The sequence below is a fragment of the Glutamicibacter nicotianae genome (assembly GCF_016907615.1).
Classification (GTDB): Bacteria; Actinomycetota; Actinomycetes; order Actinomycetales; family Micrococcaceae; genus Glutamicibacter; species Glutamicibacter nicotianae.
The window spans coordinates 847,143-962,485 of record NZ_JAFBCH010000001.1; the positions used below are offsets into that span (position 1 = coordinate 847,143).

Below are 115,343 nucleotides of genomic sequence, written 5' to 3' on the forward strand. Positions count from 1 at the left end.
GGCGCTCCACGTAGACTGGCTACATCATGGATTTCCTTTTTGATGATTTCGCCCCGGATTCCGCACCACAGGCCACGCCCACTGCCGAGGAGCTTTTGGTGGGCATGAATCCGCAGCAGGAAGAAGCAGTTCGCTATGCCGGCGGACCGTTGCTGATCGTGGCTGGCGCTGGTTCCGGAAAGACCCGCGTGCTGACGCACCGCATTGCCTACCTCTTGGCGACCGGACGCGCGCGGCCGCACGAAATCCTGGCGATCACCTTCACCAACAAGGCCGCTGCCGAGATGCGCGAACGAGCCGCTGAGCTGATCGGTGACGAGCAGGCGAAGAAGATGTGGATCTCGACGTTCCACTCCTCATGCGTGCGTATTCTGCGTCGCGAAGCGGCCACCATTGGGCTGAAATCCAACTTCTCGATCTACGACTCCACTGATTCGCTGCGCCTGATAACCTTGGTCGCCAAGTCCTTGGAGATCGACCCGAAGCGCTTCACTCCAAAGGCAATTGCGCACAAGATTTCCTCGCTGAAGAACGAGTTGATTGACGAGGAGGACTACGCGGCAACGATTAATGCCAATGATCCGTTCTCGCGTGCCGTGTCCGAGGTCTACCGCGGCTACACCCGCCGCCTGCGCGCCGCCAACGCCATGGACTTCGACGACCTGATTGGACAGGTCGTCTACATGTTCCGTGCGTTCCCGCGAGTGGCCGACAGCTACCGCCGCCGGTTCCGCCATGTGCTCATTGACGAATACCAGGACACCAACCACGCACAGTACTCGCTGGTGCGCGAGCTCACCGGCGCCGAAGGCGACGCCGTACCTGGCGAACTGACCGTGGTCGGCGACTCGGACCAGTCGATTTATGCCTTCCGCGGTGCCGACATCCGCAACATCGTCGACTTTGAAAAGGACTATCCGAACGCGGCAACCATCAAGCTGGAACAGAACTACCGTTCCACCCAGACGATTCTGTCGGCCGCCAACGAGGTCATCAAGCGAAACCCCGACCGCAACGAGAAGAAGCTGTGGACTGCCAGCGGCGACGGCGAGAAGATCACCGGATATGTCGGCGAATCCGAATCCGACGAAGCACGCTGGATTGCAGAAGAAATTCTGCGTCTGAATGATGACGAGGATGTCCGCCCGGGCGATGTGGCGATCTTCTACCGCACCAACGCCCAGTCGCGAGCCCTGGAAGAGCAGCTGATGCGCCTGGACCTGAAGTACCGGGTCGTTGGCGGCACCCGCTTCTACGACCGCAAGGAAATCAAGGACGCGCTGGCCTACCTGCGCGCCCTGGTGAACCCGGACGATGACATCAACGTCCGCCGCATTCTCAATGAGCCCAAGCGCGGCATCGGCGACCGGGCCGAAGGCGCCGTGGCGGCGCTGGCTGAACGGGACCGGATTTCCTTCATGGATGCCTTACGCCGTTCCGACGAGGCGCCGGGGCTGGGAACCCGCGGAATCAAGATGACCGCAGCTTTTGTCTCCATGATGGATGACCTGAAGACCGTGGCGGAGGGCTCGGGCCCGGCAGAAGCCCTTGAAGCGGTGCTTGAGCAGACCGGATACCTGGAAACTCTCCGGCTCTCCTCGGATCCGCAGGATGAGTCGCGTGTGGAGAACCTCGCCGAACTGGTTGCCGTGGTCCGCGACTACGTGAACGAAGAGCCTGAAGGCGGCCTCGAAGGCTTCCTGGAGCGCGTGGCTCTCGTCGCGGATGCCGACCAGATTCCGGAGGCGCCCAGCGATGACGAGGGAGCGGCCATGGCCGCGCAGGAAGGCATGGTCACCTTGATGACCCTGCACACCGCCAAGGGCCTGGAATTCCCGGTGGTCTTCCTGACCGGCATGGAGCACGGCGTCTTCCCGCACCAGCGTTCCATGACCGACGAAAAGGAACTCGCCGAAGAGCGCCGCTTGGCCTATGTCGGGCTGACCCGTGCCCGTGAGCGCCTGTACCTGACGCGCGCCGAGCAGCGCAGCCTCTGGGGGCAGGCCCAGTACAACCCGGCGAGCCAGTTCCTGGAAGAGGTGCCGAGCGAGCTCATCGACTGGAAACGCGAGGGCTCTGGCGGTGGAATGGGCTTCGGTTACGGTAACGCAGCGGTGAATTTCGCCACCAGCAGATATGACCGCGGCAGCCATTGGGGTGCAGGTTCGGCGTCGCCGCAACCGGTGCGCGGGCACAATGCCGCTCCGGTGTCCAAGAAACGCGTCGTGCAGAATAAGGACATCACCATCCCTGAAGTCGGGCAAAGCGTCAAGCATTCTTCATTTGGCTTGGGAACTGTTATTGCTTTGGAAGGTGCAGGAGACAAGACCGTGGCCAAGGTGCAGTTTCCGGACTCTGAGAAGAGGCTTTTGTTGCGCTATGCACCGCTGGAAATCGTGGACTAGCCTGCAGGCGTCGACTGTTTTCCACGTCACATCTTGATGCTTCCCGACTAAGTTTTCGGGTTTCTCTACATGCTGTAAAAGTGGGAAGTTTGCGAAAGTCGGGATAGTCTGAGAGGTGCGCACGGGCTACGGCGCCTTACGACGACCCGGTAGTTGCGGTGCGCTCTCTATGGCATGGCATGGATTTCGGTCTGTGGCCGTGCCGCGAGTCAGCATGAACTTCGAACGAAGGACACAAACCCGTGGACCTGTATGAGTACCAGGCGCGCGATCTATTCGAGGCACACGGCGTTCCCGTGCTTGCCGGTATCGTCGCTTACACCCCGGAAGAAGCCAAAGCCGCAGCTGAGAAGATCGGCGGCGTTGTAGTAGTTAAGGCACAGGTCAAGGTTGGCGGCCGTGGCAAGGCTGGCGGCGTCAAGGTCGCGAAGACCGCCGACGAAGCTTTCGAGCACGCTTCCAACATCCTCGGTATGGACATCAAGGGCCACACCGTAAACAAGGTCATGATCGCTCAGGGCGCCGACATTGCCGAGGAATTCTACTTCTCGGTACTGCTGGACCGTGCAAACCGCAACTACCTGGCAATGTGCTCGGTAGAGGGCGGCATGGAGATCGAGCAGCTGGCTGAGGAGCGCCCAGAAGCTCTGGCCCGCGTTGCTGTTGATCCGCTGGTTGGCATCGACGCCGACAAGGCAGCAGAGATCGTCGCCGAGGCAGGCTTCCCAGAAGAACTGCGCGGCAAGGTTGCAGAAACCCTGCAGACCCTGTGGACCGTCTTCAAGGAAGAGGATGCCACCCTCGTTGAGGTCAACCCACTGGTGAAGACCGGTGCCGGCGACATCGTTGCGCTGGACGGAAAGGTCTCCCTGGATGACAACGCATCCGAGGTTCGCCACCCAGCTCACGAAGAGCTCGAGGACAAGGGCGCAGCCGATCCTCTGGAATCCAAGGCAAAGGCCCTGGGCCTGAACTACGTCAAGCTGGACGGCGAAATCGGCATCATCGGCAACGGTGCAGGCCTGGTCATGTCCACCCTGGACGTTGTCGCCTACGCAGGCGAGAACCACGGTGACGTGAAGCCAGCGAACTTCCTGGACATTGGCGGTGGCGCATCGGCAGAGGTCATGGCCAACGGCCTTGACGTCATCCTGAACGACCCACAGGTCAAGTCGGTCTTCGTCAACGTCTTCGGCGGCATCACCGCATGCGACGCTGTCGCAAACGGCATCGTCGGCGCGCTGAACACCCTGGGTGACGCAGCGAACAAGCCACTGGTTGTCCGCCTGGACGGCAACAACGTTGAAGAGGGTCGCGCCATCTTGGCCGAGGCCAACCACCCGTTGGTCACCCTGGCAGCAACCATGGATGAGGGCGCCGACAAGGCTGCCGAGCTCGCCAACGCAGCGAAGTAAGAGGGATAAGCGAACAATGAGCATTTACCTGAACAAGGACTCCAAGGTCATCGTCCAGGGCATCACCGGCGGCGAAGGCACCAAGCACACCGCCCTGATGCTCAAGGCTGGCACCAACATTGTTGGCGGCGTGAACGCCCGCAAGGCCGGCACCACCGTGACCCACGGTGACCAGGACATCAAGGTTTACGGCACCGTCGCGGAAGCCAAGGCCGAGACCGGCGCTGACGTATCGATCGTCTTCGTGCCACCTAAGTTCACCAAGGACGCAGTCGTTGAGGCTATCGAGGCCGAGGTCGGCCTCGTCGTAGTCATCACCGAAGGTGTTCCAGTGCAGGACTCCGCTGAGTTCTGGGCTCTGGCACAGTCGAAGGTTGACGCTGACGGCAACCAGATCACCCGCATCATCGGCCCTAACTGCCCAGGCATCATCACCCCAGGCGAGGCACTGGTTGGCATCACCCCGAACAACATCACCGGCAAGGGCCCAATCGGTTTGGTTTCCAAGTCCGGTACCCTGACCTACCAGATGATGTACGAACTGCGCGATCTGGGCTTCTCGACCGCAATCGGCATCGGCGGCGACCCAGTCATCGGCACCACCCACATCGACGCCCTGGCTGCTTTCGAAGCTGATCCAGAGACCAAGGCCATCGTCATGATCGGTGAAATCGGTGGCGACGCCGAGGAGCGCGCTGCCGAATTCATCAAGGCCAACGTCACCAAGCCAGTTGTTGGCTACGTAGCTGGCTTCACCGCTCCTGAGGGCAAGACCATGGGCCACGCAGGCGCCATCGTTTCCGGTTCGGCTGGCACCGCCCAGGCGAAGAAGGAAGCCCTGGAAGCTGCAGGCGTCAAGGTTGGCAAGACTCCTTCGGAGACCGCCCGCCTGCTGCGCGAAGTCTTCGCAGCTCTCTAAGCTGACGCTGGAGCAAGGCTGATTCCCGGGTTTCATCCGGGAACAAACGGTCGCCGCTTCTCCTGAATTTTTCAGGAGCCGCGGCGGCCGTTTCGCATTAACCCGAGAAGCCGTGGCCTGTTCTGGGCACGGACGGGCCGGACAACCAGCCGGAGTGAACCCCTGAGCCCCAAGACCCCGGACTTCAAGAAGAATCAGCATGCCGATGAAACGCCGCCGGCTGCAATGCCATCGAACGGACCCAAGCAATGGCCAGGTGCGTTGCCCGGTCTACCGGTCGCTTGGGCGTCAACCGGCGCAGAACCCATCGACCTGCGCCTGCAGCATGCAAGCCCTGCTATGCGGGCTGCTGGCGGTTCTGCCGGGTAGGACAACGGTGGGGCTGGTCCTTTGCAGAACCAGCCCCACCATCGTCAAATCGCCCTTTGAGCGGTAATTGGCCTAGGACTTGGCCTTCTCTGCTTCAATCTCCTGCTGGTAGGTTTCTTCCAGAGCAGGAACCTGCTCGAAGATTTCTTCCACGTCCAGGTCAGGGTTTTCTTCCTGGGTTGCAACCAGCTCTACTGCTTCTTCCTCGGTGGCCACCGAAGGCAGCGAACCCGGAAGCGGCCTGCGTGCGGATTCCTTCAAGAAGCAAACGGCGATGATGCCGGCAACCGACGTTCCCATGACCCAGAAAGCAGGTGCCAGGGAAGAATTGGTCACGGTGACCAGAGCCTGCATGATGAACGGTGCGAAGCCGCCAAAGATGGCTACCGCGAAGTTGTACGAGATGCCCATGCCACTGTAGCGCGAGGCGGTGGGGAACAGGGCTGGCAACGACGAAGCCAGGTTGGAAACGTAGAAGACCACGGGGATGGCCAACAGGGCAAGGCCCGTCAGCGTGGACCAGATTTGTCCATGCATCATGAACAAGAAGGCTGGAATAGCCAGGACAACTGCCGAGCCGGAGCCAATGAACAGGACCTTGCGGCGGCCTATGCTGTCGGAGAGCATGCCGGCCAGCGGGATGCACAGGGACATGCCAACCAGAATCGGCAGGGTCAGCAGGTTGCCGTGCACCGGATCGTATTTCAGGGTCTCGGTCAAGTAGGTAGGCATGTAGCTGGTCAGTGCATAACCTGCAGTGTTGGCGGCCGAGACCAGCACGAAACCGGTCAGCAATTCGCGCCAGTAGGCCTGGACCAGGTCGATGACGCCCTTCGGAGCGTCGGCGGAGTTCCGAGCGTCGTCGCTGGCGCGGTTAGCGGCTTCCTGGGCTTCCTTGAAGGCAGGCGTGTCTTCAATCTTGGAACGGAACCACAGTGCGATGACGCCGAGTGGAAGAGCGACCAGGAATGGAATGCGCCAGGCGAAGCCTTCCATGACATCTTCGCTCAGGGTCAGCTGGAGAATGGAGACAAAGGCGGCGCCCAAGGCAAAGCCCATGTAGGAGCCGAGGTCCAGCAGCGAGGCGAAGAAGCCGCGGCGCTTATCCGGAGCGTATTCGGTAATGAATGTAGTAGCACCGGCGTACTCGCCGCCGGTGGAGAAGCCTTGGATCAGCTTCAGCACGACGAGGAGAATTGGCGCTGCTACACCCCATACCGAGTAGTCCGGAAGGATACCGATGCCGAATGTCGCCAAAGCCATCATGAGCAGGGTGAAGACCAGGATCTTCTGGCGTCCTACGCGGTCGCCTAGCTGGCCCAGAATCACGCCGCCAAGTGGGCGGGCAACGAAGGTCACGGCGAATACGCCTAGGCTGAACAGGGTTTGGATGGCGGGGGCTACCGTGTCAGGCATGAAGAGCTTGCCGATGATCACTGCGAGGTAGCCGTAGACACCTACGTCGTACCATTCCATCAAGTTGCCAACGACGGTGCCGCCGATGGCTTTCTTGAGCATCGAATCATCGACAACGTTGACGTCTTCGACCTTCAGCCGGCGTTTTCTGCGGAACCGTGGCTTCCGTGAGTTTCGTGCTTCCATAGTTTCACTCCTCATATCTTTCTTGATCTTGTCCCGGTGCCGGCGACCATCCTCGTCCACAATGTTGAGAAGCGAATTTTCTGCTCCCTGAAGCTGGTTGCGACCGCCGTGTGACTCGTCGAAATCGATAGATTTCTACTCAAAAATCCGGTCAAAAACCGGCTTTGAGCGATGAAACGCTTAAGCGGACAAACGTCAAGTTTACCAAAAATTAGTTTAATTCCCTGATCGAGAGGCTCTCTTGAGCCAATGCAGACCCGGGGCAAATAGCCAGATCGCGGAAGTGCCGACCGCCAATTAGCCACGGAAGCATAGGGCAAACGGGCGATCGGCGAAGGCTCGAAGCAAACTGCCCGAAAAGCTCAAACTGTGGCGAAGAACTCGGTCCGCCACGGGGTGGAAAACGGAGAATCTGAGCGAAAACTGTGTTCCTGAAGCCCTGGATCCAGGGGGCAAACAGGGGCTTCAGACGGCAAGAATCCCGTGAGCTGCTCATCCGCACCCGGCACCGTCTCTGCGGGACGCAAAAATGCCCCAAGGCCACCGGTGGGCAGCTTGGGGCATGAAGTCGAAGCAGGCTAGCCGCGTAGACCGGCTGCAGCTTCGGTGTCGATCCTGAGGAATGAAGAGCCGATGGCAGCGAAAGCCCCCGGGATCAGGAGCATGCGGTGCTTCGGATTGTAGAAAATCTCTTCGAGAGGGGAAGCCAAGACCCTGCGGATCTTTTCCAGGAGCCGGGCATTCTCCAAGGACAGGCGTTCCTGCTTGGTTTCAATCACCACACGATCTTTATCGATACTCACCGATGCGCTCATCCAGTCGTCATCGGGGGTAGTGAGAGTCTCCGATTTAATCAGGGACACGGATATTACCGCCTTAGTCGTTCGTATCACCCGGACGAGGAGCCGCCCGGGTCCTAGCCCGACGAGCGCACCGTGTGTGGCGCAGCGCACAACGTCGAACATTTTGAATATACAGGGTTTTGCTGACAGCCGCCTGCTAAGACGGCGGATTTAATCAACCTGTTACTCAAGCAGTCCTCGGATGTCTTGGGCGGTCAAGGCCTTGGAGAATCCATCGGCCTCATCCATCACCGTCGAAATCAGCTTGCGCTTGCTTTCCTGCAGCGCCACAACCTTCTCCTCGATGGTGCCCTGGGAAATCATCCGGTACACCATCACCTGCCGGGTCTGGCCAATGCGATGCGTGCGGTCGATCGCCTGGGCTTCAACGGCCGGGTTCCACCACGGATCCAGCAAGAAGCAATAGTCGGCTTCGGTGAGGTTCAGGCCGAAGCCGCCGGCCTTCAAGGAGATCAGGAAGAGCGGTGCTTCGCCTTCCTTGAACTGCTCGATGACCTTGGAACGGTTGCGGGTATTGCCATCGAGGTACACGAACTTCACGCCTCGTTCGGCCAGCTTGTCGGCCAGCACCTTCAGGTATGAGGTGAACTGGCTGAAGATCAGCGCACGGTGGCCTTCGCCCACCACGTCATCGAGCTGGTCGAAGAGAGCTTCCAGCTTCGAGCCGGGGATGTCCGACAGTTCCGGATCTACCAGGGACGGCTCAAGGGCCAGCATGCGCAGGTGCGTCAGCGACTGGAAAATGGTGAAGCGGTTGCGATCCAGGTCCGCCACCAGGTGCAGGATCTTCTGGCGTTCGCGATTCAAATGCGTGTCGTAGACATGCTGGTGCTCCTCGGACAGGCGCACCAGAATCTGCTGCTCCTGCTTGGCCGGAAGATCCAGCACCACCGATTCCTTCGTGCGGCGCAGCATGAACGGCTTGATCCGGCGCTGTAGCAAGGCGAGGGTTTCCTTGTCGCCCAAGACCTCGATGGGCCGGGCGAACTGGCGATTGAAGCGCGTGGTGTTCAGGAACAACGCCGGAGCAACCAGCGACAGCAGGGCACCGAGCTCGGACAGGTTGTTTTCCATCGGGGTACCGGTGACTGCCAACTTGAAATTGGTCTGCAGGTTCACGGCGGTCCTGTGCGCTTTGGTGGATTTGTTCTTCACGAACTGCGCCTCGTCGAGGATCAGGCCGGCAAAGCGCTGGGCTTCGTAGATCTCGTCGTTCAGGCGCAGCAGGGTGTAGGTCGTGAGAATGACATCGTAGTCCTGAGCGAGTTCCTGAAGCTGCCGCGGTGACGGCAACGTGCCCTCGACGCTGACGACCCGCAGGGAAGGGGCGAACTTGTTGATTTCCATTTCCCAGTTGGACACCACCGAGCTCGGGGCAACCACCAGGAACGGCAGGCGGGTACGCTGGGCTGCCGGCAATTGGGCGCTGGCCTCGGGATCCGCCCAGAGCTTGTGGGCGTGGAGCATCAGCGCAATTGTCTGCAGGGTCTTGCCCAAGCCCATGTCATCGGCGAGGATGCCGCCGAAGCCGCCCTCGTACAGGCGGGAGAGCCAGTGGAACCCCTCCACCTGGTAGGGGCGCAGTTGGGCGTCCAGCGTGTTCGGCACCTGGGCATGGTGGGCCTCGGCGACCTTGAGCAGCGAACGCATGCGTGCGATGAAAAGGTCAGCGCCGTCGATGCCTTCAGCCATCTCGTCCAGTTCTTCGAACATCGAGATCTGGAAGACCGTCAGCTTCAGGTCTCCCTCCTTCGGCTTGTCGTTCATCGCCTGGGCTTCGTCAACCAGCGCCTTGAGCTTGGCGAACATCGGGTGGTTCAGCGAGAACCAGGTGTTGTCCGGCAGGCGGAGCTTCATCTGGCCATTGCTCATGGCCTCGACAATCTGCGAGAAGGGAACCTCATGGTCGCCTACGGTGATCAGCAAGCCGAGATCAAGCCAGTCGGTCCGTTCATGATTCACGGCATTGATCTTCAGCTGGGGGAGTTCACGCAGCTGGTGGAAGGTCGGGCGGGTGCCTTGCTCGACGAGCTGGACCTCCGGAAGGCGCTCCAGCGCGGGCAGGATCTCGGTGACGAAATCAATGGTGTCATCGCGTGCGTAGAACTTCGGCGACAGGTTGGGATTGCCGGCTTCCTCATGCGCCAGGAACACCTCATGCACGGCTGACTGGAGCAGTTCCTCGGCCTCCACGTCGTGCACTTCCTGGTCGCTGGGGATCCCAGGGTAGCGGATCTGGAAGTCCAGCGCGGCGGTGTCGTTCGGTTCCTTGTTCTGGTTGAATTCGCGCTTGTAGACCACGGTGGCCTGCACATAGGGCGGTTTCAGATCAGGCAGGACCAGCTCGTCGCTGACGCTGCGCAGCTCGAAACGGCGAGCCAGGCGAGGGTAGGAGGATTCGAAGAAGTCGTTGATCTCCGGTGCGGGCACGGTGACCGGGCGGCGGTCGATATACCAGCGGCGGTGCGCGTCGGGAACCGGCTCGGTGCTTGGAGCGAGCCAGATTTCATCGGGCTGGGCCATTTGCGCATAGAAACCATGCTCGGCGATGACACCGCTGGGCGCGTCCGGATCAAGCACGAGATCCTGCCCGGCGATGTGCAGGACGCCGTCCAGCTGCAACTGCTGCTCATCCAGGGAGGCCTGCATGCTGAAGCTGGCCGGATCAACGATCCGCACGCGCTGCTCGGAACGGGTGGTGATCAGCGCAATGCCCAGCTCGCCAGCCTGTTCGAGCAGCGGCCAGAGAAGCTCGGAAGCGTACTCGTCCAGGAACAGCCAGTCTTCGTCCACCTTGAACTGCAACTGGCTGTCGCTGCGGGCCATGGAAGCGAAGCGGGTGAACCAGTGGTGCTGTGCACGCAGCAGGTTCCAGCCGTAGGTCTTGAAGCCCAGGGTGGTCCAGCGCAGCTGGCCGCGCACCCAGCGGCCTTCGGCATTGCGGACCATGGGGCGCACGCCCAAGCGGAAGCGCTTGTTGCGGGTCGGGTGCGGGATGGTCCCGGTCGGCATCCACTGCTGCTGCTGGGTGGCGTCCTTCGAATCGAAGAGCAGGAACTGCAGCGCCATCGGCACCACAGGATCGTGCTGCGAACCGAGCAGCCCGTCGGCCGGGCCCGGGTCGGACTCCTCGAACCATGAATCGATTTGCTTTGACCACGCGGTCTCCGGCTTCTCTTCATGGACCGGCAGCGGGCGAGGCTGGGAGGCGATCTTATTGGAGGTAATGGCCAAAGCCGCGATATGAGAGCAGATGCCTGGCGCGTCGCAGGTGCACTCGCAGGATTCGATCTTCCACTCGCCACCCTCCAAGTGGACCTGGATCATCGGAGAGAATTCTTTGCCGGAATCGGTGACTGTGCCCTCGATCTGCCCGGTGTTCTCATCGAATTCCACGTCAACCACGGAATTTGCTTCTGCGGCCAGGTTCTTTCCATAAAAGAAAGGAACGTTGCCCAGAAAAGCCAGTAAATGGCGGGCGTCAATGGTTGGTGGAACAGATTCAGTCATCCTCTCATCGTTTCACGTTCCGGGCCGTCGCGAAAGTTGATGGGCCCTTCTGTGAATAATCACTATCCATGGCGTAGCGTTGACACATGTCCCACGTGTGGCCCTATCTTCCAGCCCGAGCAGTGAACATCACCTCGCTCGTCGAATTCGACCGTCTTGCCGCTGAAGCGCTGGTTTCCCACCATGCCCACGGAAAAGGCTGGCGCGTGCACCGCGTGGATCTGCGCGAGCGGGATACCGTGCTGAAATCGCTGGATCTTTCCGAAGCGCTGTTCATCGATTGCCAGTTTTCCGCCCAAGGCCAGCAGATCGTGCAGGCGACGGGCGGGCTATGCATGAGCTCGGGGGCGCAGCTGCCGTTCGAGACCGGCGCCCGCGGCTTGTATACGGCAGAAGAGCTGTACTCGGGGATCTGGACGCAGACCTACCAGCAGGTGCCCGATGCCAAAATATACGCGTACTCCCAGCAGCATGCGGCGGCGAATGCCGACAGCGATCACAGTGCGCTGGCCAGGACCCTGCACGATCACCACATTGGCCAGGCGCTGGTCTCGGCGGTATATGAGGGAACGTTCAAGGACACTCCGATCATCGGGGTGATGGGCGGGCATGCGATGAACCGGGGCACCACGCAGTACGCGCAGGCCTTGGAGCTCGGGCGCATGATTACCCGTGCTGGCTACGCGGTGGCCACCGGGGGAGGGCCAGGAGCCATGGAAGCGGCCAATGCCGGTGCGTGGCTGGCCGACTATGGGGCAGATGACATTGCGACGGCCTTGCAGATGCTCGCCGAAGCGCCAGATGCGATCCACCATCGCACCGGCTGGGCGAGAACCGCCCTGATGGTGAAGGAGCGTTTCCCCAGCCGGCGGCAGTCGCTGGGCGTGCCGACCTGGTTCTACGGCCATGAGCCGCCGAATCTGTTTGCCACCCAGATCGCCAAGTTCTTCACCAATTCCATTCGCGAGGCGATCCTGCTGGAGCAGTCCAACGGCGGGCTGGTCGTGCTGCCCGGGGCTGCCGGCACGGTCCAGGAAATCTTCCAGGATGCCTGCGAGAACTACTACGCCACCGGTGCCCGCGTGGTGCCGATGGTGCTGGTCGGCCGCGACTACTGGAGAAATGACCTTCCGGCGTGGCCGCTGCTCCAGGCCCTGGCCAAGGAACGCGTGATGGAGCAGAAGATCGCCCTGGTGGACACCGCCGAGGAAGCACTGGCGTTCATCCAGTCCATGGAAACCCTGCGGCGGCGCACCCGGCCGGCAAAGGACAACTAGTCCGGGGCATCGAAAATGCCGGGACAGCCGAAGCTGTCCCGGCATTTTCGATGCCAAGCGGAGTATTAGCTGACGCTGACGTCGAAGATCAGGCCCAGGCAGTAGGTGACGGCCGCAGCGCCCCAGCCGATGGCCAGCTGGCGCAAGCCGCGCTTGAACGGGGAGGCTCCGGAGAGCAGGCCCACGATGCCGCCGGTGATCATCAGGGCGAGGCCCACCAGCACCACCGACACGATGATCGCGGCCAGGCCGGAGAGGCCGAAGATGTAGGGCAGGATCGGCACCACCGCGCCGGAAGCGAAGAGCAGGAATGAGGTGGCGGCCGCCCCGGTGGCCGAGCCCAGCTCCTGGTGCTCCTTCTCGAGCTCGTCGCCGCGGCCTTCCGGGTTCAGCGAGAAATCAGGGTTGCAGTCGCAGGTGAACAGGCCCATGCGTTCGGCGGCCCGGTGCTCGGCGTCCTCGTCGCTCATGCCGCGGGCCTTGTAGATCAGCACCAGCTCGTTGGCGTCCAGATCCAGGTTCGGGGCTGCGGTCAGCGTGACCTGGGTGGGCCGCGAGGCGGTCAGCAGCTCGCGTTGGGAACGCACCGAAACATATTCGCCGGCCGCCATGGACAGCGCTCCGGCCAGCAAGCCGGCAATGCCGGAGAACAGCACGAAGGTCGAAGAAACGCCGGTGGCGCCGATGCCCATGATCAATGCCAGGTTGGATACCAGCCCGTCGTTGGCGCCGAAGACCGCGGCGCGGAAGTTGCCCGACAGCCGTGCGCGTCCTGCTGTGGCCAGGGCCCGGACGACTTCCTCGTGGACCTGCTCGTCGGCAGCCATCTGCGCGGTGGCGTCCTTGTCGTTGCGGTAGGGGGAGCTGCTCTCTGAGCGCTGGGCCATGGCCAGCACGAACACCGACCCGAAGTGCAGGGCGAGGAAGCGCAGCATGGTGCGGCGCAGCGACGGTCGGACTTCCTTGGCATGCTCGCCGAGCAACGTGCGCCAGTGGGATTCGTGGCGTGCTTCGGCTTCGGCCAGGCCCAGCAGGATTTGCCGTTCCTGCCCGGTCTTCTTTTCCGCCAGGGCCCGGTAGATGGCGCCCTCGGCGACTTCATCGGCGAGATACTTGCGCCATCGCTGGATCTGCGCTTTGGTCGGTTCGGCGCTTGGGTGCTGTGGCATCTCGAAAAGGCTCTCCTTGAACGTGGAGTTTCCCATGGAAACCCGTGGATCGGCTCAGCTTTCCACTTTAGCCAGCGCCCCTGGACTTGGGAATTTGGCAAGGCTAAATGCATGGCGTCTGCCTGCCGGATTCCCTGCTTCCGGCACCACCAGCAGCAATTCGGAGGTGTCCGGGTCGAAGGCCGGACGGCGGGAGCAGCGGGTGATGAGGCGTTCGAGCCTGAGCGGGTCCGCAACGTAGCGGGTGCACCAGCGGCCCTCAGCGGTGAACTGCACCTGGCCGGTCTGGCGGTCGATGATGGGAAGGATCGGGATGGCCATGGATATTAACTCTCTGGCGAGCTCTTGCCCGTGCACCAATTGATGCGCGGACCGCTTCCTCATCCGAACCACCCATGAACTTGGGGTTGGTGCGCGGCCAGTCGGAGCTTGGCGCCGCGTCTCGTGAAGCAACAATTCTGAGCGTACCGCCGCATGCGGCGCCAGATGAAGCCGTACTGCGTAATATGACTTCCGGTCAGTTCTCCGGGGCCAGGGAATCGGCCAGCCGATGCAGCTTCTGGCGATGATCTGCCCACTGCGCCGCGGTGTAGTCGGGCAGCAAATCCAGCGTCGCGGTCCAGCCGGCGCGGCCGTCGAGCTGTTCGCGGATGATATCCAGCTGCCCTGCATGCCGGGAGGTCTCGGCCAGCGCATGGATGAGCAGATGGTCCAAGGTGGTATGCCCCGCCGGCCCCCACCACGGGACGTGCACTGCAGAATCCAGGTACAAGGCGGCGATGCCCTCGTCCGCGAAGGCGATGGCCTTGCGGTACAGGCCTATCAGCTGCAGCCCGTCCATCTCTGCAGGCGGAAGGAAATCAGCGTCGGGATCATGCGGGGAGATGAACTCGCGGACATAGGCGTCGTTGGCCTCGCGCCGCAGGCAGGTGCCGAAATACTCGTATTCGTTGATCACCAGATGGTGCAGCACGCCCAGGATGTGGGTGCCGGTAGGGGTGAGCGGGGTGCGTGCCAGCTGCTCGGCCAGGCCCTCGGCCTTGAAGATCGCATTCTCGCGCGCCTCATTCAGGTACCCGCAGAGCTTGTCCTTGGTGCTGTCCATGGACAGAGTCTAATGATCGCGGCCGGCCCGCGGTAGGGGACATCGCGTGTTTACCATTGGTAAACTTGCCCCGCAGGCGGTGAAGCCGCCGCGGATGCCGCTGCCGGACACGACGTTGATGGAGCCAAACGATGAAAACCTTGCCAGTTGAACCAACCGGTGCTGCGATCAACATCGGTGCGCGGCTGCGCGGGGTGCGGCAGACCCAGCGCATGACCATTGACCAGGTCGCAGAGCTCTCCGGGCTGACCAAGGGCTTTCTCTCGCGTGTGGAACGCGACCTGACCAGCCCCTCGGTGGCGACTCTGCTGCGCCTGTGCGAGGTGCTGGGCATCGAGGTCGGCACGCTTTTCGAAGTCCCGGAAACGAAACTGGTCCGCCTGGACCAGGCACCGCGGGTTTCACTGGGCGGCGACGGGATCACCGAGCAGCTGGTGACCCCGCGCAGCGAAAAGCGGCTGCAGATGATCCGCGCCGAGATTGCGCCGAGGGGCACTGGCGAAGCGGAACTGTATTCGATGGATTGCGAGCTGGAAGTGCTGCACGTGATCGCCGGAGAATTCATCCTGATCCTGCCCGACCAGCGATTGGAGCTTGAGGCGGGCGACACCGTAACCTTCCCGGGCCGCGAGCCGCATAGCTGGCAGAACCCTTCCGATGAGCCGGCCGTGGTGACCTGGACGCTGATCCTCTGCTGAGCCCAACCCCTGCGCCCGCTGCGGCGGCACGCTCGGCGCGATGCGGCTGCGTGTTCGCTGGCGGGGTGGGCAACGGCGTATTCTAGGAACGATGCGTTGTTCCGGGCGCTCGGAACGATTGGCGATGGGAGAGGCGTGAAGACAGGCGAACCAACCGCGACGCAGGACCAGCTGCGCAGCATCAGCTGGTGGGCTTCGGTGCTTTTCGGCGTTCTTGTCGGCACCACCTTGACCTGGATCCGTACCCAGCGCAATTTCTTCTTCCTCGGCGCCGCGATTCTCGCTGTCGTCATCGTGACCATCGGCGTGCGGACGATCCGCCGGCGTGCACGTTTCCCGCAGATGGCGCAGGCGCGCATCTCCTGGACCTATGCGCTGTGGACCGCCATCCTGCTCATCCTGGCCGGCCCGATCCAGCTGGTGTACGTGGCCGATGACCTTTCCGAATTGACCATCAAGTCGCTGGTGATGTCCGCGGGCTTCGCCCTGGGCATCCATGAGGTCGACCGGGCGCTGGTGAATGCCAGCAAGAAGGGCTCCGAGGCGCCCTGAGCTCCCGGGTTGGATGAAATGGCCTGAAAGTGCAGTCAACGTATCCCTGCCCTTGTCGTTTTTTGCCTTGTCCCATCCTGGCCAGCATTGGCAGAACTGGGTTGCAATCAGCACCACTCAACCTGGACTCTCGAATCTCCCGGTTGCTGGCGATCAATGAAACGAAGCTGCGTGTTGGATTAGGGGTGCTGGTCCAGCAAATCCGCAGCGCCGCCAACTGATCTCCTCACTGAAGTTCCGGCGCAGGCCGCAGTCCATTCCCGGGCTGAGGCTCGCGTCTTTTTGCGCCCGGATTCCGCCCGGCCCTGTCGTTGGATCTTGACGTGACCCAGCAGACAAAATAGCATAATGGAAAACTGAAGTTTCATATTAGACAACTTGGGCTGTGGTCCTCGTGCGTCTGGGGAGGAAGTTGCGATGAAGGAAATCCGCATCGAGGAAAATGGCCGGCTGGGACCGATCAATGCCGCGGAGATTCCCCGCTATGCAGGGGGCGGCACCTATGCCCGGCTGCCGCGCCTGGACCAGGTGGAGCAGGCCGACATCAAGATCGTTGGCGTGCCTTTCGACACCGGTGTGTCCTACCGTCCCGGCGCCCGCTTCGGCGCCAACCACGTGCGCGAATCCTCGCGCCTGATCCGCCCCTACAACCCTGCCACCGACACCTCGCCCTTTGCGCAGAGCCAGGTGGCTGACGCCGGGGACATGGCGGTCAACCCGTTCAACATCAACGAGGCCATCGAGGCCATCGAGCACAACGCGCTGGAGCTGACCAGCGACGGCTCCACCCTGGTCACCGTGGGCGGCGACCACACCATCGCGCTGCCGCTGCTGCGCGCCGCCTCCCAGCGCGCCGGCGCCCCGGTGGCGATGCTGCACTTCGACGCGCACCTGGATACCTGGGACACCTACTTCGGCGCCGAATACACCCACGGCACCCCGTTCCGCCGTGCCGTCGAGGAAGGCATCCTGGACACCGAGGCGATCTGCCACGTGGGCACCCGCGGCCCGCTGTACGGCAAGAAGGACCTGGAGGACGACAAGCGCTTCGGTTTCGGCATCGTGACCAGCTCGGATGTCTACTACCAGGGCGTGCGCGAGATCGTGGACAAGCTGCGGGACCGCATCGGCAACCGCCCGCTGTACATCTCGGTGGATATCGACGTGCTGGACCCGGCCCACGCCCCGGGCACCGGCACCCCGGAAGCCGGCGGCATCACCAGCCGCGAGCTGCTCGAAATCCTGCGCGGGTTGCGCGGGCTGAACATCGTCGGCGCGGATATCGTGGAAGTGGCCCCCGCCTACGACCATGCGGAACTGACCGGCGTGGCCGCCAGCCACGTCACCTACGACCTGATCAGCCTGATCAGCGACTTCCGCGCCAGCAAAGGAATGAATGCCTCATGAGCGAGCAACCGCAACGCAACGGCGGCGACCTGGTCATCGAGACCCTCACCGCACTCGGCGCCAAGACCGTGTTCGGGATCCCCGGCCAGCACGCCCTGGGACTATTCGACGCGCTCTCGCGCTCCAGCCTGGAATTCATCTCCTCGCGCGTCGAGAACAACTCGGCCTTCGCCGCCGACGGCTACTCCCGGGCCACCGGGGAAGTGGGCGTGCTGTTCCTCTCCACCGGCCCCGGGGCGCTGACTTCCTTGGCCGGGTTGCAGGAAGCCTACGCTACCGGTGTGCCGATGGTCGTGGTCGCCAGCCAGATCCCGCTGGACGGGCTGGGCGCCCGCCGCAAGGGCATGCTGCACCAGCTCGATGACCAGAAGGCCTCGGCCGCCAATGTCACCAAGTTCCAGCAGACCGTGCACCATGCTTCCGGCATCCCCTCGGCCATCCAGGATGCCTGGGCCCGGGCCATCACCGTGCCCATGGGGCCGGTCTGGGTCGAGGTGCCGCAGGACGTGCTGCTCGCGCCGGTGATGGTGCCGCCAGTGCAGGACGCACTGGCCGAAGCCTATGAGCATCCGCCGCGCGAAGAGCTGATCGGCGAAGCCATGCGCTGGCTGGCCGAGGCGAAGCGCCCGGCCATCATCGCCGGCGGCGGCGTGCGCCGGGCCGGGGCGAAGGCCGAGCTGCTGGCCGTGGCGGAGAAGCTGCAGGCCCCGGTGCTGTGCAGCCCCGGCGGCAACGGCGCCTTCCCCTGGGAGCACGAGCTCTCCTTGCAGTCGTGGGTCGAGGACCGCTACGTCTCGGAAGTCATGGAAGACGCCGACGTGCTGGTGGTCATCGGGTCATCCCTGGGCGAGGTCACCAGCAACTACTTCACCCTGGAACCGCGCGGCAAGATGATCCAGATCGACGCCGAGCCTCGCGTGCTCGAATCCAACACCCCCGCCCTGGGCATCCGCGCCGATGCCCGCGAGGCCCTGAAATTCCTTGATGGGGAAATGCGCAAGACTGGCTTCACCGCCCAGTCCTCGTGGCATGGGAACACCCCGCAGCAGGTGGTGGCCGAGACCCTGGAGAAGGTGCAGGCCCGCCTGGATGCCCAGGACCTGGGCAAGGAGCGGAAGTTCATGGCCGATATCCGGGCCGCCGTCCCGGCAGGGATGCAGACCTTCTGGGACATGACCATTGCCGCCTACTGGGGTTGGAGCTGCTGGGACGCCAAGGACGGCGAATTCCATTCCGCCCAGGGCGCCGGCGGCCTCGGCTTCGGTTTCCCCGCCGCGATCGGCGGAGCCATCGGCTCGAAGCAGCGCGTGCTGGCGGTCAGCGGAGACGGCTCATCGATGTACTCCATCGCCGAGCTGGCCACCGCCAAGCAGCACCATGCACCGGTCACCTGGCTGATCGTCGATGATGGCGGCTACGGCATCCTGCGCGAGTACATGGAGGGGGCCTTCGGCAAGGCCACAGCCACCGAGCTGGCGCGGCCCGACTTCGTCGCGCTGGCCCAGTCCTTCGGCATCCCCGCCCGGGCGGTGGAACCGGAAGGCATCGGTGCCGCGCTCGCCGAGGCGCTGGAGGCGGACGGGCCGAACGTCATCGTGGTCCGCACCTTGCTGAAGATGTTCGCGCCCACGCACCTGTAGAGGCATCCGGACACGTCGACGGCCTCGGATCCGCTGCTCGCAAGAGCGGTGGGTCCGGGGCCGTGGTGATTAATGGATGGTGAAACGGTGCAGGTCAGTGGGTGAAGTGGAATACCACGCCGAAAAGCACTGTCGAGATGCCCAGGCAAATGCCGATGAGCAGTGGCTCCCAGTCCAGGGACTGGGCTGCCAACATCACTGCGAAGGTAGCGAAAAGCAGAATTGCTCCGATGCCTCCCAGGATCACCCCTCCGCCACCATGGTGCCGCACGGCGGAGTGTGCGGTCCGGTTAACTAGTGGTGCCATGCCGCCATGGTACGTCCGAAACCGGCCAAAGCCGAGGGGTGGGGCCAATAACTTCGATATTGTCTGCTTTGTTGGCTCAGCGGCCGGTGCGCAGCTGGTGGATTTGCTCGGCAGCGGAGGCCAGCGAGGGATAGTCGGCGCCTGGCCCCTGGGCGATGAATCCGGGGCAGTGGTGGTCGGCCAGCCCCGGTTGCCCGTAGGACAGGCCGCGGAACGTGCCCTTGGCCATGCGCACCAGATGCGCGCCGGCGGCCACATCCCACACCTTGGTATCGAAACCGATCACGGCATCGCACCAGCCTGCCGCCACATGGGCCAGGGACAACGCTGCGCAGACCTTGCGCCGCACCGTGGCGAAGTCCTGGATCCACTGGCCCAGAAGCTTCAGCGACAGATCACCGTCCTTGAGCATGGATTCCGCTCCCGGGTAATCGGTCATCAGGTTGGCGCGGGACTGCTCGGGACGGGCACCGGGCTCAAGGACTTGTCCATTGAGGAATGCGGTATCCGAATTGGCACTGAATTCATCGCCGGAGATCGGATCGAGGATTGCGGCGGCAACCAGTTGGCCATCGATGGCGGCGGCGATCGAGATGCAGAAGAATGCCACGCCGTGGACGAAATTGCTGGTGCCGTCAATCGGATCAACGATCCACTGCACCTTGCCGGGAGCCTGCTGGCCGTGCTCGCCGGAGATCCGCTCTTCGCCGAGCACCCAGGAACCGGGGCAGGCCGAGAGCAGTGCGTCGGTGATGATCCGCTGGCTGCGCCGGTCGATGTCGGTGACCAGATCATGCGTGTTGGTTTTGTGTTCGGCGTGCACGGTGCCGCGGAAGGAAGCGCGCAGCAGTTCGGCGGACTGGCGAGCTGCTTCAAGCGCTGCAAGACGCAGTTCTTCGGCGTAGTTGGTGCGGGCTTGGACTCGCTGATCATTCACGAAGTCCAGCTTACCGCCGGCACGGAACACCAAAACGTTGACTAAAGCAACTAATTAAACTTACTGTGGTGGAAACACAATAGATAGGCAGCCGATAGACCGTGGACAAGTCTCCAGACAGCCATTCGGATTCAGGGCTCAAGAGCCTGCTCGACGAGCTGGCGCGCAGTTCCAGGATCCTACGCGTGTTCTCGCATATGGACCAGACGGATCCCGAGGTTTCCAACGCCTCCCATCATGTGCTCAAGACGCTGAAATCCCGTGAACCCACGCATGCTGCCGACCTTGCCCAGGTCCTCGGCATCGGCACTGCGGCAATGAGCCGGCACCTGGCGGAACTGGAGCAGTCGGGCCTGGTTGACAGGCGGCCCAGCCAAATCGATGCCCGCCGCCATGTGCTTTGGGTGACCGAGGCGGGGTGCGAGCGGCTTGAATTCCGCGACCGATTGCGCCTAGAGCGCATGCGCCAGGTCCTTCCCGACTGGGACAGCTCCCGCATGGCCAGTGTTGCCCACGCTTTGGGCGAGTTGAACGATACGATGATCCGCGGTATCCAATCCCGGCGCACCGATCAGTTCGGCACCGAGCAAAACACCACCGGAAACAACGCAGAAAATACCGACCTTGGATAAGAGCATGCCGGAAAAAGACCGTCCTACCGACCTCACCGAGGTGGCCGCGGACCAGCCGCAGATGGACCAGCGCGAGGTGCTCAAGTCCATCGCTGGAGTCTTGGCATCCTTCTTCGCCGCGATGCTCGCGGCGACCATCGTGTCCATTGCCCTGCCGACCATCATGGATGTCCTGGGCGGCTCGCAAACCGACTTCAACTGGGTCTTGAGCACCACGCTGCTGGCCAATGCCGCCACCACACCCATCTGGGGCAAGATGGCAGATCTCTTCGACAAGAAGAAGCTGCTGCAAGCGGGCATCCTGGTGTTCGTGCTCGGCTCGCTGCTGGCCGGGCTCGCCTGGTCGATACCTGTGCTGCTGTTCGCCAGGGTCATCCAGGGCATCGGCATGGGCGGGCTGACGGCCATGGGCATGGCGGTCATCGGCACGGTCATTCCGCCACGTGAACGCGGACGCTATTCGGGATATTTCGGCGCGGTCATGGCTGTCTCCACCGCGGCAGGCCCGCTGCTGGGCGGATTCATCGTGGACTCGCCGCTTGGCTGGCGCTGGTGCTTCTTCTTCGGCATTCCGATCAGTTTGCTCTCGATGATCCTGATCCACCGGACCCTGCACCTGAAGCACGTGAAGCGCCCGGTGCATATCGACTGGGTGGGCGCCATCCTGCTGACCACCTCCGTCTCCATCCTGCTGATCTGGGTGTCCTATGTGGGCAAGGATGATTACTTCGGCTGGAATTCGTGGCAGACCTACACCATGGTCTCGACGGTCATCTTGCTGGCAACAGCGCTGCTGCTCGTGGAATCGCGGGTTCCCGAACCGATCATCCCGCTGAAGATCATTTGCACCCGGACCACGTCGCTGGCGATCCTCGCCTCGATCTCGATCGGCGTGGGAATGTTCGGCACCGGCGCCTTCATCGGCCAGTACTTCCAGATCGCCCGCGAAGCCACGCCCACCATGGCCGGGCTGATGACCTTGCCGATGATCGCCGGCAACTACTTCGGATCGGTCTTCTCGGGACAGATGATCACCCGCTTCGGCCGGTGGAAAATCTACCTGCTGATCGGTTCAATCCTCAATATCGCCGGCCTCGGCCTGCTGGGAACGATGCACCACGATACCGAATACTGGATCTTGGCCTGCGGCATGTTCCTGAACGGCGTGGGCATGGGGTTCATGCTGCAGAACCTGGTGCTCTCGGTGCAGAACACGGTGAAAGTCACCGATATCGGTGCGGCGAGCTCTTCGGTGGCGTTCTTCCGTTCAGTTGGCGGCTCAGCAGGCGTCGCGGTGCTCGGCGCGCTGCTGTCCCGCAATGTGGCTGACCTCATCACCGAATCCTTGGCGGCCAAGGGGCAGCTTTCCGCGGCACCGGCCACCGAGGATTCGCTGAATCTTTCGGGGATGCCCGATGCGTTGCGGCTGGTGGTCGAAGCCGCCTATGGCGAGGCGACAGGTATCGTCTTCACCGTTTCGGCAGCCGTGGCAGTTATCGCCTTCGTATGCGTCGTGCTCATCAAGGAAGTGCCGCTGCGCAAGACGATCTAGCGGGCGTGGCGTTGTCGCGGAGGCGAATCAGGATAAGCTTCAAACCATGAGTAGCATGCAACCGATCCAGCAGAAGGCGTCCCTGACCGAGCAGGTGTCCACGATGATCCGCGCTGCCATCGTTGCCGGCGAGATGGCTCCGGGGGAGCACTACTCAGCCATCGGCATCTCGGAAAAGCTGGGCGTCTCGCGGACTCCGGTGCGCGAGGCCCTGCAGCTGCTGGAAAAAGAGGGCATCGTGACCGTGGCGAAAAACCGCGGGGTGCGCGTCAACCAGATTTCCCTGGACGAGATTGTGGAAGTCTTCCAGCTGCGGCTGGCCATTGAACCTGCTGCTGCCTCACGTGGCGTGCGGAATGCGACGGAGGATGACATCCAGCAGTTGAAGTCGCTGCACCAGCGCATGCTTGAGATCGGTGAAACCGGTGATGGCCGGGCAACGCTGGAAGCGGACAAGGAATTCCACCTCTACCTGCTGGGGCTGGCCGGCAACGCGAAGCTCGACAACGTGGTGGGGGAGTTGCGCAACCTGGTCCTGGCTCACGGGCAGACCACGGTGCCCTTCGCCCGGTCCAGCCAGGATCTGGCCGGGGACCGCGAGGAAATCATGGCAGCGATTCTTGCCAAGGATCCGGATGCCGCCGCAACGGCGGTTCGCGATCACGTCATGCGCACCGCACAGATGCTGATCAAGTCCGTCTGCTCGCGGACAGAGGGACTGGACGCGCAACCGTTCCTGGAGCGGTTGGACGCCTTGATTTCCTAGCATCAAGCCGCAGCGTTCCGCGCCAGCCTGAACGCAATTGGTGCCGAGGCGGCGGCGAAACATCATGAAATTCCTTGCCAAGGTGATCTGCACGACATAGAGTTGCATGCAACATGTAACTAATGATTTTTGTGGATTGAAGGTGTGGAAGCGAATGAGCCAACCGCTCGAAGGGATCAAGGTCATCGACCTCTCGCGCATCCTGGCCGGACCGCTGTGCTCCATGACCTTGGCGGACTTCGGAGCCGACGTCCTCAAGGTGGAAAGCGCTGCCGGGGATGAGACCCGCAGCTGGAAGCCGCCGGTCAACGCCCAAGGCATCAGCACCTACTACTGGTCGGTGAACCGCAATAAGCAGGCAGTAGTCGCCGACTTTGCGGACACGGCACAGCTGCACGCCCTGCGCGAATTGATCCGCGAGGCAGACGTGCTGGTGGAGAATTTCCGTCCCGGTGTCTTGGCAAAATTCGGCTTGGACTACGAGAGCTTGCGCGAACTGAATCCGGCACTGGTCTATTGCTCCATCTCGGGATTCGGCGAAAAGCAGGGTGCGGCACTGCCCGGCTTCGACCTGCTGGTGCAGGCAGTGGGCGGGCTGATGAGCATCACCGGCGAACCGTCGGGGCCGCCGAGCAAGGTGGGCGTGGCCCTGGTGGATGTCCTGGCCGCGCAGAATGCGGTGGCCGGGATCCTGCTGGCCTTGCGCGAACGCGATTCCAGCGGCATCGGCCAGCGGGTGAGCATCAACCTGCTCGGCTCGCTGCTGGCCGGGCTGACCAACCAGTCCAGCAGCACGCTGGCCACCGGAAAATCCCCGGCACGCATGGGCAACGCGCACCCGAGCATCGCCCCCTATGAAACCTTCGCAGCCAGCGATGGCGTCGTGGCGATCGCGGTAGGCAACGACCGCCAATTCGCCGCCCTGGCCCAGCACCTGGGCCAGCCGGAACTGATCCACGATCCGCGCTTTGGCAGCAACAGCGCACGCGTGGCCCACCGGACCGAACTGAAGGCCATCATCGAAGCGGCCACCGCATCGGCCACGGCCGCGCACTGGGCCAAAGCGCTGATGGCCGCGGGAGTCCCCGCCGGCAAGGTCAACTCCATCGCCGAGGCCATCGACTTCGCCAAGGAGCTCGGCCTGGATCCGGTCGCGCTGATCACCGATCCGGCCACCGGAGAGGTGACCGAGCAGATCGCCAGCCCCATCGGGCTCTCGCGCACCGGAGCCCAATACCGCAGCATCCCGCCGGCCCACGGGGAGCATCAAGAACTTCTGGGCACCTTCGCCAACAACTAATCGCAAGAACTTTCAAGGAGATACACCATGACCGCCATCGAACGCCTGCTGGACCCAGCGGACCTGATCAACTTCGACTCCCTGCTCTCGTCCGAGGAATTGGCGCTGCGAGATACCGTGCGCGGTTTCGTCAACGAGAACATCAAGCCGAATATCGCCAAGTGGTACAACGACGCGGTCTTCCCGCTGGAAATCGTTCCGGAGATGGCGAAGCTGGGCCTGCTGGGCATGCACCTTCAAGGCTACGGCTGCGCGGGCCGCTCGGCCGTGGAATACGGCATCGCCGGGGCCGAGCTGGAAGCCGGCGACTCGGGGCTGCGCACCTTCGTTTCGGTCCAGGGCTCGCTGGCCATGAGCGCCATCTACAAGCACGGCTCCGAGGAGCAGAAGCAAGAATGGCTGCCGAAGATGGCCGCCGGCGAAGCGATTGGCTGCTTCGGGCTGACCGAACCCACCGCAGGCTCGGACCCATCGAGCATGAAGACCTTCGCCCGCCGCGACGGCGATGACTGGGTGATCAACGGCTCCAAGCGCTGGATCGGCCTGGCCAACGTGGCCCAGGTGGCAGTGATCTGGGCGCAGACCGATGAGGGCATCCGCGGATTCGTCGTGCCCACCAGCACCCCTGGCTTCACCGCCACGCCAATCGAGCAGAAACTGTCCATGCGCGCCTCGATCCAGTGCGACATCGACATGGTGGATGTGCGCCTGCCAGGAACTGCGGTATTGCCGGAGATCAAGGGACTGAAGGGGCCTTTCTCATGCTTGAATGAGGCCCGCTACGGCATCCTGTGGGGTTCCATGGGCGCCGCCCGCGACGCCTTCGAGGCGGCCTTGGCCTACTCGCAGGAGCGCCTGCAGTTCGACAAGCCGCTGGCCGGATACCAGATGACCCAGCAGAAGCTGGTGGATATGGCCCTGGAAATCAACAAGGGCTTCCTGCTCGCCCTGCACATCGGCCGGTTAAAGGACGCCGGGAACCTGGATCTGCACATGATCTCGGTCGGCAAGCTGAACAACTGCCGCGAAGCCATCGCGATCTGCCGTGAAGCCCGCACCATCCTGGGTGGCAACGGCATCACCCTGGACTACTCGCCGCTGCGCCACGCCAACAACCTGGAGTCGGTGCGCACCTACGAGGGCACCGATGAGGTGCACACCCTGATCCTGGGCAACAAGCTCACCGGCGTGCCGGCCTTCCGCTAAGCCGCGAGCCCACAGAAAACGGGAAAGAGTCCAATGGAACTTTCGACAACAGTTGCCACCCTGGAGCACTGCATCAACGGTGCCTGGGTTCCCGGAGACGGCGGGCGCATCGGATCGACGGCCGCCGCAGACCAATCCAGCATCCTCGCCGAGGGCACCGCAGCCAGCACGGACCAGGTGGCGGCCGCCTTTGATGCCGCCCGCACGGCGCAGAAGTCCTGGGCAGCCACCCCGATGGCAGCCCGCGGCGCGATCCTGGCCAAGGCCGCCGGCTATCTGACGGAGCATGCCGAGGGCTTCGGCGCGGAACTGGCCGCCGAGGAGGGCAAGACCCGGGCCGAAGGCATTGGCGAAGTGCTGCGCGCAGCGCAGATCCTCATCTACTATTCCAGCGAATCCGAACGCGCTGCCGGCACCGTCTTCCAATCCCCGCGCGCCGGGGAGCAGATCCTGGTGACGCATAAGCCGCTGGGGGTGATCGGGGTGATCACGCCCTTCAACTTCCCCATCGCAATTCCTGCGTGGAAGATCGCCCCGGCGCTGGTCTTCGGCAACACCGTGGTGTTCAAGCCGGCCAGCCTGGTGCCGTTGCTGGCCATGCGCCTGGTGCAGGCCCTGGAGCATGGAGGGCTGCCCGCCGGCGTGCTCAATCTGGTCATCGGACCCGGAGCGCTGGGTGATGCCTTCATCGCCAATGAGCAGCTGGACGGGCTGACCTTTACCGGATCCACCGGTGTGGGCCGCAAGCTCTGCGCCGCCGGGGCAGCGCGCGGGATTCCGGTGCAGGCGGAAATGGGCGGCAAGAACGCATCGGTGGTGCTGGCCGACGCCGACCTGGACCTGGCCAGCGAGCAGGTGCTCTTCGGGGCGTTCCGCTCCACCGGGCAGAAGTGCACTGCCACGAGCCGGCTGATCCTCGATCAGGCCATCGCCGATGAGTTCTTGGCCAAGCTCACCGGGCGGCTCGCGCAGTGGGTGACCGGGGATCCACTGGATCCGTCGGTGCACATGGGTCCGCTGGTGGATGCCAAGGCGGCCACCTCGGCAGCCCAGGGGATCGAACGCTCGCTGGAACAGGGCACGACGCTGCACTATCGCGGGCAGGCTCCGGGCACTGGCAGCTTCCTGGCCCCGACCATCCTGGAGCTCCCTGACGGGGAAGCAGGGCGGGCCAACTGCGCGTGGCAGGAAGAATTCTTCGCACCGATCCTGGCGGTGCGCCGGGTCAACGGGTGGCAGGAAGCCTTCGATGCCGCTGAAGACTCGGAATTCGGCTTGAGCCTGGCGCTGTTCACCTCGAATCTCGCGCTGGCACTGGCAGCGCAACAAACTCTCGACGTGGGAATTTTGCATGTAAATTCGGAGTCAGCAGGCGCCGACCCGCATGTGCCTTTCGGCGGTGCGAAGGCTTCTGGCTACGGACCGAAAGAGCAGGGAGCGGCAGCTCGCGAGTTCTACACGCACACCACGACGACCTACCTGCGCGGCTGAAGGGTGCCGGGCGGGACTGCAAAGAAAGTAATGATCAATGACGATTGAACGTATTTTGGTGATTGGCGCCGGCACCATGGGCCGGCAGATTGCGATGAGCTGCGCGTTGGGCGGATACAGCACAGTGCTGCAGGACATCTCTGCCGACGCGCTGGACGCCGCCCGTGCCGAACTGGAATCCTGGGCTGCCGGGCGCGTGGCCAAGGGCAAGCTGGATCAGTCCACAGCCGACGCGGCGCTGGGACGCCTGGGCCAGGACACCGATCTGGTCCAGGGCGCGTCCACGGCGGACCTGGTCATCGAGGCCGCGGTAGAGCGCTTGGACATCAAGGAGCAGATCTTCGCGCAGCTCGGCGAGCATGCACCGGCCCACGCCATCCTTGCAACGAACTCCTCGACGCTGCCGTCCTCGAAGGTGGCCGAGGCCAGCGGCCGTCCGGAGCAGGTGTGCAATATGCATTTCTTCAATCCGGCATTGGTGATGAAGTGCGTCGAGGTGGTTCGCAATGCGCAGACCAGCGACGCCACCATCGAGGCCGTCACCGAGGTGGCCAACCGGCTGGGAAAGAACCCGGTGCTGGTGAACAAGGAGATCCCCGGGTTCATCGCCAACCGCATGATGGGCGCGATCAACGCCGAGGCGCTGAACCTGGCGCACGCTGGAATCGCCAGCATCGAGGACATCGACACCACCGCGAAAACCGCGCTGGGCCACCCCATGGGTCCGTTCGAGCTGATGGACATGGTGGGCCTGGATGTCATCGATTTCATTGCCCAAGCGACCTACGTCGAAACCGGCGATGCGGCCGATCAGCCGCACCCGCTGATCACCGAAAAAGTTGCAGCCGGCAAGCTGGGGCGCAAGAGCGGGGAAGGGTTCTACCCTTACTCCTGAGCACGGCCCAAGCTGGAAACGCCGCTGCCTGCCCGATTAGCATCGGGTGGGCAGCGGCGTTTTCCGTGCGGTTCTCCGAGGAGCTATTCAGCGACCTCTGGCTGCTCGCCGAGCTGGAAATGCCGTCCGGAGATGGAATCGACATTGACCCGGATCCAGAAATCCTTCTGGGTCGGGATCCATGGAGAGACGCCGCTTTCGCGCGCCTCCTTGATATCCGCTTCATGCTCCAGCACTTCGGCGCTGCCGTGCACGACCACCGACCACGCCTCATCGGAAAGGATGCCGTCGACTTCGAAGGCGATCTTTTCATTGATCGACATGGCCGCAAGCTTGTTTCCGGGCGCAGTGCGCAGGAACAATTTGCCGTTGTGCACCCCGTAGTTCACCGGGACGATATCGATCAACCCTGCAACCGCGGTCGCCACGCGTCCGTGGGAGGTGTGCGAGAGCAGCTGCCACGATTGGTCCTCGTCCAAGACCAGGACCGGACTGTTCATTTCGTGTTCGAATTTCATAGCACCAGTTTTCTACTCTTTGTAGAAAAGCGCAAGGGCCTGAGACACAAGTTCTCGTTTTCCCCTGCGCGGGCATCGGCATGAAAGACTGGAGCCATGAGTCATATTTCGGCTGATGGCGATGCGCGGCATGTAGCGTCGCGAATTGAAGACGGTGTGCATCGGTGGCGCGCGCGGCGTGCCCTGGCCAATGGCCATCAAGCGGTCATCCTGCCCTATGTGGGATATGGCTCCACCGGACCGAGCGGCGGCTGGATCCGCGTCTTCGCCCGTGTGGTGCTGGCCAAGCCGGGCGCCTTCGAGGACGGGCAGCACAAGGCCCAGGTGATTGCCGATGGCATTCGCGGCTTCCGCAACTTCATTTCCCCGATCCTCCCCGGCGGCAAGGTCAGCATCAACGTGGGCGACCATCGCTTCGAGGTGCAGGCCGATCGCGGCGGTGTCATCGATGTGAAGCTGATGGTCGACCTGCCTGCCGGCTGGAACGAGATCCGCCTCCAGGCCCATGATGGCGATGACGCGCAGGCAAAGATTCTCGTGATCGACCAGTCGCAGAAGTTCGGGGTGATCAGCGACGTCGATGACACGGTCGTGGTCACCGCGCTGCCGCGCCCGCTGCTGGCGGCCTGGAACTCCTTCGTGCTCTCGGAGCATGCCCGCGTGGCGACCCCCGGGATGGCGGTAATGCTCCAGACGGTGTTGCACGAGCATCCGGGATCGCCGACCATCTACCTGTCCACCGGCGCCTGGAATGTCGCGCAGACCCTGCAGCGCTTCATGTCGCGCAACTTGTTCCCCAAGGGCCCGCTGCTGCTCACCGACTGGGGGCCGACGGACCGTTCCTGGTTCCGCAGCGGAATGCAGCACAAGGTCGACCAGCTGCGCCGGCTGGCCGAGGAATTCCCGCATATTTCGTGGGTGCTCGTTGGCGATGACGGCCAGCATGATCCGGCCATCTATGCGGAGTTCGCGCGCCGCTACCCGGAACTGGTCCGGGCGATCGTGATCCGCCAGCTGACCCCTTCCGAAGCGGTGCTGGCCGGCGGCCGCTCGCATGAGTTGCGCCGGACCACTCCCGGGGTGCGCTGGGTCTACGAGCCGGACGGAGCGCGCATCCTGCGTGAACTGGCCAAGTTGGGGATCGCGGGCGATGGCAGCACGAACCTGCTGAAGGACGAATAGCTATGGATGGAACCACCCTGCGGGTGCAGGTGCCGATGCGCTGGGGCGACATGGATGCCTACGGGCATGTCAATAACGTCAACCTGATCCGGCTGATGGAAGAAGCGCGCATCGCCGGCTTCGGCGTGCCCGGCGGCACCGGGGCACCCGGCACCCAGCCGCAAGCCGACATCTTCTCGGCGGTTCCGGCCGGAACCCAGATTCTCGTTGTCGAGCATCGGGTGCGCTACTCCCGTCCACTGGAATACCGCAACGTGCCGGTCAACGTCGATCTGTGGGTTGCAAATATCAAGCCTGCGAGCTTCGACATCTGCTACGAATTCCGCGACCCGGTGGAAGACCACCTGTGCGTCAAAGCGGCCACGACCCTGGCCTATTTCGACCCGGCGACCTCGCGCGTGCAACGCCTGAGCCCCGAGGAGCGGGCTGGGCTCAGCGCATTTGAAGGGCCCTCGACCTTCCCGAAGTAAGCACTTGGGCTCCTGTCAATTAGGATTGATCTATCTACCCTTATTAGGACAGGAAGTGATGTTGTGTCCCAGCCCGCTGGTGGTCGCCCGCAAACTGGAGGCCGCACCGCGCGCCCTCAGGTCCTCCTGCAGGTCCTCAAGCGTGAGAGCATCGCACCGCATCTGGTGCGGCTCACCCTTGGTGGCCCAGGCATCTCAGATTTCGTCGACAAGCCGGTCACCGACCGCTACGTGAAATTCCTGTTCGCCAAGCCCGAGCTGGGACTCGAGCTGCCCTACGACATGGAGGCGCTGCGCGAGCAGCTGGCTCCCGAGGACATGCCGGTTCGCCGCACCTACACCGTGCGCCGCAGCGACATGGAGGCGGGCACCATCGAGGTCGACTTCGTGGTCCACGGCGATGAGGGCCTGGCAGGCCCGTGGGCGCGAGATGCGCAGATCGGCTCGTCCATCTGCTTCTCGGGCCCGGGCGGCATGTTCGTCCCCAAGGAAGAATTCGATTTCCACTTCTTCGCCGGAGACGAAACCGCCATCCCCGCCATCGCCGCATCCCTGGAATCCATGTCCCCGCAGATGAAGGGCCTGGTGGTCATCGAGGTCGCCGACGAGGCCGATGAAATGCAGCTGCAGGCTCCGGCCGGCATGGAAATCCGCTGGATCCACCGCAATGGGCAATTCACCCCGGAAAGCACCATCCTCGAGTCGGTGATCCGCGAGATCCCGTGGCCCGAAGGCCGCGTGCAGGTCTTCGCCCACGGTGAGCGCGAAGTGATGAAGAAGCTGCGCCACTTCTTCTATGACGAGCATGGAGTGGACCGCCGCGACATGTCGCTATCCGCCTACTGGGCCTACGGTCGCGCCGAAGACGCGTTCCAGGCCGAGAAGCGCACGGACATCGGCAAGATTTTCGCCGATTAGCCTGAGTGCCGTCACCTGATTCGCCGAAGTTAGATTGACCTAAGAAACTATTTGAAAAATTACGCAAATAGGTATTGACGTTATTGCCGGTTCTTAGGTTATGCTTATTCCAGAGCTTCTCCCGTGTGTGGTCGGGAGAAGCGTCAAGCTTGACCGATATTTATCGGCTAGCTCACTGCATGCCGGGGCTGCTCACCTCGGAGCAGTGAGGGGCGTAGCCGGCTTGAATTAGGGGAATGGAGAATCGGAGGACTTGCTCAGTCGGCCGATTCGTCGAAAAGGGAGCTTATCAAGATTGCACACCTTGATAAGCTCCCTTTCTCGTCCCTAGGGATTTGCTGCATCAAAAGACCACAGCAGTAGGGTCGCCAGATAGCCAGCGCCCCGAGGCGGGGGTGCGACGACCGCACCGCCATCGCGAAGCTTCCCCAGGGCTCGGCGGACGACCAGATCCGAATCGAGGAAAATCTCCGGATCCCGCAATCCGCGCAGCGCCATGTAATTGCGCGTCCATGGGCCCACCCCGCGCAGCGCCTGGAGCTGATCCAGGAATGCCGGTGCGTCGCCAAGCAGGAATTGCCCGCTGAGATCGAACCATTCGGCCACCGATTGCAGTGTCACCGCCCGCGAAAGCGGGCAGCGTATGATCTGCTGCAATTCTGCAGGCGTGCAGGCGGCCGTTGCGGCAGCCGAGGGGAAGGCCTGAAGGCCTGAGTTGTGCGGCTGGCCCAAGGCATCGACGTAGCGTCCACCCAAGGTCCGTGCCGCCGCCAGGGACACCTGCTGCCCGATGACAGTGGTCGCCAGGGCCTCGAAAGGATCCGGGTAGCTGATCAGCCGCAGGTGGGGGAAGTCCATGGCCAGTGGCTGGTAGCCCGGCAGGGCACCAAGCGCCGCATAGGCCGCACTGGTGTCCTGCTGCAGCCCCAGCCAATGGTTGATGATCCCGGTCAGCCGGGCAACGGATTCCGGCGGGGCGTCATGGGTGAGCGATACGCCGAAGGCATCCAGCCTCAGGGAAACTTCTACCAGTTGTCCCTGCACCTGCAGGATGCGCTGGACCTGGGCCGCGGCGGGGTCCAGCCGCTCCTGGGCTGGCAGCGAATGCAATGCCAGCACCGCCAGCGCGTGGCCGGGATCCAGTGTTCTGGTTGCAGGCAGGCGCAGTTCCATTCGTTTAGGCCCAGATGCCGGAGGTGCCTCGGCGGTGCGAGCCGATCAGGTGGGTGTCCACCATGCCGATGGCTTCCATCAGGGCGTACATGGTGGTCGGGCCGACGAACTTGAAGCCCCGCTTCTTCAGCGCCTTGGCCAGCTCCTTGGACTCCGGGCTTTGCGTGGGGATCTCGCTGAAGGTGCGCGGAGCCGGCGTCTGCTCCGGCTTGAATGACCAGATGAAATCGGACAGGCCACCCTCTTCGCGAAGCATCAGGGTTGCTTCGGCGTTGGCGATTGTAGCGCGGATCTTCAGCCGATTGCGCACGATCCCTGCATCTTCCATCAGCCGATTGAAGTCATCTTCGGTGAACAGGGCGACCTTCTCGGGATCGAAGTATTCGAAGGCCTGGCGGAATGCCTCGCGCTTGGACAGGATAATGGCCCAGGACAGGCCCGACTGGAAGCATTCAAGGCTGAGCCGCTCGAAAAGGCCGGCTTCCGAAGTGATCGGCATGCCCCATTCAGCATCGTAGTACGCGCGGAGCATGCCATTCGAAGCGGCCCAGCGAGGGCGCGCCAACCCGTCCTCGCCAACGATGAGATCTTCAGTCATATTTTCATCTTCCCATCCATCCGGATTCTCGCAGTGCCATGCAACGTTGCGTTTCGTGGCCACGTGGCCTATCATCGTTATATGGCGATAATAGAGTCAGATATCGATGCAGTGGAAGTCCGCAACGGCAAGCTCCAGTTCGCGGCGCTCTTCCATGCGCTCGCCGACCCGACGAGGCTGCTGATCCTTGACCACCTGCGGACCGGGGAGCACAAGGTCAGGGAACTGACCGAGCATCTGGGCCTGGCCCAAAGCACGGTCAGCGCGCACCTGTCCTGCCTGAAGGACACCGGCCTGGTCCGCGTCAGAAGCCAGGGGCGGGCCAGCATCTACTCGCTGGGCCAGCAAGAAGCGCTTGATGCCCTGGCCGCCGCCGCGTCGGCACTGCTGCCGCAGGACGCGGCCCACCACCAGTGGCACGAAGCCCACGGCACGGACCGGAGGGAGGACTGAGCATGGGACACGACCACTCCCACGGCCACTCGCATGACCATTCAGGAGCCAACCGGACCCGTCTGGCGTGGGCCTTCGCCATCACCGCGACGATCCTCGTCGCCGAAGTGGTTGGCGCGATCCTCACCAATTCCCTGGCCTTGCTGGTTGACGCGGCGCATATGCTCACCGATACCCTGGGGCTCCTGCTCGCGCTGACCGCCGCCAACCTGATCATGCGCAAGCCCACGACGAAGCGCACCTGGGGATTCCGCCGCGCCGAAGTGCTCTCGGCTACCTTCCAATCGGCCTTGCTGCTGGCGGTGGGCATCTATGCCGCGGTCGACGCGGTCCGCCGGCTCTTCGCCCCGGCAGAAGTGCAGCCGGCCGGGCTGCTGGCCTTCGGCATCATCGGCCTGGCCGGCAACGTCATCTCCATGTGGATCATTTCCGCGGGTCGCAACAACAACCTCAACATGCGCGCGGCCTTCCTGGAAGTGGTCAACGACGCATTGGGCTCGGTCGCCGTCATCATTGCCGCACTGGTCATCACCTTCACCGGGTGGATGCGGGCGGACTCCGTGGCGGCGCTGGTGATCAGCGCCCTGATCGTTCCGCGAGCCACGAAGCTGCTGGGGGAGACCACCCACATCCTGCTCGAATCCACGCCGAAGGGCTTGGATTTGATTGCGGTCAGGGAGCATTTGGAAGCATTGCCCGGAGTCATCGCGGTGCATGATCTGCATGCCAGCCAGATTGCCTCCAACCTTCCGGTGCTCACCGCCCATGTGGTGGTCGAGGATTCCGTGTTCTCCACCGGCACGGCCGGCGGGTTGCTGCGCGATCTCCAGCAATGCGTGGCCGACCACTTCACCGTGAGCATCGAGCACTCGACCTTCCAGATCGAGCCGGACTCGCACCAGCTCACCGAACGCGAGCACGGCTGCTAGGCGGACAGCACCGGGTGGAGGCGATCCGCGGCTTCGCTCATCCCCTGGTATGACGTGGCCCCGCTGAACTGGATCCTGGCGGTTGATGCCGGTATGGCTAGGTGATTTGTAGTCTTTCTAATATGACTTCCGAGACTATGCCGAAAACCGAGAACGCGGTCGCTGCCCGCGGCCTGACCAAGACCTACGGGCACGACAGCACCAGGGTCGAAGCCCTGCGCAACGTCACCGTTTCCTTCGAACGATCCCGCTTCACCGCCATCATGGGCCCTTCGGGCTCCGGCAAATCCACGCTGATGCACTGCCTGGCTGGCCTGGATACCGCCGATTCCGGCGAAATCGTCATTGGCGGGAAGAACCTGCTGGAACTGAGCGATGACCAGCTGACCGAGATGCGCCGCGAGCAGATCGGCTTCGTCTTCCAGTCCTTCAACCTGGTGCCCACCATCAGCGCCAAGGACAACATCCTGCTGCCGCTGTCGCTGGCCGGCAAGAAGCACGACCGCGACTGGTTCAACACCGTCATCCAGGCCCTGGGCCTGCGCGACCGGCTGAACCACAAGCCGCATGAGCTCTCCGGCGGCCAGCAGCAGCGCGTGGCGGTAGCCCGGGCGCTGCTCACCCGGCCGGAAGTCGTCTTCGGCGATGAGCCAACCGGCAACCTCGATTCGCGCACCGGCGCCGAAGTGCTCTCCTTGATGCGCACCTCCACCCGCGAGATGGGCCAGACCATCATCATGGTCACCCACGACCCGGTGGCCGCTTCCTATGCGGACAATGTGCTGCTGATGAAGGACGGCACGATTGTCGGTTCCATCCAGGAGCCCACCGTGGCTGCCGTAACCGAGGCCCTGGCCTCCCTGGCGGAGTAGGCAATGCTGCACGTAGCGCTTTCGAATATCAAGACCTATGCGCGGCGGTATATCGCCGTCATCCTGGCGGTGGCCATCGGCACCGCCTTCCTCGCCGCAACCCTTGCGGTGAATTCCTCCACCCAAGCCACCTTGCGCAACTCTCTGGGCGACGCGTACAAGAATGCGGACCTGGTCGCCTACCCGGACTGGGAATTGCTGGGCGATGCCGATGAACCGACCCGGCTGGACATGAAGGACATCGCAGCGATCCGCGACCTGCCCGGGGTCTCCACCGCCTACGGCGTGGGCTACGCGTACGGGCAGATGCACACCTCGGACAACGGCTACACCGTGGCCCTGCAGCCGGTGGATCCCAACCAGCGGCTCGGCGGCCTGGAACTGCTCGAAGGGCGCCCGCCGCTGAGCGGCAACGAGATGATCGTCGATGAGGCCCACGCCGAGGACATGGGCATCTCCATCGGCGATGTCGTGGCACTGGGCAATGAGCAGGGCAAGACCGAGAACATGAAGATTGTCGGCATCCAGCGCTCCAGCACCAACCCGCAGGTGGCTGCCACCGCCCTGGGCGGGCTCAGCGAGAAGTCCTGGATCCAGTTCGCCGATGGGCAGGAGGACTTCGGGGAAATCGTGATCAACGCCCAGGGTCCGCTGCCCGCGCTGGAAACCGAGCTGCAGGAGCACTTCGCCAGCCAGCAGATGAAGGACATCGCCGTGCTCACCGCGGACGAGAAGGTCGTCCACGATGTCGCGCAGATGACCGATGGCACCGACCAGCTCACCGTCGTGCTCGTGGTCTTCGCGCTGATCGCCCTGGTGGTCACAGGGCTCGTCGTGGTCAACACCTTCTCCGTGGTGATCGCCCAGCGCACCCGCGAACTGGCGTTGCTGCGCATCCTGGGCGCCAAGCGCAAGCAGATCCGCAGCTCGGTCCTCGTCGAGGCCCTGCTTATCGGCATCGCCGCCTCGGTGATCGGCGTCCTGCTGGCCATTGCCCTGATGGCCGGGCTGATCGAGGTGCTGCATGCACTGGTGCCGTCGATGTCCTATGCCACCTTGGCGCTGAACCCCGCCGGGATCATCATCCCGATCATCGTCGGCATCCTGATGACGGTGATCTCCGCTAGCCTGCCAGCACGCCGCGCCATGCGGCTGGCGCCGCTGGCAGCGCTGCGCCCCTTCGATGCGGCCAGCGTGAAGAACCGGGCCGGCAAGGTGCGCATCGTCATCGGCGCCCTGCTGGCACTGGCCGGAGCCGCGGGACTGGCCTACGGCGCGCTTGAAGGGGACCTGATCATCGCCTTCCTCGGCGGACTGGTGTCCTTCCCGGGCATCCTGATGCTCGCCTCGCTCTTCGTCCCCTCCAGCGTGGCGGGGATCGGCAAGGCCGTCGCAGGCAACTCGACGGCCGGCAAGCTGGCCGCGCTGAACGCCGTGCGCAACCCCGGGCGCACCACGGCCACTGCTACGGCGCTGCTGATCGGCGTCACCCTGGTGTCGATGATCATGGTTGGCGGGCAGACCGCCAAGGCCAGCTTGAACAACTCCATCGCCGGGGAATTCCCGGTGGATGTGATGGTCGCGTTGCCGGGCACCGGCCTGCAGGAAGCCGAGGCCAAGGACTTCGCCGAGCAGATCGGGGAACTGGAAGGCGTCGACGCCACCGCCACGTACGACTTCGGCTCGGCGACCGCGGAATTCAGCACGGAAGAAACCTACGAGGTGCAGCTGATGGCCGTTGACCCGCAGCCATTTGCCGACGTGGCGCTGTCCGAGGGCATCGTTCCAAAAGATGGGCAGATCGTATTCACGCAGTGGCCCACCGAGGACACCTCGCTGAGCATCGGCGGCCAGACGCTTCAAATCAAGTCCTCAACTGCCACGGTGGATGGGAACATCGTGAGCAAGCAGACCTTCAGCAAGCTCGGAATCGATGAATCGCAAGCCTTCTCCGGGATCCTGGTGAAGACCGATGAGCAGTTGGCCAGCTCGAAGATCAATGACCTGGTCAGCGAAATCGCGGATATCACCGGTGTGGACTCATCGATGATCTCTGGCGGCGTGGTCATGAAGTCCATGTTCTCGCAAGTCATCGACGTCCTGCTGGCAATCGTCTCGGCGCTGCTGGCGGTAGCGGTGCTGATCGCGCTGATTGGCGTCGCCAATACGCTCAGCCTCTCGGTGCTGGAGCGCACCAGGGAGAATTCCCTGCTGCGGGCACTGGGCCTGAAGAAGAAGCAACTGCGTAGCATGCTGGCCACCGAAGCGGTGCTCATCGGCGGTGTAGCGGCCTTGCTCGGCCTGGTGCTGGGCGTTGCCTACGGCCTGCTCGGAGCCCGCTCGGCGCTCTCCTCCATGGGTGCGATGACCTACGAGATCCCATGGTGGCAGCTGGCGGTGGTCCTGCTGATCAGCATTGTGGCAGCCCTGTTGGCCTCGGTGACTCCGGGCCGCCGGGCAGCAAAGCTGTCGCCAGTCGAAGGCCTGGCTACCGAGTAGCCGGCAACTAGCCAAGCTGCGGTGGCCCTGGAAGCGCACGCTTCCAGGGCCACCGCTTTTTTGGGCTCCGGCTGAGCCCGGTAGGCTGTCAGCATGAACGTTGAACTCACCAGATTCCGCGTCCTGCCCGGCAAAACTGCGCAGGTCAATGACTGGCTGGAATTTCTGAACAGCCATATGCCCGCGGTGCTGGACACCCTTGAGGGGGAGAAGATGTATGTGGAAACAATCTTCAGCGAGACCCTGGATGGCGTCGACTACCTGTACTGGTACAGCATCCGAGGCGAGGGCGGCATCGAGGTGCAGGATTCTGCCCATGAAGTCGACAAGGTGCATCTGGAGTATTGGAAGGAATGCATCGACCCTGGCTTCGCACCCCAAGAGCTGACCCCACGGGTGCTCATGATTCCTGAACGCGTGCAGCGCAGCATGCACTAGCGTCCATAGTAAAAAGCACTCGGTCCAGAACCCGCACGGCGAGTTCTGGACCGAGTGCTTTTTGCCGTGATGGCTAGCTGCGCAGGGTAATCGTGGTGGCCATGGCCGGGGAACGGCCGGTAGTCACGAAGCCCGAAATGTTGGATCCCGGATGCTTGATGATGTCCGTGATGGATCCCAGATGGCGGCTCAAATCGATCTTGTCTTCAGGGGCCGCGAGCACCAGATGGAAACCGAACTCCTGCAACGCGCGTATGCCTGCCGCCGCATATTCGGAGTTGGCCTGGATGAAGGCCTCGTCAATCATCACCGTGCCGTAGGAGGTGAACCCGGCCGAGGCGAAGCCCAGCTGGTAGGCCAAGGCTGCACCCATGATGAACGAGGTGAAGCGCTGGCCTTCGCCGCCGGAGAGCGTGCCCGGTTCCAGGCCGGTTTCGATTTCTCCATTGGGCTTGTGCTCGTTGCACCTGATCATCACATGCTGACGGACATCGAGCACGGTGGAGCGCCAGGCGGTCATGGCTGGGTCGCTGAGCGCGGTGACCAGTGCCTCCAGCGCCTGGTACGAGCTGGCCAGGGCGCTTTCGTCCTTGGTGGTGTAGGCCTCCTGCAACGCGTCCTTCAATTCCTTGCGGAAGGTGCCGGCCTCCACCGGAATCGCATTGGCCACTTCCAGGCGGAGCACCGAGCCATGCTCGAAGGCCACCTCGGACAGAATCTGGTTCAGCGGCTTGATGCGCTCGGAGATCATCCGGCGCTCTTCATCCAGCAGCTGCAACAGGTCGCTGAAGCGTTCGTAGGAACGGTTCGCGAAGTATTCGCGGAACTGCGCCTCATGGTGAGGCAGGCCATCGGCCACAATCTGGTCGTGCAGCTGCGCATAGTGCTCTGCGGCTTCAGCGGTGGTGCCGTGGGTTTGCGCGTGGGAGGTGCCGAACTCGCGGGCGAACCGGCGGAAGGTTTCGCTCAATGCGCCGCCGATTTCCTGGCGCCGCGACTGCAGGGAATTGACCTGGCTGCCCAGCTGGAGCTTGACCTCGGCAAAGGCTTCGCTGATCTCCTCGCTGGCAGGGCAGTCGCCGGCGGCCACCTGCTGCAGTACCGGACCCAGCAGCTGATGCTGGTGCAAGGCCGGTGGAATGCTGTCCTCCCATCCGGAATCCAGCTCTTCGCTGGCGGAGAGGATCTGCTGCGCGCGCTGAACCTGCAGCCCAAGATCGGCAATGCGCGAGCGGACCAGCGCCAGGTCGCCGACCAGCGTCTCGGCCTCGGCCTTCGCCGTTTCAATCTGCTGGCGGACCCGGGAGGAGTCCCCGGACAGTGCCAGTGCATCGCCGAGCTTCTGCTCGCTGCGGCGCAATGCTTCCAGCGCTTCGGAGGCATCGAGTTGGCCGAAAGTCCGCTCGTCGGCAATCAGCGCCTGCAGCAGCTGGGCCTTGGCCACGACCTTGTTCTTCGCCGCGCTGCGCTCGTCGACAGCCTGCTGGGCCTTGACGATCTTCTCGTCCAGCCGCGCCGCCTTGGACTGCAGCTCGGCGATCTTCGACTCGTTGGTGAAGCCCAGCAGGTACTCGGACGCCGGCAAGGTGCGGGTATCGCGCTCAAAGGATCCGGTGCCGGACTTGATCGTGCCGGCCGGGGTGATTGCCTTGGGGTGCACATGCATGGCGGCATCGTTCTCGACGCAGGCCAATGGATAGTCGGCGGTGATCTTGGCCTGCAGCCAGGCCCCGGCCTCGCCCGGCGCGAAGTCCAGCTTGGTGACCAGGTCTGCCGGACCGGCCTGCGCGGTGCGCGGCTGCTGCGAGATGTCGCTCCACCTCACACGGCCCAGCCCGTCCAGCCGGTCGATGGCGTGGGTGACCTGGGCGAGCAGCTCGCCCGGAACCAGCAGGGTGCGGGCCAGCGAATGCAGGGACTTTTCAGCGGCCAAGCGCCAGCTGCCGGCATCGGCTGAGACATCCATGAGCTCGCCAGCGAAGGGAAGCTGTTCTTCCTTGAGCGAGCAGGCCGAGGCGATGGCACGGCGGGCGGCGATCGACCGGTCATCGATATTGCTGGCCCGGCGCTGGTAGGAGCGGATCTGCTCGGCCAAGGTTTCTGCGCGTTTGCGCAGGTTGACCAGGGTGGCCATGGCCTCGTACTCGACGGTCTGGGCATCATGGGTAATCGAGCTGAGCTGCTGCAGGGTGCGCGCGGCATTGGCCCGCAGCTCATCCAAGCCGGTGGCGGAGAATTCAAAGGACAATCCGGCATCCGCCGCCTGCTGCTGCAGGGTGCGGATGAGATTTTCCTTCTCGCTCAGCGCCTTGCGGGCCACATCGGCTTCGCGCTCCAGCAGCATCAGGGAAGCGGAGCCGGCGGAATCGTGGGCGGCTTCCAGCGACGCCAGCTGGTCATCGAGCTGTTCCTTGCGCTGGCGCAGCTCGGCCTCGTCGGCCTTGAGCTTGGCCAGCTCGGATTCATGGGAGGCCAGGTCATTGCGCAGCACCAGCTGGCGGACCTGGGCTTCCAGGGTGTTCACGTCGCTTTCCAGCAATTGCCGGGTGCTGACAATCTGCCTGGCCAAATCGCGGTAGGCCTGGTCCTGCTCGGGGACCTGCGCCAGCACGTCGCGCTGGGCCCGGGCGGTATCCAGCTGGCGGTAGATGCCGCGCAGGTGGGCGAAGTCCTCCACCGCCGCGGCGGCGGCTTTCAGCGTGGCTGGTTCTTCCAGCACCTCATGGCGGAAGAACTGGTTGACGCCCTTGGCCAGGCCCTTGCCGTTCTGCAAGGTGCGCAGCAGAGCGAAAGCCTTGTCGCTTTCCACTCCGAGCCGGCGGCGCAGGCGCTCGATGAACGCCTTGTGCGTATCGAAGGCTTCGCTGGGTGCCAGAGCCTTGGACAGCGAGGACGCAGTGAAGCGGCGCGGTCCGTGGTTTTCCAGCTCCGCGATATCGACCTTGCCCTCGCACAACAGGTAGTGCTTGGAGACCTGGCCTTCCAGACCGGCGTCGGGCAGGTCAAAGACCGCGCCGGCGGTCACGGTGTTGCCCATGCCGTCGTCGTAGCTGAGCACAATGGCGCTCCACGTCGCGCCCGGACGCTGGTAGACGGTACCTGAGCTGGTCTTGAACTTGCGCCCGCGCATATAGGAGAACGTGGTGCGGCGGTCCTCGCGGGTGGCCGCATCATTGGCCGATTCGTTCAGCCGGGGAGTGGCGAAGAAGACGTGGCCCATCGCATCGAACAGGGTGGATTTGCCTACGCCCGGATGGCCGGTGACCAGCGTGCCGGCACGGTCCACCGCCAGATCATGCAAGCCGTGGAAGGTGCCCCAGTTGACGATCTGTACTCGGCTCAGGCGATGCTGGCCTGGATTGAGCGCCCCGCCTAGCGGGAGAGTCATTTCAATGCTCATCGGTTACTCCTGCACCAACTCGGGGGTCTGCTCTGCGAGGTCATCAGTGTCATCTGCGCCCAGGCTGAACGCCGGGTCATTGGCGTCGATGGCCGCAATGTAGCGCGGGATGTCCTGGATATTGGTGATCGGCAAGGCCATCGCCAGCGCCGGGGAAATGCGGAACTCGTTCTCCAGCTCGGTGCCGGTGAGCAGGCGCAAGGATTGCAGGCGGGTGATAGCGGCATCGCAGGATTCGGCAAAACGCTTGTCATCACGGTCCGATGCCTGGCGGTGCTCAGCCAGGATCTCGTGCATGCCTGCCCGTGAAATCACCGCATCGCTGCCGCTGCCCGAATGCTGCTCCAGCAGCAGCCGCAGGCGCAGGGCCAGCAGGGTTTCATCGCGCTTCAGCGGACGGCGCGGAGCGATCGGGGAGGTGTGGACCTGTTCTATCTGGACCGGGGCCAGCATGGCGATCTTGCGATCCATGTCCAGCCGCAAGGCCAGGAAAATCTCGGAGAAGTAATCGCTGATGCCCTGCTGCTGGTCCAGCAGCAGCTGCCACGCCGAAGGATCGGTGGATCCGTCCAGATAGGGGCCGCGCAGCAACCGGACCAGCAGTTGGCGCAGCGGCAGCGAGAACTTCCCGGTATCGCCGTCGAACAGCGGGTCGGTGATCGGTGCGGCGTATGAATCGCTCGTGGTCATAGCGGCTCCTTCGTAAAGCTCAACGCGGGCAGGATAGCGGTTCGCTGAGAACCATCGAGTTGCTGGAATTCAATGCTGAGCAGGTCGCTCTCGTTCAGTGGCTCGCCATTGGTGCGCCCGATTTCGACCAGGGCGCGAATCGTATTCAGGTGCCGCTGCTCGGCATCCAATGATTCAAAGACGTTATCGATCCGAACCGAACCGGAACCTGATTGGCCTAGCTGCCGGGTGATGGATTCACGCAGCAACTGCATGTCGGCCTGGGGTGTCGACGGGTTGCGCACGATGTCGGCTTCGCTGAATTCCGGCGCCTGGGCCAGCGGCGGCGGAGCCACATGCTCGGAGGGGTCATAGATTCCAAGCCCGGCAAGGGTGACGAATTGCGGGGCGAACAGCTCCATGGGCGCCAGGCCGCTGCGCGGCTTCAGGCTCGTGGACTTGCTGATCGCCAGTTCGGCTTCGCGCACTGCTTGGCGCAGCAGCTCGGCCTGCTTGTAGTCCTCGGATTGGACGAACGCGTGCAGGGATTCGGAGAGCTTGCCGTAGGAGGCATGGACTTCAGCCGCCTGGCGGCGCAGTTCGCGCAACAGGTTGGTGAGGATCTGGCGTTCGGGCGTTTCCAGATCATCGACGAAGTCGCGTTCCAGGACCTCGGCCAATGCCGCGCGGAACCGCTGCTGCGCTTCGGGGGAATTCAAGAACTCGGTGAATCCGCTGAAGGTTTCGCCTTCGGCGGTGGAACGCAATTGGCGGTCGGCTTCCAGCACCTGGCCCACGGCGACGCCCTTGGCAGTGGATGCATCCAGAATGCCTTCGCGCAGCGAGTGGAGCATGTCCTGGACGCCATCGCGCATGCGCCGGAAATCCGCTGGCAGGCTGGAGGCCAGATCGAGCACCGAACGGGTGGCCGACAACGCGGTCGTGCGGGAGAGCACCGCCGGATCGTCCCCGCTGCGCAGCTGGTCGATTTGGGCTTGGCGCAACGCGATCTGGGATTCGAGGGCACGGATACGCGCTTCGGGATCCGGATCCGTTTCGTGGGCCAACGACTCCAGGGAAGAAAGCAGGGTGTTCAGGCGCGAGGAGTTCAAATGCGAATCGTCGGTGGAGAAATCCGCCAAGAAGCGCAGGGTGCGCAAGGTCTGCGCACTGGGTTCATAGACGAAGCGCCCGTCGATCAGCGGACGGGCCAGGATTCCCTGCTTGACCCAGGTCTCGGCGAAATCCTGGGCCGAATAGGACGCAGGGATCTGGTCATCGCTTTTGCGTGCCTGCTTCAGGAAGGAATCCAGCGAGGCATGGAAAAGCTCCAATGCGATACGGGAACGATCTGCGGTGAACTCTGCACGGATGAACGCCACAGCCCACGGCTGGGCGGTCAGAAGCCGATACGCTGCCGAGCTTTTGAACTGCTGGGACTGAAGCCACAAACTATTCGCGCGGTGCGAGGGCTGCATGTACTTCCTTGATCTTTGAAATGCCTAACCAATCAATTCTAAATCATTGGACTCCTTCCAAAATGTGAGCTCCCTAAAAGCTGGATGATAGGCATCGTTTGAGTTCGATAATTCATCGCAAAAGGGTTTTGCCCCCAGCCCTATCTGGGTAGGGTCGAAATTAGCAGATGACAACTAGTTTTCTTCCGGCCCTGCAGGTGCGGTGGAGGTCATGGAGGTCGCAGCCAATGAAAAACCTACGCATTGTGATTTCGCTCGGGCTGGTGCTGGGCCTTGCCGGGTGCAGCACGGCGCAACCACCATCAGCACCGTCCACGGATCCCGCTGCCATCGAAAAGGCCGACCAGGAAAAAGTACGCGTGGACAGCGTCAAAGCCGAGATCAACCGGCTGGCTGACGGATACGACTATGACGCGGCGATCAAGCTCGCCAAGGAGGACAGCGCCGAAGAGCTGAACCAGATGGTTGGCGGCCTGGAAGATGAGAAGAACCAAGTTTCGGCGTGGGACCAGCCGGAGCAGATACCGCACCTGTTCTTCCACTCGTTGATAGTCGATCCGGACCGGGCTTTTGACGAGGGAAACAGCTCACAGGGCTACGCCAACTACATGGTGACCCAGAATGAATTCGCGGCCATTCTCAACGAGCTGCATGAGCGCGACTATGTGCTGGTCAACCCGGAGGACTTTGCTTCGCCCGATAAGCAGGGGCAGATGAAGTACCGGGACATCATGCTTCCCAAGGATAAGAAGCCACTGGTGCTGTCCGTTGACGACCTGAGCTATTACGAATACATGGATGGCGATGGCTTCGCCAGCAAGCTGGTGCTGGATGAGGACGGCAAGGTCCGCAACGAATACGTAGATGCGGAAGGCGAAACGCACGTTGGAGCATACGACGTCACCACCATGATCGATGACTTCATCGCCGAGCATCCCGACTTCAGCTACCGCAATGCCCGCGGCCTGGTCGCGATGACCGGTTACAACGGCGCTTTCGGCTACCGAACCTCGGCCAGCCAGTACCCGGAAAGCACGACGTTGGAAGCCGACCAGAAGATGGCCACGAAGATCGCCGAGGCGATGAAGGACAGCGGTTGGGTGTTCGCATCGCATTCGTGGGGGCACGTTGCCACCGGGACCGACAGCATGGCTCGGCTCAAGCGCGACATGAAGCTGTGGAAGGACGAGGTGGAACCGATCGTGGGAAAGACCGGCCACTTCATCTATCCATTCGGATCGGATATTGCCCGGACCCAACGCTACTCCGGGGCCCGCTACGAGTTCTTCAAGGACCAGGGCTTCGACTACTTCTACGGCGTTGACGGAACCATCCGCGCATGGATGCAGCAAGGAGATGAATACCAGCGGCAGATGCGCATCAACGTGGACGGGTTGCAGTTCGCCAAGGAAGAACGCGGCGACCGGCCAGTTCTGGAGAGCTTCTTCGATGTTCAGGACGTGATCGATCCGGCCCGCAAGTGAGCGGACCAATCCGCCCCCAGGCTACAAGGCCATGAACGCACCGAGCTGGGAGAGCGTCGACGGGTTGGACGGCAGGTAATCGGTGAGCCGTTCGCTGCGCACGATGACCGCCTTCCACTGGCCGCGGGAAATCGCCACATTGATGCGATTGCGGTTAAGCAGGAACTCGATGCCACGCGAGGCATCGGCGGCGCTGGAACAGGCCATGGTCACCAGCACCACCGGGGCTTCCTGGCCTTGGAACTTGTCCACCGTGCCCACCCTGACATCCGGCAGGCCCTCGGCTTCCAGTACCTCGCGCACCAGATTCACCTGCGCGTTGTAGGCGGCCACCACCAGGATATCGGCGGCGGCCAGCGGGCGGGCCGGCTTGCCGGGGCCCGGGCTCCACAGCATGCCCAGATGCTCGCGCACCAGGCGGACAATGGCCTCCGCTTCTTCCACGCTGCTGACGGTATTGCCCCGGTGCTCAACGAAGACCGTTTCGACCCCGGCTTCGGTGCCTTCCAGCACCCGCAGCCCGGCGGCGTCCGCCGAGAACAGCTGGTGGTCGTAGCTCAACGCCGACACCTTAGCGCACAATGCCGGGTGCATCCGCCATGACGCCGCAAGGAAGTAGCCCAACTCGGCGGGCAGCACCGGTTCGCCACCGGAAAGCCATCCCAGCGCCGATTCATCCACAGGCTGCGGATGGGTGCCCTGGGTGACCTGCGGCAGCTGCTGCGGATCTCCGAGCAGCAGCAAATTGCGGGCAGCGCGGGAGACGGCCAGCGTATTGGCCAAGGAGAACTGGCCGGCCTCGTCGATCACCAGCAAGTCCAGGCTCTCGGCCGGAACCTTCGAGCCGGTCAGCGTCCAGGCGGTGCCGCCTATGAGCGCGCCGCCGGGTGCATCCAGCATCTCGGCCACGGATTCCTTGGACGTGCCGGTCCAAGGTACCGGATCCTTGTGCTTGACTTCCTTGGCTACCACCTCGGGATCCACCCCGGCTTCCACAGCCTTGCGCAGCACGTTCTCAACCACCGCATGGGACTGGGCCACTACCCCGATCTTCCATCCGTAGTCGATGAGTTCACGGATCACATGCGAAGCGACGAAGGTCTTGCCGGTGCCCGGAGGGCCCTGCACCGCAAGATAGGAATTGTCCAGGTCCTTCAGCGTCTGCACCACGGCAGGATAGACCTGGGACTGGCCGTCGACAAGCTCCGGTTCAACCGGCACGGTCAGGGTCTTCAGGCGTGGCGGAATGCGCCGCAGGATGTCGATTCCCGGCCGTTGCGGGAGCACCGGCACGGTGGCGCCAACTTGCTGGGCGATCTCCGTGAGCGCCGCATCGATGCTCACGGTCGCCAACGGCTTGTCGGGAGCCAGTGCGCAGGGAAGCGCACCGTAGGCAGGAATCTTGCCGCTGGATTTCTCCGCAATGGTGATCCAGCCTTCTCCGAGCTCGACCACCGTGGCGTTGAATGTTCCTCCGCGCACGGAGCCGTCAACTTCCATGCCCTCGGGCAACGGGGCCTCGAACATGGCGAACACCGAGGAGCCGGGGGAGAGCAGCGAGCCTTCGGCCAGCGTTCCCTGCAATTTCGTCACGCGAGTGTAGGTGCGCGCCCGCTCGGTGGCCTTATGCCAGTCCTCGAGCACTTCGGCGGTATTCACAATGAAAACCCCGCGGACATCGCTCCAGTCATCCATCGGCGCGGACAGGCGGTCGAAGTGCTCCCACCAGAACTGCTTCTTCTCACGGCGGTTGTACCCGGTCGCGGCGGCGACCATGGCGATCGCCCGGTCATCATCGCTCAGTGCCTGGCCGTGGGGCAGCTGTGCCAGGTAGTCCTGCAGCCGCAGCTCTTCGGGGGTGGGCTCGTATTCGTCGCCGGCCGCGGGAGGCTCGGGGGTGTCCTGAAGCGTGCCGGGCGCCTGGTCGATGAGCGTGAGCAGCCAATCGCGCAGGCGCAACGTGGACAGGCAGTCGTACTCGTTGTAGTCGGCAATGGAGGCCAGGATGGCTTCAGCGCTCTTCTCGTCCTGCGCATCGAGTGCCAGCATGTACTGGGCGTAGGCGACCACCGACGCTCCGGCATCGGTGACATCGCCGGATCGCAGGTGCTCGCCCATGTAGAGCGGTTCAAGCTTCTTGATGGAGTAGGAGCGGGTGGATACCACCAGGGCATTGCGCACGGTTTCGTAGAGATCCACCAGCAGGTTCTCGCGCAGCCACTGGTCGACCTCGTCCTCGCCGGCGATGTGCACCTGGGAGAGCTTGCGCAGCGCAGTCTTCTCATAGGCCGCATAGTGGTAGACCTTCATCTGCGGGTAGCGCTGGCGGCGTTCCTCGACGTAGGCGATGAAGTCCAGGAAGGCCTGGCGTTCCTCGGCTCGGTCATGCGCCCAGAACGGCCTGAACACCGGCGCGCCGGTGTCGTATTCGACTACGCCGAAAAGATATTCCAGGCCCCAGGAGCCATCGGACGGGTCCTGGTAGAGCGGGTCGCCCTCGAAATCGAAGAAGATGTCGCCCTGGTCGGGACGCGGCAAGGAAGAAATCGGGCCGGCGTTCTTCACCCGGTAGGAGACGCCGTGGGCGCCGCCATCCGCGGTGGCCAAGCCCAGCTGCATCTTGGCCTGCTCGGTGACGCGCTGCAGGGCGGTGCCTGGTTCAGCCTCCAGCGCGGCGAGCTGGTCGATGGTCGTAATGCCGCGGGCGCGCAGCTTCTCACGCTGCACCATGGACATCCCTGCCACCAGCAGCAGGTCGCGTGATGCCTGGGCCTGTTCTTCGCAGTAGTCGCACCGGCCGCACAGGCGCAGTTCATCGGAATTCCACTCAACCGGCTGGTTCTTCGCACGGTGCTTCTGCACCATCGCCAGGAAGCGTTCGCGTTGGGCCCGGAAGACCGGCAGCACTTCGTCAACGCGGTGCACCGAATGGGTCCCGTCTCCGAGCACCAGTGTTGCCGAGGTGGAGACCGGGATGTTTTCGGCCAGCATCTGGTCGGCGTAGGCCGCGATCTGGAGCAGTGCGCTGACCCGGGCATGGCGGGCGAGCTTGGTATCCCAGACGGCCCAGGTGCCGTCGGGCTGGCGGACCAGGAAGTCGGCAAAACCGAGGAAAGCCCCGTCGAAGAAGGTCGCCTGGAAAATGACATCAGCACCGGTGCGAAGCACATCCATGGTCGCTTCGTGGGCTGCCCTCAAACCGGCTGGGGTCATCTGCGGACGGTCGGCGAACTGCTTGACGCCGGTACCTGTCTGCGGGTCGTAATCGCCGTAGGTCGCGATCAGCTCCTTGAGCACGTTCTGCTCATGGGCGTCGCCAAGCACCGCCGTGCGTTCGAGCATCTCGTCCCGTGCCATATCCGGCTTGGTACGCAGGCCGAGCTTCACATCCAGCAGGTACAGGGACTGGTAATTGCAGTCAACACAGACCGACAGGTCGCTCGCTGAGAAGATGAACTGATCATCCAGGAAGAACACGGGGTCTGGGCCTTTCGCTGACTCGATTCTTACCTAGTCAACGTAGCACCAGACGCCGACAGATTCACTGTTCCCGCTTAGTAGAGCTCCTCCGCCTTTTTCTTGGAACCGCCGAGCACCAGCGAGAGCAGGGCCACGCCGGCAGTCACCGTGTTCACTGCTGGCCACGCGCCGATTTTCTTGGCCAGCGGATGGGACGCACCGAAGCCGCCGAGGTACGCGCTGGCCAGGGCCACCGCCTTGCCGGTTCCGGCGTCCTTCTTCCACAGCAGGAACGCGCCAACGCCGGCGGCACCGAGCACTACCGCGGCCAGCGGACGCTTCTTCGTGGCGCGGCCGGTAGCGTAGCCGCCCAGCAAACCGGTGGTGGCCAAGGCAGTTGAAGCGATGCGGGACATGAGACTCCTCCAAGGGATATAGCAAAGTGTTTCGCTATGCAGACTATTCCTGCCACCTGTGATGTTTCCCAGAAAGCCGGGAAATGCGCTCGCCGGACAGCAGGTAGCAGGCCGGGCTTGCAAGAATGAGTCATGTTGGATGCCACGAAGGAGCAGGAATGAATCTAGATATTGCCCAGGCTTGGGCCCGGCTCGCGCAGCCGGTGGACGTGGCCTTGAACCAGTGGCAGTGGCTGATCCTGGCGTTCCTGATCCTGGTCTTGGTAGTACCGCGTCCGGTATGGCGTATCACCGGGCTGTACTCCACGCTGATCCATGAGCTCGGCCATATCGTAGCGGCCTTGTTCACCGGCAGGTACGTGGCTGGCTTGCGGTTGGGCTGGGACCATTCCGGGGAAGTGCGCAGCATCGGCCGGGGCAAGTTCTCCGTCATCATTTCCGGGATCTTCGGGTACCCCGCACCCATTTGGGTTTCAGCGTTGATGCTGTGGGGGATATCTGCGGGCTATGCCGGGCGGGCCCTAGGAATTTATGCGTTGCTGTTCCTGCTGGCGCTGGTCTTCGTCCGCAATTGGCCGGCCTTTGTCGTGTGCACGATCAGCGCAGCAGTGGCATTGGGAGTGGTCTTCTTTGCGCCGGTCGATGCCTACCTGTATCTGGCATTGCTGATTGCCGGGTTCCTGCTGCTGGCGGGCTTGAAGGACTTCGTGAAGCTTTTTGCGGTGCACCTGTGGAGGCGCAAGGATATTGCCCAGTCCGATGCGTACTTGATCGCTGCGGCGACGCGAACCTTTCCTTCCTTATGGTTATTGGCGATCGCGATTCTGGGATCCGGCGGCCTCTGGTGGGCGCTGTTGAGCTTATCGGGACTGTTCTGAGTCCCGGCGCACATCGCGTTTGGTTTTCATTCGGCCAGCGGTCCAGGCGGCCGCGGCAACCAGCCCCATGGGCAGCAGCTTCATCTTGCGTTTCGGACTCGTTGAAGGATCCGCTTCCATATCCTCCAGCGGGTCGCCACCGTGCTTGATCCGGATCTCCTGAGCCTGGACCAGGTCCTTGTACGAGGCCAGTTCCTGCTTCGCTATCAAAGTGTCATCGCGCAGCGGAAGCAGCACATCATCAACGGCCGGCATGCCGGTACGCAGCTGGCGGAGGCGGATGAATTCGATATCCACCAAGGCCCCGAGGAGCAAGGCGATATTGCTGATCCAGCAAGCAAGGACCAGGATGATCACGCCTCCAATGGTTCCATAGGTAGCGGAGTAGCTGGCGAACTGCGAAACGTAGATGCCGAAGCCGAAGACCGAGAGCCCCAGGATTACCAGAGCGGTCAGGGTGCCGGGTGAGAACCAGCGGAATTTCGTCGGCTTGACGTTGGGGGTGAAGTAGTAGAGCAAGGCCAGAACCAGCAGCAACATGATGAGCATCAATGGCGGCTTTGCGATATTCAGCATCAGCACGAAGCTGTCGCCCATGCCGATGATGTTGCCGATTGCGCGGGCGACGGAGCCCGAAGTCAGCAGGAGCACCAAGGTTACGACGGCAACGAGCATGATCAGCACGGTGATCAGGAACATTTGCGGGCGGCGCTTCCACTGCGGGCGGCCTTCCGGTGCACCGTAAAGCCGGTTCAATGCGCGGCTGAATGCCGTGACATAGCCAGAGGTACTCCACAAGGCGCCGAGTGAACCGACGAGGATTGCCCAGAATGTTCCGCTGGCCTGGGATGCCAAGCCTGCGAGCAGCTGTTCTGCTGTGTCGAGCAGCTGCTGAGAGTCGCCGCTTGCCGATTCTCCGTTCGGGGCGAGACTTTGTTCCAGCAGCTCCATGATCCATTTGGTGCCGCTCTCGCTGGCACCGGCCAAGGACAGCAGCGAGATCAAGGCCAAGAGGCCGGGGAACATGGCAAGGACCATGAAGTAGGACAGAGACGCCGCTATATCCAGCCCGTCATTGCGGAAGAATTCCCGCAGGGCACGGGGATAGCAGCTCAAGGACTCCTTGAACCGTTCTTTCGTCATGCTGTTTCCCAGTGGCATCGAGTTCCCCTGTCTGACTGATGAAATCAAACCTACAGTTCCGGCTTCTTGAATCACATTACCTAAGGGAAATTTAGTTGACACGTTGCTGGAACTGCGTGGTGTGTCTATTGCACGCTGAGATCTTGAGGGCGTTGAGAGCCGAGGGGATCTGCCGGGGAGAAATTGCCTCGTTCAGAATGCCTTGCATGCTGCGTAGCGGATCCAGAGTGTGCAGCTTCGTCGATGCGGAAATGCAGCCTTGAAGGGTGCTGGAAACCGCCCGTGAGTGGATTGCAAGCTATATCACAGTGTCCTGATGAATATCCACTCCATACGAGTAACATTTTCGTCGCTTGATCAGGGGTTCGGAGCGATTTCGCGGCCAGATTTTAAATTTTTTTCTGACCAGTTGACCTGTATTTACGGGGTTTCTGACCGTTTCCTGAGTTGCGGGGGTGGTGGGTTGGTGCGCTATGGTCTTTCATAACGTTTCGATAACACTCGCAGTGTTATGGGGAAACAGGTACTGCCGGGACTTCCAAACCGCTCGCCAGGGCAGTATTTAATCAAAGTCGAAATGCGACGCTGAGCGGTGCACGAGGATGGTCTAGGAAGACCTGAGCGCGGGAAGAGCAACTGGAGAATCATGATCCAGCAGAATACTAAGAACTTGATCCGTCGCGGTGGAGCCTCGCTGGCCGCCGTTGCAGTTGCCGGCACCGCAATCGTTGCCGCAACCGCACCAGCAAACGCCGCAAGCACCTGGGACAAGCTGGCCCAGTGCGAGTCCGGTGGAAACTGGTCGATCAACACCGGCAACGGCTACTACGGTGGCCTGCAGTTCTCGCTGTCCACCTGGAAGGCGTTCGGCGGCTCGGGCATGCCGCACCAGGCTTCGAAGGCCGAGCAGATCCGCATTGCAACCAAGGTCCAGGCAACGCAGGGCTGGGGCGCATGGCCAGCATGTACTGCAAAGCTGGGCATCAGCGGTTCCCCTTCGGGTTCCTCGACTCCGCAGAAGCAGGCTCCGAAGCAGCAGGCAGCCCCTAAGCAGCAGGCAGCTCCGAAGCAGCAGGCAGCTCCGAAGCAGCAGTCGGCACCGACCCAGAAGCAGGCTCCTAAGCAGCAGGCAGCTCCAAAGCACGCTGCTCCAGCTCCGAAGGCACCAGTGTTCAACATTGACGTGACCGACTCGGGCAAGGACTACACCGTTAAGTCGGGTGACACCCTGTCCAAGATTGCCGACAAGCTTGGCGTCAAGGACTGGCGCGGCCTGTTCGTCTTGAATGACGACCAGCTGACCAACCCAGACTACATCATGGTTGGACAGACCCTGAACGTTCCAGCGAACTAATTTCGCTGAGCTTCCGAAAACCCGCATCGTACTTCTACGCGCTGCGGGTTTTCTGTATTGAAGCGGCCGGCAGCGGAACGGTGGTCTTGCAGGTATAGGCTGAGCAACATGCTGCATTCCGAAGACGAACGCGCGTCCATGGAGCACGTCCTGGGCTCTGGGTTCCATGAGCACCAGTTGCTTGAGACAGCAGGCAACTGGCCCGTTTCCGGGCCCATAGCCTGGTGGGGTGGTCCTCTGGCTGTGGAGCGGCTCGCGGCGCGATCCGTTGGGTTGGTCTGCTCTGCACTCAATGCGCTTGCTACTGCGCCACTGCGGGTGGCATCAGCGACGGCGGACATCGCGGCAGCTTTTGCGTCCTCCGCCCACCTGCGGATCGAAGGGGAGAAAACGCAGGGTTTTGCCCCGCACTCGGGCTTCTACCGGACAGCCGATGGCTGGATCAGGACGCACGCGAATTACCCTCATCATGAGAGTGCGCTCAAATCTGCATTAGGGATGTCCTCGGGTAGCGGCATCATCGATGTGCTGGCAGGCCTGCCAGCACATGATGCCCAGGAGCGCATCGTGGCGGCTGGCGGTGTTGCCGCGCGGGTGCGATCCCGGCAGCAGTGGCTCAGCTCCGCCGAGGGCAAGGTGGCAGGCAACGGGCACTGGGCACAGTTCAGCATGCGTCCGCTCGCTTCGGCACCGTTCTGGAAATATGATCCGCGTGCGGGATTGCCCCTTCAAGGGTTGAAAGTCCTGGATCTCACACGGGTGATCGCCGGACCCACCGCCACCAGAACCCTCGCGGCCTTCGGTGCCCAGGTCTTGCGCGTGGACGGTCCGCGGCTTCCGGAACTGCCTTGGCAACATGTCGATACCGGGTTCGGCAAGCGCAGCACGGTGCTCGATGCGAAGAGCGCAGCGGGGCGGGCAAAGATCCATGAACTGCTGCAGGATGCCGATGCCGTCATCCTGGGCTATCGCCCCGGAGCCTTGGCCGCGGCGGGGCTTGGCCGGGATGAATTAGCCCAGCGCTATCCTCGGCTGATTATTGCTGAACTGGGTGCGTGGGGCTTTTCCGGGCCCTGGGCGCAGCGGCGCGGGTTCGACAGCGTCGTACAAGCCGCCACCGGCATTGCGCAAGCCTATAGCGGCGACGGCAGGACTCCCGGCGCTTTGCCGGTGCAAGCCTTGGATCATGCCACCGGCTACGGGCTGGCTGCTGCAATCATTGCCCTGGCTGGAACCCGCAGCGCCCAAGGACGAACCGGGGCGGTGCGATTCTCCTTGGCTCGGACGGCTCATGCCCTGTTCGCCTTAGATGAAGAGCGCGAATACCCTGCTGATTTCGGCAGTGGCGTGCAGCTGCGGCAGATGGACAGTTCTTACGGGATGCTTGAATATGTTCCACCGCCCTTCAGCTTTGCAGGCCAAGCAATGGATTATCCCCATCCGCCGGCACCGTATGGAGAAAGCAAACCAGCCTGGAGCTAGGAAGCCAGCAGCGAGCGGGCGAAGTGCAGGGCCGGTTCCTTGAATGCCGAGGACAGCGTCAGGAAGCGTTCCCGGCTGTCGGTGCCAGGCCAATGTGCGGGCAGCATGGATCCGGGCAAACCGGGGTCGAGGTAGGGGAGCGTGCGCCATGAATCGACCATTGCCACATATCCCCGATAGACGCTGGATGGAGTGCTGTCACTGGCATCGAGGGAATTGGTGTTCTCCAGGAATGCCTGATGCAGCGCGGCCAGGCGCTCAAGGTCCCACCATGCACTGGCGGCCTGCTGCGGCGTGCCGGGGAAGTGAGGCTGCTGCGCAGTGAACAGCGTTGCGTGCTGCCTGGCGCCCAAGGCCATGAGCACTGCCGTGGCTTCCGCGCGCAGGTACTCGGGGAAAATCCATAACCCGGATCCCAGCATGCCTCCGCCAAGCTGCAGGAAATGCTTGCGCACCTGATGGCGCACGGAGCGCAGGCTCTCCGGCAGCGAGTAGGCCACCAAGCACCAGGGATCAGCGTCCGACATCTGTCGTGGCGTGAAGATTCTCCGGGTGCCGCGCTCGAACATCTGCTGCGCCGCGCTCGGCACGCCCAAGGTGGACGGCTGGGAGGCTTCCAGCACTCCGCGGTCGATCAACCGGGAGATGGCGGTCTGCGCCGCAGGAGCCGAAACCCCGGCAGCCTGCGCCAGCTCGACGATGCGGGTTCGCGCCACCGGTGCTTTCTCATGCCTGATATACAGGCCGGTGATTGTGCGGATAATTGATGTCGCGCTACCGCTTCGCGCTTCGAAATCATCGAGGCTGAGCGCGGTGAGCGAGGTGCTACTTGCCAATTTCGGTACGCACCGCGAACAGTTCCGGGAAGAAGGTCAGATCCAGGGCGCGCTTGAGGAAATCGACTCCCGAGGAACCGCCGGTGCCGCGCTTGAATCCGATGGTGCGCTGGACGACGCGCATGTGGCGGAAGCGCCATGCCTGGAAGTTGTCCTCGACATCCACGAGGTCCTCGCAGGCCTGGTAGAAGCCCCAGCGGGTGTCCTCGGATTCGTAGATGTCCTTGAAGACCGGAACCAGCGCCTCCTGGAACGCCCATGGCTTGGTGACGTCGCGGGACAGCACTTCTTCGGGAATGCTGTAGCCATGGCGGGCCAAGGCGGCCAGGAAGACGTCGTAGAGGCTTGGCTCGTGCAGCAGCTTGGACAGCAGCTCGTGGGCTTTGGGGTCTGCCTCGTGGACCTTGAGCATGCCTTCATGCTTATTGCCCAGGATGAATTCGACGGCACGGTACTGGAAGGACTGGAAGCCGGAAGATGAGCCGAGGAAATCGCGGAACTGCGCATATTCGCGCGGCGTCAGGGTTGCCAGCACCGACCATTGCTCGGTCAGGGTCTTCTGGATGTGCTTGACCCGGGCCAGGCATTTCAGCGCCTTGCCGAAGTCGTCAACGCCCAGCAGTCGGCGAGCCTCGATGAGCTCGTGGAGCATGAGCTTGAGCCACAGTTCGCTGGTCTGGTGCTGGATGATGAAGAGCATTTCATCGTGGTGCTCGGGAACGCTGACCGGATGCTGCGCGGACAGGATGCGGTCCAAATCGAGGTAGCTGCCGTAGGACATCGTGTTCTTGAAGTCGGTGCGGACGCCATCTTCGATTTCGCGCTGGTTCTCGGTCTGGGGCTGCGGGGTGCTCATAGGCCGATGTTATCAATAACATTGCGATCGTCACAATACTGAAAAAGGCAGCTCGCGCTACGGGCTGAAAAGTTTTAGGCAAGCGGGAATACCTCGGGCGCCCGCGCAGTTGATACATGCATACGCATGTAAATCGTGAAAGGCAGGAACCGTGAGCAAGTCAGTAGTCGTCATCAGCGGTGGACTGGGAAGCCCATCGAGCTCCTCTCTACTGGGCCAGCAAATCGGACAGAACATCGCTACCCAGCTGGCTGCCGCTGGCGTGCAGGCCGACGTGGCCAATATCGAACTGCGCGAGCATGCTGGTGAGATCACCAACAACATGCTCACGGGTTTCGCCGCCCCAGGCCTGCAGAAGGTCATCGACGCGGTAGTGGGCGCCGACGTGCTCGTGGCAGTGACCCCGGTCTTCACCGCCTCGGTCTCGGGCCTGTTCAAGTCCTTCCTCGATATCCTGGACCCCAAATCGCTGAGTGGAAAGCCGGTCGTGCTCGCCGCCACCGCGGGAACCCAGCGCCACCAGCTCGCGATTGACTACGCCATGCGCCCGATCTTCTCCTACCTCCGGGCGCAGATCATGCCGACTACGGTCTTCGCGGCCTCCGAGGATTTCGGCGGGCAGGGACTGTCCGGCACGCTGGCCGATCGCGCTCGCCGGGTTGCGCGGGAAGTCGCCCTGGCACTGTCGCTGAGCGAAGGCGAACTATCCGCGGACGCGGATTTGGGCGACACCCGTTCCATCGCCCCGTCGGTCAGCGAATTCGCCGATCCCGATGACGAGCTCACCTCATTGCCGTTCGAGGCGCTGCTGGCGAACCTCAAATCCGGTTCCTGAGCCGGCCTGCCTCCATCATTATGGACCCGTTGTCCTGCATCCATTCGGAGTGCTTGGGAGCGGGGCCATTTTTCGTCCCCATGCTTCTTGTTTCGCTGGGGTATCGAATCCCCGTGAAAGCGAAGCAATATGTTAGTACGATGTGCCATCAAACTGGAACCTCGGTACGATCAAGAACCGTGAGCTAAGTCATTTCTCCGAGATGGCGGCAGCTGAACGAGGTTTGAAGAGTAGTGAAAGGTTTAGCCGTCGATGCTATCCGAGGAAACAATCACGGCCATTGCCGATGAACTGGTCCAGGCCGGCGAGACGCGGACTCCCGTGCCGCGCCTGACCGCGCGTTACCCAGAAATGACGGTAGAGGATTCCTACCGCGTCCAGAACCTGTGGCGCCAGCGGTCCGAAGCGGCCGGCCGTGTGCTGGTAGGCCGCAAGATCGGCCTGACCTCCCGCGCCATGCAGATGGCTACCGGAATTACCGAGCCTGACTACGGGATCATTTTCGACGACATGGTCTACGATTCCGGCGCCAAGCTGAAGTGGGAAGACTTCACCGGCGCCCGCGTGGAAATGGAACTGGCCTTCAAGCTCAAGAAGGATATCGAAGGCCCGCGGGCGAACATCTTCGATGTGCTCGACGCTACCGAATACGTCATCCCGGCTCTGGAAATCCTCGATGCCCGCGTGGAGATGGAAGGCCGCACGATTGTGGACACCATCAGCGACAACGCGGCCATGGGCGCCATGGTGATCGGCGGCAACCCGGTCAAGCCCGAAAGCATCGATCTGCGCTGGGTCTCCGGCATCTTGTTCAAGAACCAGACCGTCGAGGAAACCGGCGTCGCAGCCGGTGTCCTGAACCACCCCGCCGCTGGCGTGTACTGGCTGGCCAACAAGATCGCCCCGCACGGCGACAAGCTCAAGGCCGGGGAAATCATCCTTGCCGGTTCCTTCACCCGCCCCATGTGGGTCAACGCCGGGGACACCGTCTTTGCCGATTACGGACCGTTGGGAACTGTGACATGCCATTTCGAGTAGAGCCGGATCCGTCGCTGAAGGACGCGCTCAAGGACGCCGACCACTCGCTGGCAGGCATCTGGGTCTGCTCGGCCTCCCCGCTGGTCGCCGAGATCTGCGCAGGCGCAGGCTTCGACTGGCTGTTCATCGACGGCGAGCATTCGCCCAACGACCTGCAGAACATCCTGGCCCAGCTGCAAGCGGTGCGCAGCTACCCGGTAGTGCCAGTGGTCCGTCCTGCGGTCAATGACCCGGTGACCATCAAGCAGTTCCTGGACCTGGGCGTGCAGTCGCTGATCATTCCAATGGTCAACGACGCCGAGCAGGCCGCGGCTGCCGTGGCCGCCTGCCAGTACCCGCCCAAGGGCGTGCGCGGCGTCGGTTCCGCGCTGGCCCGCTCGGCCCGCTGGAACCGCATCCCCGACTACCTGACCCGTGCCGACGAGACCATCACCATCATGGTGCAGATCGAAGCGGATGAAGCGGTGCGCAACGTCGAGGACATCGTCGCCACCGAAGGTGTCGACGGCATCTTCATCGGCCCATCGGACCTGGCCGCCTCCATGGGAGTGATCGGCCAGCAGAGCCACCCGGATGTGGTCGCCGCGGTGCACAAGTCCATCAAGACGGCCAAGGCCGCGGGCAAGTATGCCGGGGTGAACGCCTTCGACCAGAAGAGCGCCCGCGAATACATGGCTGCCGGCGCGGACTTTGTCGGCGTGGGCGCCGATGTGGCGTTGCTGGCGCGCGCCACCGAAGCGCTGGCTGCAAGCTTCTCCTCCGAAGCCCAAGGCGCCACCCCGGACAGCTACTAGCCCGGGCGTTCTAGGCAACCCTTCCGCTCATCATTGCGCGTCGATCGAGGCCGGTCGGCGCCAATGGTGGCACCATTGAAGATGATGAGCCGCGAAAAGAAACCCATGAAGGCAGTGATGTTGCGCCTGCGCAACGGCTGGCCAATGCCCCTGGCGTTGCAGGGGGTCTTCGAGATACTGCAATCCGTGGTCTTTTGCCTTGCCCTGATTACGCTGCCGCTGGTCGCCGTCTATTTCAGCGGGGGCTTTCTGGAAGACTCCTTCGAGGCGATCCTGCAGTTCGGCGGCCTCATCTGGCTGCTCGTCCACGGCGTGCCGGTGGAGATCCTGAATCTCGGTCCCGAAGCGGACCCCAGCTCGGTGACCGGATGGCTCACGCTGATCCCCCTGGGGCTGTCGCTGGTGCCCTTCCTGTTCTGCCTGCGAGCCGGGCGGCGCATCGCCCGAGCATCCTACACCGACCAGCTCTGGCAGGGGCTGGCCGGCGCTTTCCTGGCCTACGGGGCCATCGGCACCGGCATCGGTTTCCTTGCCAATAATTCCTATGCGCGGGTCAATATCCTTGCCGCCGCCTTCATCCCGCTGATCATCGCCCTGCTGGGCCTGATTATCGGCGCGCGCCGCGAAGCCGGCTCCTGGGCCCGCTTGTTCGGTGTTGACACGGCCGCCTATATCCAGCGGATCTCGCCGCATCGCCGCTGGGCCGGATCCTATGTCTGGCATGTGATCGTCGCTGGGTTCCTCGGCTATGTGGCCGCCGTGGGAATCTCCGGGTTGCTGCTGACCATCAACCTCGGTGTGCACTGGACCGATGTCGCCAACGTGTCCCAGGAGCTGCGCCCGGGACCGATCGGCTCGGCAGCGCTGACCCTGGTGCAGCTGTCCTTCATCCCGAATGCGGTGTTCTGGGTCTTGTCGTGGATCAGCGGCGGCGGGTTCAGCATCGGCACCGGCAGCACCCTGTCCACCCTGGAAACCACGGTGGGCCCGCTGCCGTCGATTCCAATGCTCGCGTCCCTGCCCTCCGGGGACATGGCGCACCAATGGCTGTTCCTGCTGATCCCGGTGGCCGCAGGCATCGTGGCCGGCTGGTACTTCCTGCGCGTGGGCGAGAACCACCTCGAAGACTGGTTTGCCCGCAGGATTCCCTTCAATGCCTTGTCGCTTGGGGCCTCGACCGCATGCTTGGCGGTCTTCACCGGGGTCGTGACCGGGCTGCTGAGCCTTGCCGGTTCCTGGCTCTCTTCCGGTTCCCTGGCCATCGGCCGGCTGGTCGAGATCGGCCCGAACATGTGGGCCACCGCCGGCGCCCTGGCACTGCAAATCGGCTTGGGCACCGCCATCGGCTACCTGATTGCCCCGCTCTTCGAAACCGACCCGGTGCTCGAAGGCTAGGTCAGGCTGGCCAGCACCAGCGGGTCGCCCTCGGGGCGGTTGATGGTGATTTGTCCCAGCGTCGCGGCGGTTGATTCTTCCATCACCAGCAGCACGGAGTCGTTTTCGGCTACTACCTGGATATCCTCGGCGGCAAGCTCAGGGTGCGAGGCGCGCATTTCGGAGACGGCGTTCTGAACCGTCTCGTCGCTGATGCCGGCAGGCATCAGGTAGGTGACGATTTCGAGGCTGTCCTCGCCGCCGTTGACCTTGAGCGGGACACCGTTCTGCACCACGTAATCCATCGTCGGGCAGGTGGTCCCGGCGATCTCGTAGTCGCCGCCCTCTTCCACCGGTTCGGGAATGGCCACCATGCACAGTTGGCCTTCGTTGCCGATGGCTACATAATGCCGGCCGAAGTCCGAGGTGGCCAGCAAGTGGCGGGTTTGCGGGTCGTAGGATTCGGTATCCTCGAAGCCCTCGGGAAGCTTGTCGTCATCGTCCTGAGTTTGCGCAAGCAGCGGCAGGTACTCTTCAGCAGAAGGGACCGGAACATCGCTTGGTTCGCTCTGGGGAGTTCCGGCCGAACATGCCGTCAGGGTGAGCAGCCCGGTGATTGCCAGTGCAGAAACTTTTCCGAAATATGCCTTTGGCATGGACGCCTGGCTCCTTACGTAGATCTGTTTTCGCGCATACGCCAAGAAGTCTAGCCAAAGGCCACAACCCATTCCATTCACCTGCTGGGTCCGTGTCGGGCGCAGTTAGCTGATTTCCACACCCAGATCCCACAGGTGATGCACGAGATCATGCCAGGCATACTGGTTCAGCGTTTCCACGGTAAACGCGGCGCCGTTCGAGCGCAGGCCGCGGCGGGAATACTGCGCCGGATCCAGGCTCTCCAGTATCGCGGCGTAGCCCGCGGCATTCTTCCGCAGCAGCTCGGCGACCTGACCGGCTCCCAGCGCGTTGTAGTTTCCCGCCTCGGCCGCCTGGTCCTGGTCCCAGTTGGGGAACTCCGGTTCATCGCGTTCCAGCATCAGGGTGAAGCGCCCGGTCATCACCTCAAGCATTTCGGCGACGTGCGCCACGTACTCCTGCTCGCTCCAGCGCGCAGGGTTGGTGCGGGTGGCCGCCTCGGGACGTGAGAGCACCGAGATGTAGCGCTCCACGAGTCCCGGCAGCTGCTCAATGGCATCGCCCGGCGAGATGCCGCGCACGTCATAGCCGCACTGCTCGCACACCGTATCCAGGACAATTGTCCAGTCCTTGCCATCGGGAACTATCTGGCTCATCAAAACCTCCACCTCGAACTGCGCTGTTAAGGCCAGTCTATGGCCGGTACAGCACGCGGGCATCGAATATGGCGGCAACAGAGGAAACGCAGTGCAACATTGCGTCCGGGTTCAAGGGAGGCAAGAAGCGAACCGTAGAATTGAACCCATGCGCATTGTGGTTTTGGTTTCAGGTACCGGTTCTAATCTCCAGGCAGTCATCGATGCCGTGGCCTCCGGCGAGCTGCAGAATGTCCAGATCGCTGCCGTCGGCGCAGACAAGCACGGCACCTACGGGGTGGAACGCTCGGCCGCCGCCGGCATCGAGACCTTCGTGGTGAACTTCAAGGACTACGCGGACCGCGGAGACTGGAACCACGCACTGACCGAAAAGTGCCTGTCCTACGCCCCGGACTATGTGGTGTCCTCCGGATTCATGCGCATCGTCGGCGAAGAGTTCATCAATGCCTTCGACGGCACCTACATCAACACCCACCCGGCCCTGCTGCCGTCCTTCCCGGGCGCCCACGGCGTGCGCGACGCCCTGGCCTATGGCGTGAAGGTCACCGGCTGCACCGTGCACATTGCGGATGCCGGGGTGGACACCGGTCCGATCCTGCGCCAGGAAGCCGTGGCCATCGAGGACACCGACACCGAAGAGTCCCTGCACGAGCGCATCAAGGTGGTTGAGCGCCGCTTGCTCATCGCCACCCTGGCGGATCTGGCCCGGGGCAACTAGCCGGCGGCCCACCACGTAAAATTGGTGGGGAGATGAATGAACTGACACCGTTGCCCGGGCAGGCAACCGAAACCGAACTGTTCACCGACGAGGAACTAGCGACCGCGCTGAAGGTGCTCTCCGTGGTGCACACGCTGGACTCCGAGGACGAACGGCATATCGCCGTGCGCCGCGCGACCAGCAACATGTTCAAGGCTGCCAAGCGCTACCGCAAATCGCAGAAGCGCGCCGAGATCAGCGCAGCGGACCGCGCGCTGATCGAGCGGACCGCCACCGGCTCGCCGCAGCGGCTGGACGACGAGACCCTGGGCCTGGATCTGAGCACCCCGACCCAAGGGCAGAGTGCCGGGGAATTCCGCAAGCCGCGCGGCTGCTACATCTGCAAGCAGCGCTACACCACGGTGGATGCCTTCCACCATTACCTCTGCCCTGACTGCGCGGCCGCCGGGCGCGAACGCCGCGATGCCCGCGCCGACCTGTCCGGCAAGCGGGCGCTGCTCACCGGCGGCCGGGCGAAGATCGGCATGCATATCGCCCTGCGCCTGCTGCGCGATGGTGCCCACACCACCATCACCACGCGCTTCCCCAAGGACGCTGCCCGGCGCTTCGCCGCATTGGAGGACAGCGCGGACTGGATGCACCGGCTGCGCATCGTGGGCATCGACCTGCGCGACCCGGCCCAGGTGATCTCGCTGGCCGACCGCGTCGCGGCCGAGGGCCCGCTGGACATCCTGATCAACAATGCCGCGCAGACCGTGCGCCGCACCGCGAACTCCTACCAGCACCTGATCGAATCAGAGCAGCAGCCGCTGGCCGGTGAACTGGCCTCCGGGCACGGTGGCCCGGAACTCTGGGGCGAGGCGAACCCGCCGGCCGAGCACCCGCGGGCGCTGGCCAGCGCCTTCCGGCTGGAGGATTCCGCGCTGCTGTCCCCGAGCACGCTGGGCAGCTACGACGCGCAGCAGCTCGCGGACCTGGCGATGACCGCCGGTTCCGCCTCCCTGGAGCGCATTGCCGCGGGCACCGCCATCGATGCCGGGGGACTGGTGCCGGATGTGGTCACGGAGAATTCCTGGACCCAGATCCTCGGGGATGTGGATGCCTTGGAGATGCTGGAGGTGCAGCTGTGCAACGTCACCGCGCCCTTCCTGCTGGCCTCCCGGCTGCGCCCTGCCTTGGCCGCCTCGAAGGCCCGGCGCAAGTACATCGTGAACGTCTCGGCCATGGAGGGCCAGTTCTCCCGCCGCTACAAGGGCGCCGGGCACCCGCACACCAACATGGCCAAGGCCTCGCTGAACATGCTCACCCGCACCAGCGCCGAGGAAATGCTCGCCACCGACAGGATCCTGATGACCGCGGTGGACACCGGGTGGATCACCGATGAGCGCCCGCACGATTCCAAGGTGCGCATGGTCGCCGAAGGCTGGCACGCCCCGCTGGATTTGATCGACGGCGCCGCCCGTGTCTACCAGCCAATCGTCGATGGCGAGCGCGGCATCGACCTGTACGGCTGCTTCCTCAAGGACTACCAGCCCTCGCCGTGGTAGGAAGCAGCGCGTGATGCGCCTGGGCTAGGACGCACCCTGTCGGCCCAGCGGCACCTCGGCCAGCACCGCCGAGAAGGCATCGCGCAGCTGGATCATCGAAAAGTCGTTCAGCATCACTGGAACGGCGCCGGTCATCTGCGTCGTGCCCGTGTCGGTGGTCAGCCAGGCTCCAACCTGCTCGGCGCTTCCCGCCGCATCCAGCACCCACAGCGAAAGCGGGGCCGGCGCTGACTTGGGTGTTGCCTCCACCGGTTTGGGAGATGTTGTGGTGGATTCGCAGGGCATGACACTGTACTACTTCACCAAGGATGAGAAGGGAACGTCGAGCAGCGTGTGCACCGGCGATTGCCTGGCCAAGTGGCCGATTTCCACGGCCGTGAGCGATGAACCGGTTCTGGAGGGCGTCGCCGGCGAAGCCGGCACCATAGAAAGCCCCGATGGCGAAAAGCAGGTGACCCTCAACGGCATGCCCCTGTACACCTTCGCCAAGGATGCCAAGCCCGGAGATACTGCCGGGCAAGGCGTTGGCGGGGTCTGGTTCGCAGTGGTTCCCGACGGGACAATAATCCAATAATCCCTGGCAATCATCGTCGGGAAACGGGCCGGGCCGGCACGCGAAGCAGCATGCCGGCCCGGCCTGTGGATCCTGCGGCTACTTGGCCACGGCGAAGCGCAGGGTGCGTACCTCGAATGCGCCCAGCTTCAGTGGCACTGCTCCATCGGCCAGTTCGATGCGCTGCCCGTCCAGTTCGTCTTCCAGCAGGCTCACGGTGGATGCCTGGGCGATCTGCGCATTGACCCGCAAGTTGCCGCTGGCACGGCGGCCCAAGGATTCATAGACGCGCACCACCAGATCGCCGGAGCGGTCGGCCGCCAGCTTCACGCTGGAGATCACCAGCCCCTCGCCGGATACCTCAACCAGCGGGTCCACGCCTTGCGCGCCGTCGATGACGCGCTCTGCGCTGTTCAGCAATGCGCCGGCTGCCGTTGCCGTGGCCACATCCGCGCCGATGACCAAGCCGTAGCGGTGGGTCTGCACGCCCTGGTCGGTTTCCGGGTCGGGGAAGCGCGGAGCACGCAGCAGGGACAGTCGGATGGTCGTGGTGACCTCCGCGTCCTTGGCATCACGGGTGACGTCGAAACCGTAGATGGAATCATTGACCAGCGCTGCGCCGAAGCCGGGCTCCTCGGCCAGCACGAAGCGGTGCATCGAGGTTTCGAATTTCGCCGCTTCCCAGCTGGTATTCACGTGGGTGACGCGCTTGTGGTAGCCGAACTGCGTTTCGGCAATGGCATGCTCTGCTCGGATATCCAGCGGGAAAGCGACCTTCAGGAACTTCTCGGCCTCATGCCAATCGGTGCTCTGCGAGATCTGCAAGGTCCGCGAGCCCGGAGCCAGCGACAGTTCCTGCACCAGCGTGGACTGCGAGAAGCTGCGGGCAATCGTGACGACCTGGCTGCCGTCCTCGCGCGAGGACAGCTCAAGGCTGTCGAGCTCGCGCAAGTCGGTGACTTGGTTGCGGTAGTACTTGTCCACGTCCCAGGCATCCCACATGTTCGGGAAGTCCTGGTGCAATTGCAGCAGGTTCGCCTCCTGGCCTGCGGCGATGGCTTCGCGGCCGGTGGCCAGGTCCACGGCGGAGGTCAGCAAGCCCTGGGCATTGATGGCCACACGAACCAGCGAGTTCTCCAGGACATAGCCGCCGTCAACGGCGGTTGCCCTGACCGGGGACGCGGCAGCAGGCTGCACCGGCTTGGCCTGTCCGAAGGCCAAGGAATTGCGGGTGAACGCGGCGCCGTTGAACGCAATCGGGGTGGATCCTTCGCCGGCCAGCTGCTGCTGGGCGGTGCGGATCAGTGCTTCGGCCTGCTCGATGACCTGCGCATAGCGGGCCACGACCTCGCGGTGCACCCACGCAATCGAGGTGCCGGGCAAGATGTCGTGGAACTGGTGCAGCAGCACCGTCTCCCACAGTTCGTCAAGCAGTTCATAGGGATAGTCGGCTCCGGTGCAGAGCGCAGCGGTGGCGGCCCACAGCTCGGCTTCGACTAGCAGCTGCTCGGTGCGCCGGTTGCCCTGCTTGGTCTGGTGCTGGCTGGTCAGCGTGGCGCGGTGCAATTCCAGGTAGAGCTCCCCGACCCAGACCGGAGGGTTGGGCAGCTCGGCCTTGGCCCGGTCGAAGAAGTCGTTGGGGTGTTCCCAGGCCACCTTCGCGCTGCCTTCCAGGTTGGCCAGGCGCTTTGCCTTGCCGGTCATTTCGCGGGTGGTGCCGCCGCCGCCATCGCCCCAGCCCACCGGCGCGATGGAATTGTTCGTGACCCGCGCTTCGCGGAACTGGCGCGATGCCTTGGCGACTTCCTCGCCTGAAAGCTGCGAATTGTAGGTATCCATCGACGGGAAGTGGCTGAACATGCGCGAACCGTCAATGCCTTCCCAGTCGAAGGTGTGGTGCGGGAACTTGTTCTGCTGGTTCCAGGAGATCTTCTGGGTGAAGAACCATTCGAAGCCGGCACGGCGCATCAGCTGCGGCAGGGCGGGGGAGTAGCCGAAGGAGTCCGGAAGCCAGACGCCCTTCGAGGTGATGCCGAATTCCTTGCGGAAGAAATTCTGGCCGTAGAGGAACTGGCGGATCAGTGATTCGCCCGAAGGCATCACGGTGTCGGATTCCACCCACATGCCGCCCAGCGGCAGGAAACGCCCGTCGGCTACCGCCTGCTTGACCCGCTCCCAGACTTCCGGGCGGTGGGTCTTGAGCCACTTGTACTGCTGGGCGCTGGACATGCCGTAGAGGAATTCTTTCTCGTCGCCCAGCAGCTCCACCATCGAGGAGCAGGTGCGCGAGACCTTGCGGATGGTTTCGCGCAGCGGCCACAGCCAGGCCGAGTCGATGTGCGAGTGGCCGATGGCCGAAATCTGGTGGGCACTGTGCTCAGCCGGGGCGGCCAGGACCGAGGCGAGCTCATCGCGGGCGGCCTGCGCGGTCTGCGCGATGCGCTGCAGATCCAGCACGTCCAGGGCGTTGTCCATGGCCTGCAGGATCTGCATCTTGCGCGGCGTTTGCCCAAGCTGCTCCTGCAAATCCAGCAGCACTTCCAGATCCAGGGACAGCTCATGCACCACGGGCTCGAAGACCGCCAGGTCCATCCGGCGGGTGGTGTACAGGCGGCGCGAAGAGGAGGTAAGGATATCGCCCTGCTCGGTGGGCAGGAACGGGTGGTAGTCGAGCAGCACCGGGTTGGAGGCGGCTTCCAGGTACAGGTCGATGACCTCATCACCTTCGGCGCAGGCGGTGATCGGCACCCATTGGTTGCGCGGATTGATCGCCTTGATCGTGATGCCGTCGGGGCGGTACACCAGGCCCTCGCATTGGAAGCCGGTCATGTTGACGTCAAAGCCCAGATCAATCACCGCTTCGACGCGGCGTCCCGCCCACTGCGCCGGTACCCGGCCCTGCAGATGGAACCAGGTGGTGCCCCACGCCGCGCCCCAAGGCGTGCCAACGGCGGTTGGCTGGTAGTCCAGTGCCAGGCCCTGCGACGGGGCGACCGGCTCGCCGGGCAGCTCATGCCATGACAGATCCAGCGGCAGGGTTTCCGAATATATCGCTGGAAGGATACGTTCGCTCAGAACGCGGCGGACGCGTCCGATGGTCAGGGAAATATCGTCGTGCATCAGGGCCTTCCGTTTGTGCGCTCCGCAGAAAATGAGCTCCCTAGCCAGACTACCGAAATATCAGGTGCTGAGCTGGTCCAACTCGCGTTCGCCAGAAGTCGGCAGGGCTCAGGCCGCGTCGTCCTCGCCGCCGGTGACATCTTGGTCGAGGGCATCGCGGACGAAGTCCCCGCCCAGCGGTTCGGTATCCCAGCGCGCCAGTGACCACTGCCCGCCGACGCCCAGCTCCAGCAGGGAACCGCCAGTGTTCTCGATGACCAGCTGCGATGCCGCATCGGGGGACATCTTGGTGGCCCAGGCGCTGAAGACGCGAATGGCCGCACCATGGCTGAAAACCGCTGCGGTTCCCGAGTAGTCCTGCGCTTGCGCGATGGATTCCAAGGCTTTGGAATAGCGCTCGATGAAGTCGTAGCCGTTCGGCCCGCCGGGCATTTTCTGCTCCCAATCGCCGTGCATCCAGGAACGCAGGCACATGACATAGGCAGATCGCGATGCCTCATCTGCCAGCATTTCCAGCTCGCCCGCCGAGATCTCTTCAAGGCCGTCCATGATGTGCACCGGTTCTGCAATTGACTCGCTCAGCGGCTGGGCTGTGAGCTGCGTGCGGTTCAGCATTGAGGCGTAGATCGACTGCAGCTGCCCGTTACTGAATACCTGCGGCAGGGCGCGAGCCTGGCGATGGCCCAGCGGTGTGAGGCTGGCACCGGGAAAAGCGGTATCGAGCTTCCCGGCAACATTCGACGGGGTTTGCCCATGTCTGATGAGTTGAAAACGCATATCCTCTGCTTCCTTGGCCTAGCGGTCCTGGATCCTAGGGATAGCACGGTTTCGCGCAAACGCGGAATGGCTTCTCGCACGGAAGAAACATTTTTATCTGGAATGATGATTTCCGCTTCGTCTCAGCACTGCCCGTCCGCTATCGTAAATTCGACAGGTGGCAAGCCGCGACCTGGAAGTTCCCGCAGATCGGAATCCGCTCATGCGTTCAGATGCTCTTCGGCGACGTGAGAACATCCTTCGAGTTGCTCGTGAATTATTCGCCGAACACGGAGCCCAGATCGCAATGGAAACCATCGCAGAGGCAAGCGGTGTCGGCATCGGCACGCTCTACCGGAACTTCGCTGATCGGCTGGCATTGGTTGAAGAAGTCACCCTCGTCATGCTGGAGGATATCCGCAGCGCCTCGCAGCAGGCGATCGAGCGGCTTGAGGCAAATGACGCAGAGGGCTGGGACGTCCTGCTGGGCACGCTGATCGAGCAGAACCTCGGGGCGCTGAGCGAAGCATTGGGGCTGCAGCTGCCCAAGAAGGTCAGCCCGCGCATCCTCGAAGCCCAAAACGAGGCCGCCAAGACCCTGAACTCCGCCTTGGAACTGGCCAAGAACGCCCAGCTGGTCCGCGCCGACATCTCAGGGCTGGAACTGATTGCCGCCGTCGGGTCCATGACCCGCCCGCTGCCTCGGGCCTTCAGCAACTCCCAGCCCGGCCTGGAAGGGCGCATTGTGCAGATCATGAGTGACGGCTTGCGCCCGCAACCTGCGCAGAACTAGAAAATGCCGGCACCAATGGTGCCGGCATTCGCTATTGGGGGAGAGATTCAGTCCAGCCGCAGTCCGCGGGTTTCCGGGGCGAAGCGTGCCATGAACAGGATGGCCAGCAGCACCAGCGCGGTCGCGCCGGCAAACAGCCAGCCCAGCCCCACCACGGGCCATAGCGCCGCGAAAATCAGCGGGCCGAAGCCGGCGGCAAAGCGCGACATGGTCGAGGCCCAGCCGAAGCCGCTGGCCCGCAGCTCGGTGGGGTACAGCTCCGAAACGTAGGCATACAGTACCGGAATGGCGACCTGGACAATGACGCCGAAGACCAGCACCCAGCCAATCGCGGCCGCCGGGACGTCGAGGTTCTGCGCGACGATGACCAGCACGAGGCCGGAGAGCGGGGCGGAGATCGCCAGCAGCCATTTGCGGCCGACCCGCTCCACCAGCAGGGCAGCCAGCACGACGCCTGCCAGGCCCATCAGTGCCATCACCGCGGTGGCGAAGAAGGAGGCGGACTGGGCCATTCCGGCTTCGGTGAGGATCGACGGCAGCCAGGTCAGCGCCAGGTAGTAGACCAGCAGAATGGTCATGAACAGCAGCCAGCTGGTGGCGGTGATCTTCCATGAATACCGCCACAGCGAGGCCACCTGCTCCCACCAGCGCGGAGCCTTCTCCAGCTCCACCGGCTCGATCACGTAGTCCCGCTTGGTTGCCCCAGTGCGTTCCACCAGCTGGTCGATGACCGCACGGGCTTCCGCATCCCGGCCCTTGGCCGCCAGGAACAGCGGGGACTCGGGCATGGAGCGGCGCACCAGATACACCATGAACGCCGGCAGGATCATGACTGCCAGGATCAGCCGCCAATTATCCGCGGTGGCCATCACCCATCCGGAGACGAAGAAGGACAGCGCCGCGCCCACCGGCCACCAGCCGTCCATGGCGGTGAGCACGCGTCCGCGCAGCTTCGCCGGCGTGAATTCGCCAACCAGCGCATAATCCACCGGGATGCAACCACCCAGGCCGACACCGGCCAGGAAGCGGAAGGCGACGAAGAAGCCGAAGTTCGGCGACAGCGCACCGAGGACGGTGAACAGCGAGAACATCAGCAGCGTCAGGCTGAAGGCGTTCTTGCGCCCGTACTTGTCGGCGATCCCGCCCCAGAGGAACGCGCCCACGGCCATGCCCACCAGGTTGGAAGTGCCCAGCAGGGCTGCGGTGGGACGATCCAGTCCCCATTCCTCGGCGACCAGTGGAATCAGTGCGCCGTTGAGGGTGACGTCCCAGGCGTCGAACATGAAGCCGAGGCCGCCGATAATGAAAATGGTGCCCTGCACCTTCCATTTGAATGGCAGCTCTTGCACGATGGTCGTGCCAGAGGGCAGGGGTGCTGAAGACACAGTGGTGCACCTTTCGGTGTGCGAGCGGAATTGGTGTGTACCGCGTGAAGCATAACTGAAAACCCGGGTGCAGGTGTAGCTCTCTACGCTTCTTCTCGCGCCGCGTCAAGGCCTGTTGCAAGCGACGGCAAGGGAGTAATCTTCGGACATGGGAGTAGATTGGACCGCTCTCGAAGAGGCTATACGGGTGACTGCCCTTCGACACGCAGCGGAAGTGATAGCTGGACACCCGGACCAAGACTTCTATGCCATTGCCCTGCATGGCGTCAGCACCGAGGAAAGCGAAACCATCGCCATGCCGTTGCTGGCCCTGAACTCGGTGCAGGCCCTGGAACGCGACCGCCTCACCGAATCCCGCGAGCAACTGGTGGAACGCGGCGAGGACGCCGATGAGCCTGCCGAATACGAGGATCGCCCCGATGCCGAAGGCGATGGAGGCCTTGAACCTGAATCCGTCACATTGGAAGAAGATTCGCTGCTGATCTCGGATTCCGAGGACGAGGATGACGAGCAGGAAGATGACGAGGACTCCGATGGGGAAGACCTTGACGACGTTCTGGCCTCCTTGGAAGCGGATCTGGAAGAAGACGACGCCGAAAGCTTCTACTCGGATAAGTGGGAGCCCAGCGATTGGCACTGGTCATCCATTGATTTATGCGAGGATCCGGCGGCTACCCTGTGGTCTGATGCGATGACCGGGCTGGCCGCACGCGAAGGCTGGGAACCGACCATCAAGCGCTACTACCACACGCTGGTTGCGGTGGCCCGTTCCTTGCGCGAAGAGTTGAACGAACGGACAAAGGTCGATCTTGTGGCCTATGTCGCAGATGAGGAGCATGCCGAGAAGCTCCTGCAGCTTTGCCTGACTGACAAGCAGCTTTCCACGTATTTCCCGCAGCTTTCCGCCCTGTCCGAAGGGGCTTGACACGAACTGAAATTCCGGTGCCTTCGTTGGTTAGAATGTTGGCGGTGGCCTCTGCGCTGCCCGCCCCATTCATTCTCACCGCCGGGAGAAAAATTTCGTGAGTAAGACCGTGCTGGACAAAGTCGCTATCCGTCGCGCGCTGATTTCCGTCTACGACAAGACCGGCTTGGAGGAACTGGCCGCCGGATTGCACGCTGCAGGCGTGCAGCTGGTATCCACCGGTTCCACGGCCAAGAAGATCGCCGCTGCTGGAATTCCCGTGACCGAGGTCGAGCAGGTGACCGGTTCCCCTGAAATGCTCGACGGCCGCGTCAAGACCTTGCACCCGCGCATCCACGGCGGCATCCTTGCCGACCGCCGCGTCACCGAGCACATGGACACCCTTTCCTCGATGGACATCGAGCAGATCGACCTGGTCGTGGTGAACCTGTACCCATTCGTGCAGACCGTTGCCTCCGGCGCCTCCCAGGACGAAGTGGTCGAGCAGATCGACATCGGTGGCCCAGCCATGGTCCGCTCGGCAGCGAAGAACCACGCCGCCGTCTCTATCGTGGTTGACCCGGCGTTCTACCCGCAGGTCATCTCCGCTGCCTCCGAAGGCGGCTTCGATCTGAAGACCCGCCAGCGCCTGGCCGCCAAGGCCTACGCGCACACCGCAGCCTACGACACCGCGGTCGCTTCGTGGACCGCCAGCCAGTTCCTCGACGAGGACGGCGACGGCGTCATCGATTGGCCAGCCTATGCAGGCGTGGCCCTGCAGCGCGCCGAGGTGCTGCGCTACGGCGAGAACCCGCACCAGCAGGCAGCGCTCTACGTGGATGAGGCCGCCCCGGCCGGCATCGCCCAGGCCGACCAGCTGCACGGCAAGCCAATGAGCTACAACAACTACGTGGACGCGGATGCCGCACTGCGCGCCGCCTACGATTTCGAGAAGCCGGCTGTTGCCGTCATCAAGCACGCCAACCCCTGTGGTGTGGCAGTGGCTTCGGATGGTGCTGCGGACCCGATTGCCGACGCGCACCGCAAGGCGCACGCTACCGACCCGGTATCCGCATTCGGCGGCGTGATCGCTGCGAACCGCACGGTCACCAAGGAAATGGCCGAAACCGTCAAGGGCATCTTCACCGAAGTAGTCATCGCCCCGGACTTCGAAGAGGAAGCAGTACAGATCCTCTCGGCGAAGAAGAACATCCGCCTGCTGGCCCTGCCAGATGGCTATGGCCGCAACAAGAACGAATTCCGCCAGGTCTCCGGCGGCATGCTGGTCCAGGCCGGCGACAAGATCGACGCCGAGGGCGACACCCCGGCGAACTGGACCCTGGCCGCCGGCGAGGCAGCTGACGCCGCGACCTTGGCAGATCTGGAATTCGCCTGGAGCGCCGTGCGCGCCGCGAAGTCCAATGCGATCCTGCTGGCCAAGGACGGTGCCGCCGTGGGCATCGGCATGGGCCAGGTCAACCGCATCGACTCCTGCAAGCTGGCAGTAGAGCGCGCCAACACCTTGGGCGTGCAGGTCGAGTCCGGCGCAGATGCCGCCGGGGGTGCCGAAAACGCTGATGGCGCAGCTTCCGAGCAGCGCGCACAGGGCGCCGTGGCCGCTTCGGATGCGTTCTTCCCGTTCGCCGATGGCCTGCAGATCCTGATCGACGCCGGCGTCAAGGCTGTCGTGCAGCCAGGCGGCTCGGTACGCGATGAGGAAGTCATCGCGGCCGCGAACGAAGCTGGCATCACCATGTACTTCACCGGTGCACGCCACTTCTTCCACTAGGAACTAGCCACGCCTTTTCGGGCCGTGCAGCCAGCGCTTGCCGCGCTGGCTGCACGGCCCGCGGCGCTTAACGGGTTGCAACGCAGGTGCTGATTCGCAATTCTTGCCCTGAGGCTGGAATCGCCGGAGCTCGGGATTGATCCCCGGCATCAGTGTTGAAGTCACCGGCGCCACGTTCCCAACCCGTCGCGGCGTGTTCGTCTCGGCGTTGGTCGCGGTCCTCGCGGCACTGCTCTGGGCCATCATCGCCCCGGCCAATTTCGCCCAGCGCGGTTGTCATGTTGGAAGGCCGGGTTTACTGGGCATGGATAAAATGCGATGGTCCTGGTGGCACCTATCTGCAGGACATTGACACTGAAGAGTGGTCAGTTTGTGGTTTCGTGCGGAACGACAACGATCTGCACTGTGTCTTCGTAGATGATTCTCCCCGGATCATCACTGACAAGTCGCACAACTTCCACGCCATGCCGTGCAAGAAGTTCCAAGTACGGCTCGACGCGTTCCAACAGGTGTGTTGCGGTGTCCTTGAACCAAGCTGCTGCGCTGGGATTCACCTGAGGATTGTAGACTTCCGGATTCGATGCCGCCGGATCCGGATATGCAGCATTGAACCAGTCATTTCCAGACCTCCAAGCAGCCCATTCAGCATCGCTCAATTTGCCCTCGCGGGCGAGATTATTGGCAAGTCCGAAGACACCGGGGAATATTCCTCGATGATTCGGAACGCCCGCTTGGTACCGGATATGCATTTGCTGTGGTGGCTCCTCGTGCTCGCAGCTGGTTAACACCCTCACAGTCAACCAGATCCAGCGGCCAAAGCATTGCTGCAGGGCGTGGACGTATGGATTTTGCACTGGTAGATTCGAGGCATGTTCCGTTCATAAAGTTTTCTCTCAACTATTTCAGAAAACCTAACGAATGGATTTGCCATGCCCTCGGACGTTCTACAAGTTGACCTTCATCAATCAGATCTCACTCCTGCAGTGTCTTCGTACGCGGATATCTGCAATGCCAAATCATCTTCCTCGGTAGCCCTAGCTGCTGCGTACTTCGCGGCATACCCGCCGGGCATTGCGGCTGCAACACTTGCCGAAGCGCAAACCGAGATGGAGGAAACCTTTGCCCACGAGTTCGGCCAACTCGTCGAAGATGCTTCTTTCGTAGCGTTGCACCTGGGAAAGCCGATTGGGGCGATTTTTGTTGTCGAAGAATCGATTTGGGATGAAGACCTGTTGGGGCCATTCATCATCGACCTCTTCGTTGATCCACAGCATCAGGGACATGGACTGGGCAATTCCTTGATCGTCGCTGCCATGACCGCTTGTAAGAAGCGAGGTGCTGACACGTTGAGTCTAAGGATCGGCGATGGAACCTCTGGCGCAGCGTTAGAACTATATCGACGACTTGGGTTCAGGTTGTTGTCCTAGCCGAATAGCGGCGGAGTCATCAGTATGGTTGTCGAAGCATGGCCTCGCCGCAATCTTCGCCTTCGTGAGTTTCCAATGGTGCCGATAGGCGTCCGGCTTCAGTTGAAAACTAATCCACGTGCAAGTTGCGCCAGCCGTTGATGCGAGGGGGTTGGGAAGCCCGCGCAACGCGGCCGAATCTGTATTTTCCGAAACGGAGCACTACGAAATATAAAATTTGTCTCTGGCTGCAGGCCACCACGTTTCCACTACGGGCTATTGCGCTATTTTGTGCTGGTGAAGCGGGATTTTTATTCTGACGCCAACCGTTGGTGCTGAATCACTAATCGCCGCAGCTGCTCTGCGTGTTGTGTCCGGCAGGTAAATTGTTCAACAACCTGTTGCCAAAGTTGTTGAACAACCTGTAAAGTCGTCTCCATCATATTGACCTTGTGACGGTTGTCACCACTATCGCATTGGAACGTCAGCATGGCACTTCCTGAGTCAACATCCCAAACCAGCAAGGCACGGCGCACAGCGCTGCTCGGTGCCATGTTCCTGATGGCCACCAGCGCCATCGGCCCGGGCTTCATCACCCAGACCACAGAGTTCACGGTCCAAATTGGCGCGGCCTTCGCCTTCGCCATTGTCGTCTCCATCCTGGTGGACATCGCCGTCCAGCTGAATGTTTGGCGCGTCATCGGCGTTTCCGGCATGCGTGCCCAGGAACTGGGCAACAAGATCCTGCCGGGCATCGGCTGGTTCCTGGCCGCGCTGGTCTTCATCGGCGGCATGGTCTTCAACATCGGCAACATCGCCGGTACCGGCCTGGGCCTGAACGCCATGTTTGGCGTTGATGCAAAGATCGGTGGCGCCATCTCCGCGGTCGTTGCCATCTTGATCTTCCTGTCCAAGAAGGCAGGCATGGCTCTGGACCGCATCGTGGTGATGCTCGGCGCCGTGATGATCCTGCTGATGCTGTACGTGGCAATCGTGGCGGCCCCTCCGGTGGGCGACGCGATCCGCAACGTGGTGCTCCCAGAGGAGATCGACTTCCTGATCATCACCACCCTCATCGGCGGCACCGTCGGCGGCTACATCACCTACGCTGGCGCCCACCGCATGATCGATTCGGGCACCTCGGGCGTGGAACACGTCAAGGCGATCTCCAATACCTCCACCCTGGCGATTATCGTCACCGGCGTCATGCGCGTGCTGCTCTTCCTCGCGATCTTGGGCGTTGTGGCCGGTGGCGTCGCATTGACCAGTGACAACAAGGCGGCTGAGGCCTTCGGCCACGCGGCTGGCCCGATCGGCATCCGTGCCTTCGGCGTCATCCTCTGGGCCGCAGCACTGACCAGCGTGATCGGTGCCGCCTACACCTCGGTTTCCTTCATCACAAAGCGCACCACCCCGGAGCGCACCCGCAACCTGATCACCGTGGCCTTCATCGTGGTCTGCGGCATCATCTACATGTTCCTGGGCCAGGCGCCAGCAACCCTGCTGATCTTCGCCGGCGCCTTCAACGGCCTGATCCTTCCCGTGGGCTTCGCGGTACTGCTCTGGGTGGCATGGCGCCGCCGCGACCTGCTCCACGGATACAACTACCCCAAGGTCCTGCTAGTTATCGGCGCCTTGACCTGGCTGCTCAGCGTCTATCTCGGCTGGAACTCGATTTCGGGTCTGGCAGCACTCTGGAACAGCTAGGAGAAAGGCAATCATGAGGGACCTATCAAGCCTCGGCAAAGCCGAACGTGCGGCAATGGCCCCGAGCGAGGCCCGCGAGCTGTTCCGTGCCGGACAGGTGCTCCCGACCGCGGGAATCAGTGCCGGATACGCGCAGGCAAACCTGATCATCGTTCCCCAGGAGCTGGCTTTCGATGTGTTGCTCTTTGCCCAGCGCAACCCCAAGTCTTGCCCGATCCTCGGTGTCCTGGAAGCCGGGCAGACCAGCAACGAGTTGCTGGAAGGCGGAGATATCCGCACCGACGTGCCGAAGTACATGGTTTACGAAAACGGGGTCAAGGTGGCTGAACCCACCGACCTGTCCGAGTACTGGCGTGATGATCTGGTGACCTTCATTGTCGGCTGCTCGTTCACCTTCGAGAGCGCACTGATGGAAAGCGGCATTTCCATCGCGCATATCGACCAGGGTGTGAACGTGCCAATGTACAAGACCAATATCCGCTCGCAGTCCGCCGGCGCGATGTCAGGTCCGATGGTGGTCTCCATGCGCCCGATTCCCGCCTCGCAGGTGGCCGACGCGGTGCGGATTACCTCCCGCTATCCGGCCGTTCACGGGGCGCCGGTGCATATCGGGAACCCGGAAGAGCTGGGCATCAAGGATTTGGGCGCACCGGACTTCGGCGATGCAGTGCGGATCCCGGAAGGGACGATTCCGGTGTTCTGGGCCTGCGGTGTCACGCCGCAGGCGGCAGTGATGGAGTCCCGCCCGGCGTTGGCCATCGGCCATGCGCCAGGGCACATGCTCATCACCGATATCAGGGATTCCCAGTACCAGGTTCCCTAGCCCCCATAGACTGAACGCGGTGGCCTTCCCCCAAAAGGCTGCCGCGTTCACTTCTTTAACTGTTCTGCTGCTGTACCCAGGTCTGGACTTCAGCAAGCAGCTCCTGCTTGGATGCTTCATCCAGGAAGGTGGATTCCAAGGAATTGCTCGCCAGCGTGGCCAGCTGCTCGGTGCTGAAATTGAAGCTTTCCATGAGCGAGGCGAAGTTGGCATCCATGTATCCGCCGAAATAGGCAGGATCATCGGAATGCACCGAAACCTTCAAGCCTTTCTCGAGCATCTGCGGCAGCGGATGGTCTGCCATAGTGTCCACTGCCCGCAATCGGATGTTGGACAGCGGGCAGACGGTCAACGGCATCTGCTCCTCGACCAGGCGCTGGACCAGCGCCGGGTCATCAAGGCAGCGGATGCCGTGGTCCACGCGCTCAACCTTCAGCAGGTCCAGCGCTTGCCAGATGTAGTCTGCCGGTCCTTCCTCGCCCGCGTGGGCTACGACGTGCAGACCGTGGGCGCGGGCGTAGTCGAAGACTTCCTGGAACAGCTCGGGCGGGAATCCCAGTTCCGAGGAATCCAGGCCGATGCCGTCGATGTCGTGCTTCTCTGCGACCATCAGCTTCATCAGTTCCATTGCTTCGGCCGCCGGGGCATGGCGCCAGAAGCAGGCGATGAGCTTGTGGGAGATTCCCCAGCGCTCCAGCCCCACATTCAGGCCGGCACGGATGCCGGCAATGACATCGCCCAGGCCCAAGCCGCGCTGGATGTGGGCCTGCGGGTCGAAGAACAGTTCCACATGGCGCACGCCCGAGTCATGGGCGCGCTGCAGGTAGGCCAGGGTAATTTCACGGAAGTCCTCAGCCGTGCGCAGCACCACCATGTTCTCGTAGAACAGGTCGAGGAATGACTGCAGATTGCTGAATTCGTATTTTGCGCGCAGCTGGTCAACGGAGGCGTACGGCAACTCGACACCGTTCTTTGCCGCCAGCTCCATGATCATCTCTGGCTCCAGCGTTCCTTCAAGATGAATATGCAATTCGGCTACGGGCAATTTCACGGACTCAGCGACCTTCCAAGCTGGGGAGAACTTCCGAGGCCGTAATGAAACGGCGACGGCACGCAATGGTTTCGTTAAACCATACGTTGGCTATCTATGTGCTTGCTTGGGTTGCGGTTGGCTCAGCGGCAGCAGCTGGAAGGCATCCAGCTGCTGCTCGCATAGGGAGGCAAGGACACCGAAAATACACCGTGGAACCGCATGGAACGGTGGCTGCAGTGGAGAATACCCGGGAAGATCCCGGAATTCGCGTCTAGGGCCACAGCGGAAGATGCGCGCTGCAGCGTCGACGGATTGAATTCTGGAAACACGGATCCACCCGCAGGCCAGTGGGATAATCCAAAGGCGACTGAGAGGGAAATCGCACACAGAAAGGGCAATGACCAGCTGGAAAGCTAGTTGGAGCGTTCCTCGATGTGGTTTAGCAGTTCGGCCTCGGCGGCGTCGAGGTATTCGCGCAGGCTATCGGCAGCCTCCATGCGCTTTCCGGCGCGCAGCAACTCCAGCAGTTGGGCATTGCGCTCTACATAATGCGAATGGAAATCCGGGGCATCGCTCATTGCATGGAAGACCAGGCGCATGCGGGCCAGCACACGGCCCATCAGCTCCTGGAGCAGATCGCTATCCGAGGAGGCCACCAGCTGTTCGTGGAATGCCTGGTTGGCGCTGGCCATCCGCGGCACATCGCCAGCAGCCAGTCCTGCTTGCGCCTCGGCGATGATCTCTTCCAGCCGGTCCAGGTCCAGGCCCTCGCCCCAGGCCAGGCAAGCCGGCTCGACGGTGCGGCGCACCGCATAGATTTCCCGTACGTCATCAGCATCCGGCGAGGCCACGAAAACACCACGGTTGGGGATGCGGGTGATGATCAGCTCGCTATTGAGCAAGGTGAAGCTTTCGCGCAAGGTATTGCGCGAAAGCCCCAGCGATTCAGCCAAGGCCTGCTCGGAAAGCTTGTCCCCGGGCAGCAGCTCTCCTTCGGCGATGCGGCGGCGCAACACGCTTGCCGCCCAGGGTCCACTGTGCGCGTGGGGAGCCTTGGCTTGCTGCGAGATGCTGTTGGTGGCGTTCATGCTTCCAATTTATCCCAACTGGCCTGTGCCGTTGGACGGCGTGGCCACGACGCTAGCTGATGGTGCCCAGGGTGTCGCCGCGGCGCAGGGCCGCCCCGGCGCCCAGATCCGCGGCCTGGAAGATGCCACCGCGGTGCGCGGTGATGGTGGATTCCATCTTCATCGCCTCGACAATGGCTACGCTCTGCCCTTCGGTGACCTCGCTGCCATCTTCCACGGCGAAGCGGACCAGGTTCCCGTCCATGGTGCTGCGCACCGCGGCGGCATCCACTGCTCCGCCATCCTCATCCTGCGAGGCGGCGGTGCCGGCACCCGAGGTATTGCGCAGGGCATTGGTCAGCGCCGCCGGAAGACCGAGCTGGACAGCCTTGCCATCGAGCTCAATGGTGATAGTCTCGCGGCTGGTATCGCGCTGGTCCAGATCCATTTCGTCGCTGGCTTCGACTTCGTTGAGGAACTCGTCCTCGATCCATGTGGTGTAGACACCCAGCGAATCGCCGTTGAACGCCTCATGCTCGATCACTGCACGGTGGAAGGGCAAGACCGTGGGGACTCCGGCAATGCTGATTTCCTCCAGAGCCAGGCGGGCCCGGCGGATGGCCTGGTCGCGGTCCGCCCCGCGCACGATCAGCTTCGCGATCATCGAATCATAGAACGGGGGAATGACCGAGCCGCTGCGCACGCCCGAGTCCACGCGCACGCCGGCCCCGGTGGGCGCTTCGAAGCGTTCAACGGTGCCTGGCGCCGGCAGGAAGCCGCGGGCCGGGTCCTCGGCGTTGATGCGGAATTCGATGGCGTGGCCGGTTGGCTGTGGATCTTCGGTGATGGACAGCGGCAGGCCGTCGGCGATGCGGAACTGCTCGGCCACCAGGTCAACCCCGGAGGTTTCTTCGGTGATCGGGTGCTCCACCTGCAAACGGGTGTTGACTTCCAGGAAGGAAATCAGCCCGTCCTGGGCCACCAGGTATTCCACGGTGCCAGCCCCGACATACCCGGCTTCCTTGCAGATCGCCTTGGCGGATTCATGGATCCGGGCGCGCTGCTCATCGGTCAAGAACGGCGCCGGGGCCTCTTCCACCAGTTTCTGGTGACGGCGCTGCAGCGAGCAGTCGCGGGTGCCAACCACCACCACATTGCCGTGGGTATCGGCAAGCACCTGTGCCTCGACGTGGCGCGGCTTGGATAGGAAGCGTTCCACGAAGCACTCCCCGCGGCCGAAGGCCACGGTGGCCTCGCGGGTGGCGGATTCGAAGGCATCGGAGATCTCCTCCATGGCGTGGACAATCTTGATGCCGCGCCCGCCCCCGCCGAAAGCTGCCTTGATGGCCACCGGAACGCCGTGCGCTTCGGCGAAGGCGCGCACCTCGCTGGCATCGGCCACCGGGCCGTCGGTGCCGGGGGCCAGCGGTGCGCCGGCGCGGACCGCGATCTGCCGGGCGGTGACCTTGTTGCCCAGGGCCTCGATGGCTTGCGGCGACGGGCCGATCCAGCTCAACCCTGCATCGATGACTGCCTTGGCGAAGTCCGCGTTCTCCGAGAGGAAACCGTAGCCCGGGTGCACCGCGTCGGCTCCACTGCGCTTCGCGATGTCGATGATCTTCTCGATATCCAGGTAGGTCTCCGCCCCGGTGGAGCCGTGCAGCGGGTACGCCTCGTCGGCGCGGCGCACATGCAGCGCGTCGGCATCCGGATCAGAGTAGATGGCTACCGAAGCAATATTCGCGTCGGCGGCAGCCCGGGCAATGCGGACAGCGATTTCGCCTCGGTTGGCGATGAGTACTTTCTTCATGGCAATTCCTTAGGCGTCAGATGCCGCGTGTCCGGCAGCGGGTTGGAGGACGAATCGGATTTTGCTTCCGGGAGGAAGCTGCGCGGCTGCGCTCAGGTCTTCGGCAACCACGGTGGCGATCACCGGATAGCCGCCGGTCACCGGGTGGTCTGCGAGGAACAGCACCGGCAGGCCGGAGGGCGGAACCTGCAAGGATCCGCGGGCCACGCCTTCGCTGGCCAGCTCGCCTTCGCGCACGCGCTGCAGCGGCTGCTGCCCGGTGGCCAGGCGCACGCCCACGCGGTTGGATTCGCTGGTGACGTCCCAGACCTGCGCGGTGAGCTGCTCAAGGCCTGCCGGGCCGAACCAGTCGGCCCGCGGACCGGACATGACGCGCAGCGTGTACACGCCGTTCTCGTCCGGAACCGGCAAGGTGCCCGGTTCGCTGTTGCCGACAATGTGGCCAATGCGCGGGCGCTGCACCTCAAGCATGCTTCCGGCCTTCAGCGGCTCGGGACCCACCCCGGAGAGGGTATCGGTGGACAGCGAGCCGAGCACCGGCTCCTGCTCGATGCGCCCGCGCACCGCAAGATAGCTGCGCAGTCCGCGGCCAGCTGGCTCGACGTCCAGGCGCTCGCCGTGCAGCAACGCGAACGGCGCGTTGACCGCCACCTGGCGCGGCGTACGCAGCTCATCGTCCTCGGCCGGGGTGATCCACACTTCGGCTTCGGCTCCGGCCAGGGCCAGCACCTGGTCCTGATCGGCTTCGATGCTCAGGCGGCTGCCGAGGTTCTCGATGACTGCCTGCCCTGGCTGGTTGCCCACCAGGCGGTTAGCCTGGCGGAAGGCTGCCGGGTCCGCTGCGCCGGCGACGCCGACACCCAGGTTGCCGTAGCCGATGCGTCCGGCATCCTGCAGCAGCGACTGCAGGCCGGGATCAAGGATCCGCAGGCCCCCGTTGCCCGGATCCTGCACGGTGGCGGGCTTGGCGGCGGGTGCCTGGACGGAAATCTTTTCGGTGGCAGGGACGAACTTCACCGTGTCCTGCGGGCGGATCAGCGCGGGATTCTCGCGGTCCAGGTCCCACAGCTGCAGATCGGTGTGGCCGATCAGCTGCCATCCGCCGGGGGATTGGCGCGGGTAGACGGCCGAATAGTCGCCGGCCAGAGCCACAGCACCGGCGGGCACCTTGGTGCGCGGGGTATCCCGGCGCGGGACGTTCAGCAGCTGGTTTTCGCCCAGCAGGTAGGCGAAGCCCGGGGCGAAGCCGCCGAACACCGCACGCCATGACTGGCCGGAATGGGCCTTGACGACCCCGTCGATGCCCAGGCCGGTCAGTTCGGCCACGGCGGCGAGATCCTCGCCGTCATAGTGCACCGGAACCTCGACGATCTTGCCAGCTGCGTGCGCAACGCTGCCGATGTCCAGTCCGGGCAGCTGCTGGCTGGCCTGGGCGGCATCTTCGGAGGTCCCGAATTTCAGGAACAGGGTTTGGGCTGCAGAAAGCAGATCGCGCTGCCCGGGCAGCGGGTCAGCTTCCAGCGCGGCAGTGAGCGCCAGCACCGAGTCGAGCGAATCGAGGTCGACCAGCAGGTCGTGCGATCCTGCCCGGTGGATGGCGCGGATGCTCACGCGAAGCTCCGGATCTGCACTCCGGCGTGTTCCAAGCCGGCGCGCACGGCGCTGGCCATGGCCACGGCGCCGGCGGTGTCGCCGTGCAGGCAGATGCTTTCGGCAGGCATCTTGATGGTGCTGCCGTCCACGGCAACAATGGTGCCTTCGGTGGCCAGGCGGACCATGTTCTCGGTGACTACAGCCGGGTCGTGGAGCACGGCGTTGGCTTCGCGGCGGGAGACCAGGGTGCCTTCCGGGGTGTAGTTGCGGTCGGCGAAGGCTTCGGCGACGCCGCGCAGGCCGGCGGCTTCGGCCTTCTGCAGGGCAACGGAGCCGGGAAGCAGCAGCACCGGCAGATCGGTGCCGAAGGCCTTGATGGCATCGATGACCGCTTGGGCGTGCACCTCGTGGTGCACGATGGTGTTGTACAGGGCGCCGTGCGGCTTGACGTACTTGATTTCGCTGCCGGCGCTGCGGGCCAGCGCCTGCAGGGCACCGAGCTGGTAGAGCACGTCATCGGCCAGTTCGGTGGCGGAGCAATCCAGGAAGCGGCGGCCGAAGCCTGCCAGGTCGCGGTAGCCCACGTGGGCGCCGATCGTGACCTGGGCTGCCACGGCATCGCGGCAGGTCTGGGCGATGGTGCTCGGATCTCCGGCGTGGAAGCCGCAGGCGACGTTGGCGGAGGAAACGGAGGTGAAGATGGCGGCATCGTCGCCCATCTTCCAGTTGCCGAAGGACTCTCCGACGTCCGAATTCAGGTCTATATATGGCATTGTGATCCCCGTCTCGTGAAAACCTCTTGGTAAAAGAATGCCTCAATTTCGATAATTGTTCAACAATCTTGACGTCGAGTTTGGAGGACAGCTCTACGAAGGACCGGAGGAACTGCCCCGAATTGCGTGCTGAATAGGAGAATTGCGCAAGGAATGAGAAAACCCGGGGCCGGGGATTCCTTATGGAATCCCCGGCCCCGGGCCGGTCTCGTGCTGGACTGTGCGCCGCTTAGCTTTCGCCCTCTTCTTCGCCGTCGGCACCTTCATGGCCGAATGGGATGGGCGCGCTCTGTGCGTCGTCCGGATCAGGGACAGCAGTATTCTCGCCCTCTGGATCCGGGGTCTGGCGTGGTCCTGTGGTTTCGTCGTGGTTTGCGGTTCCCATGGTTGCTTCCCTTCTTCCGTGCCTTGTCTTGATGCCAGCTGGAGGGTGCTGGTCCACACAGCCTAGCCGGGGGAGCTGCGTGGAGTCTGGCGCGCTCAGCGAACTATCATGTTCGCCCGCAGTGGAACGGTGCCCGCGGGCAGTATCCGCGGCGAGTCGGCCCGCTATGACAATCCGATGGCGTTGCCCTGCTCATCGACGTCCATGTGCACGGCGGCCGGAACCTTCGGCAGGCCCGGCATCGTGGTCAGCGCCCCGGTGATGGCCACGATGAAACCGGCACCGGTCTTGGGAATCAGCTCGCGGACCTGCACGGTGAAGCCGCTGGCGGCGCCGAGCAGCTGCGGGTCATCGGAGAAGGAGTATTGCGTCTTGGCGATGCAGACCGGCAGGTGGGACCACCCATTGCCATTGATCTGCTGGAGCATCCGCCGGGCCTTGGCGGAGTACTCGACACCTTCGCCCCCGTAGATTTCGCGCACCAGGGCCAGGATCTTGTCCTCGACCGGTTGCTCCAGCTCGTACAGCGGGGAGAAGTTGCCCGGTTCCTCGATGGCGCGCAGCACCGTGGCGGCCAGCTCGGTGGCCCCGGCCCCGCCGTGGCCCCAGACATCGGCGATGGCGCAGGCGATGCCCTGCTGCGCGGCCCAGCTGGTGACCGCTTCCAGCTCGGCATCGGTATCCGTGGTGAAGCGGTTGATGCCGATGACCGGCTTGATGCCGAACTTGGAGATGATCGACGCGTGGCGTTCAAGGTTCGGCAGCCCGGTCCGCACGGCCTCGACGTTTTCGGTCCCCAATTCTTCCTTGGGTACCGAACCATGCATCTTCAACGCCCGGACGGTGGCGACAATGACCACCGTGTCCGGCGGGCACCCGGCGTAGCGGGCCTTGATGTCCATGAATTTCTCGGCGCCCAGATCGGTGCCGAAGCCAGCCTCGGTCACCACTACATCGGCCAGTGCGCGGGCGGTGTTGGTGGCGATGGCCGAGTTGCAGCCGTGGGCGATGTTGGCAAAGGGTCCACCGTGGATGAGTGAGGGAGTGCCGCCGATGCTCTGCACGAGGTTGGGCTTGATGGCTTCCTTGAGCAGCAGCGCCATGGCACCTGCCGCGCCCAGGTCGTCAGCGGTGACCGGAGCCTTGGAGTAGGTGTATCCGACGGTGATCCTGCCCAGCCGGGCGCGCAGGTCCGCGAGCCCGGTGGCCAGGCAGAAGACTGCCATGACTTCGGAGGCGGCGGTAATTTCAAAGCCTGTTTCACGCGGGACCCCGTTGGCGGTACCGCCCAGGCCGATTACCACGTGGCGCAATGCGCGGTCGTTCATGTCAAGTACCCGCTTGAACGTAATGGATCGCGGGTCGATGCCCAGCGCGTTGCCCTGCTGCAGGTGGTTGTCGAGCATTGCCATGAGCAGGTTGTTCGCGCTGGTGATGGCGTGGAAGTCCCCGGTGAAATGCAGATTGATCTCGTCCATTGGCAGCACCTGGGATTGGCCGCCGCCGGTGGCTCCGCCTTTCATCCCGAAGCTCGGGCCGACCGAGGGCTCGCGCAGCGCGATCATCGTCTTGGTTCCGGTGGCCGACAGGGCATCTGCCAAGCCCACCACCATGGTGGATTTGCCTTCCCCTGCAGGTGTCGGGGACATGCCGCTGACCAGGACGACTTTTCCGCGCCGTGTTCCGGTGGGCAGCAGCGCAGGATCGATCTTGGCCTTGTATTTGCCATAGGGTTCCAGCGCAGCGTCCGGAATTCCGGCGGTCTCGGCGATCCGGGAGATCGGTGCGAGCACTGCCCGCGAGGCAATGGCGAGATCGCTCATGTCGGTGTCCTGCACTGCTGCCATGCTGCGTCCCCTATCTGGCGGCCCGGTGATCCGGGGATGAGGAAAACCAAGGCTTTTGGAATTCCCTGATTGGCCTTCAAGCTACCATCTTGCAGGCAAGGGGAGAAGGCTGGGCCGGGAAGAACGCGCCGGCAGCAAGTGGAACGGAACTTCGCTGGGAAGCGGCAGGGGCGTAAGTGGTGCGACCCTGAAGCCAACATAAGTGCAGTCACCTATGTCTGCCCCGATGCCTCAGGCTTAGCGGGGCAACCATATGTAATGATGCTTTAAAGCAGAATCCCGGCCGTTTGATCGGTCTTTCGGAAAAGACTACAGGGACGGTTCCGGGATGTTCTCTTCTATTTTAGACGAGGTTAGTTTTGATGGCCGACATGTCAATTTTGAAGCCATTCAAGTCTTGCACTGCACTAGAGCAGGCTCATTCCCAACCCTGAAGAAGCTCCTGTTTTCAAAGCCTTCCAGGGAGTGAGCGTCACAAAGAGTAGGATTTCGCTGGCTTGGATACGCTGCTTGTCGTTCGTAAAGTCTCTCAGGAGTTCCATGGTGTCCCAACGAGACGTGCCTCATTACTACGGCATGTCGATTTTCCAAAAAAGATTGCCATATCTAGCTTTTACTAGTATCTTCTAGTTACGGACAGTATTAATCACTGAAAAATAGAAAGTCGAGATGCGATGTCGTTAGATCGACGGAATGTAGTTTTCAATCTTGCCCCAGTGGTTCTACTAGGGTTACTAGCTCCACCAGCAACTAAACTAGGGCGCAATGAGCAAACGGGCGACAAATTAACGTCACTATACGATTGCAATACCTGTGATACCGATAGCGAAGATTTGCAGGACATCGAAGATTTCGAGCGTGCGTTTGAAGAATTCGGTTCAGTCTCGGACATTGAGATTGCCCAGATGGCTAAGCGTCAGAAGCGATTGAATGATCTGGGTGTAATGCAACCCGCAGGGTTACCGCTCCCTGGCCCAGCTGCTATTGTAAGTTGCGCGTTAACTGCAGTCTGGGTTTTCCGAAAAGGCGTTTCCAAGAACCAAGTAATCATGCAGGTCACGGAAGTGATTGTTGGGTGTGTTGGAATTCCTGCAACGTCTTGGGTTTTGGTCCGTGTCGCACGTTTGGTTTGGAAGTATAGAAAGAAAATTGCCGCAGCACTGGCTGCTGTTGGTCTTTCAGCAGCACAACTCGCTCCGATTCGCAATGCTCCATACCCGGGATAGCGTGGGAGCTGCAGGTTCAGACAGGAGTTGCCTAGTATGAGATGGGCTCGCAAACTCGTGGTTCGTCGGGTCGCGTTGTATCTTGCGATATCTATCCTTGGCCTGTCGGTGTTGACTGGTGTTTATTGCACGCTGGCTAACCGTCATTTCCTTGAAGTGTTAGAGAACCTCTGGATAGCGTTCGCATTTGCACTCGTAACTGCAGCTTTAACCGCAGTTAAAGACCATCGCAATGACAAAGAAGAGTTGTGAGAATCGAGATCAGCTGCGTTGACTGCAGTAACGGCAACAATTACCTGACTTTAGCAATCACGATCATGAACACAGTCTATCTACGCCTTTGCTACTTCATGATCACAATATCGAGGGCTTCTGCTTTCCATAGATCGAGTCGATTTATGGCCCTTCGCTGATGTTGTGCGTGCGGTCATGCTCCTAGCCTGTGTTCTGATTCGATGGCGTAGGTCTTATCCTTCGTTTTCGCGGTTTCCGATGAATGAATGCTTACGGGCGCACGACCCGGTTCAACCTTTGGTTGCCTCCAATAAATGGTCCTCTCAGGCTGTATTGAACTGCCTAGCTGGCGCAAGATTGAAGCACGCTGGGCAATGGTGACCGAGGTCGGATGGTTATCTGTTTCCAGGCATTTCGTCATTCCTGTCGTTTGCTCACTTTCTTCCGATGAGTAAGGGCGGCCGGCCTTGCGGGGGCATAGCTCCTCGGCACGTTCATAGTTAAGGGAAGCATTCACGGGACAAAAAAGAAGCCCGAGTGGTGGAATTCCAAAAGGAATTCCACCACTCGGGCTGATCACTGTCTCATCGGGGCTTTCTGCCGCTTGTCCGGTCGCCAGCGCTCGCGCTGCTTCGGACCTCTACGGTTATTGACCCAAAGGGCAGTGCCTTAGTGATTAGCGTGCGGCTTCTCGCCCTTGATCGTGAACGAGAAGGCGATGCCAATCGTGGCCAGCACTGCGCCGACGATGAACGAGATGTGCGCGCCGGAGAACAAGGCCTCGGCCAGGTCGGAACCGGCATCCAGCTGGACCTTGGAGAGCAGTGACATCACGGTCACGAAGATGGTGGTGCCGATGGCACCGCCCAGCTGCTGCGCGGTGTTGAAGATCGCCGAACCGTGGCCGAACAGGCGAGGATCCACCGAGGCCATGGCCGAGGACATCAGGCCGGTCATCAGCAGGCCCAGGCCGATGGAGAACACCACGTGGCAGGCCGTGAACATCCACAGGGAGCTCTGCGTCGTCACCGAAACATACATCCACTGCCCGGCGGCCAGGATGATGGCGCCTGGGATCAGCACCGGGCGCGCTCCGTGCTTGTCGTAGATCCGCCCGAAAATTGGCGAGGCGATTGCCTGGGCCAGCCCGCCGGGAAGCAGCATGATGCCGATCTGCAGCGAGTCGATGCCCTTGCCGAATTCCAGCAGGATCGGCACGATCATCAGCGAACCGAGCAGGGTGCCGAAGGCGATCATGATCATCGCGATCGCGAAGCTGAAGGTACGCGAGGTGAACGGGCTCAGGTTCAGCAGTTCGCGGCCGGTGGCGGCCAGCTTGATCTGGCGGATGATGAAGAGGACCAGTGCCACCAAGCCGATGGCGAAGCTGGCGATCATCACCGTGGCGTTTTCAGCGGCCCGCTCGATGCTGGAAATGCCGTAGACCAGGAAACCGAAGGCCAGGGCGGAGAGCAGGACCGAAGCGTAATCCACCTTGATCTTGCGTGCGGTGGAAGGGATCTGGAAGAAGATGGCGCCCAGCGCCAGGATCACCAGGGCCAAAGGCAGCATTAGGATGAAGATGTACTGCCAGCCCAGGGCGTGCACGACGGCGCCCGAGGCGGTCGGGCCAATGGCCGGGCCCACGCCGATGACGATCGAGTTCAGGCCCATGACGGTGCCGCGCAGGTGCACCGGCACCAGCGACAGGGTGGTGCTCATCAGCAGCGGCAGGACAATGGCCGTGCCCACAGCCTGGATGATGCGTCCCAGCAACAGGAAGCCGAAGCTCGGAGCCACGACCGCGATGGCGGTGCCGACGATGAAGCTGATCATGGCGAAGAAGAACAGCGAGCGGTGTGCGAAGCGCTGCAATAGGAAGCCTGTGGTGGGGATGACTACCGACAGGGTCAGCAGGAATCCGGTGGTGAGCCACTGGACGGTGGAGGCCGAAATGGACATGTCCTGCATGATGCCCGGCAGTGCCACGGTGAGCACGGTTTCGTTCAGGATCATCATGAAAGCGGCCAAGGCCAATGAAGCGATGATGCCGGTCAGGGCCTTGCCACTGAGCTGCCCAGCGGGTGCGGCTCCTGGCTTTGCGCTGGTTGCAGCGGGTTTTGTGGTCATGAATTCTTCTTCCTCTGGAATGCCAAATTATAAATTCTGTCACACTCTGCCACTTTTTCGTAAGCGAATCTGGCAGACTGTGACAAGGAACAAATTCGGCGGATGCTGCCTGTGTAGTGAAGGCGGCCTCGGAACAAGGGGAGAGTGCCATGGGGATTCGCGAGGAACGCAAAGCGGCAACCCTGAAGGCAATTCATGCGGCGGCCCTGGAGCTGGTGGAATCCGACGGTCTGGATGCGGTGACCGTGGGGCAGATTGCCGCCCGGGCCGGCATCTCCGAGCGGACCTTCTTCCGCTACTGCGACTCCAGGGAAGCGGCCATCGTGCCCGCCCAGCACGAGCTGATCGAAGCGGTGACCGGATGCGAGATCGCTCCCGGGTCCACCAGCGGCCAAATTTTCCGGTTGCTGGCCGACGAGTGCCGCAAGGTCCTGGGTGCCGAGATCCGGGGCAGCGAATACCGCCGCATTTCCCGGCTGATTATCATCGAGCCGAAGCTGCTGCTGGCCATCACCCGGCAGGAGGAAGCCTTCTCGGCCGCCACCTCCGAGGAGCTGCAGCGCCGCGGGCTGCTGCCGGCCATGCCCGCCTTGATCATCGGAGAAACCCTGGCTTCGCTGTGGCGGGTGGCCTGGCAGTGCTTCGGCCAGGCGGAGCGGGCCGGGGAGCCTGCGGATCCGGTTGAGCTCTTCGATGCGGCAAAGATGAATCTGGTGCTGCTGGCCGGGCCTGTGCCCGAATAGCGAAGGCCAATCTTGAGTTATCACCGATTAACTTAAATGTGACGAACGGCTTGCGGGCAGTCCAGCCCGGGATTTCGGCGAATATCGGGGATTGCCGCGCGCATTTCTGCTGGCCTGAAAGTGTGGTGCTGGGCAAAATCAGGTAGATTTGGAACGTTGAGTTCAGGGCGGTAACACCGCTTCCGCACGACGTTCAGGGAGACGCCACACCTATGGCAAAGATTATTTACACTCACACCGACGAAGCGCCAATGCTGGCGACGCACTCGTTCCTGCCAATCGTGGAGGCCTTTGCGTCGACCGCCGGGGTGGAACTTGAGACCCGCGACATCTCGCTGGCCGGTCGTATCATCGCTACCTTCCCGGACTATGTCACCGAGGAACAGCGCATCGGTGACGCACTGGCGGAACTTGGTGACCTGGCCAAGACCCCGGAAGCGAACATCATCAAGCTGCCGAACATCTCGGCTTCGATCCCGCAGCTGAAGGCCGCCATCGCCGAGCTGCAGGCTGCCGGCTACGCACTGCCTGACTACCCGGACAACCCATCCTCGGATGAGGAAACCGACATCCGCGCACGCTACGACAAGATCAAGGGTTCTGCAGTGAACCCGGTGCTGCGCGAAGGCAACTCGGACCGCCGCGCACCGCTGAGCGTGAAGAACTACGCCCGCAAGTACCCGCACTCCATGGGCGAGTGGGCAGCCGACTCGAAGACCAACGTGGCCACCATGGGTGCCGACGACTTCGCTTCCAACGAGAAGTCCGTGGTCATCGACGCGGACAAGAAGATCTCGATCCGCTTCGTCGGCGAAGACGGCGAAGTCAAGGTCCTGAAGAAGCCATTCAACGTGCTCAAGGACGAAGTCATCGACGGCACCGTCATGCACGCCGCAGCGCTGTCCGAGTTCCTGAAGAACTCCGTGGCCCGCGCCAAGGAAGAGGGCATCCTCTTCTCGGCGCACCTGAAGGCCACCATGATGAAGGTCTCCGACCCGATCATCTTCGGCCACGTGGTCAAGGCCTACTTCTCCGAGCTGTTCGAGACCTACGGCAAGGAACTGGCAGCGGCCGGCCTGAACCCGAACAACGGCCTGGCAGCTATCCTGAACGGCCTGGACGAGCTGTCCGACGAGGTCCGCGCCGGCGTCGAGAAGCTGATCGCCAAGGGCCTGGAAGAAGGCCCGGCAGTTGCCATGGTCGATTCCGACAAGGGCATCACCAACCTGCACGTCCCATCGGATGTCATCGTTGACGCTTCCATGCCAGCCATGATCCGCCTGGGCGGCAAGATGTGGGATGCCAAGGGCAACACCGCAGACACCCTGGCCGTGCTGCCGGATTCCTCCTACGCAGGCATCTACCAGGTGGTCATCGATGACTGCCGTGCCAACGGCGCCTACGACCCGACCACCATGGGCACCGTGCCGAACGTCGGCCTGATGGCGCAGAAGGCCGAGGAATACGGCTCGCACGACAAGACCTTCGAACTGGCAGCCAATGGCCACGTGCAGATCGTCGACGAGAACGACACCGTGCTCATCGAGCACCAGGTCTTCGCCGGCGACATCTGGCGCGCCTGCCAGACCAAGGACGTTGCCATCCGTGACTGGGTGAAGCTGGCAGTGAACCGCGCCCGCGCCTCCCAGACCCCGGCAGTGTTCTGGCTGGACGAGAACCGCGCCCACGACGCAGTGCTGATCAGCAAGGTCAACGAGTACCTGAAGGAACACGATACCGATGGCCTGACCATCGAGATCCTGTCCCCGGTCGAGGCCACCAAGTACTCGATCGAGCGCATCCGCAACGGCGAGGATACCATCTCGGTCACCGGCAACGTGCTGCGCGACTACCTGACCGACCTGTTCCCAATCCTGGAACTGGGCACCAGCGCCAAGATGCTGTCCATCGTTCCGCTGCTGGCTGGCGGCGGCCTGTTCGAGACCGGTGCCGGCGGCTCCGCTCCGAAGCACGTGCAGCAGCTGGTGAACGAGAACCACCTGCGCTGGGATTCGCTGGGCGAGTTCATGGCACTGGGCGCTTCCTTCGAGCACCTGGCAGTGACCACCAACAACGCCCGCGCCCAGGTGCTGGCAGACACCCTGGATGCAGCTACCGGAACCTTCCTGCTGGAAGACAAGTCGCCTAAGCGCAAGGTGGGCGAGCTGGATAACCGCGGCAGCCACTTCTACCTGGCCAAGTTCTGGGCAGAAGAGCTGGCCAAGCAGGACAAGGATGCGCAGCTGGCTTCCGCGTTCGCCGAGGTTGCCAAGGTGCTGGACGAGAACGAGCAGGCCATCGTGGCCGAGCTCGCCGAGGTCCAGGGCAAGGCCGTGGACATCGCCGGCTACTACCGTCCGGACGAGGCAAAGACCTCCGCAGTGATGCGCCCAAGCGCCACGCTGAACAAGGCTCTGGAACTGCTGACCAAGTAGTCCTTCGAGCTAAACAGGCAGGCGCCGTTCCCTTACCGGGGAACGGCGCCTGCCTGTTTTAACGTTCTGCGAGTGTTTCCGCCAGCGGCACCGGGAAGTTCGTAACGACCCCGGGGTCGCTGCATTCCGCGGCCCTGGCCAGCAGCGCCGCCACGATCTCCCGATCCCGCGCTGGATCACGCACAATCTTGCCCTTCTTGTGGCAGAAGTCGCGGTAGTCGATGACCAGCAACGTCAATCCGTGCTGCGGAATCAGCGCCGCTTTGCGGGCATCGTAGAGCTTGCGCTGCGCCCCGCGCAGCATTCCGGTGGAGGTCATCTTGTTGTCGAAGAACGGGACGGGCTCCGAATGCTGCCGCTCGTGGTACTCCACCACCAGACCCAGCGCCTCGAAATAGCCGTCGACCGGCAACGCCTTGCGCTTGCCGCTCTTCAGCGACGGTTCCCCGCGTAACCAGTCGAAGGTCTGTTGGCCGGCGCAGGACGTACCCAGCACCTCGGCGCACAGATCCAGCACGTAGTGCTCGTCGCGATGTCCTGCCTTGGCTGGCACCAGGGGAGCATCCGGTTCGGGTAGATAGCGCGGCGGTGCCGGGAAGCGGCGGTCGCTGCCCCATCCCAGTTCCCATCCCTCAGAATCATCGAAGTAATCCGCATACGCCACCGGTAACTCATCGAGACGGGTTACCTGCGAGAGCAGCTGGGCGTACCAGCGCACGTAGTCCAGGTTTCCGGTCTCGCCCGGGGTGCTGCGTTGCAGCGAAGGCATGGATTCGAGGATTGCTTCAGCGACGCCGACGTGGCTGACATCCTCGGGAAACTGCACGTCGTTGTTGAAGACATTGACCCCGGCTGTCGTGTAGACGCAGGATTCCGACGCATTGTGCGGGTCGCCGAACTTGTCCTCGGCGTTCCATTCGATGACGTTGAAGATGATGATGCGCCATGCGGTGCCGGAGGCGTTGATGCCGGGCAGGACCCGTAGCCCGAGGTAGCCCAGCCGGTGCAGCAGGCCGATCGCTTCGAGGATTCTGAGGGGAAGTTGCGAGTCCACTGTGCTCCTTGCAATGCGGTGTTATCGATACCTCGATCTTGCCATGGCGCACGGACATTTCGACCAGGGTAGCCGGCGCGCGAGAGATCTCTCTAGCCAAGGTGCCCGTACGAAGATGAGCCGGCCGCCGGAATCCCGACTCTTCGAAGATTGGCGTCCTCGACCGACCGCCGTCCGGGCTCGGGCTAATTCGTCGGAGCCAGTCGATAGGATCGCCTCACATCGCCACAAACAGTCAGGAGGGATCTCGATGCTGGTGTCAGTTCCACGGCCGCAAATGCCGATTGCGCTTGAACCGGATGGCGTGCGGAGATTGGCCGGCGTGCAACGGCAGCCGCAGCCTTCAAGGCTGATCGCAGTTCTCGGACGTTCGGCATTCATTCGCGATTCCAAAGGGAAGAAACAGCAGTACGATCCATTCGCAGAACAGATAATCGAACGAAAGCACCTGGCCCAGCGAAGCACGCACGGTCTCCACTTCGATTTTGCGTTGACGTTGTGCGATTTTGTGAAGCGCCCGTTGCTGACGCTCACGGGTACCGCCGCATACGGGGAATTGGACAAGGCCATCCTGCAGGCTATTGCGGAGTTTTCCGGCACCAGCAAGATCTCGCAGCCGTCATCCATCGATCTATTGTTCCAGGAGGACGACGATCTTGGAACGGCGGAATTATCCATGAATCCCGTTTTCTGTCTCAATCCGTCATGGCAATTCGGGCTCGATCTCGGTATCGCCAACCAGGCCAATAGCCAGGCGCTGGCCCCGCTGGTGCAGGAATACCAGACGAATCTTCCAGTAGTTGCCTATACCGACGGTTCGTTGCCCCGGAACAGGAAGTTCCGCAGTGCTGGAGCGATGGTGACATCTCAAGGCCATTGGGCCAGCGCAATTTCTCCGAAGTACTACATCCGTGACACTCTCCTGGCGGAATCCACTGGAGCGTTGCTGGCGCTTTCCCACGCCCCGCTCGATGCGGACCTGACCATTTTCAGTGACAGCCGTGCCCTGGTGAAAGTAGTGAACGACCTCGTGCACGGACGCCAGCGTTCCGCGAAAGTCCATCATGAGGTGCATGAGGGTCTTGAGCAGCGCACCGGGCGTACCCGTGCCTGCTGGGTTCGCGGGCACAACGGAAATCGGCATAACGAAGCAGCTAACCGGATGGCATTGCTGATGTCGCGGCATTTCAGCGCCCGGATCAATCCGCAACTGACACAGTCAATGATGACAAAGATCGTTCTCGAGGAGCTGTCTCAGCAGGCTCTCGCGGCATGAAACATGCCGCGATTTGTGGCCGGGTGCTGCACCGAGCAGGCGGGCTATCCCGCCGGCTCGGTGCCGCACCCGGCCGCTACAGCCCGCGGCCGGCCTCCCAGAGATTGTCCGAGGTACCGGTGAGCAGCGAATTCAGCGAGACGGCTTGGGCATCGGTGAAGGAAGCAATGTAATCGACGATGGCCCGGGCTTGGCCCAGCCGTTGGATTTCATGCGGGCCGGACTGCGAGAACAGCTCTGGGGTGCTCTCGCGCAGCTGGCGGTATTCCTCGGTGGTAGCTTCCACCGAGTCCAGCAACCGCCGCGGTGCACGACCGGCATCCTCCGGGTCGTTGAGCCAGGTGTTGAAGCCTTCTGCCAGGGAACGGATAATTCGCGTTTGCCCGCGCTGGTAGACCGCCAGATCTGAACGGTCCAAGACGAAGCGGGCATGGACAAACTTGAGAACCACGACGTCATGCCACGCTTCATCGCTCAAGCGGATATGGCCGCTGCGCACATTAGGCGTGCGTTCAACGGTGATGGATTCCTGCAACCGGTCAATCCATCGCCGCGTGAAGGCGGTAACCGCGCGGTCTGCCTGCAGGCCGCCGTCGTAGGGAACCGCGAGCAAGCCATCGACGAGGTCATGGCCGACCCGTTGCACCGAGGCGCGGAATGCTTCGGGATTGGCAATCCAGGGATCCTTGGCAAGGACATGGCGCCACGTAATTTCCAGTGCATGGCCCGGCTGCCGTTGGTCCAGTTCTGGAGCCTTCAGGGCTTGGAAGCGGACGGAGCTGTCCAGCCACGCTCGCAGTTCAGCGGAGACGCTGGTGTATTGCAGAATGCCGGCTCGATAGAAATCATCGAGGTCATGAACCGCGTAGGCGATATCGTCTGCGATATCCATAACCGAGCTTTCCAGCGTCTGTTGGTATTTTCCGATGCCCGGGAAGACCGAAAGGACATCGTCCATTTCCACGGCCTCGATATCGTAGGCCGAATACTTCATGGCGCCAGCAGTCGGATTCGCACCGACGCCGCGGGGGAGCAGCTCCGGAGCGACCGGGCCTTGGCTGTGCCATTCATTGCGCGTCCAGGGGTATTTGAGCACTGCCGCGCGAACCGCGCGAGTCAGGTTCATGCCACGCGGTGTGGCATCGCAGCTATCGAGGGCGGTGAGGATCCGGAAGGTCTGCGCATTGCCTTCGAATCCATCAGGAAGCCCCAAGGTATCGCGGGCAACCCGGTCGAGTTCCTGCTCTCCCAGATGGCCGAAGGGCGGGTGGCCCAGATCGTGGGCCGCTGCCGCCGCCTGGACGACTACCGGGTCGCACCCTCCCAAATCGTTGATAAGTCGCCTAGTCGGTTCGTCACTTCTTCTGAGACTGATCGCGATGGAACGCGCCACAGCGGAAACCTTGAGCGAATGGGTCAGGCGGTTGTGGACCAGGGTCCCTGAACCCGCCTGGGGAATCACCTGCGTCACCGAGGACAAGCGGGAGAAATATGGGGAGAAGCGGATGCGCTCAATATCAATGCGGAAGTCATCTTCACCGGTGCGATTCCGCTCGACGATAGCGCGGTCGCGGCCGCCGGTTTGATGCGTCTGTGCTCTAGTTTCCATCGTATGAACTAGCCTAGGCGAAAGGCCGCGAGATACCACGGGATTGTCATGCGAGTTCTTTAGCGGAACTGCCTCTACCACCAATCCTATCCGCAGGTTCCTGCTGAAATAAGGCGCCTAATGAGGGCAATAAGATCAGCGAACGAGATTCAGTGGTGTCTGACCCGAAGAAAGCAACTGAACCTGTCGAGTTGCTAGTTCTGAAACCAATTCCACGAACTGTCCTGTATCACCAGCCATATGCGGGGTGATGATGCATCCCGGGGCGTTCCACAGCGCGTGGCCAACCGGCAGCGGTTCTGGGTCGGTAACGTCCAATGCAGCACGCAGTCGCCCGGACTCCAGCTCTTTAATCAGAGCTGCCGTGGCAACGATTGGTCCTCGCCCAACGTTGACCAAAAGGGCGCCGTTGTGCATCCGATCCATGAACTCCGTGCCAATCAGGCCTTCAGTTTGGGGCGTGTGGGGCAAAGCGCAGATGACTATATCCGCTGAGGGCAATAGCTGATGCACGTTTGCAAAGGAGACAACGTCGATCCCGCCGTTGATGGTGCGCGCGGTGCTGGCAACTCCCGTGATCTGTGCAGGCTTGAATGGCTTGAGCCGTTCGATAATGGCTGTGCCCACGCCTCCAACGCCAAGTACTACAACATTCGATCCGTGCAGTGATGAGGTCCAAAGCCGCGACCAGGATTCTTCCTTCTGGAGCTGATAAGCCCTGGGAAGTTCGCGCAGTGAAGCAAGAATCAATGCCAGGCAATGCTCCGCAGTTGCGTCTTCAACCGCGCCCTTGGAGTTTGAAAGCGCGACATTCTCGGACAAATGATCCAGCACCCATTCGTAGCCGATGGATAGCAGATGGACATGCTTCAATCCAGCAATTCTGCCCACCCGCGTTCGGTGCGATGGATCCACCGGTCGTTCGGTAACAAGCACGTCGGCTGCTGGCGGCTCGCCATCGTTGATATTCCACAAGACGGGTTCGACCCCGGGAATCTGCATGCTGTCGACCAAGCTCTGCCACGGAACTAATACACGCAAACCATGAATCCAATCTTGAGATGAGATAGTGCCGGGGTGGCCCGGGCTTTGAATTCCACCGTACCAAGGTGCTGAATGAAATGATCAGTTCCGCGTCCAACCTGATTTAGATGGCGGAGCAGTTCACGGAATCATTTTCCTGAGAACTTGGCCCTGCGTCTAAACTGGCAATATGACTCAGAGCGTGAAGAAAAGCCGACAGGCCGGACTGGGAATGACTACAGGAGCAATGTTCATTGCCTGGACCTTGGGCCTTGTCGGAGTAGTCATGCTGATTCTTGGAGGGGCCACTGCAGCCGCGCTAGTCATTCTTGCGGCAGCGATTCTGCAAGCAGGCGCCATGATCGCCGAAGCGATTTACCGCTCCAGAAGCTAGCGCTCAGCAGCACCATCCGCGTAGTGCTATACCAGACCAAGGATCAGCCTTCTGGACCCTGCTCAAGTTCTGCAACGAATCGAGCCAAGCGAGCAGTCCTCGTTTTCTCCGTTCGGGCAATCATCAGCTGATGCAGGATGTGATAGCGCGGTTGGGATTTCAAGGCCGCAAAGTTCTTGGCCGCCACGGTCGAGCGATCCAGCGCTTCTTGCAAATCCGGAGGAACCTGGGCGGTGGCCTGGCCTTGGTAAGCACGCTCCCACCGTCCATCTTCCTTGGCCTTCTGGATTTCCGCGAAGCCCCGTGGCCGCATGCGTCCTTGATCAATCAATTCCTGGGCGATTTCAGTGTTCTTCTGGGACCAGACAGAATTCTTCCGGCGGGGAGTGTAGCGCTGGAGGAAGGTCGTCTCATCGCGCTTGCGGCGGATGGCATCGATCCATCCGCTGCAAAGCGCCTCGGGCAATGCTTGTGCGACAGCGAGCGAGGTGGGGGAAGTAGTTCCCTTCTTTGCCACTACCAGCCAAACGCCATCGCTGGTTTCTTCGTGTTCGTCGAGCCAAGCGCGCCAAGCGGTGACATCAGGAAGAATCAAAGCATCTTGTGGATCCATGGAATCTATCCTGCACCTCGTTGCCCATAGTTGCTAGAGCTTGGATTCACCGTCGGGATGATGCCTGCCATTGCTTGCTCGAAGGACGCCGGGTCGTGGCTGGAGACCGTGGAGCAATTTCCTGCTCCGGAACATCATGAAATGACCCGTCACGAATCGTGGCGAAGAGCGCGGCCAGCCGTCGGAGGGCCAAAGTGATGAGGGCTCGACCGCTGCACTTTCCTTCACCAGTTTGTCCCCGCAGGCCTGGTCATCGCCAAGCCCAGCATCAATGCCGGCAGGCTACGTGGAGCTGGCCACCCCATGGCTGTGCGCCAGCGCGACAGCTTGGGCGCGGGAGCTGACGCCCATCTTCTTGAAGAGATTGCGCACGTGGAATTTCACCGTGTTCTCGCTGATCCCCAGCGCCTGCGAAATCGCCCGGTTGCGCTGCCCCGCAGCCAGGAGCTGCAGGACCTCGAATTCCCGGACGCCCAGGCTCCATTCGGCGATGTCCGCCGCGTCTGACGGCGGGGCATCCAGCGGGAGCCTCACTGAGACCTCCGTGCCCCATCCGCCCATGACCTCGATCTCGATCAGCCCGTTCAACGCCTCCACGCGCCGCACGAGGCGGTTCAAGGCCGCCGCGGAGGGATCAATGCCGCCGCGTGCATCGTCGCGGACGTTGATCAGCAAATTCTCGCCGTCGCAGTCCCACTGCACCCGGATCCGCTGGATGTCTTCCTGCTCCATCATCGCCAGGGCCAGGCCGCGCACGATGGCCCGGGCGGCATGGGCCACCTCGCCGGGCAGCGCCCTGCCGTTCTTTGGCGGCTCGACGAATTGCAGGTCCACGCCGCTCAAAGTGGTCAAGGGGCGCAGGTCATCGCGCAAGCGGGTGAAAGCCGAAGCGACCGGTTCCTCCACGATGCTATTGGTGCGGTCATCCACGGTCTTGAGCCCGACCAGGGTCTTGGCCGCAAGGTCAATGGCTGCAACGCGCGCGGCCGCATCGTCCAATTGCGTGGCGCGCAAGGTCGCCAGCAGGATATCGAGGCTCGTCGCATACTGTTCCACCAGCTCGCCGGTCACCCGGACCCGCTCTGCCGATACCGCGCGCGATTCGCGCAGGTAGGACGGAGGGGCATCGGCCACCTTCTCGCGGATCCGGTTGGCGGCCAGATTCCACAGGTATTCGATCAACTCGGGCTGGCCACCGGCGGGGCGGGGCTCGATGAGCACCAGCAACGCATTGCTGGGCGGGTAGCGCAGGGCGAGGATCTCCCGCGGAGCACCGCCGATCTCGGCACGCTCGCTCCAGCGGTTCTCACCGGGATGGGAACCGCGGATCCGATCCAGTTCCGCAATGCCCACCAGATCCGTGATGTGCTGGTCGCCGGCAAGCTTCCTGGGCCTATCGGTGCACTCCTCGGTGAAAATGGCCAGGGCCGCGCAACGGATTTCCGGAGCCAGGGCATCACGCAGGCGAACGGCGATCTGCGGCAGTGCAGCCGTGGCCAGCAGCGCGATCGATTCGAGCACCCCTGGTGCCGGTTCGGCAGCTTGCAGGCCAGGGACGATAGAGGAGTCCAGAATGCTCATGCAGGCCAGTGTATCGCAGCTCGGGGGACCAGCCACTATCCGAAAGGATAGGTTCAACTGCCTGTAAATGGCGTAGCGGCCACCCCTTTCTGGCCGGAGAATTGAACCATGCCCATCAAAGCCTATCCGGTCCGCCGGGAGGCGCTGTCGAAAGGAATGGCATGAACACCATGGCCGAACCCCTCACCGAAGCGATATCCCAGCAGGACGTGCTGGACACCATGAACCTGGTCCACTCGGAGATCGAGGCAACCGTGCGGGGCGTGAAGCCGCGGCAGGTCATCGAGCTCGCAGCGCAGCTGCGCGCTGCGCCGAGGGTGTTCGTCGCTGGCGCCGGACGCAGCGGGCTGGCCCTGCGCATGGCGGCGATGCGCCTGATGCATCTGGGCCTGGCCGTGCACGTCGCCGGGGATGCCACCACGCCGGCCATTGCCGAGGGGGACCTGCTGCTCGTGGCCTCCGGATCCGGAACCACCGCGGGCGTGGTCCAGAGCGTCCGCACCGCCCAGCAGGCCGGCGCCCGGATCGCGGCCATCACCACCGATCCATCCAGCCCCATCGGGACGGCCGCCCACGTTCTCGTAGAAGTCCCGGCCGCCGGGAAAACGGACCACGGATCGTCCATTACCCGCCAATACTCCGGCAGCCTGTTCGAGCAGGCGCTGTTCCTGATCACCGAAATCGTGTTCCACACGCTCTGGAGCGCGGATGACGCCACCGCCCAGCAGCTGTGGCAGCGCCACGCGAACCTGGAGTAGAGCGGTGCTTTGGCGCCAATACCAACCCACCACCAATAACCCCTGAAAGGGACCATCATGAAAATCCAAGTTGCCATCGATCTGCTCAGCACTGCCGAAGCGCTGGAGCTGGCTGGAAAAGTCGCCCCGTATGTGGACATCATCGAGCTGGGCACCCCGCTGATCAAGGCCGAAGGGCTGTCGGTGATCACCGCCATCAAGCAGGCCCACCCGGACAAGACCGTCTTCGCGGATATGAAGACCATGGACGCCGGGGAACTGGAAGCGGATATCGCTTTCGCCGCTGGCGCGGATCTGGTCTCCATCCTCGGGGCCGCCGATAATTCCACGATCGCCGGCGCGGTCAAGGCCGCCACCGAGCGCGGCAAGGGCATCGTTGTGGATCTGATCGGCATCGCTGACAAGCCAGCCCGGGCCCGCGAAGTTGCTGCGCTGGGCGTCCAGTTCGTCGAATTCCATGCTGGCCTGGACGAGCAGGCGCAGCCGGGCTACGACCTGGACGTGCTGCTGAGCGCTGGCATGGCATCCCAGGTGCCGTTCTCGGTGGCTGGCGGCGTCAGCATCAGCACGATCGCCAACGTCCAGAAGTCCGGCGCGCAGGTAGCCGTGGCCGGCGGTGCCATCTACTCCGCAGCCGACCCGGCACAGGCAGCCAAGGAACTGCAGGCCGCGCTGGTCTAGACGCGGTTCCCCGTGGGGGCGTGATCCCGATCTGACGGAGAAAGAGCACTGATCCTAGTGCGGGGTCGACGATGCTCATAGTGGTGAGGCCAGGCGCTGCAGGCTGCGGCCCTGGCTTCATTGCTGCCGTGAGGGTGGCATAGGCCTATACTTGCGCCGGCGTCCGTCTGAACTGTTCGACTTTCCCAGGGGCCTTGGCCGGTACGGTTTGGTGCGGCATTGCTTCGCGTCTGAACCCGGCACCTGGGCGCACACTGCGGTAATGGCAATGTCCGCCCTAGCGAAGAAACCGCGGGCTCGTTCCCAGAGGCCAGTCGCGGTTTCCTTCAGTACTTGTGGGATTGAATATCCGGATCATGTTCAGAAATTATTGAACGTTTCAAAAACCTGACTCAGATTGACGCAGAGAAAGCGCTCCCTCGGTAGGCCATTGACAACCCAAACTTGTTTTCGGATTTTGGCGCCGACCATGGCACGGCTGCTAGGTGTCCAAAGCGTCGACAGTCACCAGGGCAAGTCAGGCGCACAGGGCCACATAGGTGTCGGCAAGCTTCATGGACGTCCACGCCCAGATCGCGATGGCGAAAATGCCAACGGTCAGTGCTCCCGCGGTTCCGGGTACGACGGGTGTGAAGGCCGAAACCGCTGGAATGATCCAGCCCATCCGCCGCTGGCACTGCCTTCCCGGCTTCGGCGGTGCCGGGGCGCTCGCCGGTTTGGTGCGGTCGTAGACCTCGGTCATTTCCATCTGTATCCCGCCCCGCGGATGGAATTAATGCGTTCGGCGCCGATCTCATTGCGCATACAACCCATTGAAACGTCCACCACATTGGAAGCTGGGCCGAGGTCCATCAACAGTGGGACGAACAGAATGGCACGGTTGTGGGAGCCGCGCAGGAAAACAAGCTAAGGAGCCTCTGCTAACCCCGGGACTTGACACTATGTCAATTCATGACTTGGCTGGCAAGTTCTTCACCGTGCGCAAAGGCGATGACCTGGTTTATTGCCAGTTCGGAGACCAGCGAGATGAACTGTCCAGTGTCTCCGGCCATGTGCGGGGTGATGATGCAATTCGGCGAGCTCCACAGCGGATGGTTTGCCGGCAACGGCTCGGGATCGGTGACATCCAAGGCAGCATGCAGTCTGCCGGCTTACAGCTCCGGTAGCAGGGCCTCGGTGTCGACTATGGGCCCGCGTCCCACATTGACCAGCAGCGAGCGGTCCTTCATTGACGAGAGGAATTCGGCGTCGATGAGCTGCTCGGTATCCCGGGTATGCGGCAGGGCAACAGTCACCACATCGGCAGTGGGAAGAACAGCCCCGAGCCGATCGAGAGAATGAATGGTGAAGTCATGCTCATGGACTCGTTCTGTACGGGCAAAAGAATTTAGCTCGGCAGGCTTGAAGGGCAGTAGCCGCGAGCGGATTTCGCTGCCGACTCCACCGGCCCCGAGAAGCACTACCTTGGACCCCTGCAACGGGCTAGTCCACGTCCTGGTCCACTGCCGCTCGCGCTGCTGCTGGCCAACTTGCGTAGCTGGCGCAAGGATGCCAAGACCAGGGCGAGGCAGTGTTCGGCGGTGGCATCCTCCACGGCGCCCTTGGAATTGGCCAATGACACTTGTTCAGGAAGATGCTCCAGAACCCAATCGTATCCGATGGAGAGCAGATGGACATGCTTCAGTCCCCTTGATGCGGGAGACCCTTGAACGCAGCTCAGGATTGCTCGGACGTTCGGTAACTAGCACGTCGGCCGGCGGGGCGTCACTGGGGTCATCATCGATGTGCCAGAGGATCGGTTCGATTCCCGGAAGCTGCAGCCGGTCGACGAGATCCTGCCAGGGGGAGCAATACACGTAATGCCATGAGAAGAATGTCCTTTCGGGTTCTATGACAATTGTGACCGTTGGCTGACAGGGATGGAGAATCTGGTGACTGACTCGTTACTAAGCATCAGTTATTCCAGATTGCAGATCAAATAACTAATAGACTTAACCTATAATTCACAAAGGGATCATTGGAACAACCATACTGATGGGGCTTGGCTGGACAGTGTTTGTCTTTGGCCTCGTCGCGTTATTCTTCGGCCCGCTGGTCGGCGCGCTATTGGCGATTTCCGGCGCGGTACTGGTCAGCGGTCGCATGATCACCGAGGCGCTGAACAGGAAGTGGGACGCTTTCGAAGTACTGCAAAACAGCAGAGAAGAAGAAATGCCTGCAATCGATTTGCAACAGCCCACCGCGCTCTACCGTCTCCGAGAGCACCTCAGGGGTATGTGGCAGGCTGGCGAATCTCTGATTAGAGGCTGCTGGCTTGCGACGTTGGGGCCCACGGGATCGGCAGCAGCCCTCTGGCCAGGGCAACCGTTCGTCGCTTCCCAGTGAACTGGATCTTGATCTTTGCAGGCGAAATGGTTGTGATGAGTTTCTTACGTCTTTTTCGTCGTGTATAGCCATTCGCGCCCTTGGTTACAGAAAAGATCTAGGGAGAATCTGGCTTGTTCACCTTAGCCTGATATTGCGGACAGCTGCCGAACGAATTTCTCCAGTCTTGCCGACAGGGTCTTATCAGTCTTGGCGATCATCAGCTGGTGCAGAATGTGATAGGGCGGCTGGGACTTCAGCGATTAGAAAGCGGCATTGACAGTCGGGTTCGCGTTTAGAGCGCGCTGTAGGTCTTCGGGCACTAGGGCTGTGGCCTGCCCTTGGTAGGCGCGGTCCCACCGTCCATCGGCTTTGGCCTTATCGATTTCCGCTTGCCCACGAGGGCGCATCCTGCCTTGCGCGACTAGTTCCTGGACGAACTGTGTACGCGGCGGCCGGCGTCGGCCGCGAGCTTGAACCACGGCGCACCCATCTCAACGCCCAGGGCTTTGGCTTCGCTGCTACGTGCGACCGCGCAGCCGTCGTTATTGGATAGCACGATCACCGGGCGGGCATCGAGCTTCGGGTCAAAAACCCGTTCGCATGAGACATAGAAGCTGTTCACATCCACATGGGCGATGTATTCGCGCCGCGGCTTACGGTCGGAGGAGTCTATGTTGGTAACCATCGGTATCACTTTCGTTGATATTCGCTAAGAAGAGTTGACCCAATGACACCTTTATTGAACCCATGATCTATCTAAGCGAATTGGTTTCTTAAAATATAGAACATAGGTTTGACAGTTTGGATAAATAAATGGGTAGCCACCTCGAACACTTCGCGAGGTGCCTACCCATAAGGTGGTTGTTATTTCTTGCTTGAGATTCGGTGAATCCATGGAGGAATCCGAGGGTGACCGGCTGTGCTTCACCGCAGCATCTTCGGGTAACCATCACAGCGACTCGGCCATATCTGGACGGCTCTGGCCTCATCGGAAAAGATTAGTAACCAATACTTTGTCGCCGATTCTGGGTTTACCAAGTGCCGGAGAAGAACTATGCCTAGCTACAGCGACGGTTCAGCAGCAGAGTGTCGGTATACACGCTGGTGGGCTGTGTTCAGAGCGAGTGCCACATGCCTGTCCAGGCAGTAGCTGTGGCCATTACATCTTTTGTGCCATTAGATGGGCAACCTGATCTCATTGGCGAACCAGTCCTGCAATTGCGTCACCCAGGAGCCCCACAGGCCGGTGGCCATCAGAATTCCAAGAAGAATCAAGATGCCGCCGCCCGCGCGCATGATCGATAGCTGGTGCCGACGCAGGAACTTCATGGCACCCATTCCGCGTCGCAACCCCACTGCGATGAAAAGGAATGGCAGCCCCAGCCCCATGCAATAGAAGAATGTCAGTAAGGCGCCCTTCGCAGGGTTGGGGTCAAGGCCGGTACTCATTGCCAACACTGCGGCAAGTGTGGGTCCGATACAAGGTGCCCAACCAAGCCCGAAGGTCACACCCAATACCGGGGCACCCCACAAGCCAGCCGGTGGTTTGCGGTGCATCTTCACGTCGCGTTGCATGAAAGAAAATCCACCCATGAACACAATGCCCATGAAAATCACCAGCACACCGAGAAGCTGAGTGACCCAGGCACCTTCGAACCGCATCCATGCGGCGATTTGAGAAAAGACCACTCCGGCGAGCACGAAGACGGCAGTGAATCCGAGGATGAACAGAGCAATACCCGCGACCATGCGGCCACGTTTCTGCTCGACGAGATCAGCACCAGATAGCCCAGTCACGTAGCCAAGATAACCCGGAACCAAAGGAAGAACGCACGGCGACAGAAACGAGACGAGGCCGGCAAGGACCGCCACGGGAACCGCAAGCAGCAAGGATCCATCTTGGATAACCTCAGCAAAAGGGTTGCTCTGGACCGAAATTGCCAAGGTGGTGGCGAGCGGCAAATTCATCACAGCGACTCCTGAAGGGAGGTATCTATCAGGGCCTTAAGCGTGGCCTTTTCGGCCGCTCCAAGGACACGTGACGCGACCCGTCCCTGTTTGTCGAGCACCAGCGTGGTGGGCACTGCCTGCAATGGGACATATTGGGTCATAGCCAGCCGGATTTCACCTTGGGAGTCTTGCACCGATGGGTATGAGATCCCGAAAATGCGCTCGAAGGCTTGTGCGGCTTCTTTCTCGTCACGGATATTGATGCCGATAAATTCGGCCTTCACTTTAACTAAGGCAGCAAGCATGCCGGCGCGCAAGCAGGTACGCCGTCCCAAGCGCTGTGCTTGGGACTCGCTGAGGGTTTTCATGTTGTCAGACTCCTGAGAGGTTTGCAGAGACGGTTTGTGAGATCGGCGCCGGTTTATACATGGTTGTAGAACTGAAGTAGTAGGCCACTTCTTCCTGGGTCAAGGTGTCGGACCGAAGGCGGATGATCGAGAGGATGCCGAAGAGGCCGAGACCCAGCCCCATGCCCGCACCGCTGCCCGAGAGCAGCAAGGTGACGGCGAAGATGCCCATGCTCAAGGCGATGTAGGCCAGCACGAGGATTTATGCACATGCCCATGGTTTCGTGAGCTACTTGACGTAGGAGAATACTCCCATCATGCCGCGTTCCGCATGATAAGCATTGTGGCAATGTGTGAGCCATTGGCCCGGGTTATCGGCATCAAATTGGACGGTGACAGTTTCCCGTGGACGGACAATCACGGTGTCCTTTCGTGCCCCGGACTGCCCGATTTGGAAGGTATGGCCGTGGATGTGCATCGGGTGCCACATGTCGGTGTCGTTGATGAATTTCACTTCCACGCGCTGTCCTTCTTTCAGATCAAAGGTATGCTCAAATGGCTTGGCCATGTCGAAACGATGGCCGTTGATGCCCCAGTCGTAGTTCTCCATTCCGCCGGTCAACCGCAGCTCGTGGACTTGGTCCGGCGTCTTGACCGCAAGATTCACGGAAGGGTCGGCGGTGAGCTGTCCACCGTCAACGATCTCTCCGGTCAAGGCCGTCGGGAGATCACCCTTTCTTGGGGCCGTACCTGTCCCGGTTGCAATGAGACCGTAGGCCATTTGGGCTTTCCCTTCGGCCAAGGCCAACAACGGTGTGAAACCATCTTGGATCGTCAAAAGCGCGTCGATGCGCTCTCCCATGCCCAAGACGACGGCGTCAACCTCAGCGTGAACGACCGGGAATCCATCGGTATGGGTCACGATAAGTTTCTGTTTCGGAACTCCGACCCGGTAGGCAGTGTCGCCCGCGGCGTTGACAATACGCAATCGAACTCGATCCCCGGGTTGTGCCATAAAAACCTCGGGGTTTTCGATGGTGGTGCCGTTGAACAAATGCAACGGATAGGCCACGTCACCGGCATCTCCGCCCAAAAAATCGCTGGTTGCACCCATGAGCATATGGCCCATCACCATGCCGCCGTCTTCGCTACCGTGGCTCATTCCACTCATCGGTGCCATCCCCTTAGCGAGCTCCTTCATCGCTTCATCAGGCGTTCCGGTGACACCATCAAGCCAGTCATCCAAGACGATCACCCACTCCTTGTCGTACTGCAATGGTTCTTGCGGATCATCAATGATCAGAGCGCCATAGAGGGCGCGTTCGCGCTGCATCTCGACGTGGGAGTGATACCAATACGTGCCGGGATGTGCCAGCTTGAAGTCATAGGAATAACTGGTCCCAGTCTCCACTGCCTCCTGTGTGAGTCCAGGCACGCCGTCGGCGTTGTTGCGTAAGGCAAGACCGTGCCAGTGGATGCTGGTGGATTCAGGAAGCTCATTGGTGAGGTTCAGGTTGAGCTGGTCACCGACCATGCCACGTAGTGTGGGGGCGACCAGCTTCTTGTCGTATCCCCATGTAGTGATCTTCTCTCCGGCCATTGCCGTGCTTATCGACTCTGCCTTCAGCGTTTTCGTGACCGTCTTTCCGGTACTGGGGCGCAAGTTTTCGACTTCTGCGATGAGCGGGTCGGTGGGCAGGACTCGGGACACCCCGGTGGAGTTCTGGGCCTTGGGTGCGCAGGCGCTTAGGGCAGCAGCTGCGGTCGTGGCAATGGACAGTCCAAGGAAGGAACGTCGGTTGAATTGGTAAGTCATGAAGCAGTCCTTTATGAAGTGTGAGTCTTGGGGGAGCATAGGAAAATAGAGGATGGCGGCCAGCTCGTGGCGCGCAGTCGATCCAACGGATTACGGTTTTTACGCAGCCTCATGCCGCTTTGGCGGTCCGCCGTGTCTGCAATGCCGCTGGCCGCCGTCTGGTATTTCGACGCCTAGCTCTCTGAGCTTGGAGGAACACGGTGCCTAAGAGCTAACCTGCGGTGATTAGAGATCGTGACCGACGTTCGGCGGGTCGTTGATCCGGCCGAAGCCTACATTTCCGGTTACTGAAGATAGCGGTGGTAGATACTGGTTGCCATTCCATCCTTGGAGAATCGCTGCTCGACGCATGTCCAACCGTGCTTCTCATAGAATTTACCTGCCCCGTTGGCACCGGCCGCGGTGGCGAGCTCGGCCAACCTGGCATGGTCCGCTGTTGCACGTTTAAGGAATGCGTCCATCAGAAAAACGCCTATTCCTTCACCACGCCGATCTGGCAACACCACAAGTGATGTAATGACAGCAGGCGACGGTATCACTCTGTCGCTGGATACCGGGCTAGCGGTGCGTCCTAGCAGACGACGGGCATAGGGACGTGCGCGGGTGCCCAGAAAATGAAGAAGTACACGTGGCCGGATGGAGAGCGCCGCGAGACCCGAGAGGAGAAGTCCCCACTTCTGGTTGGCAAGTACGTCAGCGATGTGGCGGACTTGGTTGGTCGAGCCAATTAGGAAGCCTATTGGCTGTTCATCGTCACTCACGGCGACAAGGGCAATCCCGAATCGTTCGGTGAGGAACGTTTTCATCCAACGACGTACGAAGTGGTTTCCTAAGTGGGGGAATAATCCATCTGGAAGGTAGCGGATCATGTCCGAGGCCATCCTGCTCAGGTCTTGTTCTGTGGCATCTCTGATGACGACAGGTGAGCCGGTGCCGGGATTCTTTGAGGTTATTCGGCTCATGGGGTTTTCTCGGTGAAAGTCGCTCCGTCGTCCGTGGAGTGTGAGATACCCGTACTGGTGGCCACCCAGATCCGCACCTGTCCGCCATCGTCGCCGGTGGCGGCAATGGCAGCCGGTTGCCCGGTGACGACTCCACCAGTCTCTTGCCAAGTGCGTCCGGCATCGCGGCTGAGCTGCACCGCACCATCCGGTTCCACTCCGACGGCGACCGATTTGCTGGCAACAGCGGTCAGCAGCAGGACCGGAGCGTCTTGGGGTAAGGTCCAGGTTTTCCCGCCATCTTCAGAACGGTGTACTCCTTGTTCGGTGGTGGCCAGCACGACTTGGGACAGCGGGCTTCCGGCGAGATGATAGGGCTGGATGCCGGCATCTATGGTGTTCCATGTGACCGTGTCATCGGTCACCCGCAGTGTGCCGTCAAAACCGATGACGCTCTCGCCGGTGACGGCCAAGGCGTGGAAATCGGATTTGCCTTGAAGAGAGAGCGGTTCCCACGTGGACCCGCCATCAGTTGATCGGATCAAACCCGCCGGGTCGGGCAGACCGGTCTCAGTCGACGGGTGCCCGGAAGCGTAATACTCGTCTTTTCCGGCGGTGGCGAATCCCATCAGGTCAATGGTGGGCCCGATTCTCTGCGGTTCGTCAGCTGTGGCATCGAAGAGTCCCTCATGGGTGGCCAAAAGGATGCGCCCGGAATCCGGGTCAACGCTCATGCCGTGGACGTGGCTGAAGACTGCGACGCTGGCAGCTTCTTGCGCAGCGGGTCCTTCGCTGATTGACTGCGTGCAGCCCGTGAGTAGGGCCATAGAGAGCGCGGCGACGGACAAGACTGCGCGTTTTTGAGCGCGCAAAAGTGAGTTCTGTGTAAGCATGGTGGTTCCTTGAATCAATCAGAAGTGCTGGTCAGATGGGTCAGGGGAGTCGGCACCCTAGGCACCAGCGGCAACGTGGAGTCTTTAGAGGTCGGCTAGCAGGGTCTTCATGGCCTGAATTTCGGTTCCCTGGCTGGAGACAACATCCTTAGCCAGCTCGACGGCTGCAGGATTCGATCCGTTGGCGACTTCGTCCTCAGCCATAGTGATGGCCCCCTCATGGTGGGCGATCATTTGGGTCAGGAACAACCGCGAAGCTTCGGTGCCCTGGGCGGCTTCGAGGTTGGAAAGGTCCTCCGGGGTCATCATCCGTCCATCTCATGGCTTCCGGACATCTTCATAGGCTCGCCCCAGGTCTGGAGCCAGTCGTTCATTTTCTTGATTTCCGGCCCCTGGGCGGCTTTGATGTCCTGGGCAAGCTCGGTAACCCGGGGATCCAGGTTTTTCTTGGCCAGCATGATGTCGCTCATCTGGACAGCCTGTTCGTGATGAGGCGTCATCATCTGCGCGAACATGGCATCGGCACTATTGTGGTCGGCTGCAGCATCGGAGGCCGACGGCGGCATGCTGCCATGATCCATGCCGGACATAGAGCTTTCAGGCTCGGTGGTGCCAGCGTCCGTGGAGCATCCGGACAGGACGAGCGCTGCTGCAAGAGCGGTTGCCGAAATGGAAGTCAGGCGTTTCATGTGGGTATTCCTTCAAAGTGTTCTCAAACGGGGTATCCATCAATACCCGGCCAAGACGGCACACAGGGGTGAGCACGAATAGCCGGAGCTCTCCCCGGTATGGGGAAAGCGGCCGGCGTTTTTATGTGCGACTGATAGAGAGTTCGATGAGTGAGGGAGTCCACGGCAACCGGTTTGCCGGTGCAGGCATGACTGGCGGGGCGCGCAGCCCCTTGCCAGGAATAATGAACCAACGCTTAGGAAGAAACCACAAGACGGCCAGGACAATGACTATGAGTACGCACATGGCAGCCATGAGATGATGCTCGCCATTGCATGGCCCGTAGCAGGTACTATCTGCCTCGCCACCGACCGTCCCATCTGTGGCCATTACGGCTGGACCGTGATCGTGGGAGACTGCTTGGTGCGTAGAGGCCGCGCTCAGACCAGCAGTATCTGGCGCTTGGTGGGACGCTCCTAAGACATGCATCCCCAAGATTCCGAGGATGATTCCGGCCAAACCCAGCATAAGAATAACTGGGCGGCGGCCAGCAGGATTGCCCGGCGTAGGGACAAGCAGAGACAGGAAACGACGAGGCGTCATAACCTGATTCATCGCATCCTGCCTTTCCACCAGAGTGAAGGTTTTCATCTCAAGGGTACTGGTGCATCCTGTGCCCGGCAAAAGAAAGCGCTTGAAACTGGTCTAGTGTGATTAATGTATGGTGTCTGGATCGAGATTGATGCGTCGCAGCAATTGGGCGTTGAGCGCGACAACGATGGTGGACAGGGACATCAGGATCGCTGCGATGGCCGGAGAGATCGACACCCCAGCAAACGCCAGTGCTCCGGCAGCCAGCGGGACCGCAATCACGTTATAGCCGGTGGCCCACGCCAGGTTCTGGATCATCTTGCGGTAGCTGGCTCTGGATAGTTCCAGCATAGACATCACCGCCCGCGGGTCGTTGCCGGCCAAGACAACCCCCGCCGATTCTATTGCCACATCGGTGCCGGCACCGATGGCAATGCCAACCTCGGCCCGAGCCAGTGCTGGGGAGTCGTTGACCCCGTCCCCGACCATGGCCACTTTCAGGCCGCGGGCCTGCAGCTCGGCAACCTTCTTATCCTTGTCCTGGGGCAGAACTTGGGCGAAGACCTCGTCGATGCCCAGCTTTCCAGCCACTGCTTCGGCGACCTGCTGCGCATCACCGGTGATCATCGCGACTTTGAGGCCCCGGGACTGCAACGCGGCAACGGCCTGGCGGGAATCGGCGCGGATCTCATCTTCCAAACTCAGGGCACCAATCACTTGCCCAGCACGAACCACGTGGAGTACGGAGGCGCCTCGCTCGACCCAAGGCTGAGTCTGCTCCTGCAGTTCTCGCGGGATCGTCAGGGCTTGGGAGTCAAGCAAGTTCGGTCCGCCGATCATGATGTCGGCTCCATCGACGTTGGCGGTCACGCCACGCCCGGTCAGCGAGGTAAATTCGGTTGCAGTCGGAATCCGGATGTCTCGGGCCCGGGCCGCTGCGACGATAGCCCGGGCCGAGGGATGTTCGCTGTCCGCCTCAACTGCGGCCGCCAGTGCCAGCAAGTCGTTATCGCTGAGACCAGGGGCTGTGGCAATGCCGGTCAGACCAGGCTGGCCCAGAGTTAGAGTGCCGGTTTTGTCGAAGAGGACCACATCGATGGTGCGCATCCGTTCCAAGGCCATGCGGTTCTTGATCAGCACTCCAGCCCGTGCCGCCCGTTCGGTGGAGATCGCGATGACCAGTGGAATGGCAAGGCCCAGTGCGTGCGGGCAGGCGATGACCAGAACGGTGACGGTGCGGATAACCGCCTCGTTGGGACTGCCCAGGAGCACCCAGGTGAGGAAGGTGATGATGCCGGCGCCCAGAGCGAAGTAGAACAGAAAAGCCGCTGCACGGTCCGCTAGCGCTTGGGCTTTCGAGGAGGAAGCCTGGGCCTCAGAGACCAGACGCTGGATTCCGGCTAGAGCGGTATCTGACCCGACGGCTGCCACCTTGATGCGCAGGGAGCTGTCCGTGGCCACAGTGCCGGCCACTACGCTGTCTCCGGGACCTCGCGGTACGGTCTTGGATTCGCCGGTGATCATCGATTCGTCCAGTTCCGCTTGACCTTCGGTGATTTCCCCGTCAGCAGGCAGCCGGCTACCGGAGCGGACCAGTACGATATCGCCGACGGATAGATCGCTGATTCGTACTGTGTCCGTGCCCTCTGCGGTGACGCGTTCGGCTTCATCAGGTAGCAGTTCTGCCAGAGCATCTAGTGCGCCGCGCGCCGAGCCTAGGGCGCGCATCTCGATCCAGTGGCCCAGAAGCATGATCACTACCAGCAGGGCCAGTTCCCACCAGAAGTCGAGGTTGAAGTTGCCGATGCCTAGCGTGGTGATCCACGAGGAGAGAAAGGCGATAGTGATTGCCAGCGTGATCAGCAGCATCATTCCAGGCTGCTTGCTGCGCAGTTCTTTCCAGCCGCCCTTCAGGAAGGGCAGTCCTCCGTAGAAGAAGATCACCGATCCGAGCACCGGAGCGATCCAGGCGGCGCCGGGGAAGTCCGGGATCTGATAGCCGAAGAGGTGGGCGAACATCGGGCTGAAAATTACCACCGGGATTGAGAGTGCCAGGCTCAGCCAGAACTTATTCTTGAACATCGCGGTACTGTGTCCTGCGTGCTCGCCGTGGCTGTGGACGGCGTGTTCATCGTCAACTGCCGAATGCGCATGGCCAGCCGGCATCGCCTGGCCATGAGTCGGCTGTTCAGACATCGGGTGTCCCGTGTGACTGTCTTTGGATGCGAGAGTGCGACCCCCGTGCCCAGGGGAGACTGAGTGGCCGTGTTCCCGGTTCTCCGGTGCGTGGTTCATGATGGCTTCCCTCCTGGACCCCCGAGGGCGGCCTCGAATTCTCGTCTGAATACGCCGGCCCTAACACTGGGGGGCAACCGCCCGTTAAGTCCTGCGTAGGTTCAGAATATACCCTAAGGGGGTATAACTCGAGTTTTCTGGCAAGCCTCATCTGTCCACTCGTGCCCAACAACAGACGCTTAGCCGATGGCCGCCAACAGCAGGGCACAAGCTTTTTCGCACCGGCGGCAAGCTTCAGCGCAGACCTGGCAATGCTCGTGCATGCCAGCATGCTTCTCGCATTCGGTGGCACACTGCTGGCAGGCTGTCCGGCAGGCTTCAAGCATTGCCTTGACTGCCGATGGGTTCTGGCCGGTTTGGCGAGTCAGCACGTTGACGGTGGCGTTGCAGATATCGGCGCAGTCGAGATTGGTCCGGATGCAGAGACGCAACTCGGCGACCATGTCTTCGGCCAAGCACGCGTCGGCACACGCGGTACAGCTCTGGGCGCATTCGAAACAGGCGGCGATACAGTCCTCAAGCTTCTGAAGGACCGGGTCATTGGGTTTGTTGGGGTGGGTTTTCAGCATGGAGATGATGTGACTCATTGATTTTGCTCCTTAGTCTCGATGGATACCGCGGACGCTACCACTTTGAGATCGTGAACTGAAGCCTTTAAGCAACTTGTACAGTAGCGCAACAAACACGACCCCGCATGAGCGTCGGATACACAAATTTCAGCGATGGCGCATAGCCGTTTCCTTACCGTTAATGCAGCATCGTTTCCAAGAGTGAGTATGTCTGCTGCCGGGGTATCGGAAAGGTTATGGATCGAGTCCACGAGCAGTACCACCGGTCAGCTTAAGCACCGCCAAGAACCGTAAATCTTGGTGCCGAGGAAGAAGAAATTTGCAACTATATAGCTTCTCAGGTCTAGGGTCCGGTGACTGCATACTTGGAAGCCCAGCGGGAGAAGGAACTGGGCGAGATCATCGCTGCGGAGAATTTGAAGCCGGAAGAAACAGCCCAGTTCATCGATGCTGCGTTCCGTGAGGGAAGCATTCGGGCCTCGGGAACAGCGATCACCAAGGTCTTGCCTCCGGTGTCTCGTTTTTCAAAGGAGAAGAACCATGGGGAGAAGAAACGGCGGGTGGTGCAGAAGCTTGGGGAGTTCTTTGAGAGGTTCTTTGGGTTGGTCTCGAAAAGATAGGGATGGCTGAGGTCGGACGGTGGCGCACTGACCGTCCCATAATCGGTCGTTTTTGACCAGACAACCAAGAACCAGGAATCCCCGGCGTATGACTGTTAGTTTCAATTGGCGGTTTATCACCGTTAAAAATGGCGCACCGCACAGCACCACCCACTTTGGTTTTAGATGGTTGAAGGCGGGGCGCTAATTTCCCGGTGGAAATAGTGCCCCGCCTTCAACGGCAACGAAACCAGCGCTAATGCAGGACGTTGCCCGGCTGCTGGGTGAGCTGCTTGCGGTGGATACGGGCAGCACGAAGGCCGTTGGCAATCACGATGACTTCTGCGACCTCGTGAACCAGCACTACCGCGGCTAATCCAAGCACTCCGGTAATAGCCAAGGGCAGCAGGACAACGATGATCGCCATTGACAGAACGATGTTCTGATTCATGATCGCTCGGCCCCGTCGGGCATGGGACAAGGCTTGCGGGATCAGTCTCAAGTCATGGCCGGTGAAGGCTACGTCGGCTGATTCTATGGCGGCATCGGCACCGGTAGCGCCCATCGCAATCCCCACGGTAGCGCTAGCCAAGGCAGGGGCATCGTTGATCCCGTCACCGATCATCCCTGTAGGAACCTGCTGCACCGACGAAGCGATTTCACGGGCCTTGTCTTCAGGTCGCAGTTCGGCATGAACGGTGTCTATACCGGCGATTGAAGCCAGCGCGTGGGCAGTACGGGAGTTATCGCCGGTGAGCATCACCACGTCGATTCCCTGGTTATGCAGGTCTCGAATTGCCTCGGCCGCTTCAGGGCGTAGTTCATCGCGCACGCCGATCACGCCAATGACCTGCTCTGCACGGGTGACCATGACGCAGGTTTGCCCGGAGGCCTCCATGGATTCAACAGCGGAAGCAAGCGATCCTGGGGCAATCCATCGAGGACTGCCGACCCCGACCTGAACACCATCCAGGACGCCGGTAATGCCGTGTCCTGGCTCTTCTTTAACCGCCGCTGCCTCCGGGATCGCGGGTACTGCTGCGGTGATGGCCGTAGCTAGAGGGTGGGTGCTGTGCTGTTCCAGGGCGGCAGCAACGGCGAGCACCTCTTCGCGAGTCGCATCATCAACGGTCTCGACTTGCGTGACCACTGGCTGATTGCGTGTGAGTGTTCCAGTTTTATCTACCGCGATGCGGCGCAGGGAACCAAGCCGTTCGAAGGCTGCTCCGCTTTTGATGATGACACCGAACTTGCTGGCAGCTCCGATGGCGGAAACAACGGAGACAGGAACGGCGATGGCCATCGCGCAAGGCGAGGCTGCGACCAGCACGATCAGTGCGCGGGTGATCCAGGTTTCGGGATCGCCGAAGATCGCTCCAAGCACAGCAACCAGTACGGCCAGGACGATGACACCGGGAACCAGCGGGCGGGCAATGCGGTCAGCGAGCCGTGCCCGTTCGCCACGTTCCGACTGGGCTTGCTCGACCAGGCTCACCAACGTGGTCAGGGAGTTGTCCGTGCCGTTTGCCGTTGCAGTGACTACTAGCGCGCCGGATGAATTGATGGAACCAGCAGCAACCTGGTCGCCTACGGTTACTTCCACGGGAATTGATTCCCCCGTGATAGCGGAGGTGTCCAAGCTGCTTGATCCTTGGCTGACCACGCCATCGGTTGCCAAGCGTTCA

Annotated in this window: 102 protein-coding genes, 2 pseudogenes and 1 riboswitch (1 of these 105 only partly in view); of the genes and pseudogenes, 49 read left to right on the forward strand and 55 right to left on the reverse strand. The window is 62.1% G+C overall.

Features of this window, described 5'->3' with window-relative positions; genetic code table 11:
- Positions 1-26 precede the first annotated feature (26 nt).
- From pcrA to sucD, 3 genes are all read left to right on the forward strand, one after another.
- Positions 27-2,405 (forward strand): DNA helicase PcrA, encoded by a 2,379-nt coding sequence (pcrA, locus tag JOE62_RS04300; protein ID WP_204720598.1) that lies wholly within the window; start codon positions 27-29, stop codon positions 2,403-2,405.
- Between the two features lie 242 nt (positions 2,406-2,647).
- Entirely contained in the window at positions 2,648-3,820 is a 1,173-nt protein-coding gene (gene sucC / locus JOE62_RS04305; RefSeq protein ID WP_204720600.1) for an ADP-forming succinate--CoA ligase subunit beta, read from the forward strand.
- 16 nt (positions 3,821-3,836) lie between these two features.
- On the forward strand, positions 3,837-4,739 hold the full coding sequence (gene sucD / locus JOE62_RS04310) for a succinate--CoA ligase subunit alpha (RefSeq protein ID WP_038990032.1): 903 nt from the start codon (positions 3,837-3,839) through the stop codon (positions 4,737-4,739).
- A 441-nt stretch (positions 4,740-5,180) separates the two neighbouring features.
- On the opposite strand, the gene JOE62_RS04315 is transcribed toward sucD, so the two are convergent.
- The 3 genes from JOE62_RS04315 to JOE62_RS04325 form a co-directional block, all read right to left on the reverse strand.
- The gene (locus tag JOE62_RS04315) at positions 5,181-6,710 is read right to left on the reverse strand and encodes an MFS transporter (protein WP_204720602.1); all 1,530 of its coding nucleotides are present in this window, start codon (positions 6,708-6,710) and stop codon (positions 5,181-5,183) included.
- Positions 6,711-7,288: 578 nt separating this feature from the next.
- Complete coding sequence (locus tag JOE62_RS04320) at positions 7,289-7,573, reverse strand: hypothetical protein (protein ID WP_204720604.1); 285 nt, start codon at positions 7,571-7,573, stop codon at positions 7,289-7,291.
- A 162-nt stretch (positions 7,574-7,735) separates the two neighbouring features.
- Positions 7,736-11,083, reverse strand: a complete 3,348-nt coding sequence (locus tag JOE62_RS04325; RefSeq protein WP_204720606.1) for a DEAD/DEAH box helicase — start codon at positions 11,081-11,083, stop codon at positions 7,736-7,738.
- An 86-nt stretch (positions 11,084-11,169) separates the two neighbouring features.
- Here JOE62_RS04325 and JOE62_RS04330 point away from each other — a divergent pair, with 86 nt between their 5' ends.
- Positions 11,170-12,360, forward strand: a complete 1,191-nt coding sequence (locus JOE62_RS04330; RefSeq protein ID WP_204720608.1) for an LOG family protein — start codon at positions 11,170-11,172, stop codon at positions 12,358-12,360.
- Positions 12,361-12,425: 65 nt separating this feature from the next.
- On the opposite strand, the gene JOE62_RS04335 is transcribed toward JOE62_RS04330, so the two are convergent.
- The 3 genes from JOE62_RS04335 to JOE62_RS04345 form a co-directional block, all read right to left on the reverse strand.
- Positions 12,426-13,529, reverse strand: a complete 1,104-nt coding sequence (locus tag JOE62_RS04335; protein WP_204720609.1) for a VIT1/CCC1 transporter family protein — start codon at positions 13,527-13,529, stop codon at positions 12,426-12,428.
- Between the two features lie 54 nt (positions 13,530-13,583).
- A complete protein-coding gene (locus tag JOE62_RS04340) occupies positions 13,584-13,850 on the reverse strand; it encodes a hypothetical protein (protein ID WP_204720611.1) in 267 nt (88 codons plus the stop codon).
- Between the two features lie 15 nt (positions 13,851-13,865).
- A riboswitch (SAM riboswitch) is annotated at positions 13,866-13,979 on the reverse strand.
- 67 nt (positions 13,980-14,046) lie between these two features.
- Positions 14,047-14,634: a DinB family protein gene (locus JOE62_RS04345; protein WP_204720613.1), complete on the reverse strand. Its 588-nt coding sequence runs from the start codon at positions 14,632-14,634 to the stop codon at positions 14,047-14,049.
- A gap of 131 nt (positions 14,635-14,765) precedes the next feature.
- On the opposite strand from JOE62_RS04345, the gene JOE62_RS04350 reads away from it, so the two are divergent.
- The 4 genes from JOE62_RS04350 (at position 14,766) to JOE62_RS04365 (ending at position 18,931) form a co-directional block, all read left to right on the forward strand.
- The gene (locus tag JOE62_RS04350; RefSeq protein WP_204720615.1) at positions 14,766-15,332 is read left to right on the forward strand and encodes a cupin domain-containing protein; all 567 of its coding nucleotides are present in this window, start codon (positions 14,766-14,768) and stop codon (positions 15,330-15,332) included.
- Positions 15,333-15,467: 135 nt separating this feature from the next.
- Entirely contained in the window at positions 15,468-15,884 is a 417-nt protein-coding gene (locus tag JOE62_RS04355; protein WP_204720618.1) for a hypothetical protein, read from the forward strand.
- A 417-nt stretch (positions 15,885-16,301) separates the two neighbouring features.
- Positions 16,302-17,291: an agmatinase gene (gene speB / locus JOE62_RS04360; protein ID WP_204720620.1), complete on the forward strand. Its 990-nt coding sequence runs from the start codon at positions 16,302-16,304 to the stop codon at positions 17,289-17,291.
- Positions 17,288-18,931, forward strand: coding sequence for a thiamine pyrophosphate-binding protein (locus tag JOE62_RS04365; RefSeq protein ID WP_204720621.1), 1,644 nt, complete (start codon positions 17,288-17,290; stop codon positions 18,929-18,931). Before speB ends, JOE62_RS04365 begins: the two co-directional genes overlap by 4 nt.
- A gap of 94 nt (positions 18,932-19,025) precedes the next feature.
- On the opposite strand, the gene JOE62_RS04370 is transcribed toward JOE62_RS04365, so the two are convergent.
- The gene (locus JOE62_RS04370) at positions 19,026-19,238 is read right to left on the reverse strand and encodes a hypothetical protein (protein ID WP_204720623.1); all 213 of its coding nucleotides are present in this window, start codon (positions 19,236-19,238) and stop codon (positions 19,026-19,028) included.
- Between the two features lie 76 nt (positions 19,239-19,314).
- Entirely contained in the window at positions 19,315-20,175 is an 861-nt protein-coding gene (locus tag JOE62_RS04375; RefSeq protein ID WP_204720625.1) for an inositol monophosphatase family protein, read from the reverse strand.
- A 101-nt stretch (positions 20,176-20,276) separates the two neighbouring features.
- On the opposite strand from JOE62_RS04375, the gene JOE62_RS04380 reads away from it, so the two are divergent.
- The 7 genes from JOE62_RS04380 (at position 20,277) to JOE62_RS04410 (ending at position 28,017) form a co-directional block, all read left to right on the forward strand.
- Entirely contained in the window at positions 20,277-20,807 is a 531-nt protein-coding gene (locus JOE62_RS04380) for a MarR family transcriptional regulator (protein WP_204720627.1), read from the forward strand.
- A 4-nt stretch (positions 20,808-20,811) separates the two neighbouring features.
- Positions 20,812-22,359, forward strand: a complete 1,548-nt coding sequence (locus tag JOE62_RS04385) for an MFS transporter (RefSeq protein ID WP_239543185.1) — start codon at positions 20,812-20,814, stop codon at positions 22,357-22,359.
- Positions 22,360-22,405: 46 nt separating this feature from the next.
- Complete coding sequence (locus JOE62_RS04390) at positions 22,406-23,125, forward strand: GntR family transcriptional regulator (RefSeq protein ID WP_204720631.1); 720 nt, start codon at positions 22,406-22,408, stop codon at positions 23,123-23,125.
- A gap of 154 nt (positions 23,126-23,279) precedes the next feature.
- Positions 23,280-24,425 (forward strand): CaiB/BaiF CoA transferase family protein, encoded by a 1,146-nt coding sequence (locus tag JOE62_RS04395; RefSeq protein WP_204720633.1) that lies wholly within the window; start codon positions 23,280-23,282, stop codon positions 24,423-24,425.
- 27 nt (positions 24,426-24,452) lie between these two features.
- Entirely contained in the window at positions 24,453-25,631 is a 1,179-nt protein-coding gene (locus tag JOE62_RS04400) for an acyl-CoA dehydrogenase family protein (RefSeq protein ID WP_204720635.1), read from the forward strand.
- A gap of 33 nt (positions 25,632-25,664) precedes the next feature.
- Complete coding sequence (locus JOE62_RS04405) at positions 25,665-27,122, forward strand: aldehyde dehydrogenase family protein (protein WP_204720637.1); 1,458 nt, start codon at positions 25,665-25,667, stop codon at positions 27,120-27,122.
- A gap of 37 nt (positions 27,123-27,159) precedes the next feature.
- On the forward strand, positions 27,160-28,017 hold the full coding sequence (locus JOE62_RS04410) for a 3-hydroxyacyl-CoA dehydrogenase family protein (protein ID WP_204720639.1): 858 nt from the start codon (positions 27,160-27,162) through the stop codon (positions 28,015-28,017).
- 83 nt (positions 28,018-28,100) lie between these two features.
- On the opposite strand, the gene JOE62_RS04415 is transcribed toward JOE62_RS04410, so the two are convergent.
- Positions 28,101-28,535 (reverse strand): pyridoxamine 5'-phosphate oxidase family protein, encoded by a 435-nt coding sequence (locus JOE62_RS04415; RefSeq protein ID WP_204720641.1) that lies wholly within the window; start codon positions 28,533-28,535, stop codon positions 28,101-28,103.
- A 96-nt stretch (positions 28,536-28,631) separates the two neighbouring features.
- On the opposite strand from JOE62_RS04415, the gene JOE62_RS04420 reads away from it, so the two are divergent.
- From JOE62_RS04420 to JOE62_RS04430, 3 genes are all read left to right on the forward strand, one after another.
- Positions 28,632-29,717, forward strand: coding sequence for an App1 family protein phosphatidate phosphatase (locus tag JOE62_RS04420; protein WP_204720643.1), 1,086 nt, complete (start codon positions 28,632-28,634; stop codon positions 29,715-29,717).
- A gap of 2 nt (positions 29,718-29,719) precedes the next feature.
- Complete coding sequence (locus JOE62_RS04425) at positions 29,720-30,187, forward strand: acyl-CoA thioesterase (RefSeq protein WP_204720645.1); 468 nt, start codon at positions 29,720-29,722, stop codon at positions 30,185-30,187.
- A 63-nt stretch (positions 30,188-30,250) separates the two neighbouring features.
- Entirely contained in the window at positions 30,251-31,105 is an 855-nt protein-coding gene (locus JOE62_RS04430; RefSeq protein WP_204720647.1) for an SIP domain-containing protein, read from the forward strand.
- A gap of 327 nt (positions 31,106-31,432) precedes the next feature.
- On the opposite strand, the gene JOE62_RS04435 is transcribed toward JOE62_RS04430, so the two are convergent.
- Positions 31,433-32,278 carry a DNA-3-methyladenine glycosylase family protein gene (locus JOE62_RS04435; RefSeq protein ID WP_204720649.1) on the reverse strand — a complete coding sequence of 282 codons (846 nt, stop codon included), beginning with the start codon at positions 32,276-32,278 and terminating at the stop codon, positions 31,433-31,435.
- A 4-nt stretch (positions 32,279-32,282) separates the two neighbouring features.
- Complete coding sequence (locus tag JOE62_RS04440) at positions 32,283-32,876, reverse strand: DNA-3-methyladenine glycosylase I (RefSeq protein WP_204720652.1); 594 nt, start codon at positions 32,874-32,876, stop codon at positions 32,283-32,285.
- An 81-nt stretch (positions 32,877-32,957) separates the two neighbouring features.
- Between JOE62_RS04440 and JOE62_RS04445 the strand changes: the two genes are divergently transcribed.
- The 5 genes from JOE62_RS04445 to JOE62_RS04465 all read left to right on the forward strand — a co-directional run bounded on the left by JOE62_RS04445 (position 32,958) and on the right by JOE62_RS04465 (position 38,067).
- On the forward strand, positions 32,958-33,329 hold the full coding sequence (locus tag JOE62_RS04445; protein ID WP_038990007.1) for an ArsR/SmtB family transcription factor: 372 nt from the start codon (positions 32,958-32,960) through the stop codon (positions 33,327-33,329).
- Positions 33,330-33,331: 2 nt separating this feature from the next.
- Complete coding sequence (locus tag JOE62_RS04450; RefSeq protein WP_204720654.1) at positions 33,332-34,258, forward strand: cation diffusion facilitator family transporter; 927 nt, start codon at positions 33,332-33,334, stop codon at positions 34,256-34,258.
- A gap of 122 nt (positions 34,259-34,380) precedes the next feature.
- Complete coding sequence (locus tag JOE62_RS04455; RefSeq protein ID WP_149596367.1) at positions 34,381-35,130, forward strand: ABC transporter ATP-binding protein; 750 nt, start codon at positions 34,381-34,383, stop codon at positions 35,128-35,130.
- A gap of 3 nt (positions 35,131-35,133) precedes the next feature.
- A complete protein-coding gene (locus JOE62_RS04460) occupies positions 35,134-37,629 on the forward strand; it encodes an ABC transporter permease (RefSeq protein WP_204720656.1) in 2,496 nt (831 codons plus the stop codon).
- 93 nt (positions 37,630-37,722) lie between these two features.
- Positions 37,723-38,067, forward strand: a complete 345-nt coding sequence (locus JOE62_RS04465; protein ID WP_204720658.1) for a DUF6176 family protein — start codon at positions 37,723-37,725, stop codon at positions 38,065-38,067.
- 73 nt (positions 38,068-38,140) lie between these two features.
- Here JOE62_RS04465 and JOE62_RS04470 read toward each other — a convergent pair whose 3' ends face one another.
- From JOE62_RS04470 to JOE62_RS04480, 3 genes are read right to left on the reverse strand one after another with little or no spacing between them, the layout of a single operon-like run.
- Positions 38,141-41,467, reverse strand: coding sequence for an ATP-binding protein (locus JOE62_RS04470; protein WP_204720660.1), 3,327 nt, complete (start codon positions 41,465-41,467; stop codon positions 38,141-38,143).
- Positions 41,468-41,470: 3 nt separating this feature from the next.
- A complete protein-coding gene (locus tag JOE62_RS04475) occupies positions 41,471-42,157 on the reverse strand; it encodes a DUF4194 domain-containing protein (protein WP_204720662.1) in 687 nt (228 codons plus the stop codon).
- Complete coding sequence (locus JOE62_RS04480) at positions 42,154-43,614, reverse strand: DUF3375 domain-containing protein (protein ID WP_204720664.1); 1,461 nt, start codon at positions 43,612-43,614, stop codon at positions 42,154-42,156. The genes JOE62_RS04475 and JOE62_RS04480 overlap by 4 nt, the downstream gene beginning before the upstream one ends.
- A 227-nt stretch (positions 43,615-43,841) precedes the next feature.
- Here JOE62_RS04480 and JOE62_RS04485 point away from each other — a divergent pair, with 227 nt between their 5' ends.
- Complete coding sequence (locus JOE62_RS04485; protein ID WP_204720666.1) at positions 43,842-45,098, forward strand: polysaccharide deacetylase family protein; 1,257 nt, start codon at positions 43,842-43,844, stop codon at positions 45,096-45,098.
- A gap of 21 nt (positions 45,099-45,119) precedes the next feature.
- On the opposite strand, the gene JOE62_RS04490 is transcribed toward JOE62_RS04485, so the two are convergent.
- Positions 45,120-48,575 carry a TM0106 family RecB-like putative nuclease gene (locus tag JOE62_RS04490; protein ID WP_204720668.1) on the reverse strand — a complete coding sequence of 1,152 codons (3,456 nt, stop codon included), beginning with the start codon at positions 48,573-48,575 and terminating at the stop codon, positions 45,120-45,122.
- A gap of 77 nt (positions 48,576-48,652) precedes the next feature.
- Positions 48,653-48,973 (reverse strand): hypothetical protein, encoded by a 321-nt coding sequence (locus tag JOE62_RS04495; protein WP_204720670.1) that lies wholly within the window; start codon positions 48,971-48,973, stop codon positions 48,653-48,655.
- 158 nt (positions 48,974-49,131) lie between these two features.
- On the opposite strand from JOE62_RS04495, the gene JOE62_RS04500 reads away from it, so the two are divergent.
- Positions 49,132-49,851, forward strand: a complete 720-nt coding sequence (locus JOE62_RS04500; protein ID WP_204720672.1) for a M50 family metallopeptidase — start codon at positions 49,132-49,134, stop codon at positions 49,849-49,851.
- Here the strand turns inward: JOE62_RS04500 and JOE62_RS04505 are convergent.
- Complete coding sequence (locus tag JOE62_RS04505; protein ID WP_204720674.1) at positions 49,834-50,994, reverse strand: YihY/virulence factor BrkB family protein; 1,161 nt, start codon at positions 50,992-50,994, stop codon at positions 49,834-49,836. The two genes, JOE62_RS04500 and JOE62_RS04505, sit on opposite strands and share 18 nt — an antisense overlap.
- 646 nt (positions 50,995-51,640) lie before the next feature.
- Between JOE62_RS04505 and JOE62_RS04510 the strand changes: the two genes are divergently transcribed.
- Positions 51,641-52,348: a LysM peptidoglycan-binding domain-containing protein gene (locus JOE62_RS04510; protein ID WP_204720676.1), complete on the forward strand. Its 708-nt coding sequence runs from the start codon at positions 51,641-51,643 to the stop codon at positions 52,346-52,348.
- A gap of 108 nt (positions 52,349-52,456) precedes the next feature.
- Complete coding sequence (locus JOE62_RS04515; protein ID WP_239543187.1) at positions 52,457-53,830, forward strand: CoA transferase; 1,374 nt, start codon at positions 52,457-52,459, stop codon at positions 53,828-53,830.
- Here JOE62_RS04515 and JOE62_RS04520 read toward each other — a convergent pair.
- Positions 53,827-54,666: a PaaX family transcriptional regulator gene (locus tag JOE62_RS04520; protein ID WP_204720678.1), complete on the reverse strand. Its 840-nt coding sequence runs from the start codon at positions 54,664-54,666 to the stop codon at positions 53,827-53,829. The two genes, JOE62_RS04515 and JOE62_RS04520, sit on opposite strands and share 4 nt — an antisense overlap.
- Positions 54,656-55,522 (reverse strand): tryptophan 2,3-dioxygenase, encoded by an 867-nt coding sequence (gene kynA, locus JOE62_RS04525; protein ID WP_128471450.1) that lies wholly within the window; start codon positions 55,520-55,522, stop codon positions 54,656-54,658. Before kynA ends, JOE62_RS04520 begins: the two co-directional genes overlap by 11 nt.
- A 151-nt stretch (positions 55,523-55,673) precedes the next feature.
- On the opposite strand from kynA, the gene JOE62_RS04530 reads away from it, so the two are divergent.
- From JOE62_RS04530 to JOE62_RS04545, 4 genes are all read left to right on the forward strand, one after another.
- Positions 55,674-56,357, forward strand: a complete 684-nt coding sequence (locus tag JOE62_RS04530; protein WP_204720680.1) for a CE1759 family FMN reductase — start codon at positions 55,674-55,676, stop codon at positions 56,355-56,357.
- 252 nt (positions 56,358-56,609) lie between these two features.
- Positions 56,610-57,395 (forward strand): 2-oxo-hept-4-ene-1,7-dioate hydratase, encoded by a 786-nt coding sequence (gene hpaH / locus JOE62_RS04535; RefSeq protein ID WP_038989991.1) that lies wholly within the window; start codon positions 56,610-56,612, stop codon positions 57,393-57,395.
- Positions 57,380-58,189: an aldolase/citrate lyase family protein gene (locus tag JOE62_RS04540; RefSeq protein ID WP_204720682.1), complete on the forward strand. Its 810-nt coding sequence runs from the start codon at positions 57,380-57,382 to the stop codon at positions 58,187-58,189. Before hpaH ends, JOE62_RS04540 begins: the two co-directional genes overlap by 16 nt.
- Positions 58,190-58,294: 105 nt before the next feature.
- Positions 58,295-59,584 (forward strand): cell division protein PerM, encoded by a 1,290-nt coding sequence (locus JOE62_RS04545; protein WP_038989990.1) that lies wholly within the window; start codon positions 58,295-58,297, stop codon positions 59,582-59,584.
- Here the strand turns inward: JOE62_RS04545 and JOE62_RS04550 are convergent.
- Entirely contained in the window at positions 59,581-60,219 is a 639-nt protein-coding gene (locus tag JOE62_RS04550) for a hypothetical protein (RefSeq protein WP_204720684.1), read from the reverse strand. The two genes, JOE62_RS04545 and JOE62_RS04550, sit on opposite strands and share 4 nt — an antisense overlap.
- A gap of 105 nt (positions 60,220-60,324) precedes the next feature.
- On the reverse strand, positions 60,325-60,855 hold the full coding sequence (locus JOE62_RS04555) for a DinB family protein (protein ID WP_204720686.1): 531 nt from the start codon (positions 60,853-60,855) through the stop codon (positions 60,325-60,327).
- A 148-nt stretch (positions 60,856-61,003) separates the two neighbouring features.
- Between JOE62_RS04555 and purN the strand changes: the two genes are divergently transcribed.
- Positions 61,004-61,573: a phosphoribosylglycinamide formyltransferase gene (gene purN, locus JOE62_RS04560; protein ID WP_204720688.1), complete on the forward strand. Its 570-nt coding sequence runs from the start codon at positions 61,004-61,006 to the stop codon at positions 61,571-61,573.
- A gap of 32 nt (positions 61,574-61,605) precedes the next feature.
- On the forward strand, positions 61,606-63,120 hold the full coding sequence (locus JOE62_RS04565; RefSeq protein WP_204720690.1) for an SDR family NAD(P)-dependent oxidoreductase: 1,515 nt from the start codon (positions 61,606-61,608) through the stop codon (positions 63,118-63,120).
- Between the two features lie 24 nt (positions 63,121-63,144).
- Here JOE62_RS04565 and JOE62_RS04570 read toward each other — a convergent pair whose 3' ends face one another.
- Positions 63,145-63,369, reverse strand: a complete 225-nt coding sequence (locus JOE62_RS04570; protein WP_204720691.1) for a hypothetical protein — start codon at positions 63,367-63,369, stop codon at positions 63,145-63,147.
- A gap of 16 nt (positions 63,370-63,385) precedes the next feature.
- Here JOE62_RS04570 and JOE62_RS04575 point away from each other — a divergent pair, with 16 nt between their 5' ends.
- Positions 63,386-63,694: a COG4315 family predicted lipoprotein gene (locus JOE62_RS04575; RefSeq protein WP_204720693.1), complete on the forward strand. Its 309-nt coding sequence runs from the start codon at positions 63,386-63,388 to the stop codon at positions 63,692-63,694.
- 78 nt (positions 63,695-63,772) lie between these two features.
- Here the strand turns inward: JOE62_RS04575 and JOE62_RS04580 are convergent, their stop codons facing one another.
- Together JOE62_RS04580 and JOE62_RS04585 are read right to left on the reverse strand one after the other, a co-directional pair.
- On the reverse strand, positions 63,773-66,793 hold the full coding sequence (locus tag JOE62_RS04580) for an alpha-mannosidase (RefSeq protein ID WP_204720695.1): 3,021 nt from the start codon (positions 66,791-66,793) through the stop codon (positions 63,773-63,775).
- A gap of 108 nt (positions 66,794-66,901) precedes the next feature.
- Positions 66,902-67,570, reverse strand: coding sequence for a histidine phosphatase family protein (locus JOE62_RS04585; protein WP_204720697.1), 669 nt, complete (start codon positions 67,568-67,570; stop codon positions 66,902-66,904).
- A gap of 202 nt (positions 67,571-67,772) precedes the next feature.
- Here JOE62_RS04585 and JOE62_RS04590 point away from each other — a divergent pair, with 202 nt between their 5' ends.
- Positions 67,773-68,342, forward strand: coding sequence for a TetR/AcrR family transcriptional regulator (locus tag JOE62_RS04590; RefSeq protein WP_204720699.1), 570 nt, complete (start codon positions 67,773-67,775; stop codon positions 68,340-68,342).
- Between the two features lie 47 nt (positions 68,343-68,389).
- Here JOE62_RS04590 and JOE62_RS04595 read toward each other — a convergent pair whose 3' ends face one another.
- Positions 68,390-69,727, reverse strand: coding sequence for an MFS transporter (locus tag JOE62_RS04595; RefSeq protein WP_204720701.1), 1,338 nt, complete (start codon positions 69,725-69,727; stop codon positions 68,390-68,392).
- A 187-nt stretch (positions 69,728-69,914) separates the two neighbouring features.
- Here JOE62_RS04595 and JOE62_RS04600 point away from each other — a divergent pair, with 187 nt between their 5' ends.
- On the forward strand, positions 69,915-70,652 hold the full coding sequence (locus tag JOE62_RS04600) for a hypothetical protein (RefSeq protein WP_204720703.1): 738 nt from the start codon (positions 69,915-69,917) through the stop codon (positions 70,650-70,652).
- 97 nt (positions 70,653-70,749) lie between these two features.
- Positions 70,750-72,420: a bifunctional phosphoribosylaminoimidazolecarboxamide formyltransferase/IMP cyclohydrolase gene (gene purH / locus JOE62_RS04605; protein WP_204720705.1), complete on the forward strand. Its 1,671-nt coding sequence runs from the start codon at positions 70,750-70,752 to the stop codon at positions 72,418-72,420.
- Positions 72,421-72,785: 365 nt separating this feature from the next.
- Here purH and JOE62_RS04610 read toward each other — a convergent pair whose 3' ends face one another.
- Positions 72,786-73,274, reverse strand: coding sequence for a hypothetical protein (locus JOE62_RS04610; RefSeq protein ID WP_338085744.1), 489 nt, complete (start codon positions 73,272-73,274; stop codon positions 72,786-72,788).
- A gap of 180 nt (positions 73,275-73,454) precedes the next feature.
- Positions 73,455-73,703 (reverse strand): hypothetical protein, encoded by a 249-nt coding sequence (locus tag JOE62_RS16185; RefSeq protein ID WP_239543191.1) that lies wholly within the window; start codon positions 73,701-73,703, stop codon positions 73,455-73,457.
- Between JOE62_RS16185 and JOE62_RS16730 the strand changes: the two genes are divergently transcribed.
- The 3 genes from JOE62_RS16730 to JOE62_RS04625 all read left to right on the forward strand — a co-directional run bounded on the left by JOE62_RS16730 (position 73,587) and on the right by JOE62_RS04625 (position 76,356).
- Positions 73,587-73,847, forward strand: a complete 261-nt coding sequence (locus JOE62_RS16730) for a GNAT family N-acetyltransferase (protein ID WP_420842190.1) — start codon at positions 73,587-73,589, stop codon at positions 73,845-73,847. The two genes, JOE62_RS16185 and JOE62_RS16730, sit on opposite strands and share 117 nt — an antisense overlap.
- 468 nt (positions 73,848-74,315) lie before the next feature.
- A complete protein-coding gene (locus JOE62_RS04620) occupies positions 74,316-75,533 on the forward strand; it encodes an NRAMP family divalent metal transporter (RefSeq protein ID WP_204720710.1) in 1,218 nt (405 codons plus the stop codon).
- A 13-nt stretch (positions 75,534-75,546) separates the two neighbouring features.
- Entirely contained in the window at positions 75,547-76,356 is an 810-nt protein-coding gene (locus JOE62_RS04625) for a putative hydro-lyase (RefSeq protein ID WP_204720712.1), read from the forward strand.
- Between the two features lie 55 nt (positions 76,357-76,411).
- On the opposite strand, the gene JOE62_RS04630 is transcribed toward JOE62_RS04625, so the two are convergent.
- The 7 genes from JOE62_RS04630 to JOE62_RS04660 form a co-directional block, all read right to left on the reverse strand.
- Entirely contained in the window at positions 76,412-77,407 is a 996-nt protein-coding gene (locus JOE62_RS04630) for an adenosine deaminase (RefSeq protein WP_204720714.1), read from the reverse strand.
- Between the two features lie 395 nt (positions 77,408-77,802).
- A complete protein-coding gene (locus JOE62_RS04635) occupies positions 77,803-78,477 on the reverse strand; it encodes a GntR family transcriptional regulator (protein WP_204720716.1) in 675 nt (224 codons plus the stop codon).
- 52 nt (positions 78,478-78,529) lie between these two features.
- Positions 78,530-80,266, reverse strand: a complete 1,737-nt coding sequence (locus JOE62_RS04640) for an acetyl/propionyl/methylcrotonyl-CoA carboxylase subunit alpha (RefSeq protein ID WP_204720718.1) — start codon at positions 80,264-80,266, stop codon at positions 78,530-78,532.
- Between the two features lie 9 nt (positions 80,267-80,275).
- Positions 80,276-81,877: a carboxyltransferase domain-containing protein gene (locus JOE62_RS04645; RefSeq protein ID WP_204720720.1), complete on the reverse strand. Its 1,602-nt coding sequence runs from the start codon at positions 81,875-81,877 to the stop codon at positions 80,276-80,278.
- Entirely contained in the window at positions 81,874-82,632 is a 759-nt protein-coding gene (locus JOE62_RS04650; RefSeq protein ID WP_204720722.1) for a LamB/YcsF family protein, read from the reverse strand. Before JOE62_RS04650 ends, JOE62_RS04645 begins: the two co-directional genes overlap by 4 nt.
- 229 nt (positions 82,633-82,861) lie before the next feature.
- Positions 82,862-83,017 (reverse strand): hypothetical protein, encoded by a 156-nt coding sequence (locus JOE62_RS04655; protein WP_204720724.1) that lies wholly within the window; start codon positions 83,015-83,017, stop codon positions 82,862-82,864.
- A 164-nt stretch (positions 83,018-83,181) separates the two neighbouring features.
- A complete protein-coding gene (locus JOE62_RS04660) occupies positions 83,182-84,864 on the reverse strand; it encodes a formate--tetrahydrofolate ligase (RefSeq protein ID WP_204720726.1) in 1,683 nt (560 codons plus the stop codon).
- A gap of 833 nt (positions 84,865-85,697) precedes the next feature.
- Between JOE62_RS04660 and JOE62_RS04665 the strand changes: the two genes are divergently transcribed.
- The gene (locus tag JOE62_RS04665; protein WP_204720728.1) at positions 85,698-86,090 is read left to right on the forward strand and encodes a hypothetical protein; all 393 of its coding nucleotides are present in this window, start codon (positions 85,698-85,700) and stop codon (positions 86,088-86,090) included.
- A 903-nt stretch (positions 86,091-86,993) separates the two neighbouring features.
- On the opposite strand, the gene JOE62_RS04670 is transcribed toward JOE62_RS04665, so the two are convergent.
- A complete protein-coding gene (locus tag JOE62_RS04670; protein WP_204720730.1) occupies positions 86,994-88,454 on the reverse strand; it encodes a DHA2 family efflux MFS transporter permease subunit in 1,461 nt (486 codons plus the stop codon).
- Positions 88,455-88,603: 149 nt separating this feature from the next.
- Between JOE62_RS04670 and JOE62_RS04675 the strand changes: the two genes are divergently transcribed.
- Both JOE62_RS04675 and JOE62_RS04680 read left to right on the forward strand, forming a co-directional pair.
- Positions 88,604-89,197 (forward strand): TetR/AcrR family transcriptional regulator, encoded by a 594-nt coding sequence (locus JOE62_RS04675; protein ID WP_204720732.1) that lies wholly within the window; start codon positions 88,604-88,606, stop codon positions 89,195-89,197.
- A gap of 212 nt (positions 89,198-89,409) precedes the next feature.
- Positions 89,410-91,632, forward strand: coding sequence for an NADP-dependent isocitrate dehydrogenase (locus tag JOE62_RS04680; RefSeq protein ID WP_204720734.1), 2,223 nt, complete (start codon positions 89,410-89,412; stop codon positions 91,630-91,632).
- Positions 91,633-91,690: 58 nt separating this feature from the next.
- Here the strand turns inward: JOE62_RS04680 and JOE62_RS04685 are convergent, their stop codons facing one another.
- Entirely contained in the window at positions 91,691-92,686 is a 996-nt protein-coding gene (locus tag JOE62_RS04685) for a hypothetical protein (protein ID WP_204720736.1), read from the reverse strand.
- A gap of 250 nt (positions 92,687-92,936) precedes the next feature.
- Between JOE62_RS04685 and JOE62_RS04690 the strand changes: the two genes are divergently transcribed.
- Positions 92,937-93,962, forward strand: coding sequence for an RNase H family protein (locus tag JOE62_RS04690; RefSeq protein WP_204720738.1), 1,026 nt, complete (start codon positions 92,937-92,939; stop codon positions 93,960-93,962).
- 76 nt (positions 93,963-94,038) lie between these two features.
- On the opposite strand, the gene JOE62_RS04695 is transcribed toward JOE62_RS04690, so the two are convergent.
- Together JOE62_RS04695 and JOE62_RS04700 are read right to left on the reverse strand one after the other, a co-directional pair.
- A complete protein-coding gene (locus JOE62_RS04695; RefSeq protein ID WP_204720740.1) occupies positions 94,039-95,571 on the reverse strand; it encodes a deoxyguanosinetriphosphate triphosphohydrolase family protein in 1,533 nt (510 codons plus the stop codon).
- 135 nt (positions 95,572-95,706) lie between these two features.
- Complete coding sequence (locus JOE62_RS04700; RefSeq protein ID WP_204720742.1) at positions 95,707-96,573, reverse strand: 2-hydroxyacid dehydrogenase; 867 nt, start codon at positions 96,571-96,573, stop codon at positions 95,707-95,709.
- A 211-nt stretch (positions 96,574-96,784) separates the two neighbouring features.
- Between JOE62_RS04700 and JOE62_RS04705 the strand changes: the two genes are divergently transcribed.
- Complete coding sequence (locus JOE62_RS04705; RefSeq protein ID WP_204720744.1) at positions 96,785-96,988, forward strand: hypothetical protein; 204 nt, start codon at positions 96,785-96,787, stop codon at positions 96,986-96,988.
- Positions 96,989-97,031: 43 nt separating this feature from the next.
- Here the strand turns inward: JOE62_RS04705 and JOE62_RS04710 are convergent, their stop codons facing one another.
- On the reverse strand, positions 97,032-97,601 hold the full coding sequence (locus JOE62_RS04710; RefSeq protein WP_204720746.1) for a YdeI/OmpD-associated family protein: 570 nt from the start codon (positions 97,599-97,601) through the stop codon (positions 97,032-97,034).
- Positions 97,602-97,883: 282 nt separating this feature from the next.
- On the reverse strand, positions 97,884-99,182 hold the full coding sequence (locus tag JOE62_RS04715) for a helix-turn-helix transcriptional regulator (protein WP_204720748.1): 1,299 nt from the start codon (positions 99,180-99,182) through the stop codon (positions 97,884-97,886).
- Between the two features lie 161 nt (positions 99,183-99,343).
- On the opposite strand from JOE62_RS04715, the gene hxlB reads away from it, so the two are divergent.
- Both hxlB and hxlA read left to right on the forward strand, forming a co-directional pair.
- Entirely contained in the window at positions 99,344-99,940 is a 597-nt protein-coding gene (gene hxlB / locus JOE62_RS04720) for a 6-phospho-3-hexuloisomerase (protein ID WP_204720750.1), read from the forward strand.
- A gap of 57 nt (positions 99,941-99,997) precedes the next feature.
- A complete protein-coding gene (hxlA, locus tag JOE62_RS04725) occupies positions 99,998-100,621 on the forward strand; it encodes a 3-hexulose-6-phosphate synthase (RefSeq protein ID WP_204720752.1) in 624 nt (207 codons plus the stop codon).
- 517 nt (positions 100,622-101,138) lie between these two features.
- Here the strand turns inward: hxlA and JOE62_RS04730 are convergent.
- Complete coding sequence (locus tag JOE62_RS04730; protein ID WP_204720754.1) at positions 101,139-101,369, reverse strand: hypothetical protein; 231 nt, start codon at positions 101,367-101,369, stop codon at positions 101,139-101,141.
- 196 nt (positions 101,370-101,565) lie between these two features.
- A pseudogene (locus JOE62_RS16190) lies at positions 101,566-102,237 on the reverse strand (NAD(P)-dependent oxidoreductase).
- 418 nt (positions 102,238-102,655) lie between these two features.
- Here JOE62_RS16190 and JOE62_RS04745 point away from each other — a divergent pair.
- Positions 102,656-103,006 carry a hypothetical protein gene (locus JOE62_RS04745; protein WP_204720758.1) on the forward strand — a complete coding sequence of 117 codons (351 nt, stop codon included), beginning with the start codon at positions 102,656-102,658 and terminating at the stop codon, positions 103,004-103,006.
- Between the two features lie 436 nt (positions 103,007-103,442).
- Here the strand turns inward: JOE62_RS04745 and JOE62_RS04750 are convergent.
- From JOE62_RS04750 to JOE62_RS04795, 12 genes and pseudogenes are all read right to left on the reverse strand, one after another.
- Positions 103,443-103,673: pseudogene (locus tag JOE62_RS04750) on the reverse strand (Y-family DNA polymerase); the annotation flags it as partial.
- 491 nt (positions 103,674-104,164) lie between these two features.
- Entirely contained in the window at positions 104,165-104,956 is a 792-nt protein-coding gene (locus JOE62_RS04755) for a cytochrome c biogenesis CcdA family protein (protein WP_204720760.1), read from the reverse strand.
- The gene (locus JOE62_RS04760) at positions 104,956-105,306 is read right to left on the reverse strand and encodes a thioredoxin family protein (RefSeq protein WP_204720762.1); all 351 of its coding nucleotides are present in this window, start codon (positions 105,304-105,306) and stop codon (positions 104,956-104,958) included. Before JOE62_RS04760 ends, JOE62_RS04755 begins: the two co-directional genes overlap by 1 nt.
- A gap of 4 nt (positions 105,307-105,310) precedes the next feature.
- A complete protein-coding gene (locus JOE62_RS04765; protein WP_338085745.1) occupies positions 105,311-105,541 on the reverse strand; it encodes a DUF4956 domain-containing protein in 231 nt (76 codons plus the stop codon).
- Between the two features lie 33 nt (positions 105,542-105,574).
- Complete coding sequence (locus tag JOE62_RS04770; protein ID WP_204720763.1) at positions 105,575-107,101, reverse strand: multicopper oxidase family protein; 1,527 nt, start codon at positions 107,099-107,101, stop codon at positions 105,575-105,577.
- Between the two features lie 284 nt (positions 107,102-107,385).
- On the reverse strand, positions 107,386-108,063 hold the full coding sequence (locus JOE62_RS04775; RefSeq protein WP_047118363.1) for a GNAT family N-acetyltransferase: 678 nt from the start codon (positions 108,061-108,063) through the stop codon (positions 107,386-107,388).
- A complete protein-coding gene (locus tag JOE62_RS04780; RefSeq protein ID WP_204720765.1) occupies positions 108,060-108,935 on the reverse strand; it encodes a F510_1955 family glycosylhydrolase in 876 nt (291 codons plus the stop codon). The genes JOE62_RS04775 and JOE62_RS04780 overlap by 4 nt, the downstream gene beginning before the upstream one ends.
- An 84-nt stretch (positions 108,936-109,019) precedes the next feature.
- Positions 109,020-109,241: a DUF305 domain-containing protein gene (locus JOE62_RS16595; RefSeq protein WP_338085746.1), complete on the reverse strand. Its 222-nt coding sequence runs from the start codon at positions 109,239-109,241 to the stop codon at positions 109,020-109,022.
- Positions 109,241-109,624 (reverse strand): DUF305 domain-containing protein, encoded by a 384-nt coding sequence (locus tag JOE62_RS16600; protein ID WP_338085747.1) that lies wholly within the window; start codon positions 109,622-109,624, stop codon positions 109,241-109,243. Before JOE62_RS16600 ends, JOE62_RS16595 begins: the two co-directional genes overlap by 1 nt.
- Positions 109,625-109,745: 121 nt before the next feature.
- Entirely contained in the window at positions 109,746-110,255 is a 510-nt protein-coding gene (locus JOE62_RS16195) for a DUF6153 family protein (RefSeq protein WP_338085748.1), read from the reverse strand.
- A 63-nt stretch (positions 110,256-110,318) separates the two neighbouring features.
- Positions 110,319-112,391 (reverse strand): copper-translocating P-type ATPase, encoded by a 2,073-nt coding sequence (locus JOE62_RS04790; protein ID WP_239543193.1) that lies wholly within the window; start codon positions 112,389-112,391, stop codon positions 110,319-110,321.
- 278 nt (positions 112,392-112,669) lie between these two features.
- Positions 112,670-113,077: a four-helix bundle copper-binding protein gene (locus tag JOE62_RS04795; protein ID WP_204720769.1), complete on the reverse strand. Its 408-nt coding sequence runs from the start codon at positions 113,075-113,077 to the stop codon at positions 112,670-112,672.
- A 335-nt stretch (positions 113,078-113,412) separates the two neighbouring features.
- Between JOE62_RS04795 and JOE62_RS04800 the strand changes: the two genes are divergently transcribed.
- Entirely contained in the window at positions 113,413-113,679 is a 267-nt protein-coding gene (locus JOE62_RS04800) for a type I restriction endonuclease subunit R, EcoR124 family (RefSeq protein ID WP_047118367.1), read from the forward strand.
- 235 nt (positions 113,680-113,914) lie between these two features.
- Here the strand turns inward: JOE62_RS04800 and JOE62_RS04805 are convergent, their stop codons facing one another.
- On the reverse strand, positions 113,915-115,343 hold the 3' portion of the coding sequence (locus JOE62_RS04805) for a heavy metal translocating P-type ATPase (protein ID WP_204720771.1). The gene runs 512 nt beyond the window's last position; the window shows 1,429 of its 1,941 coding nt (coding positions 513-1,941); its start codon lies off the right edge, out of view; its stop codon occupies positions 113,915-113,917.

Coding starts and splice junctions, on each gene's coding strand:
- JOE62_RS04705 (WP_204720744.1), top strand. CDS start 96,785: ATGACTCAGAGCGTGAAGAAAAGCCGACAGGCCGGACTGGGAATGACT.
- JOE62_RS04650 (WP_204720722.1), bottom strand. CDS start 82,632: ATGCCATATATAGACCTGAATTCGGACGTCGGAGAGTCCTTCGGCAAC.
- JOE62_RS04385 (WP_239543185.1), top strand. CDS start 20,812: ATGCCGGAAAAAGACCGTCCTACCGACCTCACCGAGGTGGCCGCGGAC.
- JOE62_RS04485 (WP_204720666.1), top strand. CDS start 43,842: ATGAAAAACCTACGCATTGTGATTTCGCTCGGGCTGGTGCTGGGCCTT.
- JOE62_RS04585 (WP_204720697.1), bottom strand. CDS start 67,570: ATGCGTTTTCAACTCATCAGACATGGGCAAACCCCGTCGAATGTTGCC.
- JOE62_RS04370 (WP_204720623.1), bottom strand. CDS start 19,238: ATGGCACCACTAGTTAACCGGACCGCACACTCCGCCGTGCGGCACCAT.
- JOE62_RS04470 (WP_204720660.1), bottom strand. CDS start 41,467: ATGAGCATTGAAATGACTCTCCCGCTAGGCGGGGCGCTCAATCCAGGC.
- JOE62_RS04400 (WP_204720635.1), top strand. CDS start 24,453: ATGACCGCCATCGAACGCCTGCTGGACCCAGCGGACCTGATCAACTTC.
- hpaH (WP_038989991.1), top strand. CDS start 56,610: ATGCTATCCGAGGAAACAATCACGGCCATTGCCGATGAACTGGTCCAG.
- JOE62_RS04695 (WP_204720740.1), bottom strand. CDS start 95,571: ATGGAAACTAGAGCACAGACGCATCAAACCGGCGGCCGCGACCGCGCT.
- JOE62_RS04625 (WP_204720712.1), top strand. CDS start 75,547: ATGAGGGACCTATCAAGCCTCGGCAAAGCCGAACGTGCGGCAATGGCC.
- JOE62_RS04675 (WP_204720732.1), top strand. CDS start 88,604: ATGGGGATTCGCGAGGAACGCAAAGCGGCAACCCTGAAGGCAATTCAT.
- hxlA (WP_204720752.1), top strand. CDS start 99,998: ATGAAAATCCAAGTTGCCATCGATCTGCTCAGCACTGCCGAAGCGCTG.
- pcrA (WP_204720598.1), top strand. CDS start 27: ATGGATTTCCTTTTTGATGATTTCGCCCCGGATTCCGCACCACAGGCC.
- JOE62_RS04345 (WP_204720613.1), bottom strand. CDS start 14,634: ATGGACAGCACCAAGGACAAGCTCTGCGGGTACCTGAATGAGGCGCGC.
- JOE62_RS04395 (WP_204720633.1), top strand. CDS start 23,280: ATGAGCCAACCGCTCGAAGGGATCAAGGTCATCGACCTCTCGCGCATC.
- JOE62_RS04325 (WP_204720606.1), bottom strand. CDS start 11,083: ATGACTGAATCTGTTCCACCAACCATTGACGCCCGCCATTTACTGGCT.
- JOE62_RS04780 (WP_204720765.1), bottom strand. CDS start 108,935: ATGCTTACACAGAACTCACTTTTGCGCGCTCAAAAACGCGCAGTCTTG.
- JOE62_RS04465 (WP_204720658.1), top strand. CDS start 37,723: ATGAACGTTGAACTCACCAGATTCCGCGTCCTGCCCGGCAAAACTGCG.
- JOE62_RS04565 (WP_204720690.1), top strand. CDS start 61,606: ATGAATGAACTGACACCGTTGCCCGGGCAGGCAACCGAAACCGAACTG.
- JOE62_RS04500 (WP_204720672.1), top strand. CDS start 49,132: ATGAATCTAGATATTGCCCAGGCTTGGGCCCGGCTCGCGCAGCCGGTG.
- JOE62_RS04460 (WP_204720656.1), top strand. CDS start 35,134: ATGCTGCACGTAGCGCTTTCGAATATCAAGACCTATGCGCGGCGGTAT.
- JOE62_RS04510 (WP_204720676.1), top strand. CDS start 51,641: ATGATCCAGCAGAATACTAAGAACTTGATCCGTCGCGGTGGAGCCTCG.
- JOE62_RS04425 (WP_204720645.1), top strand. CDS start 29,720: ATGGATGGAACCACCCTGCGGGTGCAGGTGCCGATGCGCTGGGGCGAC.
- JOE62_RS04760 (WP_204720762.1), bottom strand. CDS start 105,306: ATGAAAACCCTCAGCGAGTCCCAAGCACAGCGCTTGGGACGGCGTACC.
- JOE62_RS04715 (WP_204720748.1), bottom strand. CDS start 99,182: ATGAGCATTCTGGACTCCTCTATCGTCCCTGGCCTGCAAGCTGCCGAA.
- JOE62_RS04580 (WP_204720695.1), bottom strand. CDS start 66,793: ATGCACGACGATATTTCCCTGACCATCGGACGCGTCCGCCGCGTTCTG.
- JOE62_RS04415 (WP_204720641.1), bottom strand. CDS start 28,535: ATGAAATTCGAACACGAAATGAACAGTCCGGTCCTGGTCTTGGACGAG.
- JOE62_RS04335 (WP_204720609.1), bottom strand. CDS start 13,529: ATGCCACAGCACCCAAGCGCCGAACCGACCAAAGCGCAGATCCAGCGA.
- JOE62_RS04505 (WP_204720674.1), bottom strand. CDS start 50,994: ATGACGAAAGAACGGTTCAAGGAGTCCTTGAGCTGCTATCCCCGTGCC.
- sucD (WP_038990032.1), top strand. CDS start 3,837: ATGAGCATTTACCTGAACAAGGACTCCAAGGTCATCGTCCAGGGCATC.
- JOE62_RS04640 (WP_204720718.1), bottom strand. CDS start 80,266: ATGAAGAAAGTACTCATCGCCAACCGAGGCGAAATCGCTGTCCGCATT.
- JOE62_RS04690 (WP_204720738.1), top strand. CDS start 92,937: ATGCTGGTGTCAGTTCCACGGCCGCAAATGCCGATTGCGCTTGAACCG.
- JOE62_RS04680 (WP_204720734.1), top strand. CDS start 89,410: ATGGCAAAGATTATTTACACTCACACCGACGAAGCGCCAATGCTGGCG.
- JOE62_RS04340 (WP_204720611.1), bottom strand. CDS start 13,850: ATGGCCATCCCGATCCTTCCCATCATCGACCGCCAGACCGGCCAGGTG.
- JOE62_RS04755 (WP_204720760.1), bottom strand. CDS start 104,956: ATGAATTTGCCGCTCGCCACCACCTTGGCAATTTCGGTCCAGAGCAAC.
- JOE62_RS04635 (WP_204720716.1), bottom strand. CDS start 78,477: ATGAACGCCACCAACAGCATCTCGCAGCAAGCCAAGGCTCCCCACGCG.
- hxlB (WP_204720750.1), top strand. CDS start 99,344: ATGAACACCATGGCCGAACCCCTCACCGAAGCGATATCCCAGCAGGAC.
- JOE62_RS04795 (WP_204720769.1), bottom strand. CDS start 113,077: ATGAGTCACATCATCTCCATGCTGAAAACCCACCCCAACAAACCCAAT.
- JOE62_RS04455 (WP_149596367.1), top strand. CDS start 34,381: ATGACTTCCGAGACTATGCCGAAAACCGAGAACGCGGTCGCTGCCCGC.
- JOE62_RS04550 (WP_204720684.1), bottom strand. CDS start 60,219: ATGCCAAAGGCATATTTCGGAAAAGTTTCTGCACTGGCAATCACCGGG.
- JOE62_RS16600 (WP_338085747.1), bottom strand. CDS start 109,624: ATGAAACGCCTGACTTCCATTTCGGCAACCGCTCTTGCAGCAGCGCTC.
- JOE62_RS04330 (WP_204720608.1), top strand. CDS start 11,170: ATGTCCCACGTGTGGCCCTATCTTCCAGCCCGAGCAGTGAACATCACC.
- JOE62_RS04745 (WP_204720758.1), top strand. CDS start 102,656: ATGGGGCTTGGCTGGACAGTGTTTGTCTTTGGCCTCGTCGCGTTATTC.
- JOE62_RS04590 (WP_204720699.1), top strand. CDS start 67,773: ATGCGTTCAGATGCTCTTCGGCGACGTGAGAACATCCTTCGAGTTGCT.
- JOE62_RS04315 (WP_204720602.1), bottom strand. CDS start 6,710: ATGGAAGCACGAAACTCACGGAAGCCACGGTTCCGCAGAAAACGCCGG.
- JOE62_RS04435 (WP_204720649.1), bottom strand. CDS start 32,278: ATGGAACTGCGCCTGCCTGCAACCAGAACACTGGATCCCGGCCACGCG.
- JOE62_RS04655 (WP_204720724.1), bottom strand. CDS start 83,017: ATGGGAACCGCAAACCACGACGAAACCACAGGACCACGCCAGACCCCG.
- speB (WP_204720620.1), top strand. CDS start 16,302: ATGAAGGAAATCCGCATCGAGGAAAATGGCCGGCTGGGACCGATCAAT.
- JOE62_RS04770 (WP_204720763.1), bottom strand. CDS start 107,101: ATGACTTACCAATTCAACCGACGTTCCTTCCTTGGACTGTCCATTGCC.
- kynA (WP_128471450.1), bottom strand. CDS start 55,522: ATGAGCACCCCGCAGCCCCAGACCGAGAACCAGCGCGAAATCGAAGAT.
- JOE62_RS04515 (WP_239543187.1), top strand. CDS start 52,457: ATGCTGCATTCCGAAGACGAACGCGCGTCCATGGAGCACGTCCTGGGC.
- JOE62_RS04445 (WP_038990007.1), top strand. CDS start 32,958: ATGGCGATAATAGAGTCAGATATCGATGCAGTGGAAGTCCGCAACGGC.
- JOE62_RS04440 (WP_204720652.1), bottom strand. CDS start 32,876: ATGACTGAAGATCTCATCGTTGGCGAGGACGGGTTGGCGCGCCCTCGC.
- JOE62_RS04670 (WP_204720730.1), bottom strand. CDS start 88,454: ATGACCACAAAACCCGCTGCAACCAGCGCAAAGCCAGGAGCCGCACCC.
- JOE62_RS04710 (WP_204720746.1), bottom strand. CDS start 97,601: ATGGATCCACAAGATGCTTTGATTCTTCCTGATGTCACCGCTTGGCGC.
- JOE62_RS04390 (WP_204720631.1), top strand. CDS start 22,406: ATGAGTAGCATGCAACCGATCCAGCAGAAGGCGTCCCTGACCGAGCAG.
- JOE62_RS04405 (WP_204720637.1), top strand. CDS start 25,665: ATGGAACTTTCGACAACAGTTGCCACCCTGGAGCACTGCATCAACGGT.
- JOE62_RS04540 (WP_204720682.1), top strand. CDS start 57,380: ATGCCATTTCGAGTAGAGCCGGATCCGTCGCTGAAGGACGCGCTCAAG.
- JOE62_RS16185 (WP_239543191.1), bottom strand. CDS start 73,703: ATGTCCCTGATGCTGTGGATCAACGAAGAGGTCGATGATGAATGGCCC.
- JOE62_RS04365 (WP_204720621.1), top strand. CDS start 17,288: ATGAGCGAGCAACCGCAACGCAACGGCGGCGACCTGGTCATCGAGACC.
- JOE62_RS04730 (WP_204720754.1), bottom strand. CDS start 101,369: ATGGAAATGACCGAGGTCTACGACCGCACCAAACCGGCGAGCGCCCCG.
- JOE62_RS16195 (WP_338085748.1), bottom strand. CDS start 110,255: ATGAAAACCTTCACTCTGGTGGAAAGGCAGGATGCGATGAATCAGGTT.
- JOE62_RS04450 (WP_204720654.1), top strand. CDS start 33,332: ATGGGACACGACCACTCCCACGGCCACTCGCATGACCATTCAGGAGCC.
- JOE62_RS04350 (WP_204720615.1), top strand. CDS start 14,766: ATGAAAACCTTGCCAGTTGAACCAACCGGTGCTGCGATCAACATCGGT.
- purN (WP_204720688.1), top strand. CDS start 61,004: ATGCGCATTGTGGTTTTGGTTTCAGGTACCGGTTCTAATCTCCAGGCA.
- JOE62_RS04475 (WP_204720662.1), bottom strand. CDS start 42,157: ATGACCACGAGCGATTCATACGCCGCACCGATCACCGACCCGCTGTTC.
- JOE62_RS04620 (WP_204720710.1), top strand. CDS start 74,316: ATGGCACTTCCTGAGTCAACATCCCAAACCAGCAAGGCACGGCGCACA.
- JOE62_RS04775 (WP_047118363.1), bottom strand. CDS start 108,063: ATGAGCCGAATAACCTCAAAGAATCCCGGCACCGGCTCACCTGTCGTC.
- JOE62_RS04790 (WP_239543193.1), bottom strand. CDS start 112,391: ATGTCTGAACAGCCGACTCATGGCCAGGCGATGCCGGCTGGCCATGCG.
- JOE62_RS04420 (WP_204720643.1), top strand. CDS start 28,632: ATGAGTCATATTTCGGCTGATGGCGATGCGCGGCATGTAGCGTCGCGA.
- JOE62_RS04545 (WP_038989990.1), top strand. CDS start 58,295: ATGAAGGCAGTGATGTTGCGCCTGCGCAACGGCTGGCCAATGCCCCTG.
- JOE62_RS04410 (WP_204720639.1), top strand. CDS start 27,160: ATGACGATTGAACGTATTTTGGTGATTGGCGCCGGCACCATGGGCCGG.
- JOE62_RS04660 (WP_204720726.1), bottom strand. CDS start 84,864: ATGGCAGCAGTGCAGGACACCGACATGAGCGATCTCGCCATTGCCTCG.
- JOE62_RS04555 (WP_204720686.1), bottom strand. CDS start 60,855: ATGAGCCAGATAGTTCCCGATGGCAAGGACTGGACAATTGTCCTGGAT.
- JOE62_RS04700 (WP_204720742.1), bottom strand. CDS start 96,573: ATGCAGATTCCCGGGGTCGAACCCGTCTTGTGGAATATCAACGATGGC.
- JOE62_RS16595 (WP_338085746.1), bottom strand. CDS start 109,241: ATGACCCCGGAGGACCTTTCCAACCTCGAAGCCGCCCAGGGCACCGAA.
- JOE62_RS04480 (WP_204720664.1), bottom strand. CDS start 43,614: ATGCAGCCCTCGCACCGCGCGAATAGTTTGTGGCTTCAGTCCCAGCAG.
- JOE62_RS04495 (WP_204720670.1), bottom strand. CDS start 48,973: ATGTCCCGCATCGCTTCAACTGCCTTGGCCACCACCGGTTTGCTGGGC.